The sequence below is a fragment of the Propioniciclava sp. LT294 genome (genome assembly GCF_059516005.1).
This window is the reverse complement of the sequence record NZ_JCAKNG010000007.1, coordinates 56,395-171,299: the sequence shown is the minus strand read 5'-3', so window position 1 is coordinate 171,299 and position 114,905 is coordinate 56,395. Positions and strand designations below refer to the sequence as shown.

General features: G+C 70.5%; 102 protein-coding genes and 2 pseudogenes (2 of these 104 only partly in view). 60 read left to right on the top strand and 44 right to left on the bottom strand.

Translation table 11 applies throughout. The annotated features are described in order from the left end of the window. Nucleotides 1-763, top strand: the 3' portion of a protein-coding gene (locus AC5YDA_RS11055; RefSeq protein WP_496188310.1) for an ABC transporter ATP-binding protein. It extends 62 nt beyond the left edge of the window; the window shows 763 of its 825 coding nt (coding positions 63-825); the start codon falls outside the window, past its left edge; it ends in the stop codon at nt 761-763. 64 nt (nt 764-827) lie between these two features. On the opposite strand, the gene AC5YDA_RS11050 is transcribed toward AC5YDA_RS11055, so the two are convergent. The 12 genes and pseudogenes from AC5YDA_RS11050 to AC5YDA_RS10995 all read right to left on the bottom strand — a co-directional run bounded on the left by AC5YDA_RS11050 (nt 828) and on the right by AC5YDA_RS10995 (nt 12,818). Further along, the gene (locus AC5YDA_RS11050; RefSeq protein ID WP_496188311.1) at nt 828-2,021 is read right to left on the bottom strand and encodes an MFS transporter; all 1,194 of its coding nucleotides are present in this window, start codon (nt 2,019-2,021) and stop codon (nt 828-830) included. 9 nt (nt 2,022-2,030) lie between these two features. Beyond that, nucleotides 2,031-2,903: an alpha/beta fold hydrolase gene (locus AC5YDA_RS11045; protein ID WP_496188312.1), complete on the bottom strand. Its 873-nt coding sequence runs from the start codon at nt 2,901-2,903 to the stop codon at nt 2,031-2,033. A 2-nt stretch (nt 2,904-2,905) separates the two neighbouring features. Continuing rightward, on the bottom strand, nt 2,906-3,535 hold the full coding sequence (locus AC5YDA_RS11040) for a TetR/AcrR family transcriptional regulator (protein WP_496188313.1): 630 nt from the start codon (nt 3,533-3,535) through the stop codon (nt 2,906-2,908). Then, nucleotides 3,532-5,052 (bottom strand): class I adenylate-forming enzyme family protein, encoded by a 1,521-nt coding sequence (locus AC5YDA_RS11035; RefSeq protein WP_496188314.1) that lies wholly within the window; start codon nt 5,050-5,052, stop codon nt 3,532-3,534. Before AC5YDA_RS11035 ends, AC5YDA_RS11040 begins: the two co-directional genes overlap by 4 nt. After that, nucleotides 5,049-6,134 (bottom strand): branched-chain amino acid ABC transporter permease, encoded by a 1,086-nt coding sequence (locus tag AC5YDA_RS11030; RefSeq protein WP_496188315.1) that lies wholly within the window; start codon nt 6,132-6,134, stop codon nt 5,049-5,051. The genes AC5YDA_RS11035 and AC5YDA_RS11030 overlap by 4 nt, the downstream gene beginning before the upstream one ends. After that, nucleotides 6,134-7,009, bottom strand: coding sequence for a branched-chain amino acid ABC transporter permease (locus AC5YDA_RS11025; protein WP_496188316.1), 876 nt, complete (start codon nt 7,007-7,009; stop codon nt 6,134-6,136). Before AC5YDA_RS11025 ends, AC5YDA_RS11030 begins: the two co-directional genes overlap by 1 nt. Beyond that, a complete protein-coding gene (locus AC5YDA_RS11020; protein ID WP_496188317.1) occupies nt 7,006-7,761 on the bottom strand; it encodes an ABC transporter ATP-binding protein in 756 nt (251 codons plus the stop codon). Before AC5YDA_RS11020 ends, AC5YDA_RS11025 begins: the two co-directional genes overlap by 4 nt. Beyond that, nucleotides 7,758-8,519, bottom strand: a complete 762-nt coding sequence (locus tag AC5YDA_RS11015; protein ID WP_496188318.1) for an ABC transporter ATP-binding protein — start codon at nt 8,517-8,519, stop codon at nt 7,758-7,760. Before AC5YDA_RS11015 ends, AC5YDA_RS11020 begins: the two co-directional genes overlap by 4 nt. 5 nt (nt 8,520-8,524) lie before the next feature. Beyond that, on the bottom strand, nt 8,525-9,742 hold the full coding sequence (locus AC5YDA_RS11010; RefSeq protein ID WP_496188319.1) for a substrate-binding domain-containing protein: 1,218 nt from the start codon (nt 9,740-9,742) through the stop codon (nt 8,525-8,527). Between the two features lie 330 nt (nt 9,743-10,072). Further along, nucleotides 10,073-10,603: pseudogene (locus AC5YDA_RS11005) on the bottom strand (inorganic diphosphatase); the annotation flags it as partial. 83 nt (nt 10,604-10,686) lie between these two features. Further along, a complete protein-coding gene (locus tag AC5YDA_RS11000) occupies nt 10,687-11,463 on the bottom strand; it encodes a sulfite exporter TauE/SafE family protein (protein ID WP_496188320.1) in 777 nt (258 codons plus the stop codon). Further along, entirely contained in the window at nt 11,460-12,818 is a 1,359-nt protein-coding gene (locus tag AC5YDA_RS10995; protein WP_496188321.1) for a rhodanese-like domain-containing protein, read from the bottom strand. The genes AC5YDA_RS11000 and AC5YDA_RS10995 overlap by 4 nt, the downstream gene beginning before the upstream one ends. Before the next feature lie 66 nt (nt 12,819-12,884). Here AC5YDA_RS10995 and AC5YDA_RS10990 point away from each other — a divergent pair, with 66 nt between their 5' ends. The 5 genes from AC5YDA_RS10990 (at nt 12,885) to hpt (ending at nt 17,203) form a co-directional block, all read left to right on the top strand. Further along, the gene (locus AC5YDA_RS10990) at nt 12,885-13,205 is read left to right on the top strand and encodes a rhodanese-like domain-containing protein (protein WP_496188322.1); all 321 of its coding nucleotides are present in this window, start codon (nt 12,885-12,887) and stop codon (nt 13,203-13,205) included. Between the two features lie 67 nt (nt 13,206-13,272). Next, entirely contained in the window at nt 13,273-14,655 is a 1,383-nt protein-coding gene (gene dacB, locus AC5YDA_RS10985; protein WP_496188323.1) for a D-alanyl-D-alanine carboxypeptidase/D-alanyl-D-alanine endopeptidase, read from the top strand. A gap of 82 nt (nt 14,656-14,737) precedes the next feature. After that, nucleotides 14,738-15,715 (top strand): zinc-dependent metalloprotease, encoded by a 978-nt coding sequence (locus AC5YDA_RS10980; protein ID WP_496188324.1) that lies wholly within the window; start codon nt 14,738-14,740, stop codon nt 15,713-15,715. Then, on the top strand, nt 15,715-16,641 hold the full coding sequence (gene tilS, locus AC5YDA_RS10975) for a tRNA lysidine(34) synthetase TilS (RefSeq protein ID WP_496188325.1): 927 nt from the start codon (nt 15,715-15,717) through the stop codon (nt 16,639-16,641). The genes AC5YDA_RS10980 and tilS overlap by 1 nt, the downstream gene beginning before the upstream one ends. A 10-nt stretch (nt 16,642-16,651) precedes the next feature. Continuing rightward, entirely contained in the window at nt 16,652-17,203 is a 552-nt protein-coding gene (hpt, locus tag AC5YDA_RS10970; RefSeq protein WP_496188326.1) for a hypoxanthine phosphoribosyltransferase, read from the top strand. Between the two features lie 13 nt (nt 17,204-17,216). Here the strand turns inward: hpt and AC5YDA_RS10965 are convergent, their stop codons facing one another. From AC5YDA_RS10965 to AC5YDA_RS10955, 3 genes are all read right to left on the bottom strand, one after another. Then, nucleotides 17,217-17,558 carry a hypothetical protein gene (locus AC5YDA_RS10965; RefSeq protein ID WP_496188327.1) on the bottom strand — a complete coding sequence of 114 codons (342 nt, stop codon included), beginning with the start codon at nt 17,556-17,558 and terminating at the stop codon, nt 17,217-17,219. A gap of 80 nt (nt 17,559-17,638) precedes the next feature. Next, complete coding sequence (locus AC5YDA_RS10960; RefSeq protein ID WP_496188328.1) at nt 17,639-18,313, bottom strand: response regulator; 675 nt, start codon at nt 18,311-18,313, stop codon at nt 17,639-17,641. Then, nucleotides 18,314-20,131 (bottom strand): sensor histidine kinase, encoded by a 1,818-nt coding sequence (locus AC5YDA_RS10955; protein ID WP_496188329.1) that lies wholly within the window; start codon nt 20,129-20,131, stop codon nt 18,314-18,316. Nucleotides 20,132-20,322: 191 nt separating this feature from the next. Between AC5YDA_RS10955 and AC5YDA_RS10950 the strand changes: the two genes are divergently transcribed. From AC5YDA_RS10950 to AC5YDA_RS10900, 11 genes are all read left to right on the top strand, one after another. After that, entirely contained in the window at nt 20,323-21,360 is a 1,038-nt protein-coding gene (locus AC5YDA_RS10950) for a tetratricopeptide repeat protein (RefSeq protein ID WP_496188330.1), read from the top strand. A gap of 9 nt (nt 21,361-21,369) precedes the next feature. Further along, entirely contained in the window at nt 21,370-22,470 is a 1,101-nt protein-coding gene (locus AC5YDA_RS10945) for an NHL repeat-containing protein (protein ID WP_496188331.1), read from the top strand. Nucleotides 22,471-22,580: 110 nt separating this feature from the next. Continuing rightward, nucleotides 22,581-23,729, top strand: a complete 1,149-nt coding sequence (locus tag AC5YDA_RS10940) for a cytochrome c3 family protein (protein WP_496188332.1) — start codon at nt 22,581-22,583, stop codon at nt 23,727-23,729. Between the two features lie 46 nt (nt 23,730-23,775). Next, nucleotides 23,776-25,917: a cytochrome c3 family protein gene (locus AC5YDA_RS10935; protein WP_496188333.1), complete on the top strand. Its 2,142-nt coding sequence runs from the start codon at nt 23,776-23,778 to the stop codon at nt 25,915-25,917. 143 nt (nt 25,918-26,060) lie between these two features. After that, a complete protein-coding gene (locus tag AC5YDA_RS10930) occupies nt 26,061-26,930 on the top strand; it encodes a tetratricopeptide repeat protein (RefSeq protein ID WP_496188334.1) in 870 nt (289 codons plus the stop codon). A 4-nt stretch (nt 26,931-26,934) separates the two neighbouring features. Next, nucleotides 26,935-27,669, top strand: coding sequence for a cytochrome c biogenesis CcdA family protein (locus tag AC5YDA_RS10925; RefSeq protein WP_496188335.1), 735 nt, complete (start codon nt 26,935-26,937; stop codon nt 27,667-27,669). A gap of 11 nt (nt 27,670-27,680) precedes the next feature. After that, nucleotides 27,681-29,189, top strand: coding sequence for a cytochrome c biogenesis ResB family protein (locus AC5YDA_RS10920; protein WP_496188336.1), 1,509 nt, complete (start codon nt 27,681-27,683; stop codon nt 29,187-29,189). Between the two features lie 16 nt (nt 29,190-29,205). Further along, entirely contained in the window at nt 29,206-30,144 is a 939-nt protein-coding gene (gene ccsB / locus AC5YDA_RS10915) for a c-type cytochrome biogenesis protein CcsB (RefSeq protein ID WP_496188337.1), read from the top strand. A 40-nt stretch (nt 30,145-30,184) separates the two neighbouring features. After that, complete coding sequence (locus AC5YDA_RS10910; protein WP_496193016.1) at nt 30,185-30,892, top strand: TlpA family protein disulfide reductase; 708 nt, start codon at nt 30,185-30,187, stop codon at nt 30,890-30,892. Next, complete coding sequence (locus AC5YDA_RS10905) at nt 30,889-32,580, top strand: NapC/NirT family cytochrome c (RefSeq protein ID WP_496193015.1); 1,692 nt, start codon at nt 30,889-30,891, stop codon at nt 32,578-32,580. The genes AC5YDA_RS10910 and AC5YDA_RS10905 overlap by 4 nt, the downstream gene beginning before the upstream one ends. Further along, the gene (locus tag AC5YDA_RS10900) at nt 32,577-33,008 is read left to right on the top strand and encodes a helix-turn-helix domain-containing protein (protein ID WP_496193014.1); all 432 of its coding nucleotides are present in this window, start codon (nt 32,577-32,579) and stop codon (nt 33,006-33,008) included. Before AC5YDA_RS10905 ends, AC5YDA_RS10900 begins: the two co-directional genes overlap by 4 nt. Before the next feature lie 109 nt (nt 33,009-33,117). On the opposite strand, the gene AC5YDA_RS10895 is transcribed toward AC5YDA_RS10900, so the two are convergent. After that, nucleotides 33,118-33,285 (bottom strand): hypothetical protein, encoded by a 168-nt coding sequence (locus AC5YDA_RS10895; RefSeq protein WP_496193013.1) that lies wholly within the window; start codon nt 33,283-33,285, stop codon nt 33,118-33,120. Between the two features lie 5 nt (nt 33,286-33,290). On the opposite strand from AC5YDA_RS10895, the gene AC5YDA_RS10890 reads away from it, so the two are divergent. The 10 genes from AC5YDA_RS10890 (at nt 33,291) to AC5YDA_RS10845 (ending at nt 41,679) form a co-directional block, all read left to right on the top strand. Next, nucleotides 33,291-34,175: a MetQ/NlpA family ABC transporter substrate-binding protein gene (locus AC5YDA_RS10890; RefSeq protein WP_496193012.1), complete on the top strand. Its 885-nt coding sequence runs from the start codon at nt 33,291-33,293 to the stop codon at nt 34,173-34,175. A gap of 15 nt (nt 34,176-34,190) precedes the next feature. After that, nucleotides 34,191-35,228 (top strand): methionine ABC transporter ATP-binding protein, encoded by a 1,038-nt coding sequence (locus AC5YDA_RS10885; protein WP_496193011.1) that lies wholly within the window; start codon nt 34,191-34,193, stop codon nt 35,226-35,228. Beyond that, on the top strand, nt 35,225-35,887 hold the full coding sequence (locus AC5YDA_RS10880; RefSeq protein ID WP_496193010.1) for a methionine ABC transporter permease: 663 nt from the start codon (nt 35,225-35,227) through the stop codon (nt 35,885-35,887). The genes AC5YDA_RS10885 and AC5YDA_RS10880 overlap by 4 nt, the downstream gene beginning before the upstream one ends. 111 nt (nt 35,888-35,998) lie before the next feature. Then, nucleotides 35,999-38,206, top strand: coding sequence for an ATP-dependent zinc metalloprotease FtsH (gene ftsH / locus AC5YDA_RS10875; RefSeq protein WP_496193009.1), 2,208 nt, complete (start codon nt 35,999-36,001; stop codon nt 38,204-38,206). A gap of 1 nt (nt 38,207) precedes the next feature. Next, on the top strand, nt 38,208-38,771 hold the full coding sequence (gene folE, locus AC5YDA_RS10870) for a GTP cyclohydrolase I FolE (protein ID WP_496193008.1): 564 nt from the start codon (nt 38,208-38,210) through the stop codon (nt 38,769-38,771). A gap of 5 nt (nt 38,772-38,776) precedes the next feature. Beyond that, nucleotides 38,777-39,586, top strand: coding sequence for a dihydropteroate synthase (gene folP / locus AC5YDA_RS10865; protein ID WP_496193007.1), 810 nt, complete (start codon nt 38,777-38,779; stop codon nt 39,584-39,586). Continuing rightward, a complete protein-coding gene (gene folB / locus AC5YDA_RS10860; protein WP_496193006.1) occupies nt 39,583-39,951 on the top strand; it encodes a dihydroneopterin aldolase in 369 nt (122 codons plus the stop codon). Before folP ends, folB begins: the two co-directional genes overlap by 4 nt. Next, a complete protein-coding gene (gene folK / locus AC5YDA_RS10855) occupies nt 39,948-40,499 on the top strand; it encodes a 2-amino-4-hydroxy-6-hydroxymethyldihydropteridine diphosphokinase (RefSeq protein WP_496193005.1) in 552 nt (183 codons plus the stop codon). The genes folB and folK overlap by 4 nt, the downstream gene beginning before the upstream one ends. Then, complete coding sequence (locus AC5YDA_RS10850; RefSeq protein ID WP_496193004.1) at nt 40,496-41,002, top strand: DUF3180 domain-containing protein; 507 nt, start codon at nt 40,496-40,498, stop codon at nt 41,000-41,002. Before folK ends, AC5YDA_RS10850 begins: the two co-directional genes overlap by 4 nt. 23 nt (nt 41,003-41,025) lie before the next feature. Beyond that, entirely contained in the window at nt 41,026-41,679 is a 654-nt protein-coding gene (locus AC5YDA_RS10845) for a hypothetical protein (RefSeq protein WP_496193003.1), read from the top strand. Nucleotides 41,680-41,720: 41 nt separating this feature from the next. Here the strand turns inward: AC5YDA_RS10845 and AC5YDA_RS10840 are convergent, their stop codons facing one another. Then, nucleotides 41,721-42,716: an NADH-quinone oxidoreductase subunit D-related protein gene (locus AC5YDA_RS10840; RefSeq protein WP_496193002.1), complete on the bottom strand. Its 996-nt coding sequence runs from the start codon at nt 42,714-42,716 to the stop codon at nt 41,721-41,723. A 258-nt stretch (nt 42,717-42,974) separates the two neighbouring features. Between AC5YDA_RS10840 and AC5YDA_RS10835 the strand changes: the two genes are divergently transcribed. Then, entirely contained in the window at nt 42,975-43,325 is a 351-nt protein-coding gene (locus AC5YDA_RS10835) for a histone-like nucleoid-structuring protein Lsr2 (protein WP_496193001.1), read from the top strand. A 175-nt stretch (nt 43,326-43,500) separates the two neighbouring features. Further along, on the top strand, nt 43,501-46,011 hold the full coding sequence (locus AC5YDA_RS10830; RefSeq protein WP_496193000.1) for an ATP-dependent Clp protease ATP-binding subunit: 2,511 nt from the start codon (nt 43,501-43,503) through the stop codon (nt 46,009-46,011). An 80-nt stretch (nt 46,012-46,091) separates the two neighbouring features. Here the strand turns inward: AC5YDA_RS10830 and AC5YDA_RS10825 are convergent, their stop codons facing one another. The 4 genes from AC5YDA_RS10825 to AC5YDA_RS10810 all read right to left on the bottom strand — a co-directional run bounded on the left by AC5YDA_RS10825 (nt 46,092) and on the right by AC5YDA_RS10810 (nt 50,169). After that, nucleotides 46,092-46,961, bottom strand: a complete 870-nt coding sequence (locus AC5YDA_RS10825) for an HhH-GPD family protein (protein WP_496192999.1) — start codon at nt 46,959-46,961, stop codon at nt 46,092-46,094. Further along, entirely contained in the window at nt 46,962-48,005 is a 1,044-nt protein-coding gene (gene disA / locus AC5YDA_RS10820) for a DNA integrity scanning diadenylate cyclase DisA (protein ID WP_496192998.1), read from the bottom strand. 27 nt (nt 48,006-48,032) lie between these two features. Continuing rightward, nucleotides 48,033-49,463, bottom strand: coding sequence for a DNA repair protein RadA (gene radA, locus AC5YDA_RS10815; protein ID WP_496192997.1), 1,431 nt, complete (start codon nt 49,461-49,463; stop codon nt 48,033-48,035). Between the two features lie 67 nt (nt 49,464-49,530). Continuing rightward, a complete protein-coding gene (locus tag AC5YDA_RS10810; RefSeq protein ID WP_496192996.1) occupies nt 49,531-50,169 on the bottom strand; it encodes a VOC family protein in 639 nt (212 codons plus the stop codon). A 210-nt stretch (nt 50,170-50,379) separates the two neighbouring features. On the opposite strand from AC5YDA_RS10810, the gene AC5YDA_RS10805 reads away from it, so the two are divergent. From AC5YDA_RS10805 to AC5YDA_RS10755, 11 genes are all read left to right on the top strand, one after another. Further along, nucleotides 50,380-51,135: a CPBP family intramembrane glutamic endopeptidase gene (locus AC5YDA_RS10805; RefSeq protein ID WP_496193020.1), complete on the top strand. Its 756-nt coding sequence runs from the start codon at nt 50,380-50,382 to the stop codon at nt 51,133-51,135. A 57-nt stretch (nt 51,136-51,192) separates the two neighbouring features. Next, nucleotides 51,193-52,215: an aspartate-semialdehyde dehydrogenase gene (locus AC5YDA_RS10800; protein ID WP_496192995.1), complete on the top strand. Its 1,023-nt coding sequence runs from the start codon at nt 51,193-51,195 to the stop codon at nt 52,213-52,215. After that, nucleotides 52,212-53,015, top strand: a complete 804-nt coding sequence (proC, locus tag AC5YDA_RS10795) for a pyrroline-5-carboxylate reductase (protein ID WP_496192994.1) — start codon at nt 52,212-52,214, stop codon at nt 53,013-53,015. Before AC5YDA_RS10800 ends, proC begins: the two co-directional genes overlap by 4 nt. Before the next feature lie 156 nt (nt 53,016-53,171). Continuing rightward, nucleotides 53,172-53,273 carry a 30S ribosomal protein bS22 gene (locus AC5YDA_RS10790; protein WP_081636672.1) on the top strand — a complete coding sequence of 34 codons (102 nt, stop codon included), beginning with the start codon at nt 53,172-53,174 and terminating at the stop codon, nt 53,271-53,273. Further along, entirely contained in the window at nt 53,270-53,533 is a 264-nt protein-coding gene (locus AC5YDA_RS10785) for a glutaredoxin family protein (RefSeq protein ID WP_496192993.1), read from the top strand. Before AC5YDA_RS10790 ends, AC5YDA_RS10785 begins: the two co-directional genes overlap by 4 nt. 18 nt (nt 53,534-53,551) lie before the next feature. After that, nucleotides 53,552-54,202 (top strand): histidine phosphatase family protein, encoded by a 651-nt coding sequence (locus tag AC5YDA_RS10780; RefSeq protein WP_496192992.1) that lies wholly within the window; start codon nt 53,552-53,554, stop codon nt 54,200-54,202. Continuing rightward, nucleotides 54,202-54,780 (top strand): TlpA family protein disulfide reductase, encoded by a 579-nt coding sequence (locus AC5YDA_RS10775; RefSeq protein WP_496192991.1) that lies wholly within the window; start codon nt 54,202-54,204, stop codon nt 54,778-54,780. The genes AC5YDA_RS10780 and AC5YDA_RS10775 overlap by 1 nt, the downstream gene beginning before the upstream one ends. A gap of 47 nt (nt 54,781-54,827) precedes the next feature. Next, nucleotides 54,828-55,544, top strand: a complete 717-nt coding sequence (locus tag AC5YDA_RS10770) for a cytochrome c biogenesis CcdA family protein (protein WP_496193019.1) — start codon at nt 54,828-54,830, stop codon at nt 55,542-55,544. Between the two features lie 39 nt (nt 55,545-55,583). After that, complete coding sequence (resB, locus tag AC5YDA_RS10765; protein ID WP_496192990.1) at nt 55,584-57,086, top strand: cytochrome c biogenesis protein ResB; 1,503 nt, start codon at nt 55,584-55,586, stop codon at nt 57,084-57,086. Beyond that, entirely contained in the window at nt 57,083-58,015 is a 933-nt protein-coding gene (gene ccsB / locus AC5YDA_RS10760) for a c-type cytochrome biogenesis protein CcsB (protein WP_496192989.1), read from the top strand. Before resB ends, ccsB (AC5YDA_RS10760) begins: the two co-directional genes overlap by 4 nt. Before the next feature lie 21 nt (nt 58,016-58,036). Then, entirely contained in the window at nt 58,037-59,431 is a 1,395-nt protein-coding gene (locus AC5YDA_RS10755; RefSeq protein ID WP_496192988.1) for a mycothione reductase, read from the top strand. A gap of 4 nt (nt 59,432-59,435) precedes the next feature. Here AC5YDA_RS10755 and AC5YDA_RS10750 read toward each other — a convergent pair whose 3' ends face one another. From AC5YDA_RS10750 to AC5YDA_RS10695, 12 genes are all read right to left on the bottom strand, one after another. Continuing rightward, nucleotides 59,436-60,371, bottom strand: a complete 936-nt coding sequence (locus AC5YDA_RS10750) for a DUF2510 domain-containing protein (protein WP_496192987.1) — start codon at nt 60,369-60,371, stop codon at nt 59,436-59,438. A 123-nt stretch (nt 60,372-60,494) separates the two neighbouring features. Continuing rightward, nucleotides 60,495-61,274, bottom strand: coding sequence for a phosphate ABC transporter ATP-binding protein PstB (gene pstB / locus AC5YDA_RS10745; RefSeq protein WP_496192986.1), 780 nt, complete (start codon nt 61,272-61,274; stop codon nt 60,495-60,497). 18 nt (nt 61,275-61,292) lie between these two features. After that, nucleotides 61,293-62,354 carry a phosphate ABC transporter permease PstA gene (pstA, locus tag AC5YDA_RS10740; RefSeq protein WP_496192985.1) on the bottom strand — a complete coding sequence of 354 codons (1,062 nt, stop codon included), beginning with the start codon at nt 62,352-62,354 and terminating at the stop codon, nt 61,293-61,295. A gap of 1 nt (nt 62,355) precedes the next feature. Continuing rightward, nucleotides 62,356-63,324 carry a phosphate ABC transporter permease subunit PstC gene (gene pstC, locus AC5YDA_RS10735; RefSeq protein ID WP_496192984.1) on the bottom strand — a complete coding sequence of 323 codons (969 nt, stop codon included), beginning with the start codon at nt 63,322-63,324 and terminating at the stop codon, nt 62,356-62,358. A 124-nt stretch (nt 63,325-63,448) separates the two neighbouring features. After that, a complete protein-coding gene (gene pstS / locus AC5YDA_RS10730; RefSeq protein ID WP_496192983.1) occupies nt 63,449-64,552 on the bottom strand; it encodes a phosphate ABC transporter substrate-binding protein PstS in 1,104 nt (367 codons plus the stop codon). Between the two features lie 240 nt (nt 64,553-64,792). After that, the gene (locus tag AC5YDA_RS10725; RefSeq protein WP_496192982.1) at nt 64,793-65,680 is read right to left on the bottom strand and encodes an NUDIX hydrolase; all 888 of its coding nucleotides are present in this window, start codon (nt 65,678-65,680) and stop codon (nt 64,793-64,795) included. Then, nucleotides 65,677-67,782: an RNA degradosome polyphosphate kinase gene (locus AC5YDA_RS10720; protein WP_496192981.1), complete on the bottom strand. Its 2,106-nt coding sequence runs from the start codon at nt 67,780-67,782 to the stop codon at nt 65,677-65,679. The genes AC5YDA_RS10725 and AC5YDA_RS10720 overlap by 4 nt, the downstream gene beginning before the upstream one ends. 20 nt (nt 67,783-67,802) lie before the next feature. Further along, the gene (mshD, locus tag AC5YDA_RS10715; protein ID WP_496192980.1) at nt 67,803-68,657 is read right to left on the bottom strand and encodes a mycothiol synthase; all 855 of its coding nucleotides are present in this window, start codon (nt 68,655-68,657) and stop codon (nt 67,803-67,805) included. 37 nt (nt 68,658-68,694) lie between these two features. Then, the gene (locus AC5YDA_RS10710) at nt 68,695-71,862 is read right to left on the bottom strand and encodes a DEAD/DEAH box helicase (protein ID WP_496192979.1); all 3,168 of its coding nucleotides are present in this window, start codon (nt 71,860-71,862) and stop codon (nt 68,695-68,697) included. Between the two features lie 62 nt (nt 71,863-71,924). After that, entirely contained in the window at nt 71,925-72,593 is a 669-nt protein-coding gene (locus tag AC5YDA_RS10705; RefSeq protein ID WP_496192978.1) for a winged helix-turn-helix domain-containing protein, read from the bottom strand. A gap of 60 nt (nt 72,594-72,653) precedes the next feature. After that, nucleotides 72,654-73,094, bottom strand: a complete 441-nt coding sequence (gene dtd, locus AC5YDA_RS10700; RefSeq protein WP_496192977.1) for a D-aminoacyl-tRNA deacylase — start codon at nt 73,092-73,094, stop codon at nt 72,654-72,656. 13 nt (nt 73,095-73,107) lie between these two features. Then, nucleotides 73,108-74,616: a hypothetical protein gene (locus tag AC5YDA_RS10695; RefSeq protein WP_496192976.1), complete on the bottom strand. Its 1,509-nt coding sequence runs from the start codon at nt 74,614-74,616 to the stop codon at nt 73,108-73,110. 92 nt (nt 74,617-74,708) lie between these two features. Between AC5YDA_RS10695 and AC5YDA_RS10690 the strand changes: the two genes are divergently transcribed. Together AC5YDA_RS10690 and ygfZ are read left to right on the top strand one after the other, a co-directional pair. Next, nucleotides 74,709-75,224 (top strand): heme-binding beta-barrel domain-containing protein, encoded by a 516-nt coding sequence (locus AC5YDA_RS10690; RefSeq protein WP_496192975.1) that lies wholly within the window; start codon nt 74,709-74,711, stop codon nt 75,222-75,224. 1 nt (nt 75,225) lies between these two features. Next, on the top strand, nt 75,226-76,143 hold the full coding sequence (gene ygfZ / locus AC5YDA_RS10685) for a CAF17-like 4Fe-4S cluster assembly/insertion protein YgfZ (protein WP_496192974.1): 918 nt from the start codon (nt 75,226-75,228) through the stop codon (nt 76,141-76,143). An 85-nt stretch (nt 76,144-76,228) separates the two neighbouring features. Here the strand turns inward: ygfZ and AC5YDA_RS10680 are convergent, their stop codons facing one another. Further along, nucleotides 76,229-77,434, bottom strand: a complete 1,206-nt coding sequence (locus AC5YDA_RS10680; RefSeq protein ID WP_496192973.1) for a DUF480 domain-containing protein — start codon at nt 77,432-77,434, stop codon at nt 76,229-76,231. 9 nt (nt 77,435-77,443) lie between these two features. After that, nucleotides 77,444-78,865 carry an alpha,alpha-trehalose-phosphate synthase (UDP-forming) gene (locus AC5YDA_RS10675; RefSeq protein ID WP_496192972.1) on the bottom strand — a complete coding sequence of 474 codons (1,422 nt, stop codon included), beginning with the start codon at nt 78,863-78,865 and terminating at the stop codon, nt 77,444-77,446. 62 nt (nt 78,866-78,927) lie between these two features. On the opposite strand from AC5YDA_RS10675, the gene otsB reads away from it, so the two are divergent. Next, nucleotides 78,928-79,785: a trehalose-phosphatase gene (otsB, locus tag AC5YDA_RS10670; RefSeq protein WP_496192971.1), complete on the top strand. Its 858-nt coding sequence runs from the start codon at nt 78,928-78,930 to the stop codon at nt 79,783-79,785. Continuing rightward, complete coding sequence (locus tag AC5YDA_RS10665; protein WP_496192970.1) at nt 79,782-81,728, top strand: acyl-CoA dehydrogenase family protein; 1,947 nt, start codon at nt 79,782-79,784, stop codon at nt 81,726-81,728. The genes otsB and AC5YDA_RS10665 overlap by 4 nt, the downstream gene beginning before the upstream one ends. Here the strand turns inward: AC5YDA_RS10665 and AC5YDA_RS10660 are convergent. The 3 genes from AC5YDA_RS10660 to typA all read right to left on the bottom strand — a co-directional run bounded on the left by AC5YDA_RS10660 (nt 81,716) and on the right by typA (nt 86,067). Beyond that, nucleotides 81,716-83,098, bottom strand: coding sequence for a sugar nucleotide-binding protein (locus AC5YDA_RS10660; protein WP_496193018.1), 1,383 nt, complete (start codon nt 83,096-83,098; stop codon nt 81,716-81,718). The two genes, AC5YDA_RS10665 and AC5YDA_RS10660, sit on opposite strands and share 13 nt — an antisense overlap. A gap of 2 nt (nt 83,099-83,100) precedes the next feature. Next, complete coding sequence (rfbB, locus tag AC5YDA_RS10655) at nt 83,101-84,099, bottom strand: dTDP-glucose 4,6-dehydratase (RefSeq protein ID WP_496192969.1); 999 nt, start codon at nt 84,097-84,099, stop codon at nt 83,101-83,103. Nucleotides 84,100-84,204: 105 nt separating this feature from the next. After that, a complete protein-coding gene (gene typA, locus AC5YDA_RS10650) occupies nt 84,205-86,067 on the bottom strand; it encodes a translational GTPase TypA (protein ID WP_496188389.1) in 1,863 nt (620 codons plus the stop codon). A gap of 200 nt (nt 86,068-86,267) precedes the next feature. Here typA and AC5YDA_RS10645 point away from each other — a divergent pair, with 200 nt between their 5' ends. Continuing rightward, complete coding sequence (locus AC5YDA_RS10645) at nt 86,268-89,072, top strand: peptidoglycan recognition protein family protein (protein WP_496192968.1); 2,805 nt, start codon at nt 86,268-86,270, stop codon at nt 89,070-89,072. Nucleotides 89,073-89,115: 43 nt separating this feature from the next. On the opposite strand, the gene AC5YDA_RS10640 is transcribed toward AC5YDA_RS10645, so the two are convergent. After that, complete coding sequence (locus tag AC5YDA_RS10640; RefSeq protein WP_496192967.1) at nt 89,116-90,213, bottom strand: UDP-N-acetylglucosamine 2-epimerase; 1,098 nt, start codon at nt 90,211-90,213, stop codon at nt 89,116-89,118. Nucleotides 90,214-90,280: 67 nt separating this feature from the next. Here AC5YDA_RS10640 and AC5YDA_RS10635 point away from each other — a divergent pair, with 67 nt between their 5' ends. Continuing rightward, on the top strand, nt 90,281-91,291 hold the full coding sequence (locus AC5YDA_RS10635) for a glycosyltransferase family 2 protein (RefSeq protein WP_496192966.1): 1,011 nt from the start codon (nt 90,281-90,283) through the stop codon (nt 91,289-91,291). Further along, complete coding sequence (locus AC5YDA_RS10630; RefSeq protein WP_496192965.1) at nt 91,288-92,592, top strand: lipopolysaccharide biosynthesis protein; 1,305 nt, start codon at nt 91,288-91,290, stop codon at nt 92,590-92,592. Before AC5YDA_RS10635 ends, AC5YDA_RS10630 begins: the two co-directional genes overlap by 4 nt. Before the next feature lie 3 nt (nt 92,593-92,595). Here the strand turns inward: AC5YDA_RS10630 and AC5YDA_RS10625 are convergent, their stop codons facing one another. Genes AC5YDA_RS10625 through AC5YDA_RS10615 form a run of 3 tightly spaced genes read right to left on the bottom strand, consistent with a single transcriptional unit; the run spans nt 92,596 to nt 95,656 of the window. After that, nucleotides 92,596-94,563, bottom strand: coding sequence for a DUF6541 family protein (locus AC5YDA_RS10625; RefSeq protein WP_496192964.1), 1,968 nt, complete (start codon nt 94,561-94,563; stop codon nt 92,596-92,598). Beyond that, nucleotides 94,560-94,919 carry a DUF2304 domain-containing protein gene (locus tag AC5YDA_RS10620; RefSeq protein ID WP_496192963.1) on the bottom strand — a complete coding sequence of 120 codons (360 nt, stop codon included), beginning with the start codon at nt 94,917-94,919 and terminating at the stop codon, nt 94,560-94,562. Before AC5YDA_RS10620 ends, AC5YDA_RS10625 begins: the two co-directional genes overlap by 4 nt. Continuing rightward, on the bottom strand, nt 94,916-95,656 hold the full coding sequence (locus tag AC5YDA_RS10615) for a glycosyltransferase family 2 protein (protein WP_496192962.1): 741 nt from the start codon (nt 95,654-95,656) through the stop codon (nt 94,916-94,918). The genes AC5YDA_RS10620 and AC5YDA_RS10615 overlap by 4 nt, the downstream gene beginning before the upstream one ends. A 153-nt stretch (nt 95,657-95,809) precedes the next feature. Here AC5YDA_RS10615 and AC5YDA_RS10610 point away from each other — a divergent pair, with 153 nt between their 5' ends. Genes AC5YDA_RS10610 through AC5YDA_RS10590 form a run of 5 tightly spaced genes read left to right on the top strand, consistent with a single transcriptional unit; the run spans nt 95,810 to nt 101,329 of the window. Then, on the top strand, nt 95,810-97,303 hold the full coding sequence (locus tag AC5YDA_RS10610) for a methylmalonyl-CoA carboxytransferase subunit 5S (RefSeq protein ID WP_496188398.1): 1,494 nt from the start codon (nt 95,810-95,812) through the stop codon (nt 97,301-97,303). Between the two features lie 5 nt (nt 97,304-97,308). After that, nucleotides 97,309-98,868: an acyl-CoA carboxylase subunit beta gene (locus AC5YDA_RS10605; RefSeq protein WP_496188418.1), complete on the top strand. Its 1,560-nt coding sequence runs from the start codon at nt 97,309-97,311 to the stop codon at nt 98,866-98,868. Nucleotides 98,869-98,879: 11 nt separating this feature from the next. Beyond that, complete coding sequence (locus tag AC5YDA_RS10600) at nt 98,880-99,146, top strand: hypothetical protein (protein WP_496188399.1); 267 nt, start codon at nt 98,880-98,882, stop codon at nt 99,144-99,146. 16 nt (nt 99,147-99,162) lie between these two features. Then, complete coding sequence (locus tag AC5YDA_RS10595) at nt 99,163-99,528, top strand: biotin/lipoyl-containing protein (RefSeq protein ID WP_496188400.1); 366 nt, start codon at nt 99,163-99,165, stop codon at nt 99,526-99,528. A gap of 34 nt (nt 99,529-99,562) precedes the next feature. Further along, complete coding sequence (locus AC5YDA_RS10590; protein ID WP_496192961.1) at nt 99,563-101,329, top strand: chorismate-binding protein; 1,767 nt, start codon at nt 99,563-99,565, stop codon at nt 101,327-101,329. A gap of 21 nt (nt 101,330-101,350) precedes the next feature. Here AC5YDA_RS10590 and AC5YDA_RS10585 read toward each other — a convergent pair whose 3' ends face one another. Next, nucleotides 101,351-102,085 (bottom strand): SDR family NAD(P)-dependent oxidoreductase, encoded by a 735-nt coding sequence (locus tag AC5YDA_RS10585; RefSeq protein ID WP_496192960.1) that lies wholly within the window; start codon nt 102,083-102,085, stop codon nt 101,351-101,353. Nucleotides 102,086-102,137: 52 nt separating this feature from the next. Between AC5YDA_RS10585 and AC5YDA_RS10580 the strand changes: the two genes are divergently transcribed. After that, the gene (locus AC5YDA_RS10580; protein WP_496188403.1) at nt 102,138-104,306 is read left to right on the top strand and encodes an ATP-dependent DNA ligase; all 2,169 of its coding nucleotides are present in this window, start codon (nt 102,138-102,140) and stop codon (nt 104,304-104,306) included. Between the two features lie 12 nt (nt 104,307-104,318). Here the strand turns inward: AC5YDA_RS10580 and AC5YDA_RS10575 are convergent, their stop codons facing one another. Further along, on the bottom strand, nt 104,319-105,809 hold the full coding sequence (locus AC5YDA_RS10575) for an NAD-dependent succinate-semialdehyde dehydrogenase (protein ID WP_496188404.1): 1,491 nt from the start codon (nt 105,807-105,809) through the stop codon (nt 104,319-104,321). A 167-nt stretch (nt 105,810-105,976) separates the two neighbouring features. On the opposite strand from AC5YDA_RS10575, the gene AC5YDA_RS10570 reads away from it, so the two are divergent. The 7 genes and pseudogenes from AC5YDA_RS10570 to AC5YDA_RS10540 form a co-directional block, all read left to right on the top strand. Further along, nucleotides 105,977-107,413, top strand: a complete 1,437-nt coding sequence (locus AC5YDA_RS10570) for an MFS transporter (protein ID WP_496188405.1) — start codon at nt 105,977-105,979, stop codon at nt 107,411-107,413. Between the two features lie 26 nt (nt 107,414-107,439). Continuing rightward, nucleotides 107,440-108,924 (top strand): fumarylacetoacetate hydrolase family protein, encoded by a 1,485-nt coding sequence (locus AC5YDA_RS10565; RefSeq protein ID WP_496188406.1) that lies wholly within the window; start codon nt 107,440-107,442, stop codon nt 108,922-108,924. A 15-nt stretch (nt 108,925-108,939) separates the two neighbouring features. Then, nucleotides 108,940-109,857 carry a 4-hydroxy-tetrahydrodipicolinate synthase gene (gene dapA / locus AC5YDA_RS10560; RefSeq protein ID WP_496188407.1) on the top strand — a complete coding sequence of 306 codons (918 nt, stop codon included), beginning with the start codon at nt 108,940-108,942 and terminating at the stop codon, nt 109,855-109,857. Nucleotides 109,858-109,897: 40 nt separating this feature from the next. Then, nucleotides 109,898-111,433 (top strand): 5-carboxymethyl-2-hydroxymuconate semialdehyde dehydrogenase, encoded by a 1,536-nt coding sequence (gene hpaE / locus AC5YDA_RS10555; RefSeq protein ID WP_496188408.1) that lies wholly within the window; start codon nt 109,898-109,900, stop codon nt 111,431-111,433. Between the two features lie 37 nt (nt 111,434-111,470). After that, complete coding sequence (gene hpaD / locus AC5YDA_RS10550) at nt 111,471-112,532, top strand: 3,4-dihydroxyphenylacetate 2,3-dioxygenase (RefSeq protein WP_496188409.1); 1,062 nt, start codon at nt 111,471-111,473, stop codon at nt 112,530-112,532. 118 nt (nt 112,533-112,650) lie between these two features. Further along, nucleotides 112,651-113,328, top strand: a complete 678-nt coding sequence (locus AC5YDA_RS10545; protein ID WP_496188419.1) for a GntR family transcriptional regulator — start codon at nt 112,651-112,653, stop codon at nt 113,326-113,328. 120 nt (nt 113,329-113,448) lie between these two features. After that, a pseudogene (locus AC5YDA_RS10540) lies at nt 113,449-114,905 on the top strand (FAD-binding monooxygenase); it runs 432 nt beyond the window's last position.

Here is a 114,905-nt window from a genome sequence, read left to right as displayed (position 1 = left end):
GTACGCCGGTGCCGGTGGGGGCACCGAGGCGATCCGGAACCTGACCTTCGACGTGAAGGCCGGCGAGCTCGTCTGCATCGTCGGTCCCTCGGGTGCCGGCAAGACCACCCTGCTGCGTTCCATCGCCGGCCTGCTGCCGCCGACCTCGGGCACCGTCTCGTTGGAGGGACAGGCCGTCAACGGTCCGCCCAAGGGCATGGCGGTGGTGTTCCAGGAGTATGCGCGCTCGTTGTTCCCGTGGCTGACGGTCCGGGGCAACATCGAGTTGCCGCTGAAGGAGAAGGGGTTGGGCAAGGCCGAGCGGGACAAGCTGGTCGATGAGGCCATCGAGGCGGTGGGTCTGGCCGACAGCCCGCACAAGTTCCCCTGGCAGCTCTCGGGTGGCATGCAGCAGCGTGTCGCGATCGCTCGGGCGGTGGCTTATGAGCCGCACCTGTTGCTGATGGACGAGCCGTTCGCCGCGGTCGATGCGCAGACGCGTGCCGACCTGGAGGACCTGGTCCGGAACCTGTGGCACAAGTACGGGGTGACGTTGTTGTTCGTCACCCACGACATCGAGGAGTCGATCTACCTGGCCCAGCGGGTGCTGGTGTTGTCGGGGCGCCCGACGGTGATCATGGAGGACGTCAAGATCACGCTGCCTGATGAGCGTGACCAGATCACCACGCGGTCGGATCCGGAGTTCGCCCGGTTGCGCACCCACATCCACGAGTTGGTCCAGGCCGCGAAGCGGGGCTACCGCCCCGACGAGGCCCAGGTCTGATCTGAGCCAACGAGGTCCCCGCGGGGTCCGGCACCACGCCGGCCCCGCGGGGACCTTGCTGCGTTCAGGGGGACGGACGCGTCACGACGGCCCCGAGCACGCCCGAGACGGCCATGAGGGACGCCACGAAGACGAGCGGCGGCCACCACGAGCCGGTGAGGTCGAACAGGGCCCCCGCCGCGAACGGGGCCGTGCCGGCGATGACATAACCCACGCCCTGCACCAGGGCCGAGGTGGCGGGCACGTCGGCCGGGTCGTCGCGGTGGCTGATCAGCGTGAGGACGATCGAGAAGCACGCGCCCTGCACGACGCCGGCGAGCAGGGTGGCCGCGATCGCCAGCGGGGCACCGGTTCCCAGGAGCACCAGGGCAACCGTGTAGGCGGCGACCGTGGTCACGAACGTCACCCGCAGGTGGCCGCGCTGCAGGAACGGCCCCACGCCGAGGGCGCCGATGATGCCCAGGGCGCTCAGCAGGCCCACCAGCAGGCCGGCGGTGGCAGGCTCGACGCCGTGGCCGCGCAGGATGGTGGCCAGCCACGTGAGCAGCGTGTAGAACCCCGCCGACTGGGCGCCGAACATCACCGCCAGCAGCCAGGTGACCGGACGCCGTGCGACGCGGCCCATGCCGGTGGGTGGGGTGCGGACCTTGCTGGTGCCCTGGTCGTCGGCGAGGACGGCCCGTGCAGCGAGGGACCACCCCACCAGCGCCACCAGCGACGGGACGGCCCAGATCGCCAGCGCGCCCGTCCAGCCCAGCCCTGTGTCGCGGGCCAGCGGCAGCGACACCGCGGAGGCCACCGCGGCGCCGAGGTTCATCACGACCACGTTCATGGACGACAGGGTGGGCACGCGGTCCCCGAAGCGTTCGCGCACCACCGAGGGCAGCACCACGTTCGCGACGGCGATGCCGGTCGCCGCCAGGGCCGTGCCGCCGAAGAAGGCCGCGGTGGTCCCCGCCGAACGGACGACGATCGCCACGGTCAGCACCAGGAGTGCTCCGCCCAGGGTCCGTTCCGGCCCGAAGCGCGCCACCAGGAACGGGGTGAGCAGCGCCAGCAGCGAGAACCCCACCAGGGGGATGGTCCCGGACAGCCCGGCGATGGTCGGGCTCAGGCCCAGGTCCTCGCTGATGCCCGGCAGGATCGGCCCGACGCCGGAGAGCGGCGAGCGCATCACCAGCCCGACGAGCACCAACCCCACGACCAACCACACCAGGTGGGTCGCCCGACCGGACCCCGCCGCCACGCCGTTGTGCATGGGCGCAGCCTACGGTGCGGCTGCCACCGCCCCGCGCACGGCGGCCGCGACCGCGGCGGCGCCGCGCTCGGACAGCGTGATCGTGTAATGGTTCACGTCCGGAACCTCCACGGCGCGGACGCGCGGCTGGCGCGCGACCTGCTCGGCCACCCAGGCCGCCGGGAACAGCCCGCCGGGCTCGTCGGCCATGCCGCGCTCCGCACGCAGGAAGGTGGCGTCGACGGCGAGGTTCTTCAGGGCGATGATGCCGGCGTTGCCCGGCGTGACGAGGTCGCGCGAGTCGGCGGCCATGGCCTCGTAGGAGGTGGCCGGGCGCAGGGCACCGCCGTCGGGGACGAGGTCGTAGTCGACGTAGGTCTCCAGGTCGGGGGTCCAGTCGGCGAAGGCCGGGTGGGCGCGCCAGAAGGCGCGGTACTCCTCCGCCGACGCGAACGTCCGGGACAACCGGTCCGCGGCAGGGCCCAGCGTGCGCCGCAACGACTCCTCCGGGTCGAGGTTCGGGTCCCCCCTGAGCGGCAGGCCGCCGTCCACCAGCACGAGGCCCGACACCCGCCCGGGGTGTTCGTGGGCGAGCGTCAGCACGGCGTAGCCGCCCATGGAGTGGCCGACCGCCACGCAGTGATCGACGCCCAGCTCCGTCAGGAGCGCGGCCAGGTCGTCGCCGTGCCGCGACATGCCGTAGGGGCCGGTCAGTCCTCGGGATCCGCCCCGTCCGCGCAGGTCCGGGGCGATGATGCGGACGTCCGGCAGCTGCCGCGCCAGCGGAGCCCAGGCCTTGTGCGAGGACGTGATGCCGTGCACCGCCAGGATGGTCGCGGAGTGGGCCTCGGGTTCCCAGAGGCCGACGTGCAGGCCCTGGGTGGAGTCGAACTCGCGGAACATGGTCACTCCTTCGCTTCAGGTGCCGCGGGCGCGTCCGGGCGCAGGGCACGGGTGATGAGGTCGAGGGTGTGTTCGAAGACGTCCTCGGGGATGGGCGCTGCGCCGTCGGGGCCCTCCTGCCACAGGATCCAGCGCATGCCGACGATCTCGCCGATGCCCATGAGTGCCCAGGCGGTCACCTCGGGGTCGAGCGGGGCGATCTCGCCGGCGTCGGACGCCGCGGCCAGCGCCTTGCGGTACCCCTCGACGATGCGCCCGTAGTGCAGGTGCATCGCGTCGGGGGAGACGAACTCGGCCTGCCGGATGATCCGGTACAGCTGCGGCACCTCGGTGGTGAACTGGAAGAAGGCCCGGAAGCCGGCCCGTTCGGCGGCCAGCCGGTCGGGGGCATCGGCGATCGCCTGCGTCATGCGGTGCCGCATCCGGCGGTTGAGGTCCTCGACGAGTTCGTTGAACACGGCGAGCTTGCCGTCGAAGTAGAGGTAGAAGGTGCCCATGGCGACGCCGGCTCCCTCGGTGATCCGCACGATCGAGGCATCGTGGTAGCCGACCTCGCCGAACACCTTCAGTGCGGACTCGAGGATCTTCTCCCGCGTCCGTTGTCCTCGCGCGGTGCGTGGTGCCGAACTCATCGGAGCGCCTCCTCGCGCAGGGCGGAACGTCTGACCTTCTCGAGGCTGGCGGACGGGAGGGCGTCCGTGAAGTGGATGCGTGCGGGCACCTTGTAGGCCGCGAGGTGCTCCCGGCAGTGCTCCAGCAGCGACTGCTCGTCGACCGCCACGCCGCCGCGCCGGACGACGAACGCGGCGCCGACCTCGCCGCGGCGGGCGTCCGGCACGCCCACGACGGCGGCACGGGCCACGCCGGGGTGGCGCAGCAACACCTGCTCCACCTCGACCGGCGAGACGTTCTCGCCCGCGGTGATGTAGATGTCGTCGATGCGGTCGAGCACCCAGTGGTGTCCCTCGGCGTCCCGCCGGACGAGGTCCCCGGTGTGCAGCCACCCGCCGCGCAGGGCGTGGGCGGTGGCGTCCGGATCGCCCAGGTAGCCGGCGAACACGCTGGGGCCACGCACGAGCAACTCGCCCGTGGCCTCCCCCTCCACGATGACGCCCGTCACCGGGTCGGCGATCGCGCACGTGACGTGCGGGTACGGGACCCCCGCCGAGCCGGCCTTCTCGACCGCGAGCTCGGCGGGCAGGCAGAGCACGTTGGGGCCGGCCTCGGTGAGACCGTAGCCCTGGGTGAGCCGGACGCCGCGGGCGTGCCACGTGCGCAGCAACGGCAGGGGCATCGGGGCCCCACCGACGACCAGCAGGCGCAGGGAGGAGAGGTCGGCCTCGGCGAACCGGCGCTGCTCGGCCATCATCAGGTAGTGCGTCGGGACGCCCATCATCGTCGTGACCCGGCGGTGCTCGATGAGGTGCAGGGCCCGCCGGGGGTCGAAGGTGCGCTCGAGCACGACCGTCGCGCCGACCCACAGGGCCAACAGGAGCTGGATGTTCCAACCCCCGGCATGGAACTGCGGCAGCACCGTCAGCACCACATCGTCGGAGGTGAGGGGGACGGCCCGCCCGAAGGTGAGGTTCGTCCAGTGGCAATTGCCCTGGGTGAGGACCACCGCCTTGGGCCTTCCCGTGCTGCCCGCGGTGAACAGGATGAGCAGCGGGTCGTCGTCGGAAGCCCGGCGTGCAGCCCGGGCGGTGGTGCGGTGGTCCCGGAGGGGGAGCGCGGCATCGAACTCCGCGAAGTCGATGTGCGGGGCGGGATCCTCCAGCCCCGCCAGCGCCGAGGCCATCGTCTGCCCGTGCTCGGGTTCGCTCACGGCCAGCACCGGGTCCGCGATGCGGAGTTGTTCGGTCAGTTCGCGCGGGGTGAGCCGCCACGACAGCGGCACCAGGCCCAGACCCAGTTCGGCGCAGGCGAAGAACAGGGCCACCTGGTCGGCGCTGTTGCCGGTCAGGGTGGCGATCCGGTCGCCGGGGGCGTGACCGGCCTGGCGCAGCGCGGCCGTGAAGCGGTCGATGCGCAGCGAGAGTGCCCCGTAGCTGAGGGCGACGCCCCGGTCGTCCAGGGCCACCTTGTCGGGTGTCAGCCGGGCACGCTCGGCGACCCACCGGCCGAGGGTGAGGTCACCGGAGTTGCTCATGTGTAGTCCTCGAGTGCCCGGCGAGGATGGGCCGTGCGGCGCGCGGTGAGGCGCTCCAGCGCGCTGGTGAGCCCGCCGGGCAGGAACAGCACCACCAGGATGAACAGCGTACCGAGCAGGAACATCGGCTCGCTCAACGGGATGTGCAGCAGCGGCGGCAGACTGTCGATGACCGGCGAGTTGGCCAGGGCGGCCAGGCGCTGGTCCAGCAGGGTGTAGACGACTGCGCCGAGGATGGCACCCCAGCGCTTGCCGACGCCGCCCAGCACGACCATCACCAGCAGGCTGAGCGTGAGGTCGGTGCCCGTGGAGGTGTGGCTCGCGCCCGACTGGAGCAGCAGGAACACGATGCCGACGAAGGTGGCCAGCGTCCCGGCGACGGCGAAGGCGATCAGCTTGACGAAGTAGGGGCGCCCGCCGAGGACCTTGATGCGCATCTCGTTCTCGCGGACCGCGGCGACGGAGTGCCCGAGGCGGGAGTTCTCGATCCAGACGGTCACGAGGTAGACGACCACGAGCATCGCCAGCGCCACCCAGTAGAGGTTGCGCGTGTTGACGACGCCCACGAGGAAGTCCGGGACATGGGCGGTGCGCAGCGTCAGGCCCTCGTCGCCGCCGGTCGTGTTGCCCGGGTTGCGGCGCACCAGCACGTTGGCCGCCTGCGCGAAGGCAAGGGTGACCATGGCGAAGCTGATGCCGGAGACGCGCAGGCTGATGGCGCCCAGGACGTTCGCGACGACGATGCCGATCACGATGACCAGCAGCGCGGCCGGGATGAGCGGCAGGTCGGTGTGCCTGAGCACCAGGGCCAGGCCGTAGACGCCGACGCCGAAGTACAGGGCGTGCCCGAAGCTGAGCAGCCCGGCGACGCCGAACAGCAGGTGGTAGGTCAGGGCGAGGGCGACCATCAGCATGGTGAAGGCCATCAGGTGCAGGGAGCCGGCCGTCCACGTGGGGCCGGGCAGGATGCCCAGGCCGGGGATGTCCAACAGGGGCAGGAACACCAGCAGCAGCAGGACCGCGGCCCCGATGAGGTACCCGAGGTTGCCCTTGAGCGGGGCAGGGGGACGGGGCGAGGCCATCACCGGGCCGCCTTTCCGAGCAGGCCCTGTGGGCGGACGAGCAGCACCACGGCGAGCAGCAGGACGACGACCAGGTCGCCCACGCCGAGGTAGAAGTTGGCGAACTGCTGCAGGAGCGCCACGAGCACGGACGCGATGGCCGCACCGGCCAGCGACCCCATGCCGCCGATGACGGTCACGATGAACGCGAAGATCAACAGGCTGCCCCCCAGCAGCGGAGAGACGTACCCGTAGTAGTGAGAGGCGAGGACACCGCCGATGCCGGCCGCGACGCCGCCGATGGTGAACACCACGGTGAACGCCTTGCGGACGTCGATGCCCAGCGCGGTCACCATCGCGCGGTTCTCGACGCCGGCGCGGATGATGAGGCCGTACCGCGTCCTGTTCAGGAACAGGACCAGTCCGCCGAGCACCAGCAGCGCGGCCAGGATCGAGACGAACCGGTCGTTCGGGATCGGCGCGCCCAGGACGTTCGTGGTCTCGCGCATCCAGCCGCCGGCCTCCATGAAGATCGGGTCGGGCCCCCAGATGCCCTCGAACAGGGCGACGGTCGCCAGCGCGAGGCCGACCGTGACCAGCACCTGCTCGATGTGGCGTTTGTAGAGCGGGCGGATCAGCAGCAGTTCGGTGAGCGCGGCGAACACCGCACCCACGATCGCGCCGACGGCCAGGGAGGCGAACAGGCCACCCCACGTGGAGATGCCGACGCGTCGCCCGACCTCGAAGCCGGCGAAGGCAGACAGGGTCAGGAAGCTGCCGTGGGCGAAGTTGAGGACGCCCATCAGCCCATAGATCAGGCTCAGGCCGGACGCGACGAGGAAGTACAGCGCGCCGAGGCCGAGGCCCGTGATGAGGAGCAGGACGAAGGTGCTCACACGTGTCCCCCCGGTCGGTGGTGGTCGTGGGCGTCGGTGGAGACGCCGAGGAGGCGCTGGACGCGGCCGGGGTCATCGAGCAGCTCGGCCGCCGGGCCGGTGTGCACGACGCGGCCGGCGTCGATGACGACGACGCGGTCGGCCAGCCGCTCGATGACCTTGAGGTTCTGCTCCACGAGCAGGATGGGCACGGACGTCGACGCCTCGGCCAGGGCCTCGGCGACCTCGTGCACGATCCTCGGGGCGAGGCCCTTGGTGGGCTCGTCCACCAGGAGCAGCCGGTTGTCGTTGATGAGCGCGCGGGCCAGCGACACCATCTGCTGCTGGCCGCCCGACAGCGTGCCCGCGCGTTGTTTGGCGCGCTCGGCGAGTTCGGGGAACAGGGTGTGGACGTACTTCCACTTGGGCTGGGCCTGCCGGACGGCCAGCTCCAGGTTCTCGCGCACCGTGAGCAGGGTGAAGACTTCGCGGTCCTCGGGCACGTAGGCGATGCCCGACTGCACGATCCGGTGAGTGGGCTCGTGCTCGATGCGCCGGCCGTCGAAGGTGACCTCGCCGGTGCGGTCGTACAGGCCGAGGATGCCCTTCAGCGTCGACGACTTGCCCACGCCGTTGCGGCCGAGCACGGCGGTGACGCCGGTCGGCAGCACGTCGAACGAGACCGACTCGACGACCTGCTGGCCGGCGACGGTGGCGCGCAGGCGCCTGACCGACAGCAGGGGCGCAGCGGTGGCGTCCGGTGTGGCGCTCATGCGATGTCGCCCAGATAGGCCGACTGGACGGTCGGGTTGGCCATGATCGTCTCCGGGGTGTCGATGGCGAGCAACTCGCCCCGGTGCATGACGGCGACGCGCGAGACCAGACCGAGGACCACCTCGAGGTGGTGCTCGACGATCATCACGGTCCTGCCCGTCGCGTTGAGGTCGCGGATGACCTCGGTCAGGCCGGGGACGTCGGCGTGGGCGACGCCGGCCATGGGCTCGTCCAGCAGGATCACCAGCGGGTCCTGGGCGAGCAGGACGGCGATCTCGAGTTTGCGCTTGTCGCCGTGGGAGAGGTCCCCTGCGTGGGCTCCGCGGGCGGACAGGCCCACCCGTTCGAGGTGTTCGTCGGCCTCGAGTGACGCGGCGTCCGTGCTGCGGGGGAAGCGGAGGATGGAGAGGTTGCCGCCCATCCGGGACTGGGCGGCCAACCGGACGTTCTCGTGGACCGACAACCGGGGGAACAGGCTCGACGTCTGGAACGTGCGCCCCAGCCCCGCGCGGGCACGGGCCGCGATGGAGGCATGGGTCACGTCGTTGCCGTCGAGGAACACCTGTCCGGTGGTGGCGGGGTTGATGCCCGAGATCAGGTTGAACAGCGACGTCTTGCCCGCACCGTTCGGCCCGATCACGCCCACCATCTCGCCGGGGGCCACCGTGAAGGAGACGTCCTTCACGATGCGCGCCCCACCCACCTGCCAGCCGAGGCCCCGGGCCTCGATGGCCGGCACCGCAGTCGCCCCGCTCACTGCTGTCAGCCGATCTTCTTCTCGGGGGGCGCCACCGTGGCGGGTTCGACCTTGTTGATGAGTTCCGGCTTCCAGGAGTCGCCGTCCTTGACGAGCTTCACCTGGTACATCTCCTGCACCAGGGCGTGGTCGGAGGCGCGGACCTGGGTCTTGCCCTTGGGGCCGTCGAACGACCAGCCCTCGAGCGAGGCGATCATCCTGTCGACGTCGCCGCCACCCTCCTTGATCGCGTGGACGATCATCTGCGCGGCGACGAAGCCGTCCGGGGTGAAGAGGTCGGCCTTGCCGCCGGCCTTCTCGACGCCCGCGATCATCTTCTTCTCCGCGTCGTTGCCCGAGGCGCCCGGGAAGTAGTGGTTGAGGAAGGTGATCTTGTCGGATGCGGCGCCGTAGGCGCCGTAGGTGGCGCGGTCACCGAGGCCGGTGGACACCGTGGTGGATTCGAGGACGCCCTGCTGGGCGACCGCCTGCCACATGGCGCCGGACGTCGCGCCCGCCCAGGCCACGAAGACCAGGTCGGGCTTCGCGTCGACGAGCTGGCGGGCGAACGGGGTGAACTCGGTGACGTCCTCGGGGACGAGCACCTCGTTGACGGTGGCCCCCTTCGCGCCGAGGACGGCCTTGACGGCAGCCACGTTGCCCTGGCCGAACGCGTTGTTCTGGGCGAAGACGGTCACCTTGGCCCCGTTGGGGATGCCGTTGGCGGCCGTCGCGACATCCTGCAGCGACTGGCGGCCCGAGCGGAAGGTGTACTTGTTGATGCCGGTGATGGCGTCCGTGGCGGCGGGTCCGGAGATGTAGAGGATCTTGTTCTGCTCGGCCTGTTCGGCCAGCTTCAGTGCGACACCGGAGACGACGGTGCCGCCGATGATCTTGGTGCCGTTGCCGATGGCGTCCTTGGCGGCGGCGACGGCCTTGTCGGCGTTGCCGGCGTCATCGGTGTAGGTGATCTCAAGCTTGCGCCCGTCAACAGTGCCCGTGCCGTCGGTGGCGTGGTCGAGCCCTGCCTGGAAGCCCTGGTAGAACGTCTCGCCGTAGGCGGCGAGCGGGCCGGTCTTGGAGTAGATGATGTCGACCTTCACCGGGGTGGTGTCGGCGGTCCCGGCCGACCCGGTGGCGCCGGGAGCGGGGGCGTTGCCCGGTGCGGCGGCGTTGGGGGCGCACGCGCTGAGCGTCAGGGCCAGCGCGGCGGCGCCGGCGACGAGGAACTTCGTTGTCCGCATGGGAATCCCTTCACGACGGTTCACAACCTGAATACTGATTCAGGTATCGCCCCATCGTGGGTTCCCCGTCCGTCGGCAGTCAAGGGCTGTGACCGACTCGTTACTGTGCGCGGAGCAGGCGGTCGTCCGGGGTGGGGCCGCCCGCCCGCGCAAGGTCAGGGCGGGAGGGGCCTCGGTGTCCGAACGGCGAACCGGGGCTGACCCCGACGGATCAGCCCCGGTTCAGCGCCGGGAGCAGGGTCAGCCCTGCTCGTCGTACCCCAGATCGACCTCGTCGTGGAGGCCACCCACGGTGTCCTTGGCGTCGCCACCGGGGGGCGGGGTGAAATCGTTCTCGTGGTGGGTGCCGCGGGCGCGCTCCCACGACTTGCGGACCTCGGCCTCGGCCTCGGCGCGACCGGTCCACACGGCGCCCTCGACCGACTTGCCCGGCTCGAGGTCCTTGTAGACGCTGAAGAAGTGCTCGATCTCGAGCAGCGTCAGGTCGGGCATGTCCGTCAGGTTGCGGATGTTGGCCTGACGCATGTCGGCGACCGGGACGCAGAGGACCTTGTCGTCACCGCCCATCTCGTCCTGCATCCGGAACATGCCGATGGCGCGGCACTCGATGAGGCAGCCGGGGAAGGTCGCCTCGGGGAGGAGCACCATCGCGTCCAGCGGGTCGCCGTCCTCGCCGAGGGTGCCCTCGACGAACCCGTAGTCGTTCGGGTAGGCCGTCGCGGTGAACAGCGTGCGGTCGAGGCGGATGCGACCGTTGTGGTGGTCCATCTCGTACTTGTTCTTGGTGCCCTTCGGGATCTCGATGGTGACGTCGAAGTGCAACGGGGGCTTGACCTTGGGCCGTTCGAAGCTGGCGCGCATGGATTTCCTCACAGACGTTGTGGTGCGTTTCCCTCAGGCTAGCGCCGAGGTGCCCCGGTGGGCATGTCCAGATGGTCCCACTCTCAACCAGCGAGCGTCAGGCCCGTCGAGATCAACGTGTGAGCCGACACCGCCAGCAGGAGGATCGCGAACGCCCGCGTCAGCAGGACGGGGTCGGCCCTGCCCGCGACCCGGACGCCCCCCAGCGACCCGACCGTGGTCGCGAGGGTGAAGGCGGCCACGAACGGCCAGTCCAGGTGGACGCCCAGGCCGAGCTTGGACACCAGCGCGGCGGCGCTGTTGATCGCGATCACGAGCAGGGAGGTGGCCGCGGCCGTCCGGATGGGCAGCCGCAGCAGCAGCGTCAGGGCGGGCACGATCGCGAAGCCGCCCCCCACGCCGAAGAAGCCGGTGAGCGCGCCCACGAGCAGGGCGGCCAGCACGGTCGCGACCAGGGTGCGCGGGTGGCGCAGGGAGGCGGGTCGGGCGTCCGCGTCCCTCGGGCGCCAGGGGCGCAGCATCAGCGACGCGACGAGGGCGAGCAGCGCGCCGAAGGCGAGCATGAGGAGGTTGGGGTCCAGCCCTCTGGCCAGGAAGGATCCCGCAACGGCGCCGATCGTGCCGATGCCGGCGAACGCGAGCCCGCGCCCCCAGTCGACCCGCCCGGTCCGCGCGTGCGCGACCACCGCCACGAGCGAGGACGACCCGATGATGACCAACGAGGCCGTGGTGCTCTCCAGGATGCCCATCCCGAAGCCGTAGGCCAGGACCGGGATCGTGATGATGGCGCCGCCGCCGCCCAGCGCGCCGAGCACGACGCCGATGGCCAGGCCGACGAGGACGGCGGCGACGATCGTCACGGAGCCACCACGGGGAGCCCCACCTGCTCGGCGCGTTCGAAGTTGTCATCCACGTGGACGACCCTACGCCCATGGGCCGACAGGATCGACGACGCGATCGACGCGCGGTAACCGGCGGCGCAGTGCACCCACACCTCCTCGCCGGCGGGCACGTCGTCGAGGCGGTGCAGGAGGTCGTGCAGGGGGATGTGCACGGCGCCCTCGATGTGGCCGGCCTCCCACTCCAGCCGGCGGCGCGTGTCCAGGACGGTGACCGAGCGGTGGTGACGGACGTCGCGGAGATCCTCGAACGTGGCACGGGGGTACGTGGCGAGCGGCGCGTCCGTCCAGTCGGACGGCCCGCCCGTACCGGCGGACTCCAGCCGCTCGATGCCGATCCGCACGAGCTCGCGCTGGGCCTCGGCGACCTCCTCGGGGGTGTTGGCCAGGAGCGTCAGGGGCGTCCCCCAGGGGATGAGCCAGCCGACGTACGTCGCAAACTGGCCATCCAGGCCCGCGTTGAAGGTGCCGGGAACGTGCCCGGCCGCGAACGCCACCCGGTTGCGGATGTCGACGACCCACTCGCCGGCCTCGAGGCGGCGGCGGAGTGTGTCCTTGTCGGCCCTCTCCGGCTCACTGAGGTCGGCCTCCCCCGGCCCCGCGCTGTTGGCCGCGCCCATGTGGGCGTAGTAGGCGGGCCAGACGTCGAGGCCGTCGAGCAGGTCGGCGATCCACTCCTGTTCCGGCTGGGTGAGGACCGGGTTCTCGGACTTCTCGATGCCGATCGTCGAGCGGTCGGCGGACGCCTGGGTGGACGAGCAGAAGCTGCCGAAGCCGTGGGTGGGCAGGACGCGCGCCGCGTCCGGCAGTTCGGACGCGAGCCGGTGCGCCGAGGCGTACTGGCGGTGCGCGAGGGCGTCCGTGTGCTGGGGGCCGAGCAGGTCGGGGCGGCCGGTCGACCCGAACAGCAGCGAGCCGCCGGTGAAGACGGCGATGTCCTCCTCGCCGTCGGACAGCGCGTAGGACAGATGGGTGAACGTGTGCCCCGGGGTCGCGATGGCGCGGATGCGCATCGTGTCGCCGACCTCGATGACGTCGCCGTCGCGGACGCCCACCCGGTCGAACGAGACGGGATCGTCGGCGTTCACGTGGTAGGCGGCGTCGACCTGCCGGGCGAGGGCGTGGCCGCCGGTCACGTAGTCGTTGTGGATGTGCGTCTCGAAGACGTGGGTGATGCGGACGCCGGCTGCTTCGGTGATCTCGAGGATCCGGTCGATGTCGCGCTGGGGATCGATGACGGCGGCGACGGTGCCGTCGTGGGCCACGTAGGTGCGGTCGCCCAGGCTCGGGGTGTCGATGGGAATGATCTCAATCATGGTGCCTCCTCGACGGCAATATACCCCCCGGGGTATCATCTGGCCAGACGTGGAGAGGGGAACGTGGTGGCGCGACGCATGGGCATGGCGGACTTCGTGGCCGGGTACGACGAGACGACCGTGGTCGTGGACGTGCGCGAGGCGGCCGAGTATGTGGCGGGGCACGTGCCGGGCGCGATCTTCGCGCCGATGAGCCGCATCGCGCTGCACCTCGCCGGCCTGCCGCGGGACCGAACCGTCCACGTCGTCTGTGCGTCCGGGAACCGCAGCGGCTCCATGGCCGACCTGATGGCCGCCCAGGGCATCGACGCGGTCTCCGTCGACGGCGGCACCGAGGCCTGGATCGCCGCGGGGCGGCCGGTCGTGACCGGACGCGAACCCCGCTGAGCGATCGGGCGGGGGCGTCCGCCACAATGGGTGCTCCGGGGCGCCCGTCCCGCGGAGGGAGGCCCAGGTGTCCGGACGCCGTGGTTGGGCGTGGCGCGCACTGCTGTGGATCGCGGTCCTCGTGGTGGCACTCGCCGTCGTCGGCCTCCAGTTCGTCGTCCGGCCGCAGTTGGCCGACGATCCGCGCGTCGGCAGCGGACGCCTCGACCAGCCCGCCATCGCGGACCCGCCCACACCCGTGCTGCCCGAGTTGGGCGCCCCCGACCGGGAGGCGACCGCGGCCGGGCTGGCCCAGCGCCTGGCCGGCGTCCCCCGCGACGGGGTGGGGGACGTGGTGGCCCTGGTGGTCGACGCGCGCACCGGCGCCGAGCTGTACCGGGAGGGGAGTGGCGCCCGGACGCCTGCGTCCAGCCTGAAGGTGCTCAGCTCGCTGGTCGCTGTGGATGTCCTCGGCCCGGAGCGCCGCTTCGCCACGACGGCCTTCCTGACCGCAGACTCGGGCACCGTGGTGCTTCGTGGTGGGGGAGACCCGCTGCTCGCCGGCGCCGCCCGACCGGACGAGCGCCCTCGGCGGCCGTCGCTGGAGGAGTTGGCGGCCGACACGGCCGCCGCGCTGCAGGCCCGCGGTGTCACCGTGGTGGCGCTGGCCTACGACACCTCGCTGTTCGCCGGTCCCGGCTGGAACCCGGCCTGGCCCGATTTCTTCTCCCGCTCGGTCGCGCCCATCACCGCGTTGACGGCCGACCATGCCCGCCCCAACCTCGCTCCGACGGCGTTGGAGCGCGCCCCCGACCCCGCCGCTTTCGCTGCGGGGAAGTTCGCCGGCTTCCTGGGTGCCCACGGCATCACCGTCACCGGCACCAGTTCCGCCACCACCCCCCAGGACGCCACCGAACTCGCCGGCGTCGACTCGCTCCCGGTGGCCGTCATCGCCGAATACGTGCTGGCCCACTCCGACAACGACTCCGCCGAGACATTGCTCTGGCAGACCGCCCTCGCCCGGGAGCAGGCGGCCACGCCCACGGACGGGGCGGCCGTCCTCGCCGCCGAACTCCAGCGCCTCGGTCTGTGGGGCGATGGCATGAGGGTGCTGGACGGCAACGGCATCGCGTCCGAGAACCAGGTCACCCCGGACGCCCTGGTCGGCGCCATCCGCCTGACCCTCTCCGACCCCGACCTGCGCTCGATCGCCAACGGACTGCCCGTCGCGGGCGTCACCGGGACGCTCGCCGAGCGCTTCGAGACCGCGGACGCCGCGGGTGGCCGTGGGATGGTGCGCGCCAAGACCGGGACCATCCGCGGTGTGAACACGCTCACCGGGTACGTCGTGACCGCTGACGGACAGCCGCTCGCGTTCGCCCTGATGACCTCGGGCGGGGCCGGCCAGACCTCGGCACGGGCCTGGCTCGACCGGGCTTCTGCGGCCCTCGCGTCGTGCGGGTGTTCCTGAGGCGGCACCGGCGCGTCGAGGGCGTCGCTCCCGGAGCCGAGCACCACGGGGGCGGGGTGTGCGTGCGCCTACGCTTGCGCCCATGAGCTCGCTCCCGTTCATCGACGTCGAGGTCGCCGCCGCGGTGGGCGGGCGGTTGGTCCCGCCCGGTCCACTGCTGGGCAGCCACGAGGTGGCCGAGGTCGTGGAGGGACTGCGCGCCGCGGCGAGGGCGTCCGTCGGGCCCGTGGCACGGGTGACCGGGCTGGGTGCCGACGCAGACGGTCCCATGCTCGTGGTCGACCGGCCCACGTGGGTCCGCGCCAACGCCCAGATGGCCCTCACGATGCTGGCCGAGGCGTCCGGCCACCCCTACCCACAGCCGGAGCGACTCCGGGACAAGGTCGCCGGCCGCGCCAACGGCGCCCAGATGGGCGCGGTGCTGGCGGTGCTGGGCTCGCGCATCCTCGGCCAGTACCTGCCGTTCCTCGCCGAGCCGCGCCTCCTGCTCGTGGCACCGAACGTCGCCAAGATCGAGCGCGCGATGGGTGTGGACCCGGCCGACTTCCGGCTCTGGGTCTGCCTGCACGAGCAGACCCATCGCCTGCAGTTCGCGCATGCGCCCTGGCTGCGGGGGCATCTCCTGCGCGAGGTGGGCCGGCTGCTCCACGACGAGGGATCGGGCCGGAGCCGCGGACGTCCCTCGACCATCATCGACGTCGTCACCACTCCGGAGCAGAAGAGGGTCTTCGAACGCGTGACCGCCGTGATGAGCCTGCTCGAGGGCTACGCCGACGACATGATGGACCGCGTCGGCCCCGACGTCGTCCCCACGGTGGCGACGATCCGCCAGCGGTTCAACGCACGCCGCAACCGGGGCGGCTGGACGAAGGCCCTCAACAGAGCCCTCGGGATGGACCTCAAGCTCGCCCAGTACCGCGACGGCGCCGCCTTCTGCCGCCACGCGATCGACCGTGTGGGCGTCGCCGGCCTCAACGTCGTGTACGACGGAGCCGACAACCTGCCCACCCCCGACGAGATCCGTGACCCGGCGCGCTGGTTGCGGCGCGTGCACGTCTGATGGCCCGCCGGGCACTCGGCCCCGCCACCCTCGCGGTCGTCCGGGCGGTGGACTCGCTCCCACCGGCATCGTGGCTGGTGGCCTGCTCCGGCGGTGCCGACTCCCTCGCGCTGGCCTGGGCCGCCCACCATGTCGCGAGTCGCCGCGCAACTCCCGTGGCGGCGCTGGTCGTCGACCACGGCCTCCAGCCGGGGTCGGACGCCGTGGCCGCGGCCGTGCTCGACGTGCTCGCCTCCTTCGGCTTGTCCGGCGACGCGGTGGCCGTCACCGTCCCGGACGCCGGGGCCGGGCCCGAGGCGTCCGCCCGCGAGGCGCGCTACGCCGCGCTCGAACGGGCCTCCGGGGACCGGACGGTGCTCCTGGGGCACACGCGCGACGACCAGGCAGAGACGGTCCTGCTCGGGCTGGCCCGCGGCTCGGGCCCGCGCTCGCTGGCCGGGATGCCCGCAGCCCGTGGCCCGTTCCGGCGTCCCCTCCTCGACCTCACTCGGGAGACGACCGCCTCGGCCTGCTCCGAACTGGGTCTGGCCCCGTGGCAGGACCCCATGAACGCCGATCGCCGGTACGCCCGGGTCCGGGTGCGCGAGGTGGTCCTGCCGATGCTCGAGGAACAGCTCGGCCCCGGTGTCCGCGACGCCCTCGCCCGCTCGGCGACCCTGCTCTCGGAGGTGCTCGGCCGGGCGGGCGCCGACACCGACCCCGACGCGGACGCCGCCGACTGCGCCTGGTTGGCCGGCCTCGCCCCGGGGCACCGGAGGAGGGCCCTTCATCAGTGGCTGCGTGCGTCCGGCGCACGCGACCTCTCCTCCTCCCACGTGCACGCGGTCGAGGGGCTGGTCACCTCCTGGCGCGGCCAGAAGGGCATCGACGTGCCGGGTGGCCGGGTCCTGCGCCGCGATGGGCGGCTGGTGCTCGACCTGAAGTAGGCTTCTGGGCGTGGACGCAACGCACATCAGCAGTGACCTGACGAAGGTTCTCTACACCAACGATCAGGTACAGGCCCGGTTGGCCGAGATCGCCGCCGAGATCGACCAAGAGTACGCAGACAAGGACATCCTGCTGGTCGGCGTCCTGAACGGTGCCGTCATGGTGATGGCGGACCTCTCCCGTCACCTCAAGTCCCACGTCCAGATGGACTGGATGGCGATCTCCTCCTACGGCTCGGGTACCCAGAGCTCCGGCGTGGTGCGCATTCTCAAGGACCTCAACACCGACATCGAGGACCGTCACGTCCTGGTCGTGGAGGACATCATCGACACCGGCCTGACGCTGGCCTACCTGATCCAGAACCTCAACTCCCGCAGGCCGGCGAGCCTGGAGATCATGACGATGTTCCGCAAGCCGGAGGCCGTGAAGAGCCCCGTCCACGTGAAGTACGTCGGCTTCGACCTGCCCAACGAGTTCGTGGTCGGCTACGGTCTGGACTACGCGGGTCGTTATCGCAACCTCACCGACGTGGGCACGCTCGCGCCGCACGTCTACAGCTGACCCCGGGCCCCGCTCAGTTCCTCGGTGCCTCGAGCACGTCCAGGATTGCTCCGAAGCGCAGCAACTGCGTCGGGTCGGGGAAGCCACGCTCCAGCGCGGCCGAGACGTCCACGAGCCGCGCGTCCGGGGCGAGGGACGTGACGAGGGCGCTGATGGTGGCGTCCGGACGATCGAGAACGACCAGGCAGGGCTGCTTCTTCAGCGCCACCACGATGCGGGTCGCGCTGCCGGCGCCCACGACGCGGACGTACATCCCGCGCTGGCGCAGTTGGGCGGCGATGCCCTCGCCGAGCAGCGGGTAGGCCTGCACCACCAGGGCGCGCGGACGGTGTCCGCCGGCGTGCGCACGAGCCATGGTCCACCTCCGCGGGATTCGGGCCGAACCCCATCCTGACGGATCGCCGGACGCGAGCCCATCCATCGCACGGCACAGGATCAGGCGTCCGGGAGCCCCAGCCCCTGCCGGACGATGTAGGCCGCGGCCTGGCTCCGGTTGGTCATCTGCAACTTCTCGAGCGCGTTGTGCACATGGCTCTTGACCGTGCCCTCGGTGATCGTCAGCTCCTTGCCGATCTCCTTGTTGGACAGGCCGCCGGCGACGAGGCGGAGGATCTCGATCTCGCGGCGGGTCAGCTTCTCGGTGGGCTCGTCGGGCAGGACCGCTCCCTTGGTGGATCCGCCCGTCTCCCTGAGGTGCCGGAGCAGGAGGCCCGCCACGGCGGGGGAGATGGGGGTCTCGCCCCTCATGACCGAGTCGATCATGTCGAACAGCTGGTCGGGGCGAAGGTTCTTCAGCAGGTAGCCGTGGGCGCCGTTCATCATGGCCTGCACCACGTGGTCGTCGGTCTCGGACACCGTGAGCATGATGACCTTGACGTCGAGCACCTGCTCGCGGATCAGCCGAACGGCCGCGACGCCGTCCATCACGGGCATCTCCACGTCCATGATCACCAGGTCGGGCCTGAGCTCACGGGCCAGTTCGACGGCGACGAGGCCGTTCTCGGCCTCGGCGAGCACCTCCAGCCCGGGCTGCTGCGCCAGCAGCGCGGCCACCGCACCACGGAACAGGGGCTGGTCGTCGACCAGCAGGATCCTGATCTTCCTGTTCATTCAACTCCTCGCTGGGATCCGTGACGACCGTTCGGGGACGGTGGCGACGACGCGCGTTCCGGTCCCCGGATGTGATTCCAGGGTCAGGGTGCCGTGCAACAGCGACAGGCGGTCGCGCATCGTGAACAGGCCGTACCCGTCCGTCGCGGGGGTGCCGGCGGGGGCGCGGAACCCCCGCCCGTCGTCCACGATGGTGATGGTGGTGGAATCGTCCGCACTGGTCACCGTCACGGAGGCACGGCTGGCGCGAGCGTGCTTGCGCACGTTCGTGAGGGCCTCCTGCACGACGCGGATCAGGTGCACCTCGGTGCGCGGGCTCAGTTCGATGGGGCCGCCCGTCTCGTTGCGGAACTCGGTCGCGATGCCGGACTGCTCGGCGAACCTGGCCGTGTACCTCTGCAGGTTGTCCTCCAGGGACAGGTCTGCCCTGTCGGAGTCGCGCAGGCCGAGGATCACCTCGCGCACGTCGCGGTAGGCCTCGTCGGCGGTGTCGGCCAGCGCCGCGACCTGCTCCGCGGTCGGGGCATGCCCGGCCACGGAGGGGAACGACTCCAACATGCGCAACCGCAGGTGCATGGCGCCCAGTACCTGCGCCATCGAGTCGTGCATCTCGCGGGCGATGCGGGTCCGCTCGTTCAGCACCTGGCGCTGCCGGTCCTGCTCGCGCACCTTGGCGCTGGTCAGGGCGATGCCGGCCAGGCCGGCCATGGTGGCCAGGAACGAGCGGTCACGGTCGGTGAAGGGGCGGTCGTCGGTCCGCCCCACCCAGAGCGAGCCGAGGTGGCCGCTGATCCCCATGACGTCGTGCTCGATCGAGGATCGCCAGTGCGTGCACCCGGTGGGGTTGACCCGCTGCCCCGAGTGACCGTCGAGGTGTTCGTGGAGGCCCACCCCCAACAGGGTCGTGCCGTCGCTGCAGGCCTCGGGGACATCCACCGCCGAGTCGAACCGGACCACGTTCGCGGTCGCCACGTTGATGATGACCGCTGCGGCGTCCGCACTGAGCAGGTCGCGGGCGTGACCAGCCAGTTCCGTCAGGGTCGGCAGCGTCCCGGCGTTGCGCGAGATCGCCAGCAGGATGGCGTAGAAGGCGTGCCCCTCGTCACGGCGTCGGTAGAGGTCGGCGAAGTCGAGGGCCAGCTCGGCCGCCCCGGCGACCTGGAGGGCGAGCGCAGACTGGGTCGCCGGGCCGATGTGCCACGCCGGGACGTCACCGTCGACGGACCAGACCTCCAGGCGCCCCACGGCGTGGCCCCCTTCGACGAGGGGCGCGGTCACCGTGGGGACGGCGGACGCAGGCAGGGCGGGCCGCCGCCCGGCGACGGCCTCGACCCCGGCGTCCGCGTTGCCCGGGTGCAGCCGCAGCCGCACACAGGCGACCCCGGGCGCGGCGGCGAGCGCCTCGGCCGCCGCGGCGGCGACCGCCTGCGCGTCAGGCCGGTCCTGGACGGCGCTGGAAACCTCACGCGCCAGCCGCAGGTCCTGGTTCTGGGTGACGATCGCCGACTCGGCCCGGCCGAGGTGGCTGATCATCAGCCACGCGAAGAGGCCGATGCCGATGCTGGTCGCCAGCAACACCGCGAGGTGCCAGGCCTGGGAGAACTCCGGCGTCCACCACAAGGAGTTCTCGAGGTGGTAATGGCACGCCTCGAGCACGATGACGAAGGCGATGGGAGCGAGGACGCTGGTGAACTTCACCCGCCGGCCCACGAGGCGCGTCGTCTCACCGCGCCCGGCCTCCGCATCGAGCCACGCGCGGGCGGCTGGTTCGGGTGCCGACGTCGTCGCCTGGTCGGCTTCCTGTCGTACAGCGGCCAAGGTGGTGCCTCCTCGCATACCCCCCACGGGTTTCCCCGGAGCCGATGAATCACTCTAACCCGTCCACGCACCTGTGTAGTAGTCGAGCCTGATCGGGCGGCGGGAGGGACGGAGTGTCTATCCAACCTCCACCCTCCGGCGGATGGGAGGGGACCCACCCGGAGGAGAGGCTGGGCGGTGAGGTGCACGCCGTGCGCCCACGCGTGCTCGCGGGCGCGCTGACCAAGGTGGTGGAGCAGATGACGAGGACCGATCTCGAACCCGTGGTGACCCACGACATGCCTCCCGCGCCGCCTTCCGATCGGGCGCTGTCCGGGTTCCTCCGCTTCGGTCCCATCGTCCTGGTGCTCGCCGTGGTGGCGTTCGGCATCTTCTACTGGTTCGACCAGCGGACGCCGCAGGTGCCCACGATCGTCGCCCAGCAGATCGGGCGCGCCGAGACGGCGGTCAGGGAGAACCCGAACAATGTGCCCGCGCGTCTCATGCTCGCCGTGCTGTATCACGAATCCGGACGCCTCGACGACGCGATCACGCAACTCGACGAGGTGCTCAAGGTCGACGGGACGAACGCCGACGCGCGGATGGAGCGGGGCCGCGTCCTGATGGACAAGGGCGACCTCCTGGGTGCCACCAGCGAGTTCAAGCAAGTGGCGGAGTCGTTCGGCGACGGTGAGTTCGCGGGGGCGGACACCCGACTCCAGGCGTCCCACTACTGGCTGGGGGTCATCGCCCTCCAGCAGGACCAGCCCCAGCAGGCGCTGGACCAGATCGACCGTGCGCTGGTCATCAACCCCACCGACTCGGACGCCCTGTTCGTCAAGGGGCAGGCACTGGCGCGCCTGGGCGACCACGCGGCCGCCCTCGAGAACCACCGGGCGGCGCTCACCTTCGTACCCGTCGACTGGTGCGAGCCGTACGAGGCGATGAAGGGGTCGTTCGACGCGCTCGCCCAGCCCGACAGGGCGGCATGGGCGGCGGCCATGGCGTCCACCTGCGGCGGCGATCGTGCGCAGGTGCGCACCCAGCTCACCGCTCTGGTCGACGGACCGGCCGGTGTGGACGCCCTGCTCTCGCTCGGGCAACTGGCCGCACAGGACAACCAGAAGGACGCCGCCGTGGGCTGGTACCGCAAGGCGCTGGAGCGCGACGCCCGCAACATCACGGCGATCGGAGCGCTGGCCGGCCTCGGGGTCGGGCCCGACGGCACCCCAGTCGAGACGAAGAAGTGAGGCAGTGACATGGCCCGTTCGGACACCCTGCACGATGACAGCATCCTCGACCTCTTCGAGGGCGAACCCGACCCGACGGCCCCCCCACTCGCGTCGGGCCCGGGGGGCGGTGGGCCCAGGCGGATCTGGCCCGGCGGTGGGGACGCACACAGCAGGCGGCGCAAGATCCTGGCCCTCGTGCTCGCCCTCGTCATGCTCGTCGCCGGCGCGGTCATCGCCTGGTACGTGCTCAACCGCAAGCCCCTCACCCAGTTGCCGGGGACGAGGGTCGTGTCCCTCCCGACCTACAAGACCTCGTTCTACGGCATCGTCGCCCCGCTGGGTGTCGCCGTCACGCCGGACGGCGCGGCGGTCTTCGCCACCCATGGTGGCCAGACCCCCGGCGTGACGATGTTCGACCGGGACGGACGCCAGGTCCGAGAGCTCGACCTGCCGGCGGACGGGAAGTACCACGTGCCCGTGTACCTCACCGTCGCCCCCAACGGGAACCTGTACGTGGGTGATCGCGTGGCCGGTGAGGTGTACATCTACAGCGCAGGCGGTGACTACATCGAACGGTTCATCCCGCAGGACGCCGACCTGACCTTCTCCCCGCTCGGCCTGGCCGTGGCGAAGGACGGGACGCTCTACATCGCGGATGTGGCCAGCGACAAGCCCGAGGAGCACCGCATCCTCGTCTTCGACGGGAACGGCCTCCTCGTCCACACCTTCGGGAAGGGCGAGCTCAACTACCCCAACCAACTCGTGCTGGACGGCGACGCGCTGTACGCGACCGACGGCAACAACGGACGCCTGATCGTCTTCGACGCCCAGGGCACCCGCTCCACCCTGGTCTCCACGGGTGTCGGCTCGGGGGACCTCGGCCTGCCCCGGGGGCTCGGCATCGACGACCGGGGCCGCATCTTCGTGGTCGACAGCACCGACCACATGATCCGGATGTACACCAAGGGCGCACAGCTCACCGACCAGCCCGAGTTCGCCGGTGCCATCGGCGACGTCGGCATCGACGACGGCAAGTTCATGTTCCCCAACGGGCTCGCCGTGGACGCGCGCGCCCGGATCTACATCACCGACCGCCAGAACAACCGCATCCAGGTGTGGGGGTTCTGATGGACCAGATGCGGCCCCTCGGAGGCACGGCAGCCGGCCGTGTGCGCGGGCGGCCCACACCTGGATCGCACGACAGAACAGGCCCTACGAGCTCAGATGGGAGAAACAACATGAGCACTGTGAAAAGGGTGCTGGGAGGTGTGCTCGCGACATTCGTGGGCGTCTCCTCGGCACTCTTCATCGCGGCCCCGTCGGCGTATGCCGACGCCGGACCGCACCGGTCCCGGGCGATCAAGGAGGCGACGGTCGGGGCGCAGATCAACACGCTCGGGGACACCCGGTGTGCCTCCTGCCACCGCGCGCACACGGCGAAGAGCCCCTACCTGCTGGCCGCCAGCAGCCAAGAGGACCTCTGCTTCACGTGCCACGGTGACGGCGGCGCGGGAGCCTCCACCAACGTGGAGTCCGGCATCTCCAGCAGCGGCGGTGCCCTTCGTGGCGGCGGCTTCAGCAATGCCATGATCGACGCGGACAATGCGACCAAGGACCTCTACTGGAACGCGACGCGTCAGCGCTACGCGTCGGGCAACCAGGTGATCCCGGTCCTGAACGCCCCGGCACCGGTCACGTCCAGCCACCTCGGTGGCCCGAACGTGGTCTGGGGCAACGGCCCGATCTCCGGCACCGAGAACGCGGGCACCGTCACCACGACGGCGACCAAGCTCGAGTGTGGTTCCTGCCATGACCCGCACGGCAATGGCAACTACCGCATCCTCAAGCCGGTTCCCAACAACGCTCCGCGCGGGACGAACCCGGTCACCATCCCCGACACCTCGGTGAAGGAGTACACGACCGAGAACTACTGGGTGGCGGCCGACAAGCCGGCGTTCGACGGCGACCTCGCGTTCCGGACGACCGAGTACCTGGGGGCGACCAGTGTCCAGGACCCGACCCCGATGGTGAAGACCGTGGCCAAGAGCGTCGCGGATGCGGGCGGCGTGGACAAGTACCTGGCCAACGTCGCGGCGTGGTGCACCACGTGCCACACCCGCTACCTGGCCCCGGGTGGCTCGTGGCGGGACAGCTCGGGCGACGCCGTGTTCACGTACCGCCACACCGGCGAGAACATCTCCGGTGAGGTCGCGAACAACCGCAACTGCATCCAGTGCCACGTCGCACACGGATCCAACGCCGAGATGTCCGCTCGGTCCGCCGTCGAGTACCCGGGTCAGCCGGTGAGCAAGGAAACGAAGAGCATGGACAGCCGCCTGCTCCGCGTCTCCGAGCGCGGCATGTGCCTGATGTGCCACAACGTCTGACCGATCAGCCGGATCGGCCCGACACCCCACCACCGGAGGAATGAAGATGAGGACGACCGCGGGACACTCCCGGCACCGGAGGGCGGCCTGGCCGCTGGCCGTCGTGTCGGCGACCATCCTCGCGGTCGTGCTCGCCGGGCAGGCGGTGGGTCTGGAGCCCACCGCCACGCCTGCCCCGGAGTCGGCTCCCAGCACACCACCGGTGCTGACCGAGCCGGCAGCCACCACGGAGCCGGCAGCCACCACGGAGCCGGCAGCCACAGACCCCGTGACCGCTGCTCCCGCTGTGACCAGGGCACCCAACGCCATGCTCGCGATCGTCGGTGACACCGATGACGTCGCCACCTACCTGGCCCGGGGCGCCGACGCCACGGGCGTCCTGCCCCTCGACACCCTGCGCCTCCGCGTCCTGCTCCTCAACGACACCGACGCCCCGCTCACCCGGACGCCGCGGCTCGAGTTCCGCCTCGCCGACGCGGCCGAGTTCACTCCGGTGCCCGACCAGCCGACTCCCGGCACCGCGCTGTACACGACACACGAGTGGCGGGCCGTCGACGGCGGCGGCAGCGAGCCCGGTCCCGCCTCCGAGGCCCTTCCCGACACCCTGCTCAGCCCACCCGACGGCATCACCGCCACCCCGGGCCGCCGCGCCAGCGGTGCCAACCCCGCAGTCCCCGTCCCCCTCGCGCCCCGCCGGGCCACGGAGCAGGAGTTCACGTTCCGCCTCTGGACCGATGCCGCCTTCGGCGCCGCCTACGAGGTCCGCGTCACCGATGCCGGGACGCCGCTGCCCGAACTCGAGGCCCTGCGGGTCGTCGTGGCCGCTGAGCCGGGCGTCGCGGTGTCCGGCAAGTCACGCGCCGGGATTCCGCTGTCGCCGGAGTACCCCCTCGTCCTGCCGCGGGCGGTCGCCGCCCGTGTGGCGACGACCGGGAAGACCACCGTGGCGACGGCCACCGCGCTGACCTCGATCCGTGTGGTCGACGACGTGGTGCGCGGCATGCACAGCCCCGGTGACGCCGCCAGCTGCGCCACCTGCCACAGCACCCACACCGGCAAGTCGCTGTCCCTGCTGCGGGCGCCCGACCAGACCACCCTGTGCGCCACCTGCCACGGAGAGGCAGGGATGGGGGGGCGCGTCGACGTCTCCGGCCAGTTCGCGGCGGCCCAGCCGAACGATCCTGCCGACCGCGCGTACTACAGCCACGACCTGACCGCCACGGGGCACCGGCTCGACACGGACGACGAGTTCGGGGGCAGGCTCAACCGGCACAGCCAGTGCTCCGACTGCCACAACCCCCACAACGTCTCCGACACCAGGCCGTTCGGGGTGTCGGGCGTCGCCGTGGAGAACGGTCCCGCGGGCTCCGCTCCCACCTATTCCCGCATCGACGGCCGTGTGCAACCCATCACCGCCGAGTACCAGCTGTGCTTCAAGTGCCACTCGGGGTGGACGGCGCAGCTGCCCAACGACCCTGCGAAGCCGTCTCGCGACCGCACCGACCTGGCGAAGGCGCTGAACCCGAACAACGCGTCGTACCACCCGGTCGAGGGGCCGGGGAGGAACCAGACCCCGAAGATGGCCGACAGCTTGGCCGGCACCTCGTCGTACAAGTTGTGGAACCTGAGGACCACCGACGTCATCTCCTGCACCCTGTGCCACTCCAGCAGCGCCGTGGACGCCACGACCCCGGCCGATGCGGCGCGACCGGTGCACGCGTCGGAGAACCGGGCCATCCTCGTCCGGCCGTACGAGAACCGCACCCTGTCGGTGCGCGGCCGGTTCTATGACGCCTCCAGCCTCGCCCTGTGCCTCACCTGCCACGCCGAGACGCCCTTCCTGAACCGCGTCGGCCCGGGTGCCCGGACCGCCACCAACTTCGAGTTCCACGGCCTGCACACCGCCGGTATCGCGACCCGCGGCACGGGGGGCACGGACATCGACGTCCCGGGCGCCGGCCAGGGCAACGCCCGGTGTGCCGAATGCCACTTCCGCAGCCACGGCCCCTCGGACGCACCGGGTGGCCAGGTCGTCGACGGCTCAGGCCTCATCACGTTCTCGCCCAACGTCACACCCAGCAAGGCGATGGGCGGGCCGGTGCGTTTCACCAAGACGGCCACCGGTGGCAGTTGCACCGTGACCTGTCACGGCAAGGACCACCAGGGCGTCCGCTACACCAACGGCTGATCGGGGGTTGAGGAGGGGTTGAGTCCCTCCTCTATCCGAAATGGACCCTCCGGCGGATCGTGTGACAAATCGCTCAAAACGACACTGGACCTACCAGCCCGTGCGCGCCTGCGGACGGCCTTGACTGAGGAGCGACACCGCAGATGTCCCGCGTACAGACCGCCACCGCCACCAAGGTGCGCGCCGAACTCCTGGGGCGTCTCGGCCTTCCGGCCGACACCCGCGACGACGCGCTGGAGGACGCCCACCGCCGGCTGGCTGAGTTCCTGGACGGAGCGCCGGACGACCTCCGCGGCTGGGCGGACAGGCGTCAGGCCGAGGCCGACCGGATCCATGGACTGCTCACCGGCCCCGACGCCGAACTCGCCGACCTCGTCGCCGCACGCCAGGCTGCTGTGGCCCCCGCACGCTCCGGCTTCCCGACGTGGGCCAGGTGGCTCGCCGGCGCGGCGGTCGTCGCCGCAGTCATCGTCGGGGTCTACCAGGTCGGGAAGCCCCCGTCCGACCTCCCCGCGATGACCGCCGCGGAGGGTGCGAGTGCGACCCCCGCCGCCCAAGGGCTCGACCAGGCCAGGGTCGCCGAGCTGATGGGCAAGCTGCAGGCGAACCCGCAGGACGTCGACACCCTCCACGGCCTCGCCGACGTGTACTACGCGGCCGGCGACTACCCGCAGGCGGGGCAGTGGCTGCAGAAGGTCCTCGACATCGACCCGACCAACGAGAAGGGCCTGGTCGCCATCGGCGCGACGGCGTTCAACCAGGGCGACCTCACCAGGGCCGAGCAGGTCTGGAACCGGGCCGCCGAGCTCTACCCGAACAACCCCGAGGTCTTCTACGACCTGGGCTTCCTCTACATGACCACCCAGCGCGCCGCCGAGATGAAAGCGGCCTGGGAGAAGGTCGTCGCGATCGCGCCGGACTCCGCGTTCGCGCAGACCGTGCAGAGCCACGTCGGCAGCGTGAAGCCCGAGGCGATGCCCACACCGGCGGCCACGCCCGAGACCAACGGCTGACGCCATGGTGGAGGTCGGTCTGGCGGTGGCGTTCCTCGCGGGGGTGGCGAGCTTCGCCTCGCCGTGCTGCCTGCCGATGGTCCCCGTCTGGATCGGCTACATCGTGGGGGGGACCCCCGCCGGTGGGCGCACCAGCCGGCTCGTGGCCCTGCAACAGTCGCTGGCCTTCGTCGTCGGCTTCGCAGTCGTGTTCGTGGGCCTGTGGGCCTCCATCGGCCTGGTGGGCTACCTGCTGCGAGGCTACGTCGACGTCATCCGCCAGGTCGCCGGCGTCCTGCTGATCGTGATGGGCCTGCACGTCGCGGGTCTCATCACCATCCCGTTCCTGCGCAACCAGTTCTCCTTGGGCACCGGCCGCCTCGTCCGCCGGGACGCCTCGGGTGCGGTCGTGCCCTCACGCCCGAGCGTGCTCCGGTCGGCGCTGTTCGGAGTCGTGTTCGCCGCCGGCTGGACGCCCTGTGTCGGGCCCACGCTCGGCGCGATCATCGGACTGGCCTCCCTGAACGACACCTTCGGTCAGGGGACCCTCCTGCTCGTCATGTTCGCCCTCGGCCTCGGGCTCCCGTTCGTGCTGGTCGCCCTCGGGGCGGACGCCGTGCGCAACCGCCTGGCCTGGCTGACCAACCACCAGGCCATGGTGTCGATCGTGACCGGGGGGCTCCTCATGGTGGTCGGCTTCCTCATGCTGACCAACCTGTTCGCCCGCTTGGCCCAGTTCTCCCCGCAGTTCCCTGTCTGAAAGAGAATCACATGAGCCCGCACGTGAAGGAACGCACGACCGCCCGCAAGGGGCAGGTCGACCTGCTCGACGGCGTGGACCTGCTCGACGCCGTCGCACCCGCGGCGCCTCGGGGCAGGGGCACGGGTCACCAGGGTCGCCGGGAGAACCCTTTGGAGACGCTGTGGCACTTCCTGATCTCGATGCGCACCGGACTGGGGCTGATCCTGGTCCTCGGCCTGCTCACGCTGGCCGGCACGATGATCATGCAGGCTTCGCCGGAGGCCCTCGCCGACCCGCAGGTCTACCGGGCCTGGTACGAGACCGGTCCGCTGGAGAAGTACGGCGGCTGGGCCCCGATCCTGTCTGCCCTGGGCCTCTACAGCGTGTTCGGCACCTGGTACTTCAAGGCGCTCTTCGCCCTGCTCGCCACGAGCATCCTGGCCTGCTCGGTGAACCGCGCCCCGCGGCTGTGGCGCACCGCCACGCGCCCCCACGTGTCCCTGCGGGAGGCCTTCTTCACCCATGCCCCCCTGCGGGCCGCCTTCGATCTCCCCTGTGACGCCGAGGGCGCGGCCGAGCGCGTCCGGGCCGGCTTCCAGCGCGGACGCTTCCGCGCTGTCGAGGCGCAGGTGGGTGCGGGGGCCGACCTGTACGGCGACAGGTTCCGCTGGGGGCCGTTCGGGACGGTGCTGGCCCACATCAGCTTCATCATCATCCTGCTGGGCTTCGTGGTGTCGGCCTCTCTGGGCTTCCGTGACGACCAGTTCGTCGCCCCCGTCGGGGTCCCCGTCGAGGTCGGCCACGGCACCGGCTTCACGGTGATGGCGCACTCGTTCCACGACGCCTATTACGACAACGGAGCTCCCAAGGACTACGTGTCCGACCTGGAGATCTTCAAGGACGGTCAGTCCGTCGCGCGCCAGGAGATCCGGGTGAACGAGCCGCTCATCCTCGACGACGTCTGGTTCCACCAGTCCTTCTTCGGTGTCGGTGCCGACATGGTGGTCACCGAGGGCGACGCCGAGGTCTTCTCGCAGACCGTGGCGATGGCCTGGCGATCCAACGACGGCACGCGCACGATCGGCCAGTTCACCGTCCCGACCAAGGGGTTGTCGGTCTACGTGGTCCAGGCCGCGTCCGGCAAGGTCCTGCCCGAACTCCCGGCGGGGTCCGTGGCACTCGAGATCAGCAGGGCCGGCTCCTCGACGCCGACCGTCCAGGTGCTCACCCAGGGCAGCTCCGTCCGGGCCGAGGGCCTCACCTGGACCTTCGAGCGCAACCGCCAGTACACCGGCGTGACGATCAAGAAGGATCCGGGGTCCAACCTCGTGTGGCTGGGCAGCGCCCTGCTCATCCTCGGCAGTTGCCTCGTGTTCTTCCTGCCGCATCGCCGCGTCTGGGTGCGCGTCCGTCCGAACGCGGACGGCACCACCCGCGTGATGCTCGGTGCCCCCGACAAGCGCGACCCCGGCATGGAGCCGGTCTTCGCCGACCTTCTGCACCACATCCAGAACGACGACGCCCAGCCCGAGCGCTGAGCCCAAGGAGAACGCCATGCTGCTCTACGCCCAATACGCCATCATGGTGGCCCTGGCGGCCACGGTGCTCGCCTCCATCGGGTACATCTGGGCCGCGGTCCAGGGGCACCAGATGGTCACCGCCGGCGCCCGCAGGAAGGCCCAGGTCCTGGTCGGCGGCGACCTGGTCGACGACCTCGCGGGGTTCGAGGCCGCGCCCGCGCCGCGCCGCCAGGGCCGCGGCCTCCAGCCCGGCATGCTCGCGCGGTACTCGTCGTGGCTCGCCCGGGGGGCGCTCGCCATGCTGACGCTGGCCCTGGTGATGCGGACGATCGAGACGGGTCGTGGCCCCTTCGTGACCCAGCACGAGTTCGCCGTGTCGATGGCCTGGGGCTTCCTGCTCATGTACCTCCTCTTCGAGTGGAAGTACCGGGCACGCACCCTCGCGCTCGTCGCCCTGCCGATGACGGTGGTCATCGAGATGTACGCCCTGTCCTGGGACTCGACCGCCGATCCGCTCGTGCCGGCGCTGCAGAACAGCTTCCTGCTGACGATCCACATCGTGCTCGCGATCTTCGCCTACGGCGGCTTCCTGGTCTCGTTCGCCGCCGCTGTCCTCTACCTGGTCAACTCGTACTTCCCGGGCAGGTTCAGCCACGTGCTGCCCAAGCAGGACATCCTCGACCGCCTCGGTTACCGCGCGGCCGTGATCGGTTACCCCCTGCTGACCGCCGTCATCGTGCTGGGTGCCGTCTGGGCCGAGATCGCATGGGGACGGTACTGGAGCTGGGATCCGAAGGAGACCGCGTCGCTGGTCACCTGGCTGATCTATGGCGCCTACCTGCACGCTCGCGTCGCCCGCGGCTGGGTCGGGCGCGGTGCGGCCTGGTTGCTGGTGGTGGCCTTTGCCTCGGTGATCTTCACCTTCTTCGGCAACGCGATCTTCGGCGGCCTGCACTCCTACGGCGTCGCCTGATCGGCGCCGGTGGAGCGACGGAACAGGAAGGAACGGATCCATGAGGGACCACATCGACGACGACGACGAACTGTTCGAGGTGACCGGGAGCGAAGCACCGGCGCGGGGTGCCGACCTGCTCACCCCCGCGGCGTCCACCGTGGTGCGGCGCGACCCGCGCGAGCGGATCCGCTCGAGCCGGCTGGGTCAGCTCGTCGTCCTGCTGGTGACGGCGGCCGTCGTCCTGGGCGGTTGGCAGATCGTCCGGATGCAGGAACGCCAGGACCGTGCCTCCCAGACCGGCGGCGCGACGGTCGTGCGGCTCGACGGAACGTCCCGCGTGCCGCCGCCCGCCCTCGGTCAGCCGGCCACCGACTTCAGCTACACGACGTGGGACGGGAAACGGATCACGCTGTCGGAGCTGCGGGGGAAGGGCGTCTGGATCACGTTCGGCGCCACGTGGTGCACCAACTGCCAGGCCGAGATGCCCGACGTCGAGGCGGCCTCCCGGGCCTTCGCCGACCGCGACGTCGTGGTCCTGGGCATCAACATCCAGGAACCGCAGGACGTCGTCCGCTCCTATGCCCAGCGCGTCGGGCTGACGATGCCGATCGGGGTCGATCCCACGAGCGAGATCGCCGAGGCATACGCCGTGGGAGCCATCCCGGCCCACTACTTCATCGATGCTGACGGGCTGGTCCGAGACATCCGCGTGGGTGGCCTGGCCCCCGCCACCATGACCTCCATCCTCGAGGAGTTGGCACCGTGACCGACCAGAGTGACCCCACCGAACCCGTCCCGGACGAGGCAGACGGCCCTCCCGACACCCCCGGATCACTGTCTCCCCAGACCCCGGCGCAGACGCGCCGGGGCTTCGGTGCGCGTGTGGCGACCCCCTGCGTGGAGTTCTTCCGTCGGTGGACACCACGTCCGAAGACCGTGGGCGGTGCGCTGACGCTCATCTTCGGCACCCTCGCGGTCGGCGTGGCCCTCACGCTGGGCGGCATGGAGGTCGTCCACTACTCCGAGAGCGTGCCGTTCTGCACGCTGTGCCACACGATGGAGCCCCAGGACAAGGCGTACCACGCCTCGCCCCACGCGAGCGTGGCCACCTGCGGTGAGTGCCACGTCACGCCGACGGTCGCGGGCTTCGTGAAGGCGAAGCTGGAGGGCACCCGTGAGTTGAAGAACCTGGTGTTCAACACCTACCCCGTCCCGATCCCGCCGATCGAACACGGCAAGATGCCCAAGAGCACCGACACGTGCACCCACTGCCACCGGGTGTCCTCGCTCGGCGGCAACCTGGGGCCGAACCGGCTCGTCCTGCGCACCACCTACGCCGAGGACGAGAACAACACCCGCAAGGACCTCGCCGTCGTCATGCGGCCGGCCAGGGCCGGCTCCCCGGACGCCCTGGGGGTCCACTGGCACATCGAGACTCCGGTCGAGTTCACGACGACGGACGAGCACCAGCAGTCCGTCGACTCGATCGTCTACCGGGATCCGCGGACGGGGGACGAGCGCACCTTCATCGCCGTCGGCAAGATCCGCGACTCCCACAACGCGGCCCTGGACGTCCAGCGCATGCGCGAGCGTGACCACGTGGTCACGATGAGCTGCATCACCTGCCACAACAGGGTCGGTCACGACATCCCCACCGCCGAGAACGCCGTCGATGATGCGCTGGCCCTCGGCAAGCTCGATCCCTCCCTGCCCTTCCTCAAGAAGAAGGCCGTCGAGTTGCTGCGCGGCCCTTGGGAGAGCAAGGAGAAGGACCTCGCCGAGATCGCCGCGCTGCCGGCGTTCTACGGGGCCGAGTACCCGCTGGTGGCCGAGCAGAGGGCCGATGCGGTCAAGCGGGCCACGGACGAGATCGCGGCGATGTACTCCCAACTCGTCACGGCCGCAATGAGGACCGGCCCGGGCACCTACGCCAACAACCTGGGTCACCAGGCCGGCACCGGCTGCTTCCGCTGCCACGACGGCGCCCACTACGAGGTGGTCGACAAGGTCGTGACCACCACGACGATCCCGTCCATGTGTGACACCTGCCACACGTTCCCGCAGCTCACGGGGCCGGACGCCCCGACCGAGGTTCAGGAGATCTCCGCCATCATGGAGCCCGTCCCGCTCGGCCCGACGCCGACCGACCACAACCAGGGCCTGTTCGCCTTCGGCCACGCGAAGCTCACGTCGTCACTCGACGGCGTCGGCACCAGCTGCGCGGCCTGTCACGCGCCCAGCTACTGCGTGGACTGCCACGCCAGCGGGGCGATCAACGTGGCGCACGACCAGATGCTGTACAACCATGCGACCTCGTTGCGGCTCGCAGACGGACCCAGGGCGTGCGCGGTGTGCCACCAGCCCAACTACTGCGCCAAGTGCCACAAGGGGGACCCCCGTCTCGGTCCGAGCAACTCGCGCTTGGACGGCTCCACCGCCGAGGTGGGGCGGTGACCGCGAGCGCCCGCATGCAGGAGACGTGGCTGTCGGTCCAGGAGGCCAGCGCGATGCTCGGGGTTTCCCCGGCCACCCTGCGCCGGTGGAGCGCCGCGGGCGAGGTGGAGGCGTTCACCACCCCGGGCGGGCACCGGAGGTTCGCGGTGAGCACGTTGAGTGCGTTGCTGGACAGAGGCTGCGGTGACGGCCCGCGATCGGTGGAGGACGAGCCGCTGCCCGAAGGTTTGGCCGGGGGCCTCCTCACCGAGGTGGTGGCGGCGTTCGTCCGGTTCCGCGGGGTGTTCGTCGACGAGGTGGCGGACGCCGCCGTGCGGCACGGCCTCTCCTCGACCGAGGCCATGGCCCTGGTCAACCGGTGCGGCGCGGCCGTCGACACGGCGCTCGCGGACTTCGTCCGGACGGGGGAGGCGGGCCGCGGGGCCTGAGCGTCTCGCGGGTCGAACGGATGCATCGAGGAGCTGGGGACGGGAGTAACATCGTCCCAGCCGTGGTGATCGGACCCGGCCCCGTCCCGTGGAGGTCAGTCGTGAGGCGTCAGTTCGAGCTCGTGCAGCCGATGTGCTGCTGGGCGCGCCTCCACATCGGCATGATGCGGGCGAGCTCCATGTGCTGTCGCGGCTGAGCCGCACGCCCAGGACGCTCGCCGTCCACCCCCTCGCACAGCAACCTCCCTCCTGTCACCACCTCTGAGAAGGAATCCATCTGTCATGCGTATTTCCACGCCTCTCGTCGCTGCCATCGCCGCCCTGTCCCTGACCTTGGCCGGTTGCTCCGCCGGGGCCCAGCCCGCCGCGTCCGGCAGCGCGGGGTCCGACAAGCCGATCACCCTGGGCGTCGTCGGCGCGTCCTCCCCCGAGTGGGAAGTCTTCAAGACCAAGGCGCAGGCCGCCGGCCTGAAGGTCGACATCAAGAACTTCACCGACTACACCACGCCGAACCCGGCCGTCTCCGACGGATCGCTCGACGCCAACCAGTTCCAGCACATCCTGTACCTGGCCCGCTACAACAAGGACAACAACGGCAAGCTCGTGCCGATCGCGTCCACCGCCATCTACCCGCTGGCGCTGTACTCGCAGAAGTACACCTCGGTGGACGCCATCGAGGCCGGTTCCCAGATCGCCGTCCCGAACGACGAGACCAACAAGTCCCGTGCCATTCACCTGCTGGCCTCCGCCGGCCTGCTGAAGCTCAAGGACGGCACCGGCGTCATCGCCGGTGAGGAGGACATCGACGCGGCGGCATCCAAGGTGAAGGTCTCCCCGATGGACGCCCAGCAGACCGTCACCGCCCTCCCGTCCATCGCGGGAGCGGTCGTGAACAACGACTTCGTCAACGACGCCGGCCTGGATCCGAAGTCCGCGCTCGTCGAGGACGACCCGAGCAACGAGGCGTCCCAGCCGTACATCAACGTGCTGGTCGTCCGTGAGGCCGACGCCACCAACCCCAACCTGCTCAAGCTCGGCGAGATCCTGGCCGACAAGGACTTCCAGGCCGCGCTGAGCGAGCAGTCCGCCGACTCGGCCGTCCTGGTCAACAAGACCCCGGAGGAGCTCAAGCAGATCCTCGACGAGGTCACGGCCGACCTCGGCTGAGGTTCCACGTCGCGCATGGCTGAGCCCATCATCACGTTCGACGGCGTGCACAAGGTCTTCGAGGGATCGAAGGCGGTGCACGCCGTCAACGGCGTCTCCCTGGCCATCGAGGCCGGGGAGATCTTCGGCGTCATCGGCTTCTCCGGTGCAGGCAAGTCGACGCTGGTCCGCCTGGTCAACGGGCTCGAACACGCGACGGAGGGCCGCATCGTCGTGGACGGCTTCGAGGTCTCGGCGATGACGGAGAAGGAGTTGCGCAAGGTCCGTCCCGAGATCGGGATGATCTTCCAGCAGTTCAACCTGTTCCAGTCCAAGACGATCGCGGAGAACGTCGCCTACCCGCTGCGCCTCGCGAAGTGGGACGCGGCCCGCCGCAAGGCACGGGTCGCGGAGCTGCTCGACTTCGTCGGGCTCACCGACAAGGCGGACGTCCACCCCTCCCAGCTGTCCGGTGGCCAGAAGCAGCGCGTCGGCATCGCCCGCGCGCTGGCGACCAGCCCGAAGATCCTGCTGGCCGACGAGTGCACCTCGGCGCTGGACCCCCAGACCACCCGCGAGGTCCTCGACCTGCTCCGACGCGTCAACGACGAGTTGGGCGTCACGATCGTCCTCATCACGCACGAGATGGACGTCGTCCGTTACCTGTGTGACCGCGTCCTCATCATGGAGGACGGGCACGCAGTCGAGACGGGGGACGTCTACTCGATCTTCGCCCGTCCGCAGCAGGAGGTGACCCGCCGGTTCGTCCGGACGGCCCTGCGTGACCGCCCGTCCGCCGACGCCCTCGCCCGCCTCGCGCACTCGCACCCGGGGAGGATCGTCACCGTGCCGGTGAACGACGACGCCGGCGCCGCGGGGGACCGGGCCGCGGTCTTCGCCCGCCACGGCGTGGGCGCCCAGCTGGTGTACGGCGGCATCGTCGAGATCTCTGAGCGCCCCTACGGCTCGCTCACCTACGCCCTCGACGGTCCGGACGCCGCGGTGGACGCAGCCCTGGCCGAACTCGGGGCGTCCGGCGGCTACGAGGAACACGACCTGGGGGAGCTGCGATGAAGTTCGACTTCGCCGTCAACGGCCACGTCTTCGCCGAGGCCGTCTGGACGACCCTCTACATCGTCGCGGTGGCGCTCGGCGTCGGTGGTGTCGTGGGCCTGGGCATCGGCGTCCTGCTGTACATGACGCGTCGCGGGGGCCTGCGCCCCCAGAAGGCGCTGTTCACCCTGCTCAACCTGGTGATCAACTTCTTCCGGCCGATCCCGTTCATCATCTTCGTCACGGCCGTCGGGCCGCTGACCCTCGCCGTCACCGGCTCCACGATCGGGACGAACGCGTTCATCTTCCCCCTGGCGATCATGGTGTCGTTCGCTTCGGCACGGCTGGTGGAGCAGTCGCTGGTGGCCCTGGACCCCGGGGTCATCGAGGCGGCGCGCTCGATGGGTGCGTCCACCTGGACGATCATCCGGACGGTGGTGATCCCCGAGGCGCTGGCCCCGCTGATCCTGGCGTACACGTACCTCTTCGTGGCCGTCGTGGACATGTCCGCCCTGGCGGGGATCGTCGCGGGCGGGGGCCTGGGCGCCTTCGCGCTCAGCTACGGCTACCAGCGGTTCGACTGGGCGATCACCTGGATCACCGTCGCGCTCATCGTCGTGCTGGTGCAGTCGATCCAGTTCTTGGGCAACACCCTGGCGCGGCGGGCGCTGCACCGCTGACCCGTCCCTCCCCGCCGAGAGCCTTCCGGTTGCAGCCGAGGACAGGGGTGGCCTTGGTCGCCTCCGGTACGCTCAATCGCGTCCCGAACTCGCGCCCAGACAGGGAGTGGAATGAAAGCACCACGGCTCCTCCGCAGTCCGTTCCTGTGGATCCTCGCCGTCTTCCTGATCGTCATCGTGGGGATGAACCTGTTCTCGGCGTCCAGCCGGTACCAGCAGGTCCCGACGTCGCAGATCATCGAGGCGATCGACGGCAACGACGCCCTGCGCGAGGTCGTCATGGTCGACGGCGACCAGGAGATCCGCCTGGAGTACAAGGACAACGGCGGCGCCCGGCTCCGGGCGAACTGGGTCGGTGACCAGAGCCAGAGCATCATCGAGCGCCTCAACCAGCGTGTGACGGCCGGCACCCTCGACCAGTGGCGCGGCGAGAACCCGGGCAACGGGCTCATGTCGCTGTTGCTGATGGGCGTGCTGCCGTTCGTGCTCATCGGCGCCCTGTTCTTCTTCATGCTGAACTCCGCCCAGGGCGGCAACCGGGTGCTCGGCTTCGGCAAGAGCAAGGCGAAGGTCGCCAGCAAGGACACCCCGCGCACCACGTTCTCCGACGTCGCCGGGTGCGAGGAGGCCATCGAGGAGCTCCAGGAGATCCGTGAGTTCCTCTCCGAGCCCGCGAAGTTCCAGGCCGTCGGCGCCAAGATCCCCAAGGGTGTCCTCCTCTACGGCCCGCCCGGCACCGGCAAGACACTGCTGGCGCGCGCGGTCGCCGGTGAGGCGGGCGTCCCGTTCTTCTCGATCTCCGGCTCCGACTTCGTCGAGATGTTCGTCGGTGTCGGCGCCAGCCGTGTCCGGGACCTCTTCGAGCAGGCCAAGGAAGCGGCCCCGGCCATCATCTTCATCGACGAGATCGACGCCGTCGGACGCCACCGCGGCGCCGGCATGGGCGGCGGTCACGACGAGCGGGAGCAGACCCTGAACCAGCTGCTCGTCGAGATGGACGGCTTCGACGTCAAGGGTGGTGTCGTCCTCATCGCGGCCACCAACCGCCCCGACGTGCTCGACCCCGCGCTCCTGCGTCCGGGCCGCTTCGACCGCCAGATCCCCGTCGAGGCCCCCGACATGAACGGCCGCCTGCAGATCCTGCGCGTCCACGCAGCCAACAAGCCGATGGCCACCGACGCCGACCTGGCGTCGGTCGCGAAGCGCACCCCGGGCTTCACGGGTGCCGACCTCGCCAACGTCCTGAACGAGGCCGCCCTGCTGACGGCCCGCCAGAACCGGCAGTGGATCACCAAGGAGAACCTCGACGAGGCCATCGACCGTGTCATCGCCGGCCCGCAGAAGCGGACCCGCGTGATGAACGAGCGCGAGTTGCTCATCACGGCCTACCACGAGGGGGGCCACGCGCTCGTCGCGGCTGCGATGCCGGGCAACGACCCCGTCCAGAAGGTCACGATCCTGCCCCGCGGCCGGGCGCTCGGCTACACGATGGTGATGCCCGACGCCGACAAGTACTCCCAGACCCGTGGGGAACTGCTCGACCAGCTGGCCTACATGCTGGGCGGCCGTGCCGCGGAGGAGCTGGTCTTCCACGACCCGACGACCGGCGCCGCCAACGACATCGAGAAGGCCACCAAGGTCGCCCGCGCGATGGTCACCCAGTACGGCATGACCGAGAGCATCGGTGCGGTGAAGTTCGGCGGCGACAACACCGAACCGTTCCTGGGCATGCAGGCCGGCATGGGCGGCTCGCGGGAGTACTCCGAGGACGTCGCCTCCCGGATCGATGCCGAGGTCAAGGCCCTGATCTCCACCGCGCACCAAGAGGCCTTCGACGTCCTGGACGAGAACCGTGACGTGCTGGACGAGCTGGTCCGACAGCTGTTCGAGCACGAGACGCTCGACAAGGAGCACGTGGCCCGCGTCTTCGAGCCGCTGAAGAAGCGGCCGCGGCGTCCGGCCTGGACGGGCTCGCCGAACCGGGTGCCGTCCGACGTGCCACCGATCGAACCCCCCGAGCGCAAGGTGCAGGACGCCGTGCCCCCGGCTCCCCAGCCTGTCGGCCTCCCCGGTGGGCCGGGTCAGGGTCCGTGGGGCCAGCAGCCCCCGAGCCAGCCCGGTCCGTGGCAGCCCGGCCCGCCGGTGGGTCCTTGGGGCGCTCCGCCGCCCGGCCCGTACGGCCAGCCGCCGCAGCAGGGCCCCGGGCCCTGGAACCAGCCGGGCGCCTACCCGCCGCCGATCCCTCCGCACCCGCCGACGGGCCCCGGCGAGGGTCCCTACCCGCCCGGGCAGGCGCCCCAACCCCCGCAGGAGCGTTGACATGCCGGTCGACCAGCAGCGTGTGGCCGCGGCGGTCCGGGAGATCCTCCACGCCATCGGTGAGGACCCGGACCGCGACGGCCTCGTCGGCACCCCCGAGCGCGTGGCCCGTGCGTACGCCGAGATGTTCGCCGGGCTCGACCAGGACCCGGCCGACCACCTGGCCGTCACCTTCGACATCGAGCACGAGGAGATGGTGCTCGTGAAGGACATCGAGCTGTGGTCCACGTGTGAGCACCACCTGCTGCCGTTCCACGGGGTGGCGCACGTGGCCTACGTCCCGAGCGCGGACGGCAGGATCACCGGCCTGTCCAAGCTGGCCCGGCTCGTGGACGTCTATGCCCGGCGTCCCCAGGTGCAGGAGCGCCTGACCGGCCAGATCGCCGACGCGCTCGTCGAGCACCTGCAGCCCCAGGGCGTCATGGTCGTCGTCGAGGCCGAGCACCAGTGCATGACGATGCGGGGCGTGCGCAAGCCCGGCAGCAAGACCGTGACCTCCGCCGTTCGCGGCGCGCTCCGCAACGCGGCGACCCGGGCCGAGGCCATGGGCCTCATCATCGGGTGAGCGCGATGGCACGCACGCTCGTGATGGGCATCCTCAACGTGACGCCCGACTCCTTCTCCGACGGCGGCTCGTGGGCCGACGTCGACGACGCCATCGCGCACGGCCTGGCGATGGTCGCCGACGGCGCCGACATCGTCGACGTGGGCGGCGAATCCACGCGTCCCGACTCCGACCGTGTCGACGAGCCGACCGAGTTGGCCCGGGTCGTCCCGGTCGTGCGGGCGTTGGTGGACGCCGGCATCGAGGTGTCCGTCGACACCACCCGGGCCTCGGTGGCGGCCGCCTCGCTGGACGTCGGCGCCACCTGGATCAACGACGTCTCGGGCGGCCTCGCCGACCCGGACATGCTCGCCACCGTCGCCGACCTCGGCGGCTCCTACATCACCATGCATTGGCGCGGGCATGCCCGTGAGATGGGCGAGAACGCCGTCTACGACGACGTCGTGGCGGACGTCGTGCGCGAGCTGGCCGCGTGCCGGGACGCCGCGCTGGCGGCCGGCATCGCGCCGGAGAGGCTCGTGCTCGATCCGGGCATCGGCTTCGCCAAGACCGCCGAGCACAACTGGGCGCTCCTGCAGGGCTGGGACGCGCTGGATGCCCTCGGTTTCCCGTTGCTGCTGGCCGTGAGTCGCAAGCGGTTCCTGGGGACGCTCCTGGGCTCCGGTGAGCACCCGCGCCCGCCGCGCGAGCGCGATGCCGCGACGGCGTACCTGTCGGGGGCGTTCGCGGCCCGCGGCGTCTGGGGGGTGCGAGCCCACGACGTCCGCTCGACGCGTGACGCGATCTCGGTCGCCGAGAGGCTGGCGCGGCGGTGAGCGACGACCACCTCGTCACGATCCGGCTCACCGGCGTCCGGGCGACCGGGTACCACGGCGTGTTCGACTTCGAGCGGCGCGAGGGGCAGGAGTTCGTCGTCGACGCGGAACTGGACGTCCGGCGTCCGAGCCTCGATGACGACCTTGCCACCACCGTGGACTACGGTGGCATTGCGGACGCCCTCGTGGCGGACGTGGAGCGTGACCCGGTCGACCTCATCGAGACCCTGGCCGGGCGCCTCGCCGAGACCTGTCTGGCCGATCCGCTCGTCGAGCGGGCGACCGTCACCGTCCACAAGCCCAACGCACCGATCAGCGTCCCCTTCGGGGACGTCACGGTCACGTGCACCAGGAGGAAACCGTGAACTACCCCGTCGAGCTCGACCTGGACACCATCAGCGGCATGCACCCCCTTCGGCAGATCGTCTTCTCCCTCGGTGGCAACCTCGGGGACGTCCTCGACTCCCTGCAGCGCGCCGTCGACCTCATCGCCTCCACCCCTGACGTCGTGCTCACCGCAGTCTCCTCGGTCTACCGCACCAAGCCGGTCGGCATGACCGACCAGCCCGACTTCCTCAACATCGTCCTGGTCGCCGAGACCATGATGTCGTCCGACGTCCTGCTCGAGCGTGTCCAGACGATCGAGAACTACCTGGGTCGCGTCCGCGAGGAGCGCTGGGGGCCACGCACGATCGACATCGACCTCATCAAGCTCGGCAACCGCGTCCTGGCCGGGGACGAGCTGACCCTGCCGCACCCGCGCGCCCACGAGCGCGCATTCGTGCTCGTACCGTGGCTCGAGGCCGACCCGGCCGCCGAGCTGCCCGGGCTCGGCCCCGTCGCCGACCTCCTGACCGACGTGGACGCCGGCGGCGTCGAGCGCGTCGAGGGCGTGAAGATCCACCTTCCGTGACCGCGGGGCCCACCATCCGACCGACCCGGCCGGTCGCCCTCGCCGGGGCGGCGGCCGCAATCCTGGTCGGCGTGCGCCTGCTGCTGGCCTGGTGGCAGGGCACGGGTGGGTCCCTCCCCATCCCCGGGGTGGCGAGCTGGGCGTCCGTCGTCCTGATCGCCCTCGGTGTCGCCTGGCTGGCCCGCCGCACACGCAGGACGCTGGAGCGGGACCGGGCGGCGCTGGACCCCCAGCAGGCCCTGACGCGCCTGGTGCTGGGCAAGACCTCGCAGGTGGGCGGCGCGCTGCTGCTGGGCGGTTACGCGGCGCTCGCCTGGGCCGCGGCCGACGCCCTGCCCGCGCCGCTGGCGGTGGAGCGCGTGGTGCACGCGGGAGCCGCCGTCCTGGCCGCCCTGGGGTGGGTGCTGGCCGGACGGGCCCTCGAGGCGGCGTGCCGGTTGCCGGACGATCCGGACGAGACGAACCGGGAGGGCGACACCCCGCCCGGCAGCCCGGTCCGCTAGCCTTGAGCGGGTAACCTGTCAGCGTGACCTCTCTGACTTCCCCCTCGCCCCGAACGCGTCGCCGCGTCCTCCTCACCTCCTGCCTCCTCGGAGGCACGGTCGTCTCCCTCGCCCTCATGGTGGCCAACCAGTGGGTGCCGTTCCTGGATTGGGCCGCCGTGGTCGTTGCCCTCGTGGCGGGCTTCCTCGCCACGTGGGCCGCCCTCGTCGAGTTCCGCGAGTGGCGCCTCCAGGCGCTGGCCGAGGCCGCCGAGGCGCGCGCCGCGGAGCGGCTGCGCACCCAGCAGCTCCACGCGGCCCAGCGCGGCGTCCTCACCACCGTGGACGCTCGCATCCAGGCCGTCACCGGCGCCCTGGAGGAGACCCGCACCGAGCTGGATTCCACCAAGGAGGAGCTCGTCGGTACCAAGGTCGCCCTCGGCGAAGCGCGGCAGCAGGTCTCTCGCCTGCGTGGCGACAACCAGGCCCTGCGTGTCGAGAACACGGGCCTGCGCCAGGAGTTGGCCGCCGCCAACGCCCGGGACGCGGACGCCGAGGTCGTCGAGCTCCCGCGCCGTCGGGTCACGGACGGTGCAACCGAATGGGACGCCATCGAGGCCCCGACCGTGGTCGACCTCGACCTGCAGCGTCTCGCGCAGCCGTTCGTCGCCGAGGTTCGGGCGCGTCACGCCAACTGAGTCACACGAGAGAACCCCCGGCCGATGGCCGGGGGTTCTTCTCATTTGTCGAGGTCGCCGGCCACCCAGGGCAGCGAGGCGATGGCGATGTCCAGATCCGCCATCGCCGTCCCCGGCAGCACCGTCGGCCAGGAGGACACGTTGGCGAACGACGGGGTCCGCAGGCGCAGGCGCCACGGTGTCTTCTCCCCCCGCGACGTGACGACCATGCCGGCTCGTCCCAGCGGCGCCTCCACGGCGGCGAGCCAGTCACCCTCGGGCAGTTTCACGACCTTGGGCAGGTGCGCGGTCAACGGCCCGTCGGGCAGCCCGTCGAGCAGGCGCACGAGCATGCCGGCCGACGCCACCACCTCGGCGGCCAGGTGGGCGAAGCGGGCCTGTGCGTCGCCGGTGCTCGGAGCGGGCACGTCGAGCAGGGCGCGCAGGCCGGCCCAGGGCTCCTCGTGCGGGGCGTCGCCGCGGCGCAGGTCCGTCGCCACCCCGGACGCCCGCGCCACCGGCCCCGCCAGGCCGTGGGCGTCCACCACCGTGGGGGAGACGGGGGCGACCCCGGCCCCGAATCCGGCCGAGATGGTCTCGCCCAGACGGGACGCCAGGTCGGAAGCCCGGGCCAGCACGTCGCGCTCGCCGTCCGCCCAACCGCTCGGGAGGTCCGCAGCGACGCCGCCCAACCGCACGACCATGGGGTGCACCCGATTCCCCGTCCAGGCCGCGGTCTGCTCGCGCAGGGTCTCGCGTACGGTGTCGGTGCGCTGCGCGTCCGAGCCCGTCCGGTGGGGGATGAACGAAAGGTGGGCCAGGTGGGAGGCGATGCGTGCATGCTCGGCCCCGACGGCGCGCAACCATCGGGCCCGCGCGGGCACCTCGATGCCGAGGGCGTCCTCGACGAGCCGGGCCAAGGTCCATTCACCGAAGAACGGCGCCTGCCAATCGTGCCGGTTGGCCAGGCTGAGGCCTTGGCGGTAGTCGCGGGCGGTGAGGATCAATTCCGCTCCGCGGTGCAGTGCGCCCGGGGCCGGGTCGGCTGCCGTGATCACGCCTTTGTCATTGGTGAAAACGAATAACTCCAGCATTCCTGCGGACGCCGGGTGTGTCGGACCGAGGTCAATCCGGGCGGCGGTGAATCGGGGATCATCAATTCCGCCGATTCGGAAGAGGGATTGGTTCGGCTTCACGAGATGAATCCTATTTGGCGGATTGATCGAGGGCGACTCGCAGGTATAGATTTGCTGCCGATGTGGGGCGGTACTCGCCCGGCCCGGGTCAACATCATCATTGTGTTGGAAGGAAAACACATGGCGCAACGCGTGCGCATTGAACTCACCGACGATCTCCTCAATGACGGCACGCCCGCCGACGAGACGGTCACGTTCGCCCTCGACGGCGTGACCTACGAGATCGACCTGACCGCAGCGAACGCCGGCAAGCTGCGCGACGGCCTCGCCCCCTGGGTGGCCTCGGGCCGCCGCATCGCCGGCCGCAAGCAGGTCGGCCGCGCCGCAGGCGGCGGCGGCCGCCGCTCCCGCTCGGGCGCCGGCTCGGCCAACGAGATCCGGGAGTGGGCCCGCGCGCAGGGCATGGAGGTCTCCGAGCGCGGCCGCGTCCGCGACGAAGTGCGTGCCGCCTACGAGGCCGCCCACAACTGAGCGGTCCTGTCCAGACGACGGGCGGACGCCCCGGGTGCTGAACCCGGGGCGTCCGCTATGCCGAGGGCGAACACGGAACAAGTGGGTCGTCGGGGGCGTTGACTAGACTGACTGAACAACCGCCCACGTTCCGTGTGGGCGATCCGGCCCGACGGTCGGAGATCAAGGAGAGCTCATGTTCGATCGGTTCACCGACCGCGCGCGGCGCGTGATCGTCCTGGCCCAGGACGAAGCGCGCATGCTCAACCACAACTACATCGGCACCGAGCACCTGTTGCTCGGCCTGATCCACGAGGGTGAGGGTGTCGCCGCGAAGGCCCTGGAGTCCCTCGGCATCTCGCTGGAGGCTGTGCGCGCCCAGGTGGAGGAGATCATCGGTCAGGGCCAGCAGGCGCCCACCGGCCACATCCCGTTCACCCCGCGGGCCAAGAAGGTCCTGGAGCTGTCGATGCGCGAGGCGCTGCAGCTCAACCACCCCTACATCGGCACCGAGCACATCCTGCTCGGCCTGATCCGTGAGGGCGAGGGCGTCGCTGCGCAGGTGCTCATCAAGCTGGGCGCCGACCTCAACCGCGTGCGCAACCAGGTGCTGCAGCTGCTGTCCGGCTTCCAGGGCAACGAGAAGCCGTCCACCGCCGGTGCCCCCGAGGCCCCGCAGCAGCCGGGCAACCAGACGATCCTGGACCAGTTCGGCCGCAACCTCACCCAGGCCGCCCGCGAGAACCAGCTCGACCCGGTCATCGGCCGTGAGAAGGAGATCGAACGGGTCATGACGGTGCTGAGCCGTCGCACCAAGAACAACCCGGTGCTGATCGGCGAGCCCGGCGTCGGCAAGTCCGCCTGCGTCGAGGGCCTGGCCCAGCAGATCGTGCGTGGCGACGTGCCCGAGACCCTGCGCGGCAAGCAGATCTACACCCTCGACCTCGGCGCGCTGGTGGCGGGCTCCCGCTACCGCGGCGATTTCGAGGAGCGTCTGAAGAAGGTGCTGAAGGAGATCAAGACCCGCGGCGACGTCGTGTTGTTCATCGACGAGATCCACACCCTGGTGGGTGCGGGTGCCGCCGAGGGCGCCATTGACGCGGCGTCGATCCTGAAGCCGATGCTCGCCCGTGGTGAACTGCAGACGATCGGCGCGACGACGCTGGACGAGTACCGCAAGCACATCGAGAAGGACGCCGCCCTCGAGCGGCGCTTCCAGCCGATCCAGGTGGCCGAGCCGTCCATCGCGCTCACCATCGAGATCCTCAAGGGCCTGCGTGACCGGTATGAGGCGCACCACCGCATCACGATCACCGACGCAGCCCTCACGGCCGCCGCCACCCTGGCGGATCGGTACATCCAGGACCGCTTCCTGCCGGACAAGGCGATCGACCTGATCGACGAGGCCGGTGCACGCCTCCGTATCCAGCGGATGACTGCGCCGCCGGACCTGCGCGAGATCGACGAGCGCATCGCCGTCACGCGCGGTGAGAAGGAGGCCGCGATCGACGGACAGGACTTCGAGCGTGCCGCGAGCCTGCGCGATGACGAGAAGAAGCTGATCGCCGAGCGCAACAAGCTCGAGGAGAACTGGAAGAACGGCGACGCGGGCGTCCCCCCGGAGGTCGGCGAGGAGGAGATCGCGGTCGTGCTCTCGAGCGCCACCGGCATCCCGGTCTTCAAGCTGACCGAGGAGGAGAGCCAGCGCCTGCTCCAGATGGAGACCGAGATCGGCAAGCGCTACATCGGGCAGGAGGACGCCGTGAAGGCGCTGTCCCGCTCGATCCGCCGCACCCGCGCCGGCCTCAAGGACCCGAAGCGCCCCAGCGGTTCGTTCATCTTCGCCGGTCCGTCCGGTGTGGGAAAGACGGAACTGACCAAGGCCCTGACCGAATTCCTGTTCGGTGACGAGGATGCCCTCATCACCCTCGACATGTCCGAGTACTCCGAGAAGCACACCGCATCGCGGATGTTCGGATCGCCTCCCGGATACGTGGGTTACGAGGAGGGTGGTCAACTCACCGAGAAGGTGCGCCGCAAGCCGTTCTCGGTGGTGCTGTTCGACGAGATCGAGAAGGCGCACCCGGACATCTTCAATTCGCTCCTGCAGATCCTGGATGAGGGTCGACTGACCGACGCCCAGGGCCGCGTGGTGGATTTCAAGAACACCGTCATCGTCATGACCACCAACCTGGGCACGCGCGACATCTCCAAGTCCGTGAACCTCGGCTTCAGCCGCTCCGATGATCCGGTGGGCGGTTACGACAAGATGAAGGCGAAGGTGACGGACGAACTCAAGCAGCACTTCCGCCCCGAGTTCCTGAACCGTGTCGACGAAATCATCGTCTTCCACCAGTTGTCGCAGGCCGACATCGAGCACATCGTCGACCTGATGATCGCCCAGGTGGAGGAGCGCCTGGCCGATCGCGACATGGGCGTCGTCCTGACCGATGCCGCCAAGACGCTGATCGCCAAGCGCGGGTTCGACCCGGTGCTGGGAGCGCGGCCGCTGCGTCGCGCGATCCAGCGCGACATCGAGGACATCCTCGCCGAGAAGATCCTCTTCGGCGAGCTGACCCCGGGCACCATCGTGGTGATCGACGTCGCGCCGGAGGGCTCGGAGCTTCCGTTCTCCTTCACGGGCCAGCCCCGCGCCTCCCTGCCGGACCACGCGCCGGCCGACCTGAGCGGCACGCAGGAGGGCTGACCCCCGACCGCTGCAGAGGCCCCCAGCCACATCGGCTGGGGGCCTCTCGTGCGCAGGGGCAGCCCACGGCCGGGGGTGCGTCAGAGGGAGAGCGACCCGTCGGGGCGACGCCGGACGAGGCCGTCCGCCAGCAGGGAGGCCAGCGCGCGCTCGGCCTGGGCTCGATCGGCGGGCCACAGCGCCAGGAGTGCCTGCTCGGGGGCGGCGTCGGCCGCGCGCAGCGCCGCCAGCACCACGCCCCGGCACTGCCGGTCGGTCCCGGCGTAGGCCTGCCCCACCCGGGGTGGTCCGTCCCAGGCGGGACGCCCGGCGGCCAGCCAGGCGCAGGCGTCCTGGACGGGGCAGCCGCCGCAACGCGGCGAATCGGCCGTGCAGACCAGGGCCCCCAGCTCCATGGAGGACGCCGCCCAGGTGGCGGCGTCGGCGTCCGATGCGGGAAGCCAGGCCGTGGCCCGCTCACGCTCCGCCTTCGTGAGGGTGGCCGGGGCGAACGCGGTGCCGCCCTCCAGCCGGGCCAGCACCCGGCGGACGTTGGTGTCGAGCACCACGTGGCGCCGACCGTGCGCGAAGGAGGCGATGGCGGCGGCCGTGTACTCGCCGACGCCGGGCAGGGCGCGCAGGTCGACCGGGTCGGCGGGTACCTGACCGCCGTGCTCGTCGCGGATCGCCGTGGCGGCGGCGTGCAGGCGCTGGGCCCGCCGCGGGTAGCCGAGTCGTCCCCAGGCCCGGACGGCCTCGCCCACGCCCTCGGCGGCCAGGTCGGCGGGGGTGGGCCACCGCTCCAGCCAGGAGTGCCACACGGGCAGGACCCGGATCACCGGCGTCTGCTGCAGCATGAACTCGCTCACCATGACGCCCCAAGGCGTGCAGTCGGGGTCGCGCCAGGGCAGCGGGCGCGCGTGCTCGGCATACCAGGCCGCCACGCGGGCGACGAGGGCGGGTCGATCCATCTAGCTGGTGAGGGCCCGCTCGGCGATGTGCGCCAACCCGTCACGGATGTTGTGGGCGATCTCGGGAGTGACGCCCTCGACGGTCATCAACTGGGCCATGGAGACGGAGTAGAGCCCGTTCAGGTCACCGAACGCCTCGATGAGCCGCCCGCGCACGCCGGCCGGCAGGCGCGGGATGGACGCGAGCTGGCGGTAGCCCCGCGGGCGGACGTGGGAATCCAGGTGGAGGTCGGCGCCGAAGCCGAGCGCTCGGGCGACCAGGACGATGTCGAACAGTTCCTGGTCGTCGAGGCGGGTGAGGTGGGCGAACGGCATCGCCTCGGCCTCCTCGGCCACGTAGTCGCGCTGCAGCAGCGACGAGAGCGGGGTCAGGTCGTCGACGAGGTCGTGCAGCTGCAACGCCGCCAGCCGGCCGTCACCGCCCAGGGCGCTGATGTAGGTGGTGGCCTCGTCTGCGAGCCGATTGACCATCTCGACCCGTTGCGCCACGTGGGCGAGGTCGCGGAGCGTGACGCTGTCGTGCACCTCGAGGGTGGTCAGGCGATCCAGGGCGAGGTTGAGTCGTTGCCGGGTGCCCTGGATGGCCGAGAGGGCCTGCCCGGCGCGGTCCAGCAGCTGGTCGGGGCGTGGGACCACCTGGCGTCCGGCGCCGGCGAACAGGGAGATCGTGCCCATGGACGCCGACACGGTCACGACGGGCAGGCCTACCTGCCGGGCGACGCGTTCGGCCGTGCGGTGTCGCGTCCCGGTCTCGGAGGTGGGCACCTCGGGTGCCGGGGAGAGGTGTACGGCCGCCGCGACGATCCGGGTCAGGTCGGTGCTCAGCACGATCGCGCCGTCCATCTTGGCCAGCTCCCGCAGGCGGGTGGCGTTGAACGGGACGTCGATGCCGAAGCCGCCGGTGGAGATCGCCTCCAGCGCGGGGTTGGTGCCCAGCACGACCAACGCGCCGGTGTGGCTGCTGACGATGCGGTCGAGCCCGTCGCGCACCGGGGTGCCCGGCGCCAGCTGGACGATCTCGTCCGGCAAACGTCCGATGGTCACGTGCACCTCCTGGGGTCGCCGGCCATTCTAGTGGTTCTGGGAGGCGGAGCCGGCGGGGGACCCCTGCCCCCGCTTGCGCTCGTCCAGCCGGACGATCTTGCCGGGCTCCGTGCCGAAGGCGGCCCGGAGCGCCTCGTCGATGGAGGTGACCTCGACGACCTTCAGCCCCGCGGGCGTGGCCTCCTTGCCCGACCCCGCGGGCACGATGGCCCGGTCGAAGCCCAGTCGGGCCGCCTCGGCCAGCCGTCGCCCCAGCGCCGGGACCCGGCGGACCTCGCCCGACAGGCTCACCTCCCCGATGGCCAGCAGCTTGCCCACCGGCTCCTCATCACGCAGCGCGGACGCCACGGCGACGGCCAGCGCCAGATCCGCCGCCGGGTCGCTCAGCCGGACGCCGCCCACGGTCGAGGCGTACACGTCACGGGTGTGCAGCTTGTGCCCCGCCCGGCGCTGCAGCACCGCCAGGGTCATGGTGACCCGCGCGTTCTCCAGCCCGTGGGTCATGCGGCGCGGCTGCTGCAGGCTCGTCGGGACGACGAGCGCCTGCACCTCGGCCACGAGCGGACGACGCCCCTCCAGGCTCACGGTCACACAGGTTCCGGCCGTCGGACCGCGGCTGGACGTGAACAGCCCCGAGGGGTCGGGCACCTCGCGGATGCCCGTCTCGGTCATCTCGAAGCAGCCCACCTCATCGGCCGGCCCGTACCGGTTCTTGGTCGCGCGGACCATGCGGAACCCGCCGTGCCGCTCGCCCTCGAAGCTCAGCACCACGTCGACGAGGTGCTCCAGGGTGCGGGGGCCGGCGAGTGCCCCGTCCTTCGTCACGTGGCCGATGATCAGCACCGCCATGTTGCGCCGCTTCGCCGTGCGGACGAGCGCGTTCGTCACCTCCCGGACCTGTGCGACGCCTCCCGCCACCCCGTCGGTGCCCTGGGCCTGGACGGTCTGCACCGAGTCGAGAACCAGCAGGCTGGGGGAGTGCTCCTCGATGTGGCCGAGCACCACACCCAGGTCGGACTCCGCCGCGAGGAACAACTCGTCGTGCAGCGCACCGGTCCGGTCCGCGCGCAGGCGTACCTGGGACGAGGACTCCTCGGCCGTCACGTAGAGCGTCCGCCGCCCCTGGGCCGACCAGCGGGCGGCCACCTCGAGCAGCAGGGTCGACTTGCCGACGCCGGGCTCACCACCCAGCAGGACGACGGCGCCCGGCACCAGCCCGTCGCCGAGCACCCGGTCGAGTTCGCCGATGCCGGTGCGGACGCCGCGGGCCGCGGCGGCCTCGACCTGCGTGATGCGCAGGGCCGGCTGCACCGGGCGTCGGGCGGCCACGGTGCGGGGAGACGTCGGCTCCCCCTCCGCGAGGCTGCCCCAGGCCTGGCACTGGGCGCAGCGGCCCACCCAGCGCCCGGTCGTCCAGCCGCACTCGGTGCAGCGATAGCTCGTGGTGGTCTTGGCCATGGCTCCAACCTAGGGCCCGGCACAGACGAAACCGGACGCCGTGGCGTCCGGTTCCGTCACCCTCGCGTCAGATCGTGACGATCCCGTTGGGGCAGCGGAAGGTGACCGCCTCGATGCCCGGCATGCCGTTGGGCGAGTTGAAGGTCAGTGCGATGCCGTCGAAGACAGGGCCGAGTTCCTCGCCGATCCACTCCGAGACGCGCTCGCGGGAGCCGGACAGGCGGATCTCCAGCAGCTCGACGGGCTCGGGTGCCAGGGCGGACGGGCGGAGATCCTCCTCGCTGGTCCACTTCACGAAGAAGGGGAGCTGCGGGTCGGCCATCAGGCCCTTGATGCCGATCTGGCGCCACTCGAGTCGGCGACCGTCGGGGAACTGGCGGGACCCCTCGACGGATTCCCGCTCCAGGCGGGCCTCCAGCGGGGCCATGTCGTCCACCTCGAGGACCCACGCGAGCCAGCCACCACCCATGTCGGTGCGGGCCCGGACGGCCTGCCCGAAGACGGCCTTCTCCGCGGCCGGGTGCTCGAGGACCTCGACGACCTCGAGGTAGCGGCCACCCTCGATGGTGATGATGTTGTTGCGCGTGCCGAAGCGCGGGTGGAACCCGCCATCGCGGAACTTGACGCCCAGCGCCTCCTCGAGGCGGGTGACGGCGGGGGCCAGTCCGTCGGGTCCGGCGGCGAACGAGAGATTGGACAGGCGCATGGCAGCATTGAAACTCATCCGCGCGGAGCGCGCCAATCGGTCGCATATGCCCTAGTGGGCGCAGATGTCACGAGATCGAGACAGGTCGGTCCCTCGAGGGTCGGGCCACCCGGGGGAGGGGGCGCCTCTATGCTGAACGGCGTGATCGGTGAGCGCGAGGGGCCCGGCGCCGGGCTGGAGCGGGCGCCCGGGGCCCGGGGTGCGGCCTCCGTGGCCGGGGCCACGCCGCCCCGTCCCCGGCACCTGACCGAGGTGCTGCTGGTGCTCGGTGTCTCGCTCGGCCAGTCGGCGGTGTATTCGCTGCTGTCGATCCTCGAGAAGCTCACGCGTGAGGTCCCCCTCAACCAGCAGACGACGTCCATGAACAATTCGGTCACGCCGGATCGCCCCTGGCTGGACCTGGCGTACCAGCTCGCGGGCATCGGCTTCCCGTTGGTTCCGATGCTGCTGTCCCTGTACCTGCTCAAGCTCACCGGCGACCGGGGGCGGATCGGGTTCGACCCACGGCGTCCGGGCTTCGACCTGGGGCGCGGCTTCCTCGCCGCGGCCGTCATCGGTGTCCCGGGGCTCGCCTTCTACTTCGCCGCGCGTGAGTTGGGCTTCAACACCAACGTCGCGCCCGCCAACCTGGCGCAGAACTGGTGGACCGTCCCCGTCCTGGTCGGGTACGCGCTGATGAACGGCCTGCTCGAGGAGGTCGTCATGCTCGGCTACCTCCTGCGGCGCCTCGAGCAGATGCGCCTGGGACCGTGGGTGGCGATCGCCGTGAGCGCCGTGGTCCGGGGTGCGTACCACCTGTACCAGGGCTTCGGCGGCTTCGTCGGCAACATCGTCATGGGCCTGGTCTTCGGTGGGCTGTACCGCCGGTGGGGCCGGGTGATGCCGCTCGTGGTCGCGCACGTGATCCTGGACCTGGTCAGCTTCCTCGGCTACGCCCTCATCGCGCCGTACGTCGACTGGTTCTGAGGCAACGCGGTGGGACACCTCGCGGCGGCGAGGGTGTCCCAACGTAGGATGGTCCCCATGCGTGTTGGTGTCTTCGGTGCGACCGGTCAGGTCGGTCAGGTCATGCGTGCCCTCCTCGAGCAGCGGGAGTTCCCCCTCGACGAGGTCCGCTTCTTCAGTTCGGCCAAGTCGGCCGGCACGGTGATCCCGTTCAAGGGCGAGGACATCACGGTCGAGGACACCGCGACGGCGGACTTCGCCGGCCTCGACATCGCCATCTTCTCCGCCGGCGCGACCATGTCGCGCGAGTACGCACCCAAGGTGGCGGCGGCGGGCGCCATCGTGGTCGACAACTCCTCGGCCTGGCGCAAGGATCCGGACGTCCCGCTGGTCGTCAGCGAGGTCAACCCGGAGGACGCGGTGAACCCGCCCAAGGGGATCATCGCGAACCCGAACTGCACCACCATGGCTGCGATGCCGGTGCTCAAGCCGCTGCACGACGCGGCGAAGCTGACCCGCCTCACCGTCGCCACCTACCAGGCCGTCTCCGGCTCGGGCATCAAGGGCGTCGAGGCGCTGGTCGCCCAGGTCAAGGAGATCGAGGATCCGGCCGTGCTGGCCCTCGACGCCTCGCAGGTCCCCACCGGTGAGACCGCGCCCTACGTCGCGCCCATCGCCTACAACGTGGTCGCGCTCGCGGGCAGCCTGCTCGACGACGGCTCGGGCGAGACGGACGAGGAGGCCAAGCTCCGCAACGAGTCGCGCAAGATCCTCCACATCCCCGACCTCCTCGTCTCCGGCACCTGCGTCCGCGTGCCCGTGTTCTCCGGTCACTCGCTGGCGGTCCACGCCGAGTTCGCGCAGGACATCACGCCCGAGCAGGCGCTCGAACTGCTGGCGGACGCCCCCGGCGTCCAGGTGGTCGACCTGCCGAACCCGCGTGTCGCCGCCGGTGCGGACGATGTCTTCGTGGGCCGGGTGCGCCAGGACCAGGGCGTCCCGGGGCAGAAGGGTCTCGTGCTCTTCATCACCGGCGACAACCTGCGCAAGGGTGCCGCGCTGAACGCCATCCAGGTCGCCGAACTGCTGGTCAAGAAGTGAGCCACACCGCCCTCATCGGCACGGGTGTCATGGGGGAGACCCTGCTCGCCGGCCTGTTGAAGGCGGGCTGGGCCCCCACGGACCTGGTGGGCGCCGACCGTCGCGAGTCGAGGCGCCACGAGCTGGAGGGGCGCTACGGCGTCCGGACGGTCGCCCACGCCGCGGACGCCGTGGAGGGGGCCGACACCGTCCTGCTGGTCGTGAAGCCCCAGGACGTCAGCGACCTGCTCCCGCTGCTCGCACCGCGGATGGCGCCGAGTGCGTTGGTGGTCTCGCTCTGCGCCGGTGTGACGACCGCCCAGCTCGAAGCCGGCCTCCCCGAGGGGACGGCCGTCGTCCGCGTCATGCCGAACACGCCGGCCCAGGTGTCGGAGGGCATGTCCGCCATCTCGGCGGGCGCGCACGCGAGCGAGGTCGACCTGGAGAAGGCCGTCAACATCATGGAGGCCGTCGGGCGCGCCGTCGTGGTGCCCGAGCGCTACCAGGACGCCATCACCGCGATCTCGGGGTCGGGCCCGGCGTACCTGTTCTTCGTCGTGGAGGCGATGATCGACGCCGGCGTCATGCTCGGCCTGCCGCGCGACCTCTCCACCACGCTGGTCAACCAGACCATGTTCGGGTCGGCCAAGCTGCTGGTGGATTCCGACAAGCACCCGAACCTCCTCCGCGAGATGGTCACCTCGCCGGCCGGAACCACCGCCGCCGCCCTGCGCCACCTCGAGGAACGCTCCGTCAAGGCCGCCTTCATGGCCGCGATGGAGGCTGCCCGCGATCGGTCCGCGGAGCTGGGCAGGGGCTGACCCGGGTCCGGCGCCCGGGGCGTTTCGACTGGTGGCGGTCGTTTGGTCGCTCCCCGGTCGTGGCAGTAGGATGCTGTCCTTGCGGGCCCGGTCTCGGGTGCGCAGCAACCATTCATCCCCGCCCCTGAGGTTCGGGGGCGTCCTGAGGAGTAACACGTGGGTTCTGTCATCAAGAAGCGTCGCAAGCGGATGTCCAAGAAGAAGCACCGCAAGCTGCTGAAGAAGACGCGCATCCAGCGCCGCCGCGCAGGCAAGTGACCTCCGCGCACCCAGCGACGCAGTCGGACGCCCGTGTGGTGGTCCTGACGCGTCGGGGGTGCCATCTCTGCGACGAGGCGCTCGCGATCATCGAGACGGTCTGCCGGGAACGTGACGTGTCCTGGCAGGCCGTCGACGTCGATGGAGACCCCGGCCTGCGCAGGCAGTACACCGACCACGTGCCCGTGACGTTCGTCGACGGGCGGCAGTTGAGTCTCTGGTTCGTCGACGCCGGGCAGCTCGCCGACGCCCTCGGCTGAGCGCCTATCCTTGCGGCCATGCAGCCCACCATCGTCCATGTGTGCCGGCACGGGCAGGTCCTGAACCCGGACCATGTCCTGTACGGCCGTCTCCCCGGGTACGGGCTGAGCGAACTGGGTCGGGTCATGGCGGAGCGGCTCGCCGACCACTTCGCGGAGGTGCCGTTGGACGCCTTGTTCGTCTCGCCGCTCCAGCGCGCCAATGAGACCCTGGCCCCCATCGCCGCCCGCCACCCGCACCTCCCGATCACCGAGGACGAACGGGTCACCGAGGCGGCCAATGTCTTCGAGGGCCGCAGCTTCGGCCGTTACAACCAGAGGCTCCTGCTCCCGGAGAACGCATGGCGGATGCGCAACCCGTTTCGCCCCTCCTGGGGGGAGCCCTACCGCGAGGTGGCGGCCCGCATGCGCACGGCGCTGGGCGACATGGCGGCGTCCGTGCCGGCCGGAGGCCAGGCGCTCGTGGTGTCCCACCAGCTGCCGATCTACATCGCCCGTCTGGACGCCGAGGGTCGCAGCCACCTGCACAACCCCGCGAACCGGGAGTGCCGACAGGCCTCGGTCACGAGCTTCCACTACGTCGATGGGCGGGTGGTCGAAGTGGAGTACCGCGAGCCGGTCGCGGATCTGTACCCCGTCGGACGCCGGCTCTTCCGGCCGGGGATGTGATGGCAGTGTCGCTCTCGGCACGGTCCAGGGCGGTGGCGCTGATGGCGTCCGCCGCCGTTCTCATCAGCGGGTGCGCCAGCAGCGTCCCGGCGGCGGAGGGTGGATTCGTCGGCGGTGACGGATCCTTGACGATCGTCCCGGTCGCGGACCGCCGGCCGGCCCCGCGCATCACGGGCGAACTGCTGGGTGGTGGCACCTTCGACTCGGACTCCATCGAGGGCAAGGTCATCGTCTACAACGTCTGGGGCAGTTGGTGCGCGCCCTGCCGCAAGGAGGCGCCCGCGCTCGAGGCCGCTGCCCGTGACACCGCGGACGTCGCCCAGTTCGTGGGCATCAACACCCGCGACCTCGACCAGGCCCCGGCGCTCGCGTTCTCGCGCGCGTTCGACGTCACCTTCCCCAGCGTCTTCGACCCCGACGGCCGCGAGTTGCTCAAGTTCGGCTCGCAGTTGCCGCCGAGCGCGATCCCGTCGACCCTCGTCGTGGACACCGAGGGCCGCATCGCCGCGCGCGTCCTGGGTGAGGTCACCGAGGGCACCGTCAAGGGCCTCATCGACGACGTGGCGGCCGGCAAGTGACCCCGCTCGACATCGGCGCGTGGTTCGCCCAGGCCGCCGGCGGTTCGATGCTGCTGGCGCTACCCGTCGCCGTGGTCGCCGGCGTGGTCTCGTTCTTCTCCCCGTGCGTCCTGCCGCTGCTGCCGGGCTACCTGTCGTACGCGACCGGCCTCTCGGCGTCCGACGTCACGTCGGGGACCGGCAGCCGCGGGCGGATGGTGCTCGGCACGAGCCTGTTCATCGGTGGTTTCGCGCTCGTCTTCGTCTCCACCGGTGCGCTGTTCGGTGGGCTCGGCAGCCTCCTGCTCACCTGGAGCCGCCCCATCTCGATCGTCATCGGCATCATCGCGATCGTGCTGGGGTTGGTGTTCGCCGGGGTGATCAACATCGGTCAGGGCACCTACCGGATGGGCGGCCGCGCGCCGGCCGTCGGCCTCGCGGCCGCACCGCTGCTGGGCATCGTGTTCGGCCTGGGGTGGACGCCGTGCATCGGCCCGACGTTGTCGGTCGTCCTGACGCTGGCCCTGAACGAGGGCACGGCCGTCCGTGGCGCGGTCCTCGCCCTGGCGTACGCGCTGGGCCTCGGCGTCCCGTTCCTGCTGGCCGGCCTGGCGTTCGACAGGTTCGCCGGCGCCCTGGACTGGGTCAAGCGCCACCACGGCCTGCTGCAGAAGCTCGGCGGCGGGGTGATGGTGCTCGTCGGAGCGCTGCTGGTCACCGGGTTGTGGGATCGCCTGATGGCCGTCTTCCGCCAGTGGGCCTCGGCTTACGGACTGGTGATCTGAGTGGCGCTGCTCCGACTTTTCTGGGTTCAGCTGACGTCGATGCGGACGGCACTGTTGCTGCTGCTCACCCTCGCCCTGGTCGCCATCCCCGGTTCGCTGCTCCCGCAGCGCCCGATCGCGCCGATCCGGGTCAACGACTGGAAGGCCGCCAACCCGTCGGTGGCAGACCTCTACGAGGCACTCGGACTGTTCGACGTCTACGGTTCGCCGTGGTTCGCCGCGGTCTACCTGCTGCTGACGGTGTCGCTCATCGGGTGCATCGCGCCCCGCATCGCCCTCTACGCCAAGGCGGTCCGCCAGCCGCCGGCCCGGACGCCCAAGCGCCTGGATCGCCTCCCGGCCAGCGCGTCCGGCCCGACGACCCTGGCGGCGGAGGCGGCCCTCGGCAACGCCGAGGTCCTGCTGCGGGGCAAGCGCTTCCGGGTGCGGCGCGAAGGGGGAGCGGTCGCCGCGGAGCGGGGCTACCTGCGCGAGTTCGGCAACATCCTGTTCCACCTGAGCCTGGCCCTGATGCTCGTCGGCGTCGCCTGGAACACCATGTTCCACTACCGGGGCGAGGTCGTGGTCGTCGAGGGGCAGGCGTTCAGCAACAACCTGACCCAGTACGACGACTTCTCCGCCGGTGCCGCGTTCAAGCCCTCGGAACTGCAGCCGTTCACGATCTGGGTGGACAAGTTCGTCGCCAAGTTCGAGACCGGTGAGGTCCAGCGGGGCGCGGCCCGCGTCTTCGAGGCGAACGTGCGCATCGCGCACGGCACCGGTGCGCCTGAACAGGCCAGGATCGAGGTCAACCACCCTCTGGCCGTCGACGGCACCCAGGTGCACCTGATCGGTCACGGGTACGCGCCGGTCGTGACCGTGACGGACCCGCGAGGTGACGTCGCCTTCTCCGGCCCGGTGGTCTTCCTGCCCCAGGACGGCAACTTCACCTCGCTCGGCGTGATCAAGGCCCCCGACGCCCGCCCGAACCGCCTCGGCTTCGAGGGCTTCTTCCTGCCGACGGCCGTCGTCGACGAGCGCGGCCCCCACTCCGTGTTCCCGGACGCCCTGGCCCCCGAGTTGTTCGTCAACGTCTGGACCGGCCCGCCGCGCGACGAGACCGGACTTCCCGAGTCGGTCTACTCCATCAACAAGACGGGCCTGGAGCAGATGAGGACCGACGACGGCAAGATCGTCACGTTCCGGATCGCACCGGGGCAGGCCATCGACCTGCCGGACGGCTCCAGCCTGTCGTTCGACGACTGGCGCCGGTGGACCAAGCTGCAGATCTCGAACGAGCCCGGCCTGTGGCTCGTCATCGCCTCCGTCCTCCTGGCGGTGATCGGGATGTTGCTGAGCCTGTACATTCGGCCGCGCCGCCTCTGGGTCCGCGTGGTGGACACCCCCGCGGGGCCGCGCGTGGAGGTCGGTGGCCTCGACCGGGCCGAGTCCTCGACCGGGCTGGAGGAGGATGTGGCCGAACTGGCGTCGGCCGCCGGCGTCGAGGGCGCGGACACCCACGCGGACGACGAGGATCGCGTGCACGAGAAGGAGAACGCATGAGCACCGCCTATTCGAGCCTGCCGATGGTGCTGTCGGCCGTCCTCTACCTGCTGGCCATGGTGGCTCACGCGGTCGAGTGGGCGGCGGACCGGCGTCCGGTGCGCGAGCCCGCGCCCGTCGCGGCGGGCGATACCGGGGGCATCGCGACGGCGATCCCCGGGGCCGCAGCGGAATCGGAGCACCGCGTCCGACTGTTCGGGCGCATCGGCGTGGCCCTGACGGTTGTCGGAGCGCTCGCGCACATCGCCGGGGTCGTGCTCCGCGGCGTGGCCGCCGAACGCCTGCCGTGGGGCAACATGTACGAGTTCGTCACCAGCGCGTTGGCCTTCGCGGTGGTCTTCCACCTCGTGCTCGTCTGGCGCCGCGGCTGGACCTGGCTGGGCCTGCCGGTCACCCTGCTGTTGTCGGTCGGGCAGGGGCTCGCCGTGACCGTCTTCTACGTGGCGATCGCCCCGCTGGTGCCGGCGCTGCACTCGGTGTGGTTCATCGTCCACATCGTCGCGGCGGCGGTGTCGGCGGCGGCGTTCAACGTGGCCGCGATTTCGGCGATCCTCTATCTGGTCCGCACCCGCGCCGAGGCCAGGGGCGAGGTCACCGGCTACCTCGCGCGCCTGCCGAAGGCGGCTGCGCTCGACGACCTCTCGTTCCGCGTGCACCGCTTCGCGTTCCCGCTGTGGACCTTCACGATCCTGGCCGGGGCCGTCTGGGCCGACTACGCCTGGGGGCGGTTCTGGGGCTGGGACCCGAAGGAGACGTGGTCCCTGATCACCTGGGTCGTCTACGCCGCCTACCTCCACGCCCGCGTCACCGCCGGCTGGAAGGGGGTCCGCGCCGCCTGGCTCGCGATCCTGGGTGTGGTGACCTTCTGGTTCAACTTCGTCGGGGTCAACCTGCTGACCGTCGGGCTGCACTCGTACGCCGGCATCTGAGCCTTCTGGAAGACTGGCGCCGTGCGCCACTTCGACCTCATCATCATCGGCTCCGGCTCCGGCAACTCGATCGTCGACGCACGTTTCGACGACTGGGACGTCGCTCTGATCGACGACGGGGTCCGCTTCGGTGGCACCTGCCTGAACCACGGCTGCATCCCCACCAAGATGTTCGTGCTGCCGGCGGACGCCCTGCGTGCTCCGGAGGGTGCGGCGGCGATGGGCGTCACGGCACCGCAACCCACCGCGGACTGGAGGACGGTCAGGGACCGCATCTTCGGCCGCATCGACCCCATCAGCTCCGGCGGGGAGGCCTGGCGCGCCCAGGCCGCCAACGTGACCCTGTACCGCGACACCGCGCGCTTCGTCGGTGAGCGGACGCTCCAGGTCGCGGGCGAGACCATCACCGCCGACAGGATCGTCGTCGGCGCCGGTTCGCGCTGCACCTCCCCGGAGACCATCGAGGGCCTGGCCCAGGCGTGGGCGTCCCAGCGCGTCCACAATTCCGACACCGTCATGCGGATCGAGGCACTGCCCGAGCGGATCGTCATCTTGGGCGGGGGCTTCATCGCGGCCGAGTTCGCCCACGTGTTCTCCGCCTTCGGCGCCCGCGTCACGGTGGTGGCCCGGTCAGGCGTCATGCTCCGACGCGAGGACGACGAGATCTCCCGCCGCTACACCACCGCGGCGGTCGAGCACTTCGACCTCCGCCTGGGGCACGTGACCCGGCGCGTGGATGCGGACGCCCATGGTGTCCGCATCCTCACCGTCGACAACGGCGGTGAGGAACACGTCATCGAGGGCGACCTCCTGCTCGTGGCGACAGGGCGCCGCCCCAACAGCGACCGGGTGGACACCGAGGCCGGCGGCATCGCCACGGACGAGGAGGGCTTCATCGTCGTCGACGAGCAGCAGCGCACCAACGTCGAGGGGGTCTGGGCGTTGGGCGACGTCTCCTCGCCGTCCATGCTCAAGCACGTGGCCAACCACGAGGCGCGGGTCGTCCAGCACAACCTGCTGCACCCCGAGGCTCCGATGACCAACGTGTTGGGCCCGATCCCGCACGCGGTGTTCGGACACCCGCAGGTGGCCGCGGTCGGACTCACGGAGACCGAGGCCCGCGCCGCCGGGTTCGACGTCGCGGTGGCGGTTCAGGAGTACGGCAGCACCGCCTACGGGTGGGCCCTGGAGGACACCCACAGCTGCGTGAAGCTCATCGCCGACAAGCAGACCCGGCAGCTGCTCGGGGGTCACATCATCGGGCCGCAGGCGTCCTCCCTCATCCAGCCGGTGATCCAGGCGATGGCGACCGGGCTCGACGTGCCCACGATGGCGCGGGGACAGTACTGGATCCACCCGGCGCTGCCCGAGGTCGTCGAGAACGCGCTGCTGGAGCTGGGCCTGACCGCTTCGTGAGGCCTCAGGACTCGACGCGCAGCTGGCCCTGGACCTGCCGGGCCGTGGCCAGCAGCTCCGGCCTGCTGTCGGGGATCGAGGCGTAGTACAGGCTCGCGGATTCCGGGCCGGTGTTGACGACCATGATGATCGCGGTCTCGCCCTTCTCCTTCAGGTTCGGGATGTCGAAGGTGAGGTGCATCTCGGTCACCCACGCATCGTGCCCGTCGACGGTCGTGGCCTGGCTGACGCGGTCGGAGCGTGCCACCTCCGCGTCGGCGTAGAAGACGCCCAGGACGCACTGCGTGATGATCTGGGCCCCCTGCCGGGGGTCGAAGAAGCCGTCGCCGGCCACGAGCTCGCCCACGACGATCGACGCGACCCAGCTGGCGTTGCCCTCGTAGTTCGGCTCGACCATCACGGACTGGCCGTAGACGTCGCGCCCGAAGGGGACGCGCACCTCCTGCTCGACGGGTCCCCAGGGCTCGCCCAGCTGCGGGTAGGACAGTTTGCCGCCCTGCACCCGTCCGGGCGGGTTGGTGTGCTGGGTGGGCTCGGTCAGGATGCGCTTGGGCGGGCACACGTTGGCCGTCGGGTTGGACGCCGGCCGATCGCCACCGAACGGGCCCAGGCGTCCGCCCCCGAGCAACTGGAGGGACGCCACGACCAGCGCCACGAGCACGATGCCGACCAGTCCGAGGACGACCAGGGGGCCACGGCCGGAGCGGCGGGGGCCCGTGTCACCGTAGGCGTCCTGCCAATCCCGGCCCGCCCCCTGGCCGCCGTCGTGCATCGGCAGGGGCCCGGTGCCGGTCGAGGCGTCGAAGGGTTGGTACGGATCAGGCCGGGGCGGACCCGCGTACGGCTGGTCCGTGACCCGGGTCGTCCACTGCGAACCGTCCCACCACCGGAACAGCCCCTGCTGGCCGCCGGGATCGGGGTACCACCCTGCCTCGCTCATGCCCCGAGTCTAGGTGGGCGCCCCCGACGCATTTCCGGGTGGCAGAACCCCGAGAATCCTCGGGGTCCTGCCACCCGGAAATGCATTCGGGCGGCGCCGGCGAGCCAGCGCCGCGGATGCCGATCAGCCGAAGCGGCCGGTGATGTAGTCCTCGGTGGCCTTGACCGACGGGGTCGAGAAGATCTTCTCGGTGGTGTCCATCTCGATGAGCTTGCCGGGCTGGCCCGTGCCGGCGATGTTGAAGAAGGCCGTGGTGTCGGAGACGCGGGCGGCCTGCTGCATGTTGTGGGTCACGATCACGATCGTGTAGTTGGCTTTCAGCTCCTGGATCAGGTCCTCGATGGCCAGGGTCGAGATCGGGTCGAGGGCCGAGCAGGGCTCGTCCATGAGAAGGACCTCGGGGGACATGGCGATCGCGCGCGCGATGCAGAGGCGCTGCTGCTGGCCGCCGGACAGGCCGGAGCCGGGCAGGTCAAGTCGGTGCTTGACCTCCTCCCACAGGTTGGCGCCGCGCAGCGCCTTCTCGGCAATGTCGTCCTGCTCGGACTTGGAGAGGCCCTTCTTGTTGAGGCGCAGGCCGGCGAGCACGTTCTCCTTGATGGACATCGTCGGGAACGGGTTCGGACGCTGGAACACCATGCCCACCTTGCGGCGGACGTTGACCGGGTCGACGCCGGGGCCGTAGAGGTCCTCGCCGTCGAGGAGGATCTCCCCGTCGACGTAGGCACCCGGGATGACCTCGTGCATGCGGTTCAGCGTGCGCAGGAACGTGGTCTTGCCACAGCCGGACGGACCGATGAAGGCCGTGACGGCCCGCGGTTCGATGGTCATGCTGACACCCTCGACGGCCTTGAACTTGCCGTAGTAGATGTCGACGTCGTTGGCTTCGATTCGCTTGGACATTGTGCTGTGGACTCCTTGTTACCGGCCGGCCTTGGGCGCGAACCGCTTGGCAATGATACGGCCGATGAGGTTGAGGGTCATGACGATGAGGATGAGGGTGAGGGCGCCGGCCCAGGCGCGGTCGACGAACGCCTCCTGCGGCACGCTGCGGTAGGCGTACTGGCCGTAGACGAACGTGGGCAGCGTCATCATCGGCCCCGAGAAGAAGTTGTCGTTCGTGCTCTGGGTGAACCCCGCGGCGATCATCAGCGGAGCCGTCTCACCGATGATGCGGGCGATGGCCAGGATGACACCCGAGATGATGCCGGAGATGGCGGTCGGGAGGACGATCTTGAGGATCGTGCGCCACTTCGGGACGCCGAGGGCGTAGGACGCCTCGCGCAGTTCGTTGGGGACGATGCGGAGGAGTTCCTCGCACGACCGCACGACGACCGGGATCATCAGCACGGACAGCGCGATCGAGCCGGAGAGGCCGGACACGAAGCCCGGGCGGAACAACAGGCCGAACAGCGCGTAGGCGAACAGGCCGGCCACGATGGACGGGATGCCGGTCATCACGTCGACGAAGAACGTGATGCCGCGGGCGAGTGCCCTGCCCTGACCGTACTCGGCGAGGTAGATGGCCGTCAGCAGGCCGATCGGCACCGAGATCAGCGTCGCGAAGCCGGTGATGGCGAGCGTGCCCCAGATGGCGTGGACGGCGCCGCCGCCCTCGCCCACGATGTTGCGCATCGAGTAGGAGAAGAACATCGCGTCGAAGCGGTTCGCACCCTGCGCGATCGTGGTGAACGCCACCCAGATGAGCGGGACGAGGGCCAGCATGAAGGCGCCGTAGACGAAGCCCTGCATGAGCCGGTCGGTGCCCTTGCGGCGGCCCTCGACGCTCGCGGAGGCGATGTAGATCGTGACCTGGTAGAGCAGGAAGGCGAAGAGTGCGGCGAGGGCGGGGTTGAAGTCGCCCGTCAGCGCGCTGGCGAGGATGCCCAGCACGATGGCAACGGTGATCAGGGCCGGGTTGATCCACCGGGGCAGTTGGCCCGCGGTCAAGGTTGCCGCGCTGGGATGAGTCAGGGTCGTCATGTCAGTTGGCTCCCGAGTAGGCGGCGCGGCGGGCCACGATCGCGCGGGCGCCCATGTTGACCGCGAGCGTGATCACGAACAGGACCAAGCCGGCGGCGATCAGCTGGTTGACGGCGATGCCGGAGGACTCGGGGAAGTCAAGGGCGATGCGGGCAGCGATCGTCATCGGATTCTGCTGGCTGAGCATCTCGACCTTGATCACGTTGGCACCCGAGAGCACCATGGCGACGGCCATGGTCTCGCCCAGCGCGCGGCCCAGGCCGAGCATGATGGCGGACACCATTCCGGCCCGCGCGAAGGGGATCACGGCCATCTGGATCATTTCCCAGCGCGTGGCGCCCAGAGCCAGGGCCGCCTCCTCGTGCAGCTTCGGGGTCTGCAGGAAGACCTCGCGGCACAGGGAGGTGATGATCGGCAGGATCATCACGGCCAGGACCAGCGACGTCGTCAGGATGGTGCGCCCGGTGCCCGAGGGTGACCCGGAGAAGAGGGGGATGAAGCCGAGGTAGGTGGTCAGCCACACGTGGAGCGGCTGCAGCGCGCCGGCCAGGGCCAGTCCGCCCCACAGGCCGTACACGACCGACGGCACGGCTGCCAGCAGGTCGATGACGTAGCCGAGGCCGGCGGCGAGCCGGCGGGGGGCGTAGTGCGAGATGAACAGGGCGATGCCGATCGAGACCGGGACGGCGAAGACGAGCGCCCAGAAGGCGGACCACACGGTGCCGAACGCGAGCGGCAGGACCCACGACCAGAACTCACCGAAGCCCCGTGCCTCGAGTTCCTCGGGGGTGGAGACCAGCGCGGGGAAGGCGAGGGCGACCAGGAACGTCGCCACGGCGCCGAGGATGATGAAGATCAGGATGCCCGAGCCGGTGGACAGGCCCTTGAAGACCCGGTCGCCGACACGCGGCTTGCTGGGGACGAGCGACGATCCCGGCTCTACCGGTCGCGCTTGGGTGGTGGTGCTCACGAATGCCTTCCCAAGATGTCATGGGCCCGGCCCGGGCCGACGGGGAGCGAGGAAACAGGGCAAAGCGAAGGGCCCGCCCCGGCCAGAGTACCGGGGCGGGCCTTCGGATATCAGGCGACCAGCGTCACTTGATCGAGTCGATGGACGCCTTGACGTTGGCCTCCATGGAGGAGGACAGCGGGGCGTTGCCGGCCTTGGCGGACGCATCGTTCTGGCCCTTGTTGGACGTGATGTAGGAGAGGTACTCCTTCACCAGCTTGCCCTTGGCGGCGTCCTTGTACTCCTCGCACACCATCGCGTAGGCGACCAGGGCGATCGGGTACTGGTTCTCGGCCTTGCGGTCGAGCTTGAGCGCCCAGTCGTGCTCAGCGCGGCCGTCCACCTTCTTGGCGTTGTCGACGAGCTTGGCGGCAGCCTCGGCCTCGGGGCCGAAGTGCTCGTTGCCGACCTTGACCTGGACGAAGTCGATGTCCGTGGCCTGGCCCGCGTCGGCGTAGCCGATGGTGTTGGCGCCCGACTTGACGGCGTCCACGACACCGGAGGTGCCCTTGGCGGCCTCACCGGCGAAGGCGGTCGGCCAGTCGCCGGAAGCCTTCTCGGACCACACCTCAGGAGCGGCCTGGGCGAGGTAGTCGGTGAAGTTCTCGGTGGTGCCCGAGTTGTCGGAGCGGTGCACGGCGGTGATCGCGGCGTCCGGCAGGGTCTTGCCGGAGTTCAGGGCGGCGATGGCCGGGTCGTTCCAGTTGGTGATCTTGCCCGAGAAGATGCCGGCGATCGCGGCGGCGTCGAGCTGCAGGTCCTTGACGCCCTCGACGTTGTAGATCACGGCGATCGGGGAGACGAAGACCGGCAGGTTCAGCGCGTTGGAGGTGGGGGCGCAGCTCGCGAAGTTGCCGGCGCCCATCTCCTCGTCCTTGAACGCGCGGTCCGAGCCCGCGAAGTCGGCAGCACCGGACTTGAAGGCGTCGCGGCCGGCGCCGGAGCCATCCGGGGAGTAGTTGACGGTGACCTTGGGGTTCGCGGTCTGGAACTGGGCGATCCAGGCGGTCTGGGCGGCGTTCATCGCCGAGGAGCCCTTACCGGTCAGGGTGCCCTCGAGGCTGGAGGCGGCGGCAGTGCTGCCACCGGCGTTGTTGGCCGGGGTGCCCTCGTTGGCCGCGCAAGCGGTCAGGGTCAGGGCGGCGGCGGTCAGGACGGCGAGCGGCGCGCCGATCTTCTGGAGCTTCAAGGTTCATCCTTTGCGAGCGAGCGTTCGGGGAGTGACCCCGAGGACTGGTCGGACCCAATTTCCGTCTCTGACGGTAGGGACCCGGCGTGAAGAGATTCGATCGCCAAGGTGAACGAACGGTTAACGAGTTGTCTCGATCTGGACAAGAAGCGCTTTTCTCCAGTCGAATTCCCTTGTGGAAGCGGTATGTGCGGGGCTACTGGCCGGCCGGCGCGTGTGCGGCAACCGTGCGGCAACTCCTCAGTTCCTGGGGCGGTGGAACTCCGTCGCCACGGCGCGCGCCTGCGCGTCGAGGTGCACGATGATCGCCGCGGCGGTCTGCATGGGTCGGTTCGGGACGCCCAGCGCCTCCAGCATGTCGGGCAGGACGGGGCGGTGGCCGCAGACGGCGGTGGGCGTCCGCGACTCCACGGCCTCGCGCGCGAGCTGTTGCACGACCGTGCGGACCCCGATCGGGTTGTCCTCGCCCACCTCCTCGGACAGCATCGCCCGGGCGTCGACCCCGATCCCCGTCTTCCGCGCGTACGGCGTCAACGTCTGCACGCACCGCGTGGAGGTGCTGGACGCCAGCGACCGGACCCCGAACGCCTCGAGCAGCGGGATCAGCCGCTTGCTCTGCTTGCGTCCGCGCGTGGTGATGGGGCGGTACTGGTCGCGCTTGGACCAGTTCTTGCGGTCCATGGCCTTCGCATGGCGCACGATGAGGAACGGCGTGGTGTCGGGGAAGGTCAGTGCCTGCCGGAGGACGTCCTTCTCGTCGTCGTAGGTCATCCGGGTGAACGCGTCGGCGGGGGTGAGCCAGGCGACCTTGTCGACCTCCTTGTCGGCCGCGCGCACCCGTGCCTCGATCGGCTGGGCGCGCCAGTAGTGGACGACCTTGGTCCCGCTCCCGATGGGATACCGGATCACGCCCAGGGGTTGGTGCAGCGCGACGCGCACGCCCGTCTCCTCCAGCGTCTCGCGCCCGGCCGCGACCGCCTCGTACTCATCGGGTTCGAGGTGTCCCTTCGGCAGGGACCAGTCGTCGTAGGAGGGCCGGTGGATCAGGAGGATGTGCGGCTCCTGGTCCGGTCGCTCCCGGATCGTCACCGTGCCGGCCGCGATCGTCAGCCTGCCCCGGCCCTTCACCGTGCTTCCTCGCGCTTGCTGGTGAGGGTGGCGATGAGGTGTTCCTGGAGGTCGAGCAGCGGAGTCCCGTCCTCAGCGGTGGTCCGCATCGTCCAGGTCGAGTCCTCCAGGTGCCAGGAAGCCGTGCCGGGGTCGAAGGCCAGGTCGAAGAGGTTCCCGATGGCCTCGGCGTGGCGCCGGTGCGGCACCGGGACGATCACCTCGACCCGGCGATCCAGGTTGCGGTGCATCAGGTCGGCGCTGCCGAGGCCCACCAGCGGTTCACCGCCGGCGGCGAACCAGTAGAGCCGGCTGTGCTCCAGGAAGCGGCCGAGGATCGAGCGCACCCGGATGTTCTCGCTCAGGCCCGGCACGCCCGGACGGACGACGCACATGCCGCGCACCCACAGGTCGACCGGCACCCCCGCCCGGGAGGCCCGGTAGAGGCCGTCGACGACCTTCTCGTCGACCAGGGCGTTCACCTTCATCCGCACGCCGGCGGGCCGCCCCGCGCGGGCGTGCTCGATCTCGCGGTCGATGGCGGCGAGCAGTTCGGTCCGCACGCTGCGGGGGGCGACCAGGAGCCGGCGATACGCCATGTCCCGGGTGACCCCGGACAGGTGGTTGAAGACGCGGCCGACGTCCTCGGTGATGACCGGGTCGGAGGTGAGCAGGCCCATGTCCTCGTAGTGGCGGGCGGTGTTGGGATGGTAGTTGCCCGTGCCGATGTGGGTGTACCGCCGCAGCCCCTCGGGTTCGTCCCGGACGACGAGGCACAGCTTGGCATGGGTCTTGAGCCCCACCAGCCCGTAGACGACGTGGCATCCCGCGCGTTCCAGCTTGCGGGCCCAGCGGATGTTGGCCCTCTCGTCGAAGCGCGCCATGATCTCGACCACGACCAGCACCTGCTTGCCGGCCTCGGCCGCCTCGACGAGGGCGTCCACGATGGGCGAGTCGCCGGAGGTGCGGTAGAGCGTCTGCTTGATGGCGAGGACCGCGGGATCGGCGGCCGCCTGTTCGATGAAGCGCTGGACCGAGGTGGCGAAGCTGTCGTAGGGGTGGTGGACGAGCACGTCGCGCTCGCGGAGGGCGCTGAACAGATCGGCCGGCTTGCTGGTCTCGACCTCCGACAGGTCGGGGTGCGTCTGGGGCAGGAACGCGCTGTAGCTCAGGTCCTCCCGCGCGGAGTGGGCGGCGATCTCGGACAGACCCGTCAGGTCGAGGGGAGCGGGGAGGTGGAAGACCTCGGCCTCCGAGACGTCCAGTTCGTCCACGAGGACGTCCAGCAGTTCCTGGGGGATGCCGCGTTCCACCTCGAGGCGGACAGGGGGGCGCCCGACCTTGCTGCGCAGCAGTTCCTGCTCCAGCGCGTGGAGGATGTTCTCGGCGTCGTCCTCCTCGACCTCGAGGTCCTCGTTGCGGGTGACCCGGAAGGTGGTCCACGCCAGCAGTTCGGTCCCGGGGAACAGCGTGTGCAACTGATGGCCGATGATGTCCTCGATCGTGAGGTAGCGGCCGCCCTCCAGCGCCGTGAAGCGGGGCAGGATCGTGGGCACCTTGATCCGGGCGAACTGTCGGTTGCCGTTGACCGGGTTGCGCACCAGGACGGCGATGTTGACCGACAGGCCCGAGATGTAGGGGAACGGGTGGGACGGGTCGACCGCCAGCGGGGTGAGGATCGGGTAGATGCGTTCCTCGAACAACCGCCCCATCCGCTCCTGCTCGGCACGGGAGAGAGCGTCCCACCCCACGATGCGGATGCCCTCATCGGCCAATGCGGGCCGCACCTCGTCGCAGAACACGCGTGCTTGGTCGTCGGTCAGTTCCCGGACCCGGGCCAAGATCATGTCGTGCAGGTCGCGGGGCAGGATCCCGGAGGCCCCCGGCAGGGCGAGTCCCGCCGCGATGCGCCGCTTGAGTCCCGCGATGCGCACCATGAAGTACTCGTCCAGGTTCGAGCTGAAGATCGACAGGAAGCGGACGCGCTCGAGCAGCGGGATGCGCGCGGCATCCTTGGCGAGGTCGAGCACCCGGTTGTTGAAGTCGAGCCACGACAACTCACGATCGTGGAAGCGGCCGCCGGGGAGCGTCGGGGTCGCCAACGGTTCGGGCACGCTCGTCACCAGCCTTCCTGCCGCAGGGTTCAGTCCCGGGGAGCCGGGCGATAGAGCGTATCGGTGTGGACCACCCGGAAGCCACTGCGGTGGTAGAGGCCGACAGCGGGGGTGTTGCCGGCGTCCACGTAGAGGATCACCCGGCTGGCACCTCCTGCCGCGAGGTGGTGAAGGCCGGCATCGAGCAGGACCCCTCCCAGGCCGCGCCCGGACCCGCGCGGGTGCACGCCGAGGACGTACACCTCGCCCGTGTTGGCGTCGTGGCGCTTGGTCCAGTGGAACCCGACGACGCCCTCGTCGTCCTCGGCGAGAATGAGGCCCGCCGGATCCCACCAGGGTTCGGCCCGGCGGCTGGCCAGGTCGGACGCCGAGAAGTGGCCCTGCTCGGGGTGGCCGGCGAAGGCCGCCGCGTTGACGGTGAGGAAGGCGTCCGCGTCCGCATCGGTGAACGGGCGGAGGGTGATCCCCCCGGGTACCGGCCGTGGGGCACTCGCCTCGAGGCCGCGTTCCATGATGTGCAGCCCGCGGGCGGGCACCAGCCCGATCCTGGCCGCGAAGCGCTGGGCCGCGTGGCGGTCGCCGAACGCCCAGAGGGCGGGCTCGGCGACATCGGCGGCCAGTGCTGCGTAAAGCGCGGTGCCGTGCCCGCGGCGGCGGTGGTCGGGGTGCACGACCACTTGCCCGGTTGCGTTGGCCGGTTGCCACTGGGCATAGCCCACCAAGTGGTCGTCGTGGGAGGCGAGCCAGTGCAGCGCGTCCTCGCGGCCGAGCTGGAGGAATGCCTCCTCGTTCAGCGGCGCGACACCGTCCGCTGCCGCCGCGGCAGCCGCGAGGGCCTCGACGGCGTCGCGCTGGGGGCTGGTGAGCGAAGTGAGCTGGTCCACCCCGCCACCATAACCGGCGGGGCTGGGTCCCACGGCGTCAGGCCTCCAGCAGGCCACGGATGTCGTCGGCGGACAGGGGGGCCGCCATGTCGGACGCCGCCCCCACCACCTCGTCGAACAGACGGCGCTTGGACTCGGCGAGGGCGACGACCTTCTCCTCGATCGTGTCGGCCGATACCAGCCGGTAGACGTTGACCGGCTTGTCCTGCCCGATCCGGTGCGTGCGGTCGATGGCCTGGGCCTCGGCGGCGGGGTTCCACCAGGGGTCCAGGATGAAGACGTAGTCGGCCTCCGTCAGCGTGAGCCCGAAGCCCCCGGCCTTGAGCGAGATCAGGAACACAGGATCATCGCCCTCGCGGAAGGACGCGATCCGCGCTGCACGGTCGCGGGTTCGGCCGTCCAGGTACTCGTAGGTGATCCCTTCGTCCTCGAGTCGCTGCCGCACCAGGCGCAGGAACCCGGTGAACTGGCTGAACACCAACGCGCGGTGGCCTTCGGCGACGACCTCTCCCAGCAGGTCCAGGAGCGTGTCGATCTTCGCCGACTGGGCGGGGTAGTCGCCGTCCACGAGGTTCGGGGAGAGCGCCAACTGCCGCAGGAGCGTGAGGGAGCGCAGGATCGTCACCCGGTTGCGGCCCAGGTCGCCGACGAGCCCCAGCACCTTCTGCCGCTCCCGCTGGAGGTGTCGGTCGTACAGGCGACGGTGCTGCCCCGACAATTCGATGGGGACCAGTTGCTCCTGCTTGTCGGGCAGTTCGGAGGCGACGGCCGCCTTGGTGCGGCGCAGGACCAGGGGCCGGATCCGTCGGTGGAGGCGCGCGAGGGCCTCCGCGTCACCCGCCTCCACGGGCTTGCGGTACGCCTCGGTGAAGGCCTGGGGGTGGGGGAACAGGCCGGGCGCCGTGATGGACAGCAGGGACCACAGGTCCATGAGGTTGTTCTCCAACGGGGTTCCCGTGAGGGCGATCTTCACCCGGGAGCGCAGCCTGCGGACCGCCTGGTAGGCCTGCGAGCGGTGGTTCTTCACGAATTGGGCCTCGTCCAGCAGCACCGCCGACCAGTCGAGATCGGCGTACGACTCGACCTCGAGCCGCAGCAGCGTGTAGGAGGTGACGACGATGTGGGCGCCGGCCACCGCGTCGGCGAGGTCGGTGCCGCGGCGCTTGTGGGTCTCGGTGATCGGAACGACGTGCAGCTCGGGGGTGAACTTCGCCGCCTCGGTCACCCAGGTGCCGAGCACCGAGGTGGGGGCGACGACCAGCATCGGCGCCGTCAGTTCGCCCGCCTCGTGGGCGCCTTGCGCCAGGGCCAGGGACTGCAGCGTCTTGCCCAGCCCCATCTCGTCGGCGAGGATCCCGCCCAACCTCGTCCGCCACAGGAACGCGAGCCACGAGAAGCCGGTGTGCTGGTAGGGCCGCAGGTCGGCGGCCAGCCCGGCCGGCGTCGGCCTCTCGGGGAGCAGATCCAGGTCGAGCAGGGCGTCCACCGATTCCGCCCACGCGGCGGACTGCTCGGCGACGACGCCCAGGTCGACCAACTCCGCCCACAGGCTCGCGTGCTCGGGACGGAGCCGGAAGCTGTCCGCGTCGTGGTCGGCCAGCAGGCGCGCCTCGGCGATGAGCGCCCTCAGCTGTTCGAGTTCGGGGCGGTCGAGGTCGAACCAGGTGCCGGAGTCGAGCAGCAGGTGATCGTCCCCGCGGGAGAGGGCGGCGAACAGTTCGGCGAACGGCACCGACTCGCCGTCGACCGTCACCTCCACGTTCAGGTTGAACCAGTCACCCGCCGGGGGCTCACTGACGGTCAGGGACACCACCGGCGCGGACTCGGCCTCGCGATAGGACGGGGCTGCCGACCCCAGTTCGACCTCCACCCGGTCGAGCTCCTCCAACGCGGGCAGGGTGCGCGCCGTGAACGAGAACAGGGCGCGACCGGTCAGGAACGCCGGACGCAGTGCCGCCTCGCCGCGCGTGCCCTCGACGCTCCACGGACCCGCCGGCACGAGCGCGGCCAGGCCTGCCTCCGCCTCCGGGTCACGCACCGGCGGGTCGGACGCCGTGGGTGCCAGCCCCAGCGTGTGGGTGGTCTCGCCCATCCGGTAACGGAAGGACCACCGGACGGTGGCGCTGCCTTGGGCGAACTCGACGCTGCACACCAGCCGCGGCGGTTCAGCCTCGGGGATCTCGACGTCGTCGTCGACCTCGACGGTGATCCGGCGCCGCAGGGCGGGCAGGAAGCCGGCACCGAACAGGGACAGGTCCCCCTCGGGGATCGCGATCGCCCCCGGCTGCGTGAACAGGTTGTGCTCGGCGGTGTCCAGCGGGCGGCTGAGCCGGCCCAGCAGGAGGCGGCCCTCATGGGAGAAGATGGCGCCGTGCGCCGGGCGTCCGATGAACGCCTCCCACGGCAGGGCGAGCTCACCCCCCTCGAAGCGGACGACGGGCGACAACACGACCCCGTCCCTCCGCTCCAGGCGCAGCACCGGCAGGAGGGGCTCGTCGAGCAGTTCCGGCGTCGGGAGGGGGCGGCGCGACTGGTCCTCACCGGCGAGCAACGGGATGTCGGCGTCGTGGGCACGCGCCAGCAGGTCCCACAGGTCGGCACGCAACTCCCCCAGGGGGAGGGCGTCCGAGCGATGGCCATAGGCGAACTCGTTACGGCGGCGCGACTCGAGCAGGGCGACCAGCACCTCGCGCTGCTGGTGGTCGAAGACGGCGGGGGAGTTGCGGACGTCGTCCCACGTCGCGCCCGCCTTGATCCACGTGTCGCGGTTGCCGGGTCGCAGGGGCCGGAGCGAGAACTCCCGCCCGGCGGCGTTGAGCTGGAGGGCGAGGCGGGTCGTGCCGTGGGCGGCGTGGGGACGGGGGACCAAGGGGCTCAGGGTGACCTGCCAGGCAGCCGTGCCGCGCCGCCCGACAGTGCGGCGGGCCGTCAGGATGAGCGCCGCGCCATGCTTGCAGTCGCGCCGCACCGGACAGGTGCAGGTCGCCACCAGCGATGTCGGTCCGGCCGTCGCGATGACCGAGCACTGGTAGGTCTCGCGGCCACTGCCCAGCACCGTGGCCATCACGAGATCCCCCGCCGCACGGATACCGCGCACGCGCCCCTCGTCGGCGTAGGCCCGCCCGCGCGCGACCGTTTCAGCGCCGAAGCGGCGCTCGAGGTCGTTGTCGCCAAGCGTGGCGATCCAGTCGGGCAAGGTGTTCATCGCTTCGTCGATGGTACGGCCACGCTCGGATATGTCATGCCGGGGTCACTGGGCGGCACCTGTCACGCCCGGCCGTCCGGGTTGAAGCGGTAGCCCACGTTGCGGACCGTCCCGATCAGGGACTCGTGTTCCACGCCCAGCTTGGCGCGCAGGCGGCGGACGTGGACGTCCACGGTCCGGGTGCCGCCGTAGTAGTCGTAGCCCCACACGTCCGACAGGAGTGTCTCGCGCGTGAACACGCGGCCGGGCTGCCCGGCCAGGTACTTCAGCAGTTCGAACTCGGTGTAGGTGAGGTCCAGCGGTTGACCGTCCAGCGCGGCCGAATAGGAGGCCTCATCGATGACCAGGCCGCCGGCGGAGACGATCCCGTCGCTGCTCCGGCGGCGGAGGGCGAGCCGGATGCGGGCGTCCACCTCGGCGGGGCCGGCGCCGTCCAGCACGATGTCGGCCAGGCCCCACTCCCCGTTCACGGCGGCGAATCCGCCCTCGCGGAGCACGAGCAGGATGGGGGTCTCGTTGCCGGCCGCTGCCAGGAGGCGGCACATCTGACGCGCCACGGCGAGGTCGGTGCGGCCGTCGAGGACGACGATGTCGGCCGTCGCCGCCTCGGTCACCACGGCCGCGTCGGGGAGGAGTTCGCGGACGGGGTGGGACAGGAGGGCCAAGACGCCGAAGGCCGGCTCGCCCGTTCCCGGGGTGGCGCGGGGACTGACCGCGAGCACGTCGGCCATCGCCACCCCCTCTGTTCCGGAAAACGGACGACGATCAGTCTATTCCCGGCGGGCCCCGCGTCAGTGCACCCAGTCGCTGCTGTCGAGCAGGATCGTGACGGGGCCGTCGTTCACGAGTTCGACGGACATGTCCGCGCCGAAGCGTCCCGTCTCGACACGGGCCCCTCGCGAGCGCAGCGCCTCGACGAAGTCCTCCACCAGGGGTTCCGACACCACTGAGCTGGCGGCTCGGCTCCACGACGGACGCCGCCCCTTCCGGACGTCGGCGTAGAGCGTGAACTGGCTCACGACGAGGATCGGGGCCCCGAGGTCGGACGCCGAGAGTTCGTCGCGCATGACGCGCAGCCGCCAGACCTTGTCGGCCAGGCGGTCGATGTCGGTCCGGGTGTCGGTGTGGGTCGCGCCGACGAGCAGGCAGAGTCCGGGGCCGTCGATGGACCCGACGACCGCGCCGTCCACGGTGACCGACGCCCGCGCCACCCGCTGGAGCACCACTCTCATGTTGCCGCCCTCGTCACTGGTAGGAGATGAACTGCGGGGTCGGGTGCACCTGCTCGATGGTCTCCCGGGGGGTGAGCATCGGGAGGTCCTCGTCCTCGAAGTTCTTCCAGCCGAGGTGGGTGTGCGGGGGCAGGTCACGCTTGATGGCCTTCCAGGTGTCCTGCTTGGCGCCCTGCCCACCCTGGCCGTCCACGTGCACCAGGTACTGGATCTCTGGCCGGGAGGTGTCGAGGCGGGCGCGGTCGACGATCATCCGGGTCTGGAACTGGTGCAGCGTCAGCACCTTCGGGGGCAACCTGTGCTCGGCCACGAGGTCGGCCAGCCACGCGCCCACCTCGTTGACCTCGTCGACCTGCACCTGCCCGATCTGGCGCAGGTGCTTCTGGTTCGGCTTGAGCCGCCACTCCGGGTCGAGCGCCAGGCCCACGCCGGGACGCTTGAGCAACTCCGCGTACCGCTTGGCCTGCTCCAGAAAGGAGGTGCGTCCCGGCTGCAGGTCGAGGACGACGTAGATGTCGTTCTCCTCGGCCGCCTCGATCCAGGGGAGGAGCAGTTCGGCGGGGGTCTCGTAGCTGTAGTCACCGTCCTCGCCGGCCCCGGCCGAGGCCACGGTGGCGATGATCTCGAAGGACCCGACCACGGTCTGGCCGGGGAGTTGCGCGCGGTACTCCTCGACGAGCCTGTTCAGGCGCGTGACCGCCTCAGCGGGGGGCTGCTCGCCCAGCATGCCCAGTCCAGCCGTCTCCGGGTGGCCGTAGAGCGCGATCATGTGCCGGCCCGGGAAGGGGGCGATGCCACCCCCCGGCAGTTCGGCCGCCGTGCGGGTGACCTCGACCTGTCCGGCGAACTGCTGGTCGGTGCCGAAGCCCTCCCCCACCGCCAGGAGTGGGCCCCGGTGCGCGCGGACCCTTGCGGTGGACTCCGCCGTGACCCCCGGGTGCGGACCGATGAGGGTCAGGGCCGGGGGAACCCCGGCCGCACTCAGGACGGCGTCGGTGAGTGGGTCCAGAGGGCCCGAGACCAGCGCGAGCACGGGTGGAGCCTCCGCCCGGGCGGGCAGTCCCGGCAGGTCGACCTCGGCCGCCGTGGCCGGGGCGGCGACCGATGCGCGGCCACCCACGTGCTGCGGAGTGCCGTACGCGAGGACCGTGCGGGTCTGGAGGCGGTCGAGTTCGGCCGCGAGCCCGGGCGCGTCGACGAACGCGGGGATGCCCAGCTCGCGGGCCAGGCGTGCCGCGGTCGCGTGAGGGGAGGCGTCCGCAGCAGCGCCGACGACCACGACCACCGTCGCTGCCGCCAGCACCGCGCGGGACGCCACGAGCGCGCCCTCGGGGCCGCTGGGAACCACCAGGTCGCCGGCGGGGGTCCTGGTCAGGACCGCGTTGGCCCGGGGGTCGATGCGCGGGGTCTCGGTGCTGTTCGGGGGCTGCGGACCGGGCGGCCGTTCGTCGGCGGTGCAGCCCGTGACCGCCAGGAGGGCGCCTGCGGCGGCGCCGGTCAGGAGGCTTCGTCGCTGGATCATCACGTCCACCCTAGCCGCCCGCGAGTTGGTCGGACGACCGCCCGGGTTGCGGAATCATCCGCGGCGCGCGACCGTTGGGGAGGAGACGTTCTGTGAAGGAGAAGCCCGTGTTCGAGATCCCGTCCGACCTCAACCCCGCCCTCGCCGGCCTGGCCTGGCTGCGCGGCCGCTGGGAGGGCACCGGCTACCGTGAATGGCCGGGCGAGGAGAAGGTGGAGTTCGGCGTCCAGATCGACTTCGTCGAGAACGGCGGCGACTACCTGCACTACCTCGCTCAGATGTTCCTGCTGGACGCCCAGGGTCGACCCCAGCGTCCGCTGACCCTCGAGACGGGTTTCTGGCGGGCCAACGAGAAGGCCGAGACCGACGTCGTCATGTGCAGCCCCGAGGGTTACTCCGAGATCTGGTTCGGCAAGCTGCAGCCGGGGCGCGTCGACCTGACGACCGATGCCGTCGTCCGCTCGCCGAGCGCGCTCGTGGAGTACTCGGCCGGACGCCGCCTCTACGGCAACGTCAACGGCCAGCTCATGTACAGCTTCGACCGGGCCACGACCGATGTCCCGCTGCGCCCCTACATGTGGGCCACCCTCAACCGCGTGGGGTCCTGACATGGGCCGGGCGGTCCCGAACGAGGAGGGCCCGGACGCCGGCGTGGCGTGGCACTTCGGTGAACCGCTGCGCGAGCAGCGCCGCCTGAGTGCCGCACAGGCCACGGTCGACCTGTCGCACCGTCCGGTGTTCTCGATCACCGGGCCCGACCGGCTGACCTGGCTGCACGCGATCACCAGCCAGTCCTTCGAGGGCCTCGCGCCCGGCGTCTGGACGACCGCGTTCGTGCTGGATCCCAACGGCCGGATCGAACACGTCCTCGCCGGTACCGACGACGGCGAGACCTTCTGGGCCACCACGGAACCGGGTCACCTCGACGCCCTGCTCGCCTGGTTGCGGCGCATGGTGTTCGCGTCCCGGCTCGAACTGGCCGACGCCAGCGCCACCCATGCGTTCGTCATCGCCGGTGGCCCGCGGATCATTCCGCGCGATCAGCTGGACGCCGTCCTGGGCGAGGAGCGGGCCGGGACATGGGCGGCCGAGGCGCTGCGCATCGCGTCCGGGCAACCACGCATCTTCCTCGACACGGACGAGAAGACCATCCCCAACGAGGTGGCGATGCCGGACGGGCTCGCCCTGGGCGCCGGCGTCCACCTGCAGAAGGGCTGCTACCGGGGGCAGGAGACGGTCGCTCGGGTCCACACGCTCGGACGCCCGCCGCGCCGCCTGACGCTGCTGCACTTCGACGGCTCGGACGAACGCCTGCCGGAGGTCGGCTCGGAGGTCCTGCTCGACGGCAGGGCCGTGGGCCGGATGGGCACGTCGGCCATCCACCACGAGCTCGGCCCGATCGGGCTGGCGCTGGTGAAGCGGAACATCCCGCTCGAGGCGCGTCTGGTGGTCGATGGGCTGGTGGCCGCCCAGGAGGCGATCGTGGATCCCGAGGTGGGCCTGCACGTGCGACCCCAGCTGCGCTGAGGGTTGCTGACCCCCCTTGCTGCATTTCCGGGTGGCAGGACCCCAAGAATTCTTGGGGTCCTGCCACCCGGAAATGTCTCGGGGGTCAGGGTTTCCGTGCCAGCACGGCCAGCTGCTCGGCCGTGCCCTCGTGGGCCAACGGGCCGCGGCGGTACCACTCGACGTCCACCAACCCGGCGGACGCCACCGCGGCCAGGACGTCGGCCTGGTCGTGCTCGACGACCATCACATCGACCGGGTGGCCCAGGAACTCCGGGCAGGGGCGCACCCGGTCGCCCACCACGACCGTCAGCAGCAGCGAGCCGCCCGGACGCAGCACGCGGCCCATCTCGGCCACCGCCGGTGCCAGCTCCGAGGGAGCCAAGTGCAGCAGGGACTGCAGCGCCAGCACGGCACCCCACGCGGGCGCCGAGCGCGGGCGCAGCAGCGAACGCAGGTCCCCCACGGCGAAGTCGAGGTCGGGATGGGTCTCCTTCGCCAGGGCGACCATCGCCGGTGAGACATCCACCCCGCTGACGGACGCCCCGGTGTCGGCCAGGAACGCGGCCACGTGGCCGGGGCCGCAGCCCAGGTCGAGGATCGGATCCTCACCGGCGAGGTCGACGACGCGCTCGAGCAGCCACACCTCGAGGGGCTGGCGGGTGAGGTCGTCGACGTGCGCCGCCGACCAGTCGGCGGAGACGGCGTCCCAGGCCGCCACCACCGCCGCGTCCCGGGCCGCGGCACCGTCGGCGAGCACCGACTCCCGGTCGGGTCCGGACGCCTCGGCGGCAGCAGCGCCCGACGGCTCGGCGACCGGGCCCAGCGCGTGGACCCAGCGGCTCTCCTGCTGGCCGCGACGCATGCCGACCTCGCGGACGAGGGGTTCCGGCCGGCCGGCCATCGCGGTGAGCGCCTCGGTCACCCCCTCCTTGTCGGCGAAGGCGTGGAGGCGTTCGGTCCGAGTCCGCAGTTCGCCCGCCGATTGGGCACCTCGCAGCAGCAGGACGGTCAGCAGGGCCCGCTCGCCGGCTGTCAGGTCGAGCAGTTCGTCGACCAAGTGGTGGTACTTCAACACACGGGATCCCTTGCCCGCCCAGACGAACCGGACCAAGCCGCGTTCCTTGAGGCTCTTCAGGCCCTCCAGCAGCGTCGCGTCGTCGTGGTCGGTGACAGGCTCACGGCTGGAGGCCTGGTTGCAGGCGGACTTCAGCGCGTTGGCGCTGAGGGGATAGGACGCGGGCACCGTCGCCTGCTTCTCGAGCAGGCTCCCGAGGATGCGTTGGTCGAGGGCGTCGAGTTCGGGCAACACGGCCCCAGCCTAGGGCCGCGCGGCGTGCAGGTCACCCAGGAAGGAGTCCGCCCACCGGTCGACGTCGTGGTCGAAGACCTGCCGGCGCAGGGCCCTCATGCGACGGCGCTTCTCGTCGTCCGACGCCCGTGCCGCACCCAGGATCCCCCGCTTGAGCGCCTCGATGTCGTGGGGGTTGACCAGCCAGGCCTGCCGCAGTTCCCGGGCGGCCCCCGCGAACTGGCTGAGCACCAACGCTCCGTCGGCACGGCTCCGGCAGGCGACGAACTCCTTGGCGACGAGGTTCATGCCGTCCCGCAGGGACGTGACCACCATCACGTCCGCAGCGCGGTACAGCGCGGCCATCTCCTCGCGACCGAAGCCGGTGTGCAGGTAGGTGATCGGGGCGTGGCCGATGCGGCCGAGGGCGCCGTTGATGCGGCCGACCTGGAGTTCGATGTCGTCCCGGAGGCGCCGGTACTCCCGGACCCGCTGCCGGGACGGGGTCGCGACCTGCACGAAGACGGAGTCGCCGGTGTGCAGCGCACCCTCGGTGAACAACTCGCCGAAGGCGCGGACCCGCTGGTGGAGGCCCTTGGTGTAATCGAGTCGGTCGACGCCCAGGAACATCGTCCGGGCCCTCAGTCCGGCGCGGATCTCGTGGGCCCTGGCCACCACGTCCGGGCGGTTGGCCAGAGCCTCGAAACCACGCGCGTCGATGGAGATGGGGTAGGCGCCCGCCCGCCCGCGGGTGCCGTCCGGTCGCCCGAACGACTCCTCGTCGGTGGCCCAGCCGAGGCGGCTCCGCATGAGGCGCAGGAAGTTCCGCGCGCCGCCCGGCACCTGGAAGCCCACGACGTCCGCGCCGGCGAGGCCGCGGAGGATGTCCTCGCCCCAGGGCAGCTGGTCGAACAGTTCGGGCGGCGGGAACGGGATGTGGAGGAAGAAGCCGATGCGCAGGTCGGGACGGAGGTCGCGCAACAGGTGCGGAACGAGTTGCAGCTGGTAGTCCTGCACCCACACCGTCCCTCCGGGGTCGGCGGCTCGGGCGGCGGCCTCGGCGAAGCGCCGATTCACGTGGACGTAGTCGTCCCACCACGCCCGGTGGTACTCGGGTGGGGCGACGGAGTCGTGGTAGAGCGGCCACAGCGTCGTGTTGGCCATCCCCTCGTAGTAGTGCGAGACGTCCTCGGCCGACAGGGGGACCGCGACCATGTCGATGCCGTCGTGGCGCCACGGCTCGACCTCGTCGTCGGCCACTCCGTGCCACCCGACCCAGGCGCCACCCCGGGCGCGCATGAGGGGGGTCAGGGCCGTGACGAGCCCGCCGGGTGAGGTCCGCCACGTCGCGCGGCCTTCCCTGTCGACAGTGCGTTCCACGGCGAGCCGGTTCGCGACCACGACGAAGGACGCCGTGGGTGACCGGCCCGCGGTGGGTGGGTGTTCGTCCATGGGCCACACCTCCCGATTCCCCACCGTAACCCGTAGCCTCTCCATTGACGAGGGGAGACGCCATGCACATTCCCACCGCGCCGGGCCGTGCGGCCTGGTCCGCCGTCGTCGCGGACCCGCGCTCCACGCTCGTCTGCACGGACTTCGACGGCGTGTTGGCGCCCATCGTCGACGACCCCGAAGCCGCATGGGCGTCCGAGGACGTGATGGACGCGCTGGGCCTCATCGGTGCGCGCGTGGGGAAGGTGGCGGTGGTGACCGGACGCCCCGCGCGCACCGTCGTCCGGCTGGGTCGGCTGCACGAGCGGGCCGGGTTGCGGGCACTGACCGTGCTCGGCCTCTACGGCTGCGAACGCTGGGACGCCGCGACGGGGGAGTACACCGAACCGGACGCGCCGCCCACGATCGCCGCCGCGGCCGCCGAGCTCCCTGCCCTGCTGGAGGAGGTGGGCCTGACCGGGGCGCGCGTGGAGGACAAGCGCCTGTCGCTGGGCGTCCACACCCGCGAACTGGCGCACCCTGCAGCCGCCCTCGAGCGACTCCGCGAGCCGCTGGCCGACCTGGCCGCACGGCACGGGCTGGAGGTACAGCCGGGCCGGTACGTCCTCGAGCTGCGGGCGTCCGGCCAGGACAAGGGCGGTGCCGTGCGCCGCCTGGTCGGGGAATCGCGTGCGAGGACGGTGGTGTACGCCGGCGACGACCTCGGGGACGTGCCCGCCTTCGAGGCGGTTCGTGACCTGCGGGGTCGCGGCGTGGTCGACGGCCTGCTCGTCTGCTCGGGCTCCACCGAGCAGGACGCCCTCGTCGGGCTGGCCGACGTCGTGGTGCCCGGCCCGCCCGGGGTCGCCGCCCTGTTCCGTGCGCTGGCAGGCGATCGGATCTATCATGATCCATCGGTTCCGCGCAAGGAGGCGCCATGACCACACAGTCCCCCCGTCCCTCCGGCCCCAGCGCGCAGGATTCGCGCAAGGTGGCCGAAGCCGCCCGAGAGCAGACGTGGACCAAGCCCAGTTTCGGCAAGGAGCTCTTCCTCGGACGCCTGCGGCTCGACCTGATCGATCCGTGGCCGACGCCCACGCCCGAGGATCGCGCTCGGGGTGAGGCGTTCCTGGCTCGGGCGCGCCCGGTGGCCGAGGGCATCGACGGCCGCCTCATCGAGCGCGAGGCGATGATCCCCGATGAGGTGTTCAGCGAACTGGCCGCGCTCGGCGCCTTCGGCATGAAGGTCCCGACCGAGTACGGCGGGGTCGGGCTCACGAGCTTCTACTACAGCAAGGCGCTGGCCCTGTTCGGCACCGCCAACCCGTCGGTGGGGGCCCTGCTGAGCGCACACCAGTCCATCGGCGTGCCGCAGCCGGTCCACATGTTCGGCACCCCGGAGCAGCAGCGCCGGTTCCTGCCGCGCGTGGCGGCCGGCGAGGTGTCGGCGTTCCTGCTCACCGAACCGGACGTGGGCTCCGACCCGGCACGGCTCGGCTCGACGGCCGAACCGCTCCCGGACGGCGGCTACCGCCTGAACGGCGTCAAGCTGTGGGGCACCAACGGCACCGTGGCCGGGCTGTTCGTCGTGATGGCGCGGGTGCCGGCGTCCGAAGGGAACAAGGGCGGCATCACGGCCTTCATCGTCGAGGCGGACTCCCCGGGCATCACGGTCGAGTCCCGCAACGCGTTCATGGGCCTGCGGGGTCTTGAGAACGCGGTCGTGCGCCTCCATGACGTCGACGTGCCTGCCGAGAACGTCCTGCTCGGCGTCGGGCGGGGGCTCAAGATCGCCCTGGCCACGCTGAACGTCGGACGCCTGTCGCTCCCGGCGCTGTGCGTCGGCGCCGCCAAGTGGTGCCTGAACGTGGCGCGCGGCTGGTCGGCCGAGCGCGTCCAGTGGGGCCGCAGGATCGGCGACCACGAGGCGATCGCGAGCAAGCTCGCGTTCGTGGCGGCGTCCACCTACGGCCTGGAGTCGATGCTCGACCTGTCCTGCCTGCTGGCCGACGACGACCGCAACGACATCCGCATCGAGGCCGCCCTGGCCAAGCTGTACGGGTCCGAGCTCGCCTGGAGGGTCGCGGACGAGGTCGTCCAGATCCGGGGCGGCCGCGGCTACGAGACGGCCGATTCACTCGAGGCGCGCGGTGAGCGTCCGGCCGAGGTCGAGCAGGTCCTGCGCGACCTGCGCATCGAACGGATCTTCGAGGGCTCCAGCGAGATCATGCACCTCTTCATCGCCCGGGAGGCGGTGGACACCCACCTCTCGATCGCGGGTGACCTCATCGATCCCCAGTCCAGCACGGAGGCCAAGGCGCGCGCCGCGGCCCGCGCGGCCGCGTTCTACGCCGGCTGGCTGCCCACCCTGGCCATCGGTGCGGGGGACAGGCCCGGTTCGTACGCCGAGTTCGGGGAGCTCGCCGGCCACCTGCGGTGGGTGGAGCGCGCGTCGCGCCGACTGGCGCGGAACCTCTTCGCCGGCATGGCCCGCTGGCAGGGTCGGCTGGAGCACCGCCAGGTGTTCCTCGGCCGAGCCGTCGACATCGGAGCCGAGCTGTACGCGATGGCCGCCGCCTGCGTCCGGGCGAAGGCCGAACGCGAGACCCACCCCGAGGGGATCGAGCTGGCCGACGCGTTCTGCGGCCAGGCGCGCGTCCGGGCCGAGGCGCTGTTCACAGCCCTGTGGCACAACACCGACGCGGCTGACCGCCAGCTCGCCAAGAAGATCCTCGACGGTCACTTCACGCGGTTGGAGGAGGGGGTGCGGCTGGTCGCGTCGACGCTCCCGTGGGTCGGCCCGTGGCAGCCCGGACCTTCGACGCGGCCCGATGTCCGCCGCCGGTTGCCCCGGCGGGCGGACGCCGTGGGTCAGGCCAGGTAGTCGACCAGCGCCTCGTCCGCGTCGCGCGGGGTGAACCCGGTCGCCTTGATCCGGTCCAGGAGCAGGGCGCTGTGGCGCGGGCGGGGCGAGACGACCTTGCCCGCCGCGAAGTCCTCGGTGCTCTGGGGTGAGACGTCGTCGGCGTTCGCCCCCGTGAGTTCGAAGACGCGCCGAGCGATCTCGAACCAGGACATCACCGGGCCGTCGTTGGTCACGTTGTAGGTTCCGGCGGGGGGCCGGGTGTCGACCAAGTGCGCGATGGCCTCGGCCGGCGTGGACGTGAACGTCAGGCGTCCGAACTGGTCGTCGACGACGGACGGTGCGATGCCGCGCGCGGCGAGCGAGGCCATCGTCCGGACGAAGTTGCCGCCCTCGCCGATCACCCAGCTGGTGCGGACGATGTAGTGGTCGGGCAGGCTGGCGACCAGCGCGTCGGCGGCGGCCTTGGTGACGCCGTAGACGCCCAGCGGGCTGAACGGCTCCTCCTCGGAGTGCTCCTCGACCGCGCCGTCGAACACGTAGTCGCTGGAGACGTGGACCAGCGTGATCCGGTTCGCCCGGGCCACCTCGACGAGGTTCTGCACCGCGCCGACGTTGACCGCCCACGCGCCGCGACGTCCCTCGTCGGTCTCGGCGGCGTCAACCGCTGTCCAGGCGGCGGCGTTGATGATGGTCCCCACGCCCTGCCAGGAGTGGGCGCGGACGGCCGCGGCGTCCGTGATGTCGAGGTCGGCGTGGCCCAGCGCCACGGCCTCGGGGAAGAGCTTCTGCAGCGCCAGGCCCAGCTGGCCACCGGCGCCGACGATGACGGTGGTGCGGGGCTTCATCGGTGTGACGTCGGCCAGGCGGGGATGGTTCCGGTCGGCCTCGGAGATGATCGCCTCCGGCAGGGGGATCGGCCAGTCGATGGCCGCCGTCTCGTCTGCGAGGTGCACGAACGTGTAGGACGCCTTCGCCTCGGCGGACCAGTGCTCGTTCACGAGGTAGGAGTAGGTGGTGTCGGCCTCGAGGGCCTGGTAGCCGTTCGCGACGCCGCGCGGCACGAAGACGGCCTTGTCGGTGCCCATCTCGAGCGTGAAGGTCGTGCCGAACGTGGCTCCGGGGCGCAGGTCCACCCAGGCACCCAGGATGCGTCCGTGGGCGAGGCTGATCAACTTGTCCCAGGGCTCGGCGTGCAGGCCGCGGGTCACGCCCGGTTCGGCGTTGTACGACATGTTGTTCTGGACGGGTCCGAAGTCGGGCAGGCCGAGGGCGAGCATCTTCTCGCGCTGCCAGTTCTCCTTGAACCAACCGCGGGAGTCCCCGTGCAGGGGCAGGTCGATGACGAGCAGGCCGGGGATCGGCGTGGTCCGGACGGCGAGGTCGGCCACGGTCACTGACCCGTCTTGGCGTACTTGGCCTCGGTGGCCTCCTTCATGGGATGCCACCAGTCCTCGTTGGCGCGGTACCAGTCGATCGTGGCGGCCAGGCCGTCGGAGAACGCGGTGTAGCGCGGCGTCCAGCCCAGCTCGGTGCGGAGCTTGGTGGAGTCGATGGCGTAGCGCAGGTCGTGGCCGGGGCGGTCGTTGACGTGGTCGTAGGCGTCGGTCGGGTGGCCCATGAGGCCCAGGATCATCTCGACCACCGACCTGTTGTCCATCTCGCCGTCGGCGCCGATCAGGTAGGTCTCGCCGATGCGGCCGGAGTCGATGATCCGCAGGACGGCGGTGTTGTGGTCGTCGACGTGGATCCAGTCGCGGACGTTCAGTCCGGCCCCGTACAGCTTGGGGCGGATGCCGTCGATCAGGTTGGTGATCTGCCGGGGGATGAACTTCTCCACGTGCTGGCGCGGGCCGTAGTTGTTGGAGCAGTTGCTGATCGTGGCCCGGACGCCGAAGGAGCGCACCCAGGCGCGCACCAGCAGGTCCGAGCCGGCCTTGGTCGAGGAGTACGGCGAGCTGGGGTTGTACGGGGTCGTCTCGTGGAAGCGCTCGGGGTCGTCGAGCTCCAGGTCGCCGTACACCTCGTCGGTGGAGATGTGGTGGTAGCGGACGTCGTGCTTGCGGACGGCCTCCAGCAGCGTGAAGGTTCCGACGAGGTTCGTGTCGATGAACGGGCTGGGGTCGTTGAGGGAGTTGTCGTTGTGCGACTCGGCGGCGAAGTGGACGACGACGTCCGACTTTCCGACCAGGCGGGAGACCAGGTCGGCGTCGCAGATGTCACCGACGACCAGGTCGACGCGGTCGGCGGGTAGCCCGTCCAGTGACTCGCGCCGCCCCGCGTAGGTGAGCTTGTCCAGCACCGTCGCGCTGTGGTCGGTGTCCTGGACGAGGGTCCGGACGAAGTTGCTGCCGATGAAGCCGGCACCGCCGGTCACGAGGTGATGAGCCACGCGCGTCACCCTAGCGACGGACCATCGGGGCCGACGCCTTTACGGTTCCTGCTTTCTGGTCCTGCTCGAGTCCGGGTGGGTCGGCTGACCCACCCGGACCGCGGCTCAGGCGTTCTTGGCGCGGCTGCGGGCCTTGGCCCGCTCGTGTCCGACGAGGATCATCTTGCGCATGCGGACGGTCGCCGGCGTCACCTCGAGGCACTCGTCGGCGCGGCAGAACTCGAGGGCCTGCTCGAGGGAGAACTTCGTCGCCGGGATGAGGCGCTCCAGTTCATCACCGGTGGAGGAACGCACGTTGGTGAGGTGCTTCTCCTTGGTCGGGTTGACGTCCATGTCGTCCGGACGCGCGTTCTCGCCGACGATCATGCCCTCATAGGTCTCCTCGCCGGGGGCGACGAACATCGTGCCGCGCTCCTGCAGGTTGAACAGGGCGTAGGAGGTGACCGTGCCCATCCGATCGGCGACCAGCGAACCGGTGGTGCGGGTGAGGATCTCGCCGTGCCAGGGCTCGTAGCCCTCGAACACGTGGTTCATGATGCCGGTGCCGCGGGTCTGGGTCAGGAACTCGGTGCGGAATCCGATCAGGCCGCGCGCCGGGACGGTGAATTCGAGGCGGACCCACCCGGTGCCGTGGTTGGTCATCGACTCCATGCGGCCCTTGCGGGTGCCCATGAGCTGCGCGACGGTGCCGAGGTGCTCCTCGGGAACGTCGACGGTCAGCTTCTCCACGGGCTCCTGCACCTTCCCGTCGATCGTGCGGACGAGCACCTCCGGCTTGCCGACGGTGAGTTCGAAGCCCTCGCGGCGCATCATCTCGACCAGGATGGCGAGTTGGAGCTCGCCTCGCCCCTGCACCTCCCAGGTGTCGGGACGGTCGGTGTTGTTGACCCTGATCGACACGTTGCCGACCAGCTCTTGGTCCAGGCGGGCCTTCACCAGGCGGGCGGTGAGCTTCTTGCCCGACTTGCCGGCCAGCGGCGAGGTGTTGATGCCGATGGTCATGGAGATCGACGGCTCGTCGACGTGGATCAGCGGCAACGCCACCGGGTTGGCCGGATCCGCGAGCGTCTCGCCGATGGTGATCTCGGGGATGCCCGCGATCGCCACGATGTCACCGGGCCCGGCCGACTCCGCCGGGACGCGCTCGAGCGCGTTGGTGATGAGCAGCTCGGACAGCTTGAGGGTCTGGACGGAGCCGTCGCGGCGCATCCACGCCACGGCCTGGCCGCGCTTCAGGGTGCCCTCCACGATGCGGCACAGCGCGAGGCGGCCGAGGTAGGGCGAGGAGTCGAGGTTGGTCACCAGCGCCTGGAGGGGGGCGCCCTCGGTGTAGGTCGGTGCGGGGATGGACTCCAGGATGACCTCGAACAGCGGCTCGAGGTTCTCCGAGTCGGGCATGGTGGCGTCGGCCGGCTGGTTGAGGGAGGCTCGGCCGGCCTTGGCGGCGGCGAACACGATCGGGAAGTCGAGCTTGTCGGCCTCGTCGTCCTCGACCAGGTCCATGAAGAGGGCGTACACCTCGTCGATGACCTCGCTGATGCGGGCGTCCGCTCGGTCGACCTTGTTGATGACCACGATGATCGGCAGGTGCTTGGCCAAGGCCTTGCGCAGGACGAAGCGGGTCTGGGGGAGGGGGCCCTCGGACGCGTCCACCAGCAGCACGACACCGTCGACCATCTCCAGGCCGCGCTCGACCTCGCCTCCGAAGTCGGCGTGGCCGGGAGTGTCGATGATGTTGATCGTGACACGCTGGCCGTCGGCCATCGTGTGCGTCACGGCGGTGTTCTTCGCGAGGATGGTGATGCCCTTCTCGCGCTCGAGGTCCATGGAGTCCATGACACGGTTCTCCACGTCCTGGTTCTCGCGGAAGGCACCGGACTGCCAGAGCATGGCGTCCACCAGGGTGGTCTTGCCGTGGTCGACGTGGGCGATGATGGCGACGTTGCGCAGGTCGGCGCGTGTGGGCATACGAGATCTCTCAGATCGTCGGTGGGGATTGACGATTCATGCTACGCGCATCCGCGCGGCTGGCGGAAACCGAGTCCGGCGGCGGGGGCGTGTGGGGCAACTCTCAACCAGTCCTCCACGTCTGGGCTAACGTCGTTTGCCTCGACCGTTGAAATGGGTTGGACTGGCCCTGCCCACTCCACATGATTCCGGGGATGCCCATGTCTCGCCAGCCTCGCAGCTTCGTTGTTGCACTCACGACCTTCCTGTTGCTGCTGTCGCCGCTGGCTGCGTTGCCGGCCCAGGCCGCGCCGAACGTGCACGCCAACCAGAAGGCTCACACCGCCACCCAGAAGCTGGCCCGGACGAACGCCAAGCTGGGACTGCCCGGCGAGGGAAAGACGGTCCCGCGCCCGGGCGGGAAGGCCACCGCGTCGTCGTTGCCGAGCGCCACCCCGGACGTGGCCGCTGCGGCGTCCGGTGCGGTCGTGCAGTTCGCCGAGATGGCGCTTTCCGAGGACGTCGGCGTCGTCGGCGTGACGTTCGACCAGCCCGTCGCGGACGACGTGGCCGTCTACGTGCGCCAGGTGGACGCCGGAACCCCCGAGGCGTGGACCGCCTTGGAGATGGACACGTCGTCCGAGACGGCGACAGCGCCCCTCTCCACCGAGCCGATCGTCGTGAGCGGAGCGGGGTCCGTGCAGGTCGCCACCCTCTCCGCGACCCCCATGACCGCGACACTGGCCCTGTCCACCTCCGCGACGGTCGCTGCGGATACCACCACCTCCGACCTCGCTTGGACGGACCCGGAGATCCGAAGCCGCTCCTCCTGGGGTGCCCGGCCGCCCAAGTACGAGTACACCAAGGGCATCGTGACGGGCGCGATGATCCACCACACGGCCGGCACCAACAACTACACGGCTGACCAGGTGCCTGCGATTCTTCGCTCCATCCAGGCGTTCCACATGGACACGCGGGACTGGAACGACATGGCCTACAACGTCCTCGTCGACAAGTTCGGGCGTGCGTGGGAGGGCCGGGGTGGGGGCGTGGACAAGGCCATCGCGGGTGGTCACGCTTGGGGCATCACGAACAACCGCGTCTTCGGCATCTCGATCATGGGCGACTACGAGACCGTCCAGCCATCGGCCGCCGCCCTCGACACGGTCAGCAAGGTCATCGCCTGGAAGTTCCGGATCCATGGCGTCGACCCGAACAGCAAGACCTGGGGTTCGGGCGGCCAAGACGGTGGGGACATCACGCTCAACGCCCTTTCCGGCCACCGCGACGAGAACGCGACCGCCTGCCCCGGCCGGTACGTCTACGCGCAGTTCTCGACCATCAAGACGAAGGTCGTGAACTACCTCGCGACGAAGTACCCCAACACCGGCCTCGAGGGCTACCGTCCCGGCAACCTGATCTCGGACGAGCGCTTCTTCGACGGCGCAGGGCTAACCGAGCAGGAAGCCCGTGACTTCATCGCGGCCAAGGGGAGCACCTGCGTGCCCGGCGCGGACGGCACCCCCTGCCTCAAGGACTACGTGGTCACGATCCCTGCGACCCCGGCGACGCAGTACTGCGCGGCCCTGCCCGGCGGTGAGACGGACGCCGCGGGCGTGATCACCCAAGTCGGGCAGGTGTGCGGCATCAATCCCGAGGTGATGCTTGTGCTGATCCAGAAGGAGTCCGGCCTGGTGGGGGCCAGCAGGCCGACCGCCACGATGTACTCCAAGGCCACGGGCGCGGGGTGCCCCGACTTCATGGCCTGCGACGCGGGGCTGGCGAGCTTCTTCGGTCAGGTCTACGGCGCGGCCGAGAAGTTCCAGAAGTACAAGGCCAACCCCGGGGCCTACCCGGTCAAGGCCAATGGGACTCCCCAGACCGTGCGCTACAGCCCGGAACCGAGCTGCGGCTCGGCGACCTTCGTCGTCGAGAACCAGGCCACGGCCGGCCTCTACACCTACACGCCGTTCACGGCCAACGCTGCTGCGATCAACGCCGTGTCCGGCGCGGGAGACGCGTGCTCGGCCTACGGCAACCGCAATTTCTACCGGCTGCTGAGCACGTGGTTCCCGACCGCTCCGTCCTCATGGACCGCGGCGCTGCCCGAGCCCGCTTCCACCGTGACGCCGCAGTGGGGCGCCATCTGGGCCAAGGCCAACGCGCTCGGTGCAGCGGCGACCGGCGCCGAGAAGGGCCCGGTCGTGGACGCCGGGAACGGTTGGTTCTCCAAGCCCTATGCCAACCTGGCCATCCTGTGGGCGCCGGCAACCGGTCCCGGGGTCGTTTCCTTCAAGGACACATGGGGGACCGCCGACGATACCTACACGGTGCCCTCGACCCCCGGGGTCGCCTACGCGGTGAATGGCACCGTTCAGGGACCGGGGACCTATCCCGCGCTGGGCACGGTGACCGTGACCGCCACGCCCCAGGTCGGCTACGCGCTGACGGGCACGACTTCCTGGTCGAAGGCCTTTACCGGCGTGGCATCCCCCACCCCGACTCCTACGTCCACTCCGGCGCCGACTCCCACCCCGACTCCGATGGTGAGCCCGACGCCGACTCCGTCGGTGTTGGCACCGTCGACGGTGGTCGTCCGTCGCTGGTTCACGCCCATCGACAAGGACTGGGTGACGATTCCCGAGGCATCGGGTCAACCGTCCGCCGCGCAGTTGAGGTCGTGGGGATACACCATCGGGTCGGACCCCCAGTACCGGGCTTCCCTCACCGGTGGAACGGGGATGGTGGCGGTCTATCGCTGGTGGCACCCCAAGGACCACGACTGGGTCGACATGCCCGCCTCGGGCACGCCGGATGCGACGATGGTCCGTTACGGCTACACCATCAAGACGTTCCAGTTCCACCTCTGGACCACGGGGGGTTCGGGCCGCGTCGCCGTGAACCGCTGGTTCCATCCGAAGGACAATGAGTGGGTCACCATCCGGCAGGACGAGATCTCCGACGCCACCCTGAAGTCCTGGGGATACGGCGCGAAGACGCTGGTGGGCTACGCTCCGCTCGCCTGAGCGCACCAAGAAGACGGGCCCGCTGGTTGTGCACGTACGGAGGTCAGATCGACAGCAGGGTGTCCGCAATGATGTGGGAAGGTGACTCGGGCAGTTCCACGGGGGCGCGGCGGAAGTCGCGCCACGTCTTCAGGAACAGGTCGAGGATGTTGAGGTCGAGGTGCGTGAGCAGCACATTCTCGCCCAGACCTTGGTGCCGTTCCGTGCGCTCGCGATGGATCGCAGCCGGCGTCCCGAGCGCTGCGCACTCCTCCTGCAGGCCCCCGGAATCGGTGACGACGAAGTCGGCGCGTGCCAGGATCGGCAGGAACCTCGCGTAGGGCCGCTTATCGATGGCTCGGAAGCGCTCACCGTCGAACAGGCCGTCGAGCCCGAGCTCCTTGAGGCGGTCCTTCTCGGCATGGCCCAGGACCATGACCAGCGGGTGGCTGGCGGAGCGCTTCGCGAGCAGCCGCACGATGGCGCTGAACTCCTCCGAGTTGCGCAGCAACTCGAAGCGGTGCAACGTCACCAGACCGAAGTGCTCCGGCAGGTCGACGCCCTCCAGGTTCGTGTGGTCGACACTGTGCAGCGCGTCGACGACGGTGTTGGCGCCCGTGAGGATGTACTCACCGGGTGCCTTCGCGGCGCGCAGGTTGTCCACTTCGCGCTGGGTGGGCGCGAAGTGCACAGTCGTCAAGCGTCCTACCACGCGGCGGTTCAGCTCCTCCGGGAAGGGGTTCAGGGCACTGCCACTGCGGAGGCCCGCCTCCACGTGCGCGACCTTGGCCCCCAGGAAGCGGCCGAGCGCAGCCCCGAAGACGGTGGAGAAGGTGTCGCCGTGGACGACGACGATGCCCGGGTGTCCGTCCGCCACGAGGTCGGCCTTCAGCTCGGGGCGGCTCGTCGCAACACTGCGGGCGAGGCGCAGCGCCCACACCGGAACCTGTGCGGACTTGGAGACGTGGACTCGGTGGGCCTCGTCGATCAGGTAGCGGTCGGGGCTGGGTACGTCCAAGTCGGCGAGGCTCTGCTCCACGCCGGTGACGTGCTGGCTGGTGCTCCAGAGCTTGAAGGGGCGGCCGGCCTCACGCAACGCACGCATGACAGGTGCGACCTTGATGAGCTCAGCGGTGGTCCCTGCGACGAACACGATGGTCATGAATGGCCGCCTCGAATGGGTGGTGACGTTGTTTGTACGATGGTACCGGCCCTATCGAGAGGTTCTCATGTCGTCGATCCACACCTTGGGCGTGGTCATGCCCTGCTACAACGAGAGGGACTGGGTGCGTCGCTCGGTGGCTGCGCTCGAGGCCGCGGCGGCCGCTGCCGACTGGCCGTTGGACGTCGTGGTGGTCGATGACGGCAGCACTGACCCAGAGACCGTCGCCACCCTCGACCAGTTGGCCGAAGGAGGTCGCATCCGACTGCTGCGACAGCCCAACGGCGGACGCCTCGCCGCCCGCTCCGCGGGGCTGGCTGCGCTGGGAGCCGGGCAGGTCCTGCTTCTGGACAGCCGCGTCATTCTCCACCCGGGCGCCCTCGTCACCCTGAAGGCTCAGCTGGAGGAGGCGCCCGGATCGGCCTGGAACGCCCACGTCGACGTCGTCACCTACCGCAACCCATGGGCCGCCTTCTGGGGTGGCCTCACCAAGATCGGCTGGCGGGCCTACTTCGCGCAACCGCGCCGCCTCAGCTTCGGACCGGAGGACTTCGACCGGTACCCCAAGGGGACAGGCGCGTTCTGCGCCCCGGTCACGGCTCTGCAGCGCGCCGCATCCGGTTTCTCGTCCTTGTACGAGGACGCGACCTTCGCGTCCGATGACACCAAGCTGCTGCGCAACGTCGCCTCCGACCTGCGCATCAACATGGACCCGGGCTTCGCGGTGGACTACCACGGCCGGGACTCGGCGTCGCGCTGGGCCAAGCAGGTGCTTTTCCGTGGGACGACCTTCGTCGACTCCTACGTCCGTACACCGCGTCAGGCGGCGGTCATCGGGGCGGGGCTGGCCGTGGTCGTGCCCGCCGCCGTCGTGGCCTTGCTGCGGTGGCCCATGGCCACCGTCGGTGCTATGGCCGCCGGATCTGCCGCGGCCTCCGGCGCGGCCGCACGGTGCGGCGGAACCCGCGATGAGACCCTGTGGACGGGCGTCCTTCTGGCACCGTTCACGGCCATCTTCGGGGCCGGATTCGTCCGTGGGCTGGTGATGGCCCTCCGCGCCGCGTTCCGGCGTCGATGAGCGGGCCTGGCCCCGCTGCCGAGGACGCCACGCCGCTCCCGGAGGACTCGGCCGGCCCCTCCCCGGACGCCATGCCCACAGGCCGTCGTCGCGGGCAGGTCCTGTCGCTCGGGATGGCCCTGATCCTCTCGAGCGGATTGGGCTTCGTCCTGTTGGCGATCGTCGCCCGCTGGCTCACCCAGGACCAGAACGCACTCTTCCTGAGCGTGTGGGGGATCGTCTTCGGCTTCGGGAGCGTCCTTGCCTCCTCGGAGCAGGAGATCGCCCGGCAGACCGCTGTCGCGCGGCTCGAGGGGCGCCCTGCCCCGGCGTCCGTGGGTCAGTGGACGCTCACCGGGCTTGCCGCCACTGGCGCGACGCTCCTCGTGCTCGCCCTGGTCGCCCGTGACCGGATGTTCCTCGACTCCTGGTCGTTGGTCGCCCTGACCGCACTCGCGCTCATCGGGTTCGCCGGGCAGTTCCTGACCCGTGGTCTCTTCCTCGGCGGCGGGTCCACCGGGGCGTACGCGGCGGTCGTCGTGCTGGAGGCCGCACTCCGCGTGGTCCCAGCAGGGCTCCTCCTGGTGCTCGCGGTGCGGCCCTCCATCGACGGAGCTGTCGCTGCGGTCGTCCTCGGGTGCTGGGGATGGGCCGTCCTGTGGCCGCGATTGCGCGGTCGTGTGGATGTCCACGGTCACCGTCAGCCTTGGGGGAGAGTGGCCGCGGGGCTCGGGACGCTCGCGGCGGGCAACGCACTGTCGAGCCTCGTGCTGACGGCGTTCCCGACATTGGTGACCCTCATGCTGGGGTCTGGAGGTCTGGCGGTCCTGTTCGCCGTCGTGACCCTGTCCCGCGTGCCGCTGGTTCTCATGTCGCCCGTCCAGGCGATGGTCGTGCCCGTCGCAGTGGAGTACCTCCACGCGGGACGAGCCAGCGCGCTGGCCGCCTTGCAGATCAAGGGTGCAGTCCTGATGGCCGCTGCGGCGGCGTTCCTGGCAGGAAGCGGCTGGGTCCTGGGTCCATGGGCCGTCCGACTCCTCTTCGGAGCCGACTATGCAGCCGCACCCGCCACGGTCGCCGTAGCCCTGGCCACCAGCGCTGTCATCGCGCTGGCACTCATGCAGGTCGCGGTGTTCATCGCACTTGAGCGGTACCCGTTCGTGGCCCTGACCTGGGGACTCGCCGTGGGCGCCGCCGTGGCGGTTCTCGGCCTCTGGCCCGCCGAGCCGGAGCTCGTGGGCCTCACGGCTTTTGCTGCCGCCTCCGTCACTGCCTACGTCGTGAGTGGGTTGTTGCTCCGGGCGTCTCTGGCCCGCCGCTGAGGATCAGGAACATCCCGTGATGCGGTAGAGCTTGGCGTGCCCCTCTTGGTCGACCAGCTCGAAGCCCTGGGCGGTGGCGAGCTCGTCGAGCCCCGGATAGGGGTGGGAGGCCCCGTGAACCTCCTTGGGGCCGAAGTCGAGGACGTACGTCACGTGCGCCGCATTGAGCACCGGGCAGACGGCCGGGTTGCTGGCCAGTTCGTCGAGATGCCGAGCTGCCATCACTCGCGCGGGGGTGTCTCCGTAGAACATGTGGGGTGCCAAGGCCATGCGGCCGGTGAGGGCGTAGACGAGGGCTGAACCGTTCCAGGGATTCGTCGCCACCACGGCGTCCGCCGGGACCTGCGCGGGGAGACGCATGAGCAGCGCGTACTCGTCGCTGTCGATCAGGGGGGCGTCGGGTGTCACGGCGTACATGGATGAGGCGCGCTCCACGGCGGCATCCATCCACTTGGTTCGCTGGGTCGTGACGACGAGCGCGAGGACGAGCACAAGGGAGAACACCAGCATCCAACGGCCCGGAAGGAACGGCGGCCCCGAACGCCTCGCCAGCCGTGCTGCGATCAGCCCGACCAGGGCGTCCAAGCCGACGACCGCCAAGGGAACGGCTACCAGGGCCAGAGTGGCCGAGAAGCGAATCGAGTCTTGGTACCAGGGTCCGGTGAGGAACAGGCGCAGCCTGCCCGGGCTCCAACTGGAGACCACCACCCAGAAGAAGACGACGACCAGCCAGGATCCCACCATCCAACCCAGCCCTCTGCGCCATGCTGCCCACAGACCCACCAACATGAGGAGGCTCCCGGTCCACGTGGGGCCGAGCCACACGGGAGCGTTCACCAGGGCGTGACCGACGGCGGACTGCTCGTTCAGGGGCGGCGGCCAGTCACCCACGGAGACCGGGGGACGCAGGATCTTCCAGGCGACCACGGCAACGCCGAGCGCTGCCACGGTGGACAGGATCCTCAGCATGGACGCGGTACGGCTGGCAGTCCCATCCCGCCACATCCGGATTGCCCGCCAAGCCATCGTCAGCAACATCGGCGCGGCCACGAGGAGCAGCGCCATCCCGGCGTTCGGGTGGGAGAGGAGCAGGCCGGGGGCGCCCAGCACGCCCAGGGCCACGCCCCGCTGCCACGGCAGCCAGCGCTCCCTCCCCAACCCCAGCCACTGGGTGCCGAGGCCGACCAACGTCGGGAGCAGGGCGTACCCGAGCAGGTTCGGGTAGAGGACACCGAAGTCGAGCAGGAGGAGCGGGAAGAGCGGGAACGAAGCGGCCAGAACCCCCGCCCCGAGCACGGTGGCGGGGTGGGGGCGGAGGGCTGCGCGGATCGCGAACAGCAAGGACAAGGGCCAGGCCCAGCTCACGATGACAACGAGCACCGCGTTGACGGAGTGCGCGATCGGGGCGCCCGTCGCGAGCATCACCGCGGCGCTCAAGTCGTGGAAGGCTGCGGGGTAGAACGTTCCCAGACCTGACGTCGGCTCCACGCCGGCGTTGAGCTTGGCGAGCGTGAGTGAGGAAGCATTTCCGCTGTCCACGATGTAGCGGATGGCGTTGAGGTGCCAGACGTTGTCGAAGGTCTGGGAGAAGGCGTCCGGCGTGTCGAGCACGTTGCGCATGTGACGTAGCCACAGGACGGTCGCCAGTGCGGTGGCCAGGTACCACGGCAGGTCACCCGCGTGCCAGACGTCACGTGGCGCAAGGGCCTTGGCCTCCCGAGGCGCCAGGCGTCCGGCGGCCCAGCCCGCAGCCACCATGGCCGCTGTCAACGCAGGGACGAGCATCCACCACGGGAACGGCTGCGGCGTCCCGAGGACACCGGACAAGGCGATGATCGACACGGAGATGAGGGGGGCGGCGGACAGGGCCGCGAATCCGCGGAGCCCGCTGGCCAGCGTGACGAGCAGTCCAGGGATGGTCGTCAAGGCGAGCGCGACCAGCGTCGGAACGAAGAGGGCGGTCCAGCTCACGGGAGCCGCTCTCGGCGCTCGTGGCGGTCGATGGCCTCGCGCAGGATCGCGACTTCCTCAGCGAGGCGACGGGTCTCGTCCTCGAGCTTGGAGGACTCCAAGGACAGGTGCAGGCAGATGCCCATCAGCATCAGGATCGCCATGAAGAAGAGCAGGTTCGCTGGGATCTGGAAGCCGAGGGCGAGGCTCAGGGTCGTCAGCAGGCCGGGCCAGAGCGCGAGGACGACGATCGCCAGGCCGATGACGCCCCACAGGGCGACGTACTTCTCGCGAAGACGTCCGCTGCGGAGTACGACGAAGAGGGTGACCACGACGGAGGCTGTGAGCACAAGCGTGGTGACGGTTAACGCGCTCATCGTTCGCCCCCCGGATCTTTCTTGCGCGTTGCCGCGATAAGGAGGGCGAACATGGCACGGATCAAGTAGACCGTGGCTCGCCACGGGCTGGCCGAGGGGGTCCCGCCTTGCCTGGGCCGCATTGAGACGGGCACTTGCGTCACGGTGTGTCCCATCCTTATGGCGGTCATGAGTGAGTCGATTGTGTCGCCCAAGTACTCAGCGGGGAAGTGGAGTGTGTACTGGCGGATGGTCCGCCGGTTGGCCGCTCGGAAGCCGCTGGTGACGTCTGTGAGCTTGGTGTGCGCCGCAGAGGACATGGTTGCGGCCAGTAGTGCCATGGCCCAGCGACGGGGTCCCCGTACTTCGTAAGTACCCTCGCCGGCGAAGCGGGCGCCGATCGAGATGTCGGCTTGTGCCAGGCCTGCGAGAACCTTAGGGATGTCTGCCGGGTCGTGTTGACCGTCGGAGTCGACCTGTATCACTTGGTCGTAGCCCTCGCGCCAAGCGTATTTAAACCCCGTGCGCATCGCCCCGCCGACACCCATGTTGTAGGGAAGCGTGAGAACAATCGCCCCAGCTTTGCGCGCCAAGTCACCAGTGGCGTCGGTGGAGCCGTCGTCCACCACCAGGAGGTCGACATCGGGCACGACCCGCAGCACCTCCTCAACCGTCTCGGTGATCACCGCTGCCTCGTTCCAAGCTGGCATGACTACCAGAGTGCGAGGGCTCGCTTCGGGTGTCTGTTCAGGCGGCACGCCGTCAATGCTACCGGCCCGAAGGGCGCGAGCTGTCGAGCAGCACGGCGAGGGTGCGCGCGCATGCCCACATCTCGGGATGACCTGGACCAAGGGACGGGATTATTGGTCCCTACTACCCAATGTAGGAGGTTGGCTGGCACCATAGTCCACATGAGCCCACGAACCATCGGTGTGACCGAAGTTGCTCTGCGCGATGCGCACCAGTCCCTTATGGCGACTCGCATGGCCCTCGAGGACATGGTGGACGCCTGTACCGACATCGATCAGGCCGGCTATTGGAGCGTGGAGTGCTGGGGTGGTGCGACGTACGACGCCTGCATCCGGTTCCTGAACGAGGACCCGTGGCAGCGCCTGCGGACGTTCCGTGAGCTCATGCCGAACAGCCGCCTGCAGATGCTCCTGCGTGGCCAGAACCTGCTCGGCTACCGCCACTACGAGGACGGCGTCGTCGAGCGCTTCGTGGAGAAGTCGGCCGAGAACGGCATGGACGTCTTCCGGGTGTTCGACGCCCTCAACGACCCCCGCAACATGGCCCAGGCCATGCAGGCGGTGAAGAAGACGGGCAAGCACGCCCAGGGCACCATCTGCTACACGATCTCCCCGCTGCACACGACCGAGGGCTACGTGAAGCTGGCCGGCCAGCTGCTCGACATGGGGGCGGAGTCGATCGCGCTGAAGGACATGGCCGCGCTGCTGCAGCCTCAGGCCGCCTACGACATCGTCAAGGGCATCAAGGACACCTACGGCGACGTCCAGGTCAACGTCCACTGCCACTCCACGACCGGCGTGACGCTGGTCAGCCTCATGAAGGCGATCGAGGCCGGCGCCGACGTGGTCGACACCGCGATCAGCTCGATGAGCCTCGGCCCGGGGCACAACCCGACCGAGTCCTTGGTCGCCATGTTGGAGGGCACCGGGTTCACCACGGACCTCGACATGGACCGCCTGCTGCGGATCCGTGACCACTTCGCGAAGGTGCGCTCCAAGTACGCGCAGTTCGAGTCGGCGACGCTGGTCGACACCGACATCTTCTCCAGCCAGATCCCGGGCGGCATGCTCTCGAACATGGAGAGCCAGCTCAAGGCCCAGGGAGCGGGCGACCGCATCCGTGAGGTGATGGAGGAGGTGCCGCGGGTCAAGGCGGACGCCGGCCACCCGCCGCTGGTCACCCCGTCCAGCCAGATCGTCGGCACGCAGGCCGTCTTCAACGTCCTGATGGGCAAGTACAAGGTGCTGACGGGCGAGTTCGCCGACCTGATGCTCGGCTACTACGGCGAGTGCATGGGCGAGCGCAACGCCGAGGTCATCGAGATCGCCCGGGCCCAGGCCAAGAAGGAGCCGATCACCGGGCGTCCGGCCGACCTGCTCGAGCCCGAGTGGGACAAGCTCGTCGCCGAGGCGACCGCGCTGCCCGGCAACGACGGCAGCCACGAGGACGTCCTCACCTACGCAATGTTCCCCTCGGTCGCGCCCGGGTTCTTCGCCAAGCGTGCGGAGGGGCCCAAGAACGTCGGCAAGACGCCCGAGCAGATGGCCGAACAGGCCACGGCCCAGGGCGACAGCGATCGTGCCGTGAAGGGCCCGATCACCTACAAAGTGTCCCTCGGTGGACGCGAGCACAACGTCGTCGTGGAAAGGGCGTGACGAGCATGGCCAAGAAGATCCTTGCCATGGACGAGCAGGTGGCCGCACTCAACAAGGCGCGCGTCGAGACCCGCAAGGGTGGCGGCGAGAAGCGGATCGAGAAGCAGCACCATGACGGCAAGCTGAGCGCGCGCGAACGCGTCGCGGCCCTGGTGGACGAGGGCTCGTTCCAGGAGATCGGCCTGTTCCGCCGCAACCGGACCACCGCGTTCGGCATGGCCGAGGCCGACATGCCGGCTGACGGCGTCGTGACCGGCACCGCCACGGTGCTGGGGCGTCCGGTGCACATCGCCAGCCAGGACTTCACCGTCGTCGGCGGCTCCGCCGGTGAGGTGCACAGCCTCAAGGTCGCGCAGATGATGGACGCCGCCCTCAAGTGCGGCACGCCCTTCGTCTTCATCAACGACTCCGGCGGCGCCCGCGTCCAGGAGGGCATCGACTCCCTCCACGGCTACGGTGCGATCTTCCACACCAACGTGAAGCTGTCCGGGGCGGTCCCGCAGATCTCGATCATCGCCGGCCCCTGCGCCGGCGGCGCCGCCTACTCCCCGGCGCTGACCGACTTCATCATCCAGACCCGCAAGGCCCACATGTTCATCACGGGCCCCGGTGTGATCAAGCAGGTCACCGGTGAGGACGTGACCGCCGACAGGCTGGGCGGCGCGGACACCCACATGGCCGTGTCCGGGGTGAACCACTTCGTGGTCGACGACGACGAGCAGGCGATCCTGGTGGCACAGAAGCTCCTCAGCTTCCTGCCGCAGAACAACACCGAGGATCCGCCCATCATCGACCCCGATCCGTACGTGGACCACGACGAGACGATGTACGACATCGTCCCCACCGACGGCAACAAGGGGTACGACGTCCGGAAGGTCATCGCCCGCCTGGTCGACCACGCGGACTTCCTCGAGGTCCAGGCCGGTTACGCGCAGAACATCGTCGTCGGCTTCGCCCGCATCAACGGCCGCTCGGTGGGCGTCGTGGCGAACCAGCCGCAGGCGATGGCGGGCGTCCTCGACATCAACTCCTCGGACAAGGGCAGCCGGTTCATCCGGTTCTGCAACGCGTTCAACATCCCGCTGGTCACGCTGGTGGACGTCCCCGGGTTCCTGCCCGGCGTCGCCCAGGAGGCGGGCGGCATCATCCGCCACGGCGCGAAGATGCTGTACGCGTACGCCGCCGCGACCGTCCCGAAGATCACGGTCGTGCTCCGCAAGGCGTACGGCGGCGCCTACCTGGCGATGTGCTCCAAGGACATGGGCGCGGACACCGTCTTCGCCTGGCCGACCGCCGAGATCGCGGTCATGGGTGCCGAGGGCGCGGCCGCGGTGGTCTTCCGCAAGGAGATCGCGGCAGCCGACGACCCGGCGGCCCGGCGCGCCGAGCTCGTCCAGGAGTACAAGGACACCTACTCCACGCCGTTCGTGGCCGCCTCGCGCGGGCTCGTGGACGACGTCATCGACCCGGCGGACACGCGCCGCTACGTCGCCATGCAGCTGGAGATCCTCGTCAACAAGCGTGAGCTCAGGCCGGCCAAGAAGCACGGCCTCGGCCCGGCCTGATCGGAGGAACCATGTCCGACGACATCAACGCCGAGCTGCTCGCAGCGGTCAAGAAGCTGACCGACCGCGTCGAGGGTCTCGAGGCCGAGATCAAGAGCATCAAGCTGCTGAACGCGCAGAACGTGCCCGAGGAGGTGGTGGTCGCCATCTCGGCGGCCGTCGCCGCCTACCTCGGCCACCGCGCCAAGCGCCGCCAGGCGCACTTCACGCGCTCCGCCGCGTGGCAGTCGACCACGCGTCTGTCCCAGCACGACCGCACGCCGCTCCACCTGCGGTGACCCGAAAGGTACAACCATGAAGCTCAAGGTGACCGTCAACGGCATTCCGTACGACATCGAGGTGGACGTCCAGGAGGAGGAGAAGCACCCCGTCGGCTCCATCGTGATCGGCGGCGCGGGTGGCATGAACACGCCCGTGGCGTCCACGGCGTCCGTTCAGGCGACCTCCGCCAACGCCGTCACCGCGCCCCTGTCGGGCTCGGTGTCGCGCATCCTCGTCGAGGAGGGCCAGACCATCAAGGCCGGGGAGGTCCTCTGCGTGCTGGAGGCCATGAAGATGGAGACCGAGATCACCGCGCCGGCGGACGGCACGGTGGCCCGGATCCTCGTCGAGAAGGGTGAATCCGTCGCCGGTGGCGATGCGCTCATCGAGTTGGGCTGATCCGTCCGGACGCGCGGGGTGGCACAATCCCCGCGTGACCAGTGCCCGTTTCGACGACCTGCGCCCCCCGGGGCGCAGGTCGTTCCGCCTGTCCGGGCTGCTGGAGGAGTTCAGCGCCCACACTCTCGACGAGGTGGTGCCGGCACTGCACCGGGCCGCGGACGCGGTCGCCGCCGGCCGGTGGGTCGCGGGCTTCGTGGCCTACGAGGCTGCCCCCGCCTTCGATCCGGGGATGGCGGTGCGGAGCCTCGACGGGACGCCACTCGCGGGCCTGCCCCTGGCGTGGTTCGCGGTGTTCGTCCGGCGCGAGCACGCGGACGCCCCGAGTCACACGGCAGGGGACTTCCTGACCGGCCCCTGGGAGCCCGCCATCGACGCCGCCCGCCACGGCGCCGATGTGGCGACGATCCGCGAGCGGATCGCCCGGGGCGACACCTATCAGGTGAACCACACCTTCCGGCTGACGGCGCCCTTCACCGGCGAGCCCGCCGCCCTCTACGGACGCCTCGCCGGCGCCCAGCGCGGCGGCTACGGGGCGTTGCTGGAGGCCGGGCGGTGGGCGGTGGCGTCCGCCTCGCCGGAGCTGTTCTTCGAGTGGTCGGGCGGGCGGCTCGTCTGCCGCCCGATGAAGGGGACCGCCCCCCGGGGACTCGACGAGGCCGAGGACGTGGGGCGGCGTGCCGACCTGCTGGCCTCGGCGAAGGACCGGGCCGAGAACCTCATGATCGTGGACATGGTCCGCAACGACCTCGGGCGGGTGGCGGTCCCCGGGACCGTCGGCGTCCCGGACCTGTTCGCCGCCGAGAAGTACGACACCGTCTGGCAGCTGACCTCGACCGTCACGGCGACCCCCCGGCCGGGGACCACCCTCGCCGACGTCTTCACCGCCCTGTTCCCGTGCGCCTCCATCACCGGCGCCCCGCGGAGTTCGACCATGGGGATCATCGCCGAGCTCGAGACCACGCCGCGGGGCGTCTACTGCGGCGCGATCGGCTTCGGCGGCCCGGGCCCGGGCGGGCCCGCGTGGGCCTTCAACGTCGGAATCAGGACCGTGCTCGTCGACCGGGACGCCGGGACCGCTTGGTACGGCACCGGCGGCGGCGTCACCTTCGACTCCACGCCCGCCGGCGAGTACGCCGAGGCGCTGCTGAAGGCGGAGGTGCTGCGCCGCCCGCCCAGCGACGTCAGCCTGCTCGAGACGATGCTGTGGACGCCTGTGTCCGGGGTGGCGCTGCTGGAGCGCCACCTGGCCCGGCTGGCGGCGTCCGCCCGCTACTTCGACATCCCGCTCGAGGTGTCCACCGTCCGTGCGGTTGTCGCGGACGCGGTGGCCGGCCGGACCACGCCCGCGCGCGTGCGGCTGGTGCTCGACCCCGATGGGACGACGTCCGCCGTGGCCTCGGACGCCCCCGCGCCGCGCGAGCACCCCGTCCGGGCGGCGCTGGACACCGTGGCCGTGGACAGCCGCGACGTGTTCGCCCGCCACAAGACCACCCGCCGCACGACCTACACGGACGCGGCGGCCCGGCACCCGGACGCCGAGGACGTCATCCTCGTCAACGAGCGCGGTGAGGTGACCGAGACCACCGTCGCCACGATCGCGGCCCGGCTGGACGGCCGCTGGGTGACACCGCCGCTGGCGTCCGGCTGCCTTGCGGGCGTGGCCCGGGCCGAGGCGCTCGCGTCCGGGCGCCTCACCGAGCAGGTGCTCACGCCGGCCGACCTGCGGCGCGCGGACGCACTCGCCCGCCTGAATGCCCTACGCGGCTGGGAGCCCCTCGTGCTCGTCGACCCCCAGTGACCCCGGCATCGTCGGACCGACTCAGCCGCGATGCACCTTGTGGTTGGCCGCTTGGGCCACCGGGCGCACGACGAGGCGATCCACGTTGACGTGCGGGGGCCGCGAGGCGACCCAGGCGATCACCTCGGCCACATCCTCGGCCACCAGCGGATCGCCGACGCCCTCGTAGACGGCGTCGGCGCGCTTCTGGTCACCACCGAACCGGGTCAGCGAGAACTCCTCGGTCCGGACCATCCCGGGTGCGATCTCGCACACACGGACCGGCTCCCCGCACAGCTCCAGGCGCAGGGCGCCCGCCAGCATGCGCTCGCCGGCCTTCGCGGCGTTGTAGCCCGCGCCCCCCTCGTAGGCGGCCTCGGCGGCGGTGGAGGTGACGAAGACGACGGTTCCCCGGGCGTCACGCAGGGCGGGGAGCAGGGCCTTGGTCACGCGGCCGGTGCCGAGGACGTTCGAGGAGTACATGGTCTCCCACGCCTCGAAGTCGGCGTCCGCGAGGGGCTCCTGGCCGACGGCCCCGCCGGCGTTGTTCACCAGCAGGTCCAGCCGTGGGCCGACGGCCTCGGCCAGCAGGGCGACGTCGTCGGGGTCGGAGACGTCGCAGGAGACGGCCACTCCGCCGATCTCCCCGGCGAGGTCCTGCACGCGTTCGAAGCGCCGGGCCGCGCAGAAGACGCGGTAGCCCTCGGCGGCGAGTGCGCGTGCGGTGGCAGCGCCGATCCCGGAGGATGCGCCCGTCACAACGGCAGTCCTGGTCATGCGACGAGCCTAGCCCCACGGTGGGGCCGGGCGGCGTGGGTAGGCTCCCCGCATGGGCGACCTGCTGCTCGACATCCCCGGGTCCCACGGCACCCGCACCGTGAAGCTGACCAACCCGGACAAGGTGCTGTGGCCCGCCACGGACGCCGGACCGGCGGTGAGCAAGCGCGCGCTGGCCGACTACCTGCTCTCCGTGGCGGAACCCTTCCTGCGGATCAACGGCGACCGTCCCATGACCCTGCAGCGCTTCCCGGAGGGCATCGAGGGCGAGGAGTTCTTCGCCAAGCGGCCTCCGGCGGGCGCGCCCCAGTGGCTCAACCGGGTCATGTGCACCTACCCGAGCCGACGTCGTCACGAGCAGCTGACCTTCGACGAGCCGGCCGACCTCGCCTGGGCCGCGCAGATGGCGACGATCACCTTCCACCCCTGGCCGGTCCGGACGGCCAACCCGGACAACCCCGACGAGTTCCGCATCGACCTCGATCCACAGCCCGGCCGCGACTTCTCCGACGCGGTGGAGGCCGCGCTGGCCCTGCGCGAGGTGATGGCCTCGGTCGGGCTCACCGCGTACGCCAAGACCTCGGGCAACCGGGGCGTCCACGTGTACGCGCGCATCGAGCCGACGCACGAGTTCCAGGACGTCCGGCACGGGGTCATCGGCGTCGCGCGCGAGCTGGAGCGGCGGTTGCCCGACCTGGTCACCACGTCGTGGTGGAAGGAGGAGCGCGGCGAGCGCGTCTTCGTCGACTTCAACCAGGCCAACCGGGACCGGACCATCGCCGGGGCCTACTCGCCGCGTCCGCTGCCCGGTGCACCCGTGTCGACGCCGCTGTCCTGGGACGAGCTGGCGGACGCCGACCCGCGCGACCTGACGGTGTGGACCGTCCCGAAGTTGCTGGCAGACCGGCCCTGCCCGTGGGCGACCCTGGATGACGCGCCGGGCGACCTGGCCGGCGCACTGGGGCTCTGGGAGGCCGACCTGGCGCGGGGCCTCGGCGAGCTGAACTTCCCGCCCGACTACCCCAAGATGCCCGGCGAGCCACCACGCGTCCCCCCGAGCAGGCGCAGGAAGGATCGTGCCGAGAAGGACTACCTCGCGCCCAAGGCGGAGCGTGACGCCGAGTGGGGGACACCGATCGTCCCCCCGTTCGGACCGATGCTGGCCAAGCTCGTCAAGGACTTCCCGACGGGCGACGTCCTGTTCGAGCCCAAGTGGGATGGCTTCCGGACGATCATCTGGCGCTCGGGGGACAGGGTCGAGCTCGGATCGCGCAACTCCCGGCCGATGACGCGCTACTTCCCCGAACTGGTGGAGGCGGTGAAGGAGAACTTCCCCGACCCGTGCGTGATCGACGGCGAGATCATCCTCATCGATCCGACCCGCGGCGACCGGCTCAACTTCGACCTCCTGCAGCAGCGGATCCACCCCGCGGCGTCCCGCATCAAGAAGCTCAGCCAGGAGACGCCCGCCGCCTTCGTCGGGTTCGACCTGCTCGCGTGGGGGAGCGACAACTGGGCGGAGAAGCCCTTCCGAGAGCGCCGCAAGGGGCTGGAGAGGGCCTTGGCGAAGGCCAGGCCGCCCATCCACCTGACCCGGGCGACCGACGACCGCGAACTCGCCGAGCAGTGGTTCGAGCAGTTCGAGGGCGCCGGCCTGGACGGCGTCATCGCGAAGCCGCTGGACGCGCCGTACGCCGAGGACAAGCGCGTCATGTGGAAGATCAAGCACGAGCGCACCGCCGACTGCGTCGTCGCCGGTTACCGCCTCTACAAGGACGAGACGGACGCCATCGGCTCGCTCCTCCTCGGCCTGTACACGCCTGAGGGCACGCTCAACTCGGTGGGGGTCATCGGTGCATTCCCCCGGGAGCGACGCCGCGAGCTCTTCGCCGAGCTCCAGCCGCTGGTCACCGAGTTCGCAGGCCACCCGTGGGCCTGGGCCGAGCCCGAGGGGGACAGCCCCGACAACCGCGACCAGTCCTTCCCCCGGACACCGACGGCCGCGGCCCACTCGCGGTGGAACGCGAAGAAGGACCTCACGTTCACGCCCCTGCGCCCCGAGCGGGTCGTGGAGGTGCGCTATGACCACATGGAGGGCCACCGGTTCCGGCACACCGCCCAGTTCGTGCGCTGGCGTCCGGACCGCAACCCGTCGAGCTGCACCTACGCGCAGCTCGACGAGCCGGTCAGCTACGACCTCGGCGACGTCCTCGCGGGGTGACCCGGCTCCGGCTCAGCCGGCGAACGGGTCGGTGAGCCCCACGTAGACGGTGTCGAGGTACTCCTCGATGCCCTCGGGGCCGCCCTCCTTGCCCAGGCCCGAGTGCTTGAACCCGCCGAAGGGCGCCGCGGCGTTCGACGTGCTGCCCGAGTTCACGCCCAGCAGCCCCACCTCGAGGCGCTCGCTGAGGCGCAGCACCCGGGAGAGGTCGTTGGTGTACACGTAGCCGGCCAGCCCCACCTCGGAACGGTTGGCTCGCTCGATGACCTCGTCCTCGGTCTCGAACGTGGTCACGGGCGCGACCGGGCCGAAGATCTCCGACGACAGGATCGGTGCGTCCGCGGGCACGTTGCCCAGCACGGTGGGTGCGTAGAAGAAGCCGGGGCCGTCGACCGCGCAGCCACCGGTCTCCACCGTGGCGCCCGAACCGACGGCGGCCTGCACGAGGGCATCCACGTCGTCGCGCTGCGTGGCCGAGACGAGCGGGCCCACGTCGACGCCGTCGTCGAGGCCGTTGCCGATGCTCAGCGAGCCCAGGCGCTCCGCGAAGCGGCGGGTGAACTCGTCGGCGACCGACGCGTGCACGAAGAAGCTGTTGGACGCCGTGCACGCCTGCCCGATGTTGCGCATCTTGGTCCGCACGGCGTTCTCGACCGCCACCTCCAGGTCGGCGTCGCCGAAGACGATGAAGGGTGCGCAGCCGCCCAGCTCCATCGAGGTGCGCAGCACGTTGGACGCCGCCTCCTTCAGCAGCGCCTTCCCCACGGGGGTGGACCCCGTGAAGGAGAGCTTCCGCAGGCGCGGGTCCTGGATGATCGGCCCGGTCACCGGGCGGGCGTCCTCGGTGGGGACGAGGTTCACGACCCCGGCCGGCACCCCGACCTCGTCGAGGACCCGGACGAAGGCCATGGAGGTCAAGGGCGTCAGGGCGGCCGGCTTCAGGATCACGGTGCAGCCGGCGGCCAGGGCCGGGGCGATCTTGCGCGTGGCCATGGCGAGTGGGAAGTTCCAGGGCGTGATGAACAGGCAGGGGCCGACGGGCCGCCTCACGGTGAGGATGCGGAGGTTCCCCTCGGGGGAGGGGACGTAGCGTCCGTTGAGCCGGACCGCCTCCTCGGAGTACCACCGGACGAACTCCGCCCCGTAGGTGACCTCGGCGCGGGCGTCGGACAGGGGCTTGCCCATCTCCAGCGTCATGAGGGCGGCGAACTCCTCGCCCAGGGCGTGGATCCGCTCGAACGCGGCCCGGAGCAGGTCCGAGCGCCGGCGAGCGGGCGTGCGGGCCCAGGCCTCCTGGGCGTCGGCGGCTGCGTCCATGGCCGCGCGCCCGTCCTCGGCCGAGGCGGACGCCACGGTGGTCAGGACCTCGCCGGTGGCGGGGTTGTGCACGTCGAACCGCGCACCGGTCGATGAGGGCCGCCACTCACCCCCGATGAACAGCTCGGTCGGGGCGATGGCGAGCGCCCGGTCCTCGATCCCTGTCCGCGTCGTTGCGTCAGTCACGGTTCCTCCTGCTGGTAGGTGAGGTGATACCTCCATGGTCGTGGACGGGGGTTGACACCCGCGACCACGAATGAGATGGTATTCGAAATCGTATACCACTTCATGGACGAAGTGAAGCGATCCCCAAGACCCCCTGACCGGCGCCCCGGACCGACAAGGAGATGCTCATGGCCGAGCAGCACATCGCCCAACACCTGGTGCTCAACGAGAAGCGCAAGGAGGACCGCAAGGTCGCCCTCGCCACCCTGATCGGTACCGCCGTCGAGTGGTACGACTACTTCATCTACGCCAACGCGGCGGCCCTCGTCCTCGCCCCCCTCTTCTTCACCCCGTTCGTCGAGTCGATGGGCCCGACCGGCGCACAGATCCTCTCGTTCGCCACCGTGGGCGTGTCCTTCTTCTTCCGCCCGCTGGGCGCCATGGTGGCCGGCCACCTCGGCGACAAGCTGGGCCGCAAGATCATGCTGGTCCTGACGCTCGTCCTGATGGGCGTCGCGACCGCCTTGATCGGCCTTCTGCCCACCTATGCCCAGATCGGCGCGACGGCCCCGATCCTGCTGGTGGTCCTCCGCATCCTGCAGGGCTTCTCCGCCGGCGGCGAGTGGGGCGGCGCGGCCCTGATGGCCGTGGAGCACGCCCCCGCCAAGAAGCGCGGCTGGTTCGGCGGCTTCCCCCAGATCGGCGTCCCGCTCGGCATGCTGATGGCCACCCTGGTGCTGGCCGTCCTCAGCGCCACCACCACCCAGGAGCAGTTCCTCGACTGGGGCTGGCGGGTGCCGTTCCTGCTCTCGATCGCACTGGTGGCCATCGGCTTCTGGATCCGCCGCGGCGTGGAGGAGTCCCCGGTGTTCCAGGAGATCAAGGCCGAGGACGAGCAGGTCCACCTCCCCATGGTGCAGATGTTCCGCTACTCCGGCAGGCAGGTCCTCAAGGGTGCCCTCACCTTCGCCGGCAACAACGCCATGGGCTACATGATCACCGGCGGCTACATCCTCGCCTACACCACGGCGACGCTGAAGATGGACCGCACGGTCATGCTGAACGTGATCTCGCTCGCCGCGGCCTTCTGGATCGTCACCACGCTGGTGGGCGCCTGGGTCTCTGACCGCATCACCCGCAAGCGCACCTACCAGATCGGCTTCGTCGTCATGCTCGCGATGGTCGTGCCCATGTTCCTCGCGATCGACACCGCCCAGCCGTGGATCGTCGCCGTCGGCATGCTGGCGATGACGGTGGCCCTCGGCCTCACGTACGGCCCCGCCTCCGCCATGTTCGCCGAGATGTTCCCGGCCCGGGTCCGCTACTCAGGCGCCGGCATCACCTACGCGCTGGGCTCCATCCTGGGTGGTGCCTTCAGCCCGATGATCGCGGCCGCTCTGTTCGCGCAGTTCCACACCAACATGGCCGTGGTCATCTACCTCGGGACGATCGCGCTCGTCGCCCTGGTCGCCGTCACGACGATCAAGGACCGCACCGGCCAGCCGCTCGACAAGGACGCCCACGACATCGAGGGCCAGGACGAGCTGGAGCGGGACCTCGCCACCCATCCCGAGCAGTTCGAGCACGCCCGCCCGGTCACGTTCGACCAGGACGCCGGATACTGATCCCGGCCCGACCAAGGAGTCTCCTCATGGATGCCATCACCCAGGTCCTCGGGCATCGGCCCGGCAAGGTCATCGCGGTCCACCTCAGCTTCCGTTCCCGCGCCGAGCAGCGGGGCAGGGTCCCGGCCCATGCCTCCTACTTCATGAAGGCGTCCTCGTCGCTCTGCGGCCCGGGAGAGGTGGCACGCCCGGCCGGCACGGAGCTGCTGGGCTTCGAGGGTGAGGTCGCGGTGGTGATCGGGACACGGGCCAAGGACGTGGCCCCCGCGGAGGGCTGGTCCCACGTCGGATGGATCACGGCCGCCAACGACCTGGCCCTGCACGACCTGCGCAAGGCCGACCGCGGCTCCAACGTGCGCAGCAAGAGCGGAGACGGCTACACCCCGGTCGGGCCCGTCCTCCTCGAGGCCGACCGGCTGGACCCGGCCGCGATCCGCGTGCGGACGTGGCTGGACGGGGAACTCGTCCAGGACGACTCCACCGCCGGGATGCTGTTCTCGATCGGCGAGATGGTGGCCGACCTGTCCCGGTTCATGACGCTCGAGCCGGGCGACGTGATCCTGACCGGGACGCCGGCGGGCGCTTCGGTCGCCCTGCCGGGGCAGCGCATCGAGGTCGAGGTGTCCTCGGACGCCGACCCCTCGGTGACCACCGGACGCCTCGGCACGCTGGTCACCGAGGGGGCCGCCCTGGCCCCGTGGGGCAGCCCGCCCGAGGTCGACGACGCCCAGCGTTCGGACGCCTGGGGCGTCGAGGTCACCACGCCCGCCGCCGGGGGGTTCGAGCTGACCGACGACCTCCGGGCGCGGCTGGCGTCCGTGGCGGTCGCCACGCTCTCGGCCCAGCTGCGGCAACGGGGCTACAACGAGGTCTCCATCGACGGCGTTCGACCCCTGGCGCCCGGCAGGACGATGGTCGGGTGCGCCCGGACCCTGCGGTACGCGCCGTTCCGCCCCGACCTCTTCAAGGCCAGGGGTGGCGGCTACAACGCCCAGAAGCGCGCCATCGACACGGTGGGTGAGGGCGAGGTGCTCGTCATGGACGCCCGCGGTGTCGACAACGCCGGCACCCTCGGCGACATCCTCGCCCTGCGCGCCCAGGTGCGCGGAGCGGCCGGGATCGTGACGGACGGCTGCGTCCGCGACCACTCCCTCGTCGCCGCGCTCGACCTGCCCGTCTGGTCGGCCGGTGGGCCGCACCCCGCCGTGCTCGGACGCCGCCACATCCCGTGGGAGACCGACGTGGACGTCGCCTGCGGCGGCGCGCTCGTCCAGGTCGGCGACGTCATCGTCGGCGACGACGACGGCGTGCTGGTGATCCCGCCGAGCCTCGTGGTCGAGGTACTCGAGGCCGCCGAGGCGCAGGAGGACGAGGAGGCCTTCATCGCCGAGATGGTCCGGGCGGGGAACTCCGTTGACGGCCTCTACCCCCTCGGCGCCGCCTGGCGCCCCCGCTACGAACAATGGCGCTCCGACAAGCGCTCCGACAAGCGCGCCGACAACCGGAACTGACGAGAGGAACCCGACATGTCCCTGCGAGACAAGCTCAGCGGTGCGATCGCGCCGCTCTTCACCCCCTTCACCGCCGAGGGTGCGGTCGACCACGCCTCCCTGACCCGCATGGTCCAGTGGCAACTCGCGAACGGTTCTGCGGGGGTGTCGATCGGCGGTTCCACCGGCGAGCCCTCGTCGCAGACGATCGCCGAGCGCGCCGACGCCATGCGTACCATCAGGGCCGCACTGGGCGACTCTGGCGCCGCGTTCGTGCCCGGCACCGGCAGTGCCAAGCTGGACGAGACCCTCGAACTGACCGCGATCGCCCAGGAGATCGGGGTGGACGCCGCCCTGATCATCACGCCGTACTACGCGCGCCCCACCCAGGAGGCGCTCTATCAGTGGTACGCCACGGTCGCCCGGGAGTTCCCCGACCTGCCACTCATCGCCTACAACGTCCCGAGCCGCACCGCGGTCGAGATGGCCCCGGACACCTTCGCCCGTCTCTTCCGTGACTTCGACAACATCGTCGGCATCAAGGAGACCACCAAGGACTTCGAGCACTTCTCCCGCACCATGCACCTGTGCGGGCAGGACCTGCTCATGTGGTCGGGCATCGAGCTGCTCTGCCTGCCGCTGCTCCCCTTGGGTGGCATCGGCTTCATCTCGGCCCTGTCCAACATCGCGCCCCGTGCGGTGGCCGACACCTACGCGGCCGCGGTCGCCGGCGACTGGGACCGCGCCCGCGAACTGCACTACGGGGTCCACCCCCTGGTGGACCTCCTGTTCGTCGAGACGAACCCGGCCCCGGCGAAGTGGCTCATGGCCGAGCGGGGGCTCATCGCCAGCGGGACCGTCCGCCCGCCCCTCATCGGCCTCACCGAGGGCGGGCAGGCGCGGGTGCGCGCGCTGGCCGACGAGGCGTCCAGCTACCTGACCGACGTGAACTGACCCGGGCAGCCCCCGCGTCCCAGCAAGAAGGAGAGCAACGATGACCGAGCGCCCCAACGGGCTTCCCGACCGGATCCGGCACTACATCGGCGGCGAGCTCGTCGACTCCGTCTCGGGTGAGACGTTCGACGTCCTCAACCCCGAGACCAACGAGGTCTACATCCAGGCCGCCGCCGGCGACCGGGCCGACATCGACAAGGCCGTCGCCGCCGCGCGGGCGGCGTTCGACCACGGGCCCTGGCCGCGGATGAAGCCGCGCGAGCGCTGGCGCATCCTGAACCGGATCGCCGACCTGGTCGAGAGCCAGGACGCCGAACTCGCCCGGTTCGAGTCGTGGGACACCGGCCTGCCGATCACCCAGGCGAAGGGCCAGGCCCGGCGGGCGGCGGAGAACTTCCGCTTCTTCGCCGACCTGATCGTGGCCCAGCAGGACTCCGCCTACAAGCAGCCCGGCACCCAGATGAACTACGTCAACCGCAAACCGGTCGGCGTTGCCGGCCTCATCACCCCCTGGAACACGCCGTTCATGCTCGAGTCGTGGAAGCTGGCCCCCGCCCTGGCGTCCGGCTGCACCGTGGTGCTGAAGCCCGCCGAGTTCACGCCACTCTCGGCGTCCCTGTGGGTGCGGATCTTCGAGGAGGCCGGGCTTCCGGAGGGCGTCTTCAACATGGTCCACGGGTTCGGCGAGACCGCCGGGGACAGCCTGGTTCGGCACACCGACGTGAACCTCATCTCGTTCACCGGCGAGACCACCACCGGGCAGACCATCTTCCGCAACTGCGCGGCGACCCTCAAGGGGATGTCGATGGAGCTCGGCGGCAAGTCGCCGGCGGTCGTGTTCGCGGACGCCGACCTCGACGCCGCCCTCGACTCGACCCTCTTCGGCGTCTTCTCCCTCAACGGGGAACGCTGCACCGCCTCGAGCCGCATCCTGGTGGAGCGGTCGATCTACGACGAGTTCGTCGAGCGCTACGCCGAGCGGGCGCGCCGGGTGAAGGTCGGCAAGCCTTCCGACCCGCTCACGGAGCTGGGCGCGCTGGTGCACCCCGAGCACCACGAGCGCGTCCTGGGGTACGTCGAGGCCGGCAAGGCCGAGGCGCGCCTCGTCGCGGGGGGTGGCCGCCCGGAGGAGTTCCCCGAGGGCAACTACCTCCAGCCGACGGTCTTCGCCGACGTCGCCCGCGACGCCCGCATCTTCCAGGAGGAGATCTTCGGCCCGGTCGTGGCGATCACGCCCTTCGACACCGAGGAGGAGGCCGTCGAGCTCGCCAACGACGTGAAGTACGGCCTGGCGGCGTACGTGTGGACGTCCAACGTCAAGCGCGCCCACAACGTCTCGCACCAGATCGAGGCCGGTATGGTCTGGATCAACTCCCACAACGTCCGCGACCTGCGTTCCCCGTTCGGCGGCGTGAAGGCGTCCGGCCTCGGCAACGAGGGCGGCTACCGGTCGATCGACTTCTACACCGAGCAGCAGGCCGTGCACATCACGCTCGGCGACGTCCACACCACCCGCTTCGGCGCCACCGGGTACAGCGAGAACGACCCAGCGCTCGCCGGCCCCGGCGCCCACTGACCACCACCGCGCCCGCCAGATGACAAAGGAGACAGACATGACCACCAACCTGCACCCGCCGTTCGACATCCTTCGCTGCGCTTCGATGGAGCTCGTCGTCACCGATCTCGCGGCCTCCCGCGCGTTCTACGTCGATGTGCTCGGCCTCGTCGTGACCGAGGAGGACGAGGACACGATCTACCTGCGCTCCTTCGAGGAGTTCATCCACCACAACCTCGTGCTCCGCCGGGGCGAGACCGCGGCCGTGGCGGCGTTCAGCTTCCGCGTTCGTAGCCCCGAGGACGTCGACAAGGCCGCTGCCTGGTACGAGGCGCAGGGCTGCCCGGTCCGGCGCTCGGCGGAGGGCTTCGTCAAGGGCACCCGGAACGCCGTGCGCGTTCAGGACCCGCTCGGGTTCCCGTACGAGTTCTTCTACGAGACCGACCACGTGGAGCGGCTGGCCTGGGCGTACGAGCAGCAGGGCGCGGGCGCGCTGGTGCGGCTCGACCACTTCAACCAGGTCTTCCCGGACGTGGTGCGCGGTGCGGCCTACCTGGAGGACCTCGGCTTCCGCAAGACCGAGGACATCCAGGACTCCGAGGGCGTGGTCTACGCGGGCTGGTTCGCCCGCAAGCCCACCGTGCACGACACCGCGCTCACCGGCGGTGACGGCCCCCGGATGCACCACGTCGCCTTTGCGACCCACGAGAAGCACAACATCCTCTACATCTGCGACAAGCTCGGGGCGCTGCGCCGGTCCGACATGATCGAGCGCGGGCCAGGACGCCACGGCGTCTCCAACGCGTTCTACCTGTACCTGCGTGACCCCGACGGCCACCGCGTCGAGATCTACACGCAGGACTACTACACCGGCGACCCCGACAACCCGCTCGTCACCTGGGATGTCCACGACAACCAGCGCCGCGACTGGTGGGGGCACGCGGTCGTCCCGTCCTGGTACACCGAGGCGTCGATCGTTCTCGACCTCGACGGGAACCCCGTGCCGGTGCGCAAGCGTGAGCAGGCGTCCGAGATGGCCGTGACGATCGGTGCCGACGGGTTCTCCTACACCCGCAAGGACGACAACGAGCACGGCTTCAAGGTCGGGACGCAGCTCTGACGACCCGGCCCGGGGGCGGGCGCCGACTCGCCCCCGGGCCGACGCCCGCCCCGCCCACCCGGACGTCTCGCCGTCGTGTGCGACCATGGACGCCAACCACACCTCGAGAAGGACTCCCGTGAACACAGACACCGCTCGGCTCTCCAAGTCGGAGACCGTGTACCGCGAGCTGCGGTCGCGGATCACGTCGGGACGTTACGTCGCGGGGTTCCGGATGGTGCTGGACCAGCTCGCCCGTGAGCTCGGTGTGTCTCCCGTGCCGATCCGCGAGGCGTTGCGACGCCTTGAGGCGGAGCGGCTGGTCACCTTCACGCCCAACGTGGGCGCCGAGGTGGCTGCGGTGGACGTGGGTGACTATGCGGAGGCGATGCACGTGCTGGCTCTGCTCGAGGGCTCGGCCACTGCGGTCGCCGCCCCCCACCTCACCGAGGGCCAACTCCGGGACGCGTTCGACATCAACGAGCGCATGCGCGTCCTCGCGGCCAGTCCTGGGTTCGACCCGCGCGAGTTCAGCGACCTGAACCAGCAGTTCCACGCGACGCTGTGCCAGGCGTGTCCCAACGAGCACCTGCACCGGCTCTGGGGCGAGGTGGGGGAGCGGGTGACCCTGATCCGGCGCAACCTGTTCCCCTTCGAGCCCGTCCGCTCGGGCACGAGCGTGGCCGAGCACGACGGGATCCTGGCCCTGATCGGCCGGGGGGCCCCGGAAGAGGAGATCGAGGCGGCCGCCCGCAAGCACAAGCTGCGTACGTTGCGCCAGTTCGTCGAGTCGCCCCCGGTGGGCGCGCGCATCTAGAGCCCGGACCCATCCGGAAGGCCTGACCGGTCTTGCTCATCATATATCTTTTCAAATACTCTTGACCCGGCGATCCGCGCGTCCGAGCCGCCCCGCCCCACAGAGAAGTGAGGACAGATCATGCAGTTCCACCACAACGGCTACGTCTCCACCGACCCCCGCATCCAGCCCGCCGCGGGTGTGGGCGTCGACCGGCCAGAAGACCTCCCCGACGAGGTCGACGTGCTCATCGTCGGCTCCGGACCCGCCGGCATGATGACGGCCGCCCAGCTCTCCCAGTTCCCGGGCATCACCACCCGCATCATCGAGCGCCGCGGTGGGCGCCTCGAGATCGGCCAGGCCGATGGCGTCCAGTCCCGCAGTGTCGAGACCTTCCAGGCCTTCGGCTTCGCCGAGCGGATCATCGCCGAGGCGTACCGGATCACCGAGATGGCCTTCTGGAAGCCGGATCCCCAGGGCCCCTCGCGCATCGTCCGCACGGCGCGCCCCGAGGACGACCCGAGCGGCATCAGCGAGTTCCCGCACCTGATCGTCAACCAGGCGCGGGTGCTGGACTACTTCGCCGAGGTGATGGCGAACGCGCCCACCCGGATGAAGCCGGACTACGGCTACGAGTTCGTCGACCTCGAGGTGACGGATGCCGGGGAGTACCCCGTGGTGGTGAGGCTGCTGCGCACCGAGGGCGGGCAGGCCGGCCAGGAGCGGATCGTCCGTGCGAAGTACGTGGTGGGCTCCGACGGCGCCCGCAGCCGGGTGCGGGCGCCGTCGGGGCGACCCACTCCGGCGACGTCGCCAACCACGCGTGGGGTGTGATGGACGTGCTCGCGGTGACCGACTTCCCCGACATCCGTCTCAAGAGCGCCATCCAGTCCGGGAGCGGGGCGAACATCCTCCTCATCCCGCGTGAGGGCGGTCACCTGTTCCGGATGTACGTCGACCTCGGCGTCGTGCCCGAGGGCGACAACGGGGCCATCCGCAACACGCCCTTGGAGACCATCATCGCCAAGGCGCAGGAGATCATCCGCCCCTACACGCTCGACGTGAAGCACGTGTGCTGGAACAGCGTCTACGAGGTCGGCCACCGGGTCACGGACCGGTTCGACGACGTGGAGCCCCACGAGGTGGGCACGCGCGACCCGCGCGTCTTCATCACCGGGGACGCCTGCCACACGCACAGCGCCAAGGCGGGACAGGGCATGAACGTCTCCATGCAGGACGGCTTCAACCTCGCCTGGAAGCTCGCCCACGTCCTCGAGGGCCGGTCGCCGGCGTCCCTGCTCGCCACCTACACGGCCGAGCGCCAGGAGATCGCCCAGAACCTGATCGACTTCGACAAGCAGTGGTCGACCATGATGGCGAAGAAGCCCGAGGAGTTCTCCGACCCCGCGGAGCTGGAGACCTTCTACACCCAGACCTTCGAGTTCCCCGCCGGCTTCATGACCCAGTACCGGCCCTCGGTGATCATCGGGGACCCCGGCCACCAGGGGATCGCGACCGGCTTCCCGGTGGGCAAGCGGTTCAAGTCGGCCCTGGTGACCCGGGTGTGCGACACCAACCCGCTCCACCTGGGCCACCAG

Excerpts from the sequence above, each read along its gene's own strand:
- AC5YDA_RS11010 (WP_496188319.1), bottom strand. The coding sequence starts at position 9,742 with ATGCGGACAACGAAGTTCCTCGTCGCCGGCGCCGCCGCGCTGGCCCTG.
- AC5YDA_RS10890 (WP_496193012.1), top strand. The coding sequence starts at position 33,291 with ATGCGTATTTCCACGCCTCTCGTCGCTGCCATCGCCGCCCTGTCCCTG.
- AC5YDA_RS10620 (WP_496192963.1), bottom strand. The coding sequence starts at position 94,919 with ATGAGCGCGTTAACCGTCACCACGCTTGTGCTCACAGCCTCCGTCGTG.
- AC5YDA_RS10935 (WP_496188333.1), top strand. The coding sequence starts at position 23,776 with ATGAGGACGACCGCGGGACACTCCCGGCACCGGAGGGCGGCCTGGCCG.
- AC5YDA_RS10965 (WP_496188327.1), bottom strand. The coding sequence starts at position 17,558 with ATGGCTCGTGCGCACGCCGGCGGACACCGTCCGCGCGCCCTGGTGGTG.
- folE (WP_496193008.1), top strand. The coding sequence starts at position 38,208 with ATGCCGGTCGACCAGCAGCGTGTGGCCGCGGCGGTCCGGGAGATCCTC.
- dapA (WP_496188407.1), top strand. The coding sequence starts at position 108,940 with ATGTCCCTGCGAGACAAGCTCAGCGGTGCGATCGCGCCGCTCTTCACC.
- AC5YDA_RS10570 (WP_496188405.1), top strand. The coding sequence starts at position 105,977 with ATGGCCGAGCAGCACATCGCCCAACACCTGGTGCTCAACGAGAAGCGC.
- AC5YDA_RS10835 (WP_496193001.1), top strand. The coding sequence starts at position 42,975 with ATGGCGCAACGCGTGCGCATTGAACTCACCGACGATCTCCTCAATGAC.
- AC5YDA_RS10885 (WP_496193011.1), top strand. The coding sequence starts at position 34,191 with ATGGCTGAGCCCATCATCACGTTCGACGGCGTGCACAAGGTCTTCGAG.
- AC5YDA_RS10600 (WP_496188399.1), top strand. The coding sequence starts at position 98,880 with ATGTCCGACGACATCAACGCCGAGCTGCTCGCAGCGGTCAAGAAGCTG.
- dtd (WP_496192977.1), bottom strand. The coding sequence starts at position 73,094 with ATGAGAGTGGTGCTCCAGCGGGTGGCGCGGGCGTCGGTCACCGTGGAC.
- AC5YDA_RS10980 (WP_496188324.1), top strand. The coding sequence starts at position 14,738 with ATGAGCTCGCTCCCGTTCATCGACGTCGAGGTCGCCGCCGCGGTGGGC.
- AC5YDA_RS10595 (WP_496188400.1), top strand. The coding sequence starts at position 99,163 with ATGAAGCTCAAGGTGACCGTCAACGGCATTCCGTACGACATCGAGGTG.
- AC5YDA_RS11030 (WP_496188315.1), bottom strand. The coding sequence starts at position 6,134 with ATGGCCTCGCCCCGTCCCCCTGCCCCGCTCAAGGGCAACCTCGGGTAC.
- AC5YDA_RS10945 (WP_496188331.1), top strand. The coding sequence starts at position 21,370 with ATGGCCCGTTCGGACACCCTGCACGATGACAGCATCCTCGACCTCTTC.
- ftsH (WP_496193009.1), top strand. The coding sequence starts at position 35,999 with ATGAAAGCACCACGGCTCCTCCGCAGTCCGTTCCTGTGGATCCTCGCC.
- AC5YDA_RS10995 (WP_496188321.1), bottom strand. The coding sequence starts at position 12,818 with ATGATTGAGATCATTCCCATCGACACCCCGAGCCTGGGCGACCGCACC.
- AC5YDA_RS10810 (WP_496192996.1), bottom strand. The coding sequence starts at position 50,169 with ATGCGCCTGTCCAATCTCTCGTTCGCCGCCGGACCCGACGGACTGGCC.
- AC5YDA_RS10770 (WP_496193019.1), top strand. The coding sequence starts at position 54,828 with ATGCTGCTGGCGCTACCCGTCGCCGTGGTCGCCGGCGTGGTCTCGTTC.
- AC5YDA_RS11035 (WP_496188314.1), bottom strand. The coding sequence starts at position 5,052 with ATGAGCAACTCCGGTGACCTCACCCTCGGCCGGTGGGTCGCCGAGCGT.
- radA (WP_496192997.1), bottom strand. The coding sequence starts at position 49,463 with ATGGCCAAGACCACCACGAGCTATCGCTGCACCGAGTGCGGCTGGACG.
- AC5YDA_RS10750 (WP_496192987.1), bottom strand. The coding sequence starts at position 60,371 with ATGAGCGAGGCAGGGTGGTACCCCGATCCCGGCGGCCAGCAGGGGCTG.
- hpaD (WP_496188409.1), top strand. The coding sequence starts at position 111,471 with ATGACCACCAACCTGCACCCGCCGTTCGACATCCTTCGCTGCGCTTCG.
- ygfZ (WP_496192974.1), top strand. The coding sequence starts at position 75,226 with ATGGGCCGGGCGGTCCCGAACGAGGAGGGCCCGGACGCCGGCGTGGCG.
- AC5YDA_RS11050 (WP_496188311.1), bottom strand. The coding sequence starts at position 2,021 with ATGCACAACGGCGTGGCGGCGGGGTCCGGTCGGGCGACCCACCTGGTG.
- AC5YDA_RS10635 (WP_496192966.1), top strand. The coding sequence starts at position 90,281 with ATGTCGTCGATCCACACCTTGGGCGTGGTCATGCCCTGCTACAACGAG.
- AC5YDA_RS10705 (WP_496192978.1), bottom strand. The coding sequence starts at position 72,593 with ATGGCCGACGTGCTCGCGGTCAGTCCCCGCGCCACCCCGGGAACGGGC.
- typA (WP_496188389.1), bottom strand. The coding sequence starts at position 86,067 with ATGCCCACACGCGCCGACCTGCGCAACGTCGCCATCATCGCCCACGTC.
- AC5YDA_RS10640 (WP_496192967.1), bottom strand. The coding sequence starts at position 90,213 with ATGACCATCGTGTTCGTCGCAGGGACCACCGCTGAGCTCATCAAGGTC.
- pstA (WP_496192985.1), bottom strand. The coding sequence starts at position 62,354 with ATGACGACCCTGACTCATCCCAGCGCGGCAACCTTGACCGCGGGCCAA.
- ccsB (WP_496192989.1), top strand. The coding sequence starts at position 57,083 with ATGAGCACCGCCTATTCGAGCCTGCCGATGGTGCTGTCGGCCGTCCTC.
- ccsB (WP_496188337.1), top strand. The coding sequence starts at position 29,206 with ATGCTGCTCTACGCCCAATACGCCATCATGGTGGCCCTGGCGGCCACG.
- AC5YDA_RS10930 (WP_496188334.1), top strand. The coding sequence starts at position 26,061 with ATGTCCCGCGTACAGACCGCCACCGCCACCAAGGTGCGCGCCGAACTC.
- AC5YDA_RS11040 (WP_496188313.1), bottom strand. The coding sequence starts at position 3,535 with ATGAGTTCGGCACCACGCACCGCGCGAGGACAACGGACGCGGGAGAAG.
- folP (WP_496193007.1), top strand. The coding sequence starts at position 38,777 with ATGGCACGCACGCTCGTGATGGGCATCCTCAACGTGACGCCCGACTCC.
- otsB (WP_496192971.1), top strand. The coding sequence starts at position 78,928 with ATGCACATTCCCACCGCGCCGGGCCGTGCGGCCTGGTCCGCCGTCGTC.
- AC5YDA_RS10825 (WP_496192999.1), bottom strand. The coding sequence starts at position 46,961 with ATGGATCGACCCGCCCTCGTCGCCCGCGTGGCGGCCTGGTATGCCGAG.
- AC5YDA_RS10940 (WP_496188332.1), top strand. The coding sequence starts at position 22,581 with ATGAGCACTGTGAAAAGGGTGCTGGGAGGTGTGCTCGCGACATTCGTG.
- AC5YDA_RS10645 (WP_496192968.1), top strand. The coding sequence starts at position 86,268 with ATGTCTCGCCAGCCTCGCAGCTTCGTTGTTGCACTCACGACCTTCCTG.
- AC5YDA_RS10800 (WP_496192995.1), top strand. The coding sequence starts at position 51,193 with ATGCGTGTTGGTGTCTTCGGTGCGACCGGTCAGGTCGGTCAGGTCATG.
- AC5YDA_RS11045 (WP_496188312.1), bottom strand. The coding sequence starts at position 2,903 with ATGTTCCGCGAGTTCGACTCCACCCAGGGCCTGCACGTCGGCCTCTGG.
- AC5YDA_RS10895 (WP_496193013.1), bottom strand. The coding sequence starts at position 33,285 with ATGGATTCCTTCTCAGAGGTGGTGACAGGAGGGAGGTTGCTGTGCGAG.
- AC5YDA_RS10675 (WP_496192972.1), bottom strand. The coding sequence starts at position 78,865 with ATGGACGAACACCCACCCACCGCGGGCCGGTCACCCACGGCGTCCTTC.
- AC5YDA_RS10925 (WP_496188335.1), top strand. The coding sequence starts at position 26,935 with ATGGTGGAGGTCGGTCTGGCGGTGGCGTTCCTCGCGGGGGTGGCGAGC.
- AC5YDA_RS10780 (WP_496192992.1), top strand. The coding sequence starts at position 53,552 with ATGCAGCCCACCATCGTCCATGTGTGCCGGCACGGGCAGGTCCTGAAC.
- tilS (WP_496188325.1), top strand. The coding sequence starts at position 15,715 with ATGGCCCGCCGGGCACTCGGCCCCGCCACCCTCGCGGTCGTCCGGGCG.
- AC5YDA_RS10960 (WP_496188328.1), bottom strand. The coding sequence starts at position 18,313 with ATGAACAGGAAGATCAGGATCCTGCTGGTCGACGACCAGCCCCTGTTC.
- AC5YDA_RS10605 (WP_496188418.1), top strand. The coding sequence starts at position 97,309 with ATGGCCAAGAAGATCCTTGCCATGGACGAGCAGGTGGCCGCACTCAAC.
- AC5YDA_RS10585 (WP_496192960.1), bottom strand. The coding sequence starts at position 102,085 with ATGACCAGGACTGCCGTTGTGACGGGCGCATCCTCCGGGATCGGCGCT.
- AC5YDA_RS10880 (WP_496193010.1), top strand. The coding sequence starts at position 35,225 with ATGAAGTTCGACTTCGCCGTCAACGGCCACGTCTTCGCCGAGGCCGTC.
- AC5YDA_RS10610 (WP_496188398.1), top strand. The coding sequence starts at position 95,810 with ATGAGCCCACGAACCATCGGTGTGACCGAAGTTGCTCTGCGCGATGCG.
- AC5YDA_RS10565 (WP_496188406.1), top strand. The coding sequence starts at position 107,440 with ATGGATGCCATCACCCAGGTCCTCGGGCATCGGCCCGGCAAGGTCATC.
- AC5YDA_RS10630 (WP_496192965.1), top strand. The coding sequence starts at position 91,288 with ATGAGCGGGCCTGGCCCCGCTGCCGAGGACGCCACGCCGCTCCCGGAG.
- AC5YDA_RS10710 (WP_496192979.1), bottom strand. The coding sequence starts at position 71,862 with ATGAACACCTTGCCCGACTGGATCGCCACGCTTGGCGACAACGACCTC.
- AC5YDA_RS10580 (WP_496188403.1), top strand. The coding sequence starts at position 102,138 with ATGGGCGACCTGCTGCTCGACATCCCCGGGTCCCACGGCACCCGCACC.
- AC5YDA_RS10910 (WP_496193016.1), top strand. The coding sequence starts at position 30,185 with ATGAGGGACCACATCGACGACGACGACGAACTGTTCGAGGTGACCGGG.
- AC5YDA_RS10695 (WP_496192976.1), bottom strand. The coding sequence starts at position 74,616 with ATGATCCAGCGACGAAGCCTCCTGACCGGCGCCGCCGCAGGCGCCCTC.
- AC5YDA_RS10665 (WP_496192970.1), top strand. The coding sequence starts at position 79,782 with ATGACCACACAGTCCCCCCGTCCCTCCGGCCCCAGCGCGCAGGATTCG.
- AC5YDA_RS10775 (WP_496192991.1), top strand. The coding sequence starts at position 54,202 with ATGGCAGTGTCGCTCTCGGCACGGTCCAGGGCGGTGGCGCTGATGGCG.
- resB (WP_496192990.1), top strand. The coding sequence starts at position 55,584 with ATGCGGACGGCACTGTTGCTGCTGCTCACCCTCGCCCTGGTCGCCATC.
- AC5YDA_RS10830 (WP_496193000.1), top strand. The coding sequence starts at position 43,501 with ATGTTCGATCGGTTCACCGACCGCGCGCGGCGCGTGATCGTCCTGGCC.
- AC5YDA_RS10920 (WP_496188336.1), top strand. The coding sequence starts at position 27,681 with ATGAGCCCGCACGTGAAGGAACGCACGACCGCCCGCAAGGGGCAGGTC.
- hpaE (WP_496188408.1), top strand. The coding sequence starts at position 109,898 with ATGACCGAGCGCCCCAACGGGCTTCCCGACCGGATCCGGCACTACATC.
- AC5YDA_RS11020 (WP_496188317.1), bottom strand. The coding sequence starts at position 7,761 with ATGAGCGCCACACCGGACGCCACCGCTGCGCCCCTGCTGTCGGTCAGG.
- pstB (WP_496192986.1), bottom strand. The coding sequence starts at position 61,274 with ATGTCCAAGCGAATCGAAGCCAACGACGTCGACATCTACTACGGCAAG.